The sequence below is a fragment of the Tistrella mobilis genome, assembly GCF_039634785.1.
GTDB lineage: Bacteria > Pseudomonadota > Alphaproteobacteria > Tistrellales > Tistrellaceae > Tistrella > Tistrella mobilis.
Window position 1 is genome coordinate 1 of sequence record NZ_JBBIAB010000021.1, and the last position, 88,444, is coordinate 88,444.

General features: G+C 68.0%; 76 protein-coding genes and 1 pseudogene. 33 read left to right on the forward strand and 44 right to left on the reverse strand.

From position 1 onward, the window contains the following. The first annotated feature begins 254 nt into the window (after positions 1-254). Positions 255-2,393 carry a lytic transglycosylase domain-containing protein gene (locus tag WI697_RS22260; RefSeq protein ID WP_345959967.1) on the forward strand — a complete coding sequence of 713 codons (2,139 nt, stop codon included), beginning with the start codon at positions 255-257 and terminating at the stop codon, positions 2,391-2,393. A 96-nt stretch (positions 2,394-2,489) separates the two neighbouring features. Next, entirely contained in the window at positions 2,490-3,191 is a 702-nt protein-coding gene (locus WI697_RS22265) for a haloacid dehalogenase type II (protein WP_345959968.1), read from the forward strand. A 125-nt stretch (positions 3,192-3,316) separates the two neighbouring features. On the opposite strand, the gene WI697_RS22270 is transcribed toward WI697_RS22265, so the two are convergent. Both WI697_RS22270 and WI697_RS22275 read right to left on the reverse strand, forming a co-directional pair. Continuing rightward, positions 3,317-4,453 carry a type III PLP-dependent enzyme gene (locus tag WI697_RS22270; RefSeq protein ID WP_041605705.1) on the reverse strand — a complete coding sequence of 379 codons (1,137 nt, stop codon included), beginning with the start codon at positions 4,451-4,453 and terminating at the stop codon, positions 3,317-3,319. Positions 4,454-4,861: 408 nt separating this feature from the next. Further along, positions 4,862-5,494 carry a SprT family zinc-dependent metalloprotease gene (locus WI697_RS22275; protein ID WP_296712370.1) on the reverse strand — a complete coding sequence of 211 codons (633 nt, stop codon included), beginning with the start codon at positions 5,492-5,494 and terminating at the stop codon, positions 4,862-4,864. Positions 5,495-5,609: 115 nt separating this feature from the next. Here WI697_RS22275 and WI697_RS22280 point away from each other — a divergent pair, with 115 nt between their 5' ends. Both WI697_RS22280 and WI697_RS22285 read left to right on the forward strand, forming a co-directional pair. After that, positions 5,610-6,401, forward strand: a complete 792-nt coding sequence (locus tag WI697_RS22280; RefSeq protein WP_345959969.1) for a hydroxypyruvate isomerase family protein — start codon at positions 5,610-5,612, stop codon at positions 6,399-6,401. A gap of 72 nt (positions 6,402-6,473) precedes the next feature. Further along, complete coding sequence (locus WI697_RS22285) at positions 6,474-8,066, forward strand: aldehyde dehydrogenase family protein (protein WP_345959970.1); 1,593 nt, start codon at positions 6,474-6,476, stop codon at positions 8,064-8,066. A gap of 81 nt (positions 8,067-8,147) precedes the next feature. Here WI697_RS22285 and WI697_RS22290 read toward each other — a convergent pair whose 3' ends face one another. The 3 genes from WI697_RS22290 to WI697_RS22300 all read right to left on the reverse strand — a co-directional run bounded on the left by WI697_RS22290 (position 8,148) and on the right by WI697_RS22300 (position 11,274). Beyond that, positions 8,148-8,783 (reverse strand): nuclear transport factor 2 family protein, encoded by a 636-nt coding sequence (locus tag WI697_RS22290; protein ID WP_062763441.1) that lies wholly within the window; start codon positions 8,781-8,783, stop codon positions 8,148-8,150. A gap of 323 nt (positions 8,784-9,106) precedes the next feature. Next, positions 9,107-9,427, reverse strand: a complete 321-nt coding sequence (locus WI697_RS22295; protein WP_345959971.1) for a hypothetical protein — start codon at positions 9,425-9,427, stop codon at positions 9,107-9,109. Between the two features lie 161 nt (positions 9,428-9,588). Further along, positions 9,589-11,274: a methyl-accepting chemotaxis protein gene (locus WI697_RS22300; protein ID WP_062763445.1), complete on the reverse strand. Its 1,686-nt coding sequence runs from the start codon at positions 11,272-11,274 to the stop codon at positions 9,589-9,591. Positions 11,275-12,187: 913 nt separating this feature from the next. Here WI697_RS22300 and WI697_RS22305 point away from each other — a divergent pair. Then, positions 12,188-13,909 (forward strand): AMP-binding protein, encoded by a 1,722-nt coding sequence (locus WI697_RS22305; RefSeq protein WP_345959972.1) that lies wholly within the window; start codon positions 12,188-12,190, stop codon positions 13,907-13,909. A gap of 34 nt (positions 13,910-13,943) precedes the next feature. On the opposite strand, the gene tgt is transcribed toward WI697_RS22305, so the two are convergent. The 6 genes from tgt to WI697_RS22335 form a co-directional block, all read right to left on the reverse strand. Next, complete coding sequence (gene tgt / locus WI697_RS22310; RefSeq protein WP_062768698.1) at positions 13,944-15,047, reverse strand: tRNA guanosine(34) transglycosylase Tgt; 1,104 nt, start codon at positions 15,045-15,047, stop codon at positions 13,944-13,946. 77 nt (positions 15,048-15,124) lie between these two features. Further along, positions 15,125-16,186, reverse strand: coding sequence for a tRNA preQ1(34) S-adenosylmethionine ribosyltransferase-isomerase QueA (gene queA / locus WI697_RS22315; protein ID WP_345959974.1), 1,062 nt, complete (start codon positions 16,184-16,186; stop codon positions 15,125-15,127). Positions 16,187-16,312: 126 nt separating this feature from the next. Then, positions 16,313-16,852, reverse strand: a complete 540-nt coding sequence (gene coaD / locus WI697_RS22320; protein WP_014745088.1) for a pantetheine-phosphate adenylyltransferase — start codon at positions 16,850-16,852, stop codon at positions 16,313-16,315. Positions 16,853-16,873: 21 nt separating this feature from the next. Then, positions 16,874-19,810 carry a DNA gyrase subunit A gene (gene gyrA / locus WI697_RS22325; protein ID WP_345959975.1) on the reverse strand — a complete coding sequence of 979 codons (2,937 nt, stop codon included), beginning with the start codon at positions 19,808-19,810 and terminating at the stop codon, positions 16,874-16,876. 260 nt (positions 19,811-20,070) lie between these two features. Continuing rightward, a complete protein-coding gene (locus tag WI697_RS22330) occupies positions 20,071-20,484 on the reverse strand; it encodes an organic hydroperoxide resistance protein (protein WP_014745086.1) in 414 nt (137 codons plus the stop codon). 126 nt (positions 20,485-20,610) lie between these two features. After that, complete coding sequence (locus tag WI697_RS22335; RefSeq protein ID WP_062768687.1) at positions 20,611-21,078, reverse strand: MarR family winged helix-turn-helix transcriptional regulator; 468 nt, start codon at positions 21,076-21,078, stop codon at positions 20,611-20,613. Between the two features lie 181 nt (positions 21,079-21,259). Here WI697_RS22335 and WI697_RS22340 point away from each other — a divergent pair, with 181 nt between their 5' ends. Continuing rightward, positions 21,260-22,264, forward strand: a complete 1,005-nt coding sequence (locus tag WI697_RS22340; protein ID WP_386000041.1) for an aldo/keto reductase — start codon at positions 21,260-21,262, stop codon at positions 22,262-22,264. A gap of 84 nt (positions 22,265-22,348) precedes the next feature. Here the strand turns inward: WI697_RS22340 and ssb are convergent, their stop codons facing one another. After that, positions 22,349-22,993 carry a single-stranded DNA-binding protein gene (ssb, locus tag WI697_RS22345; protein WP_345959976.1) on the reverse strand — a complete coding sequence of 215 codons (645 nt, stop codon included), beginning with the start codon at positions 22,991-22,993 and terminating at the stop codon, positions 22,349-22,351. A 180-nt stretch (positions 22,994-23,173) separates the two neighbouring features. On the opposite strand from ssb, the gene WI697_RS22350 reads away from it, so the two are divergent. The 4 genes from WI697_RS22350 to cysW all read left to right on the forward strand — a co-directional run bounded on the left by WI697_RS22350 (position 23,174) and on the right by cysW (position 27,579). Beyond that, a complete protein-coding gene (locus WI697_RS22350; RefSeq protein WP_345959977.1) occupies positions 23,174-24,583 on the forward strand; it encodes an FAD/NAD(P)-binding protein in 1,410 nt (469 codons plus the stop codon). Between the two features lie 217 nt (positions 24,584-24,800). Further along, positions 24,801-25,811, forward strand: a complete 1,011-nt coding sequence (locus WI697_RS22355) for a sulfate ABC transporter substrate-binding protein (protein WP_062761309.1) — start codon at positions 24,801-24,803, stop codon at positions 25,809-25,811. Between the two features lie 7 nt (positions 25,812-25,818). Beyond that, positions 25,819-26,658 (forward strand): sulfate ABC transporter permease subunit CysT, encoded by an 840-nt coding sequence (gene cysT, locus WI697_RS22360; protein ID WP_345959978.1) that lies wholly within the window; start codon positions 25,819-25,821, stop codon positions 26,656-26,658. Between the two features lie 24 nt (positions 26,659-26,682). Beyond that, a complete protein-coding gene (cysW, locus tag WI697_RS22365) occupies positions 26,683-27,579 on the forward strand; it encodes a sulfate ABC transporter permease subunit CysW (protein ID WP_197465004.1) in 897 nt (298 codons plus the stop codon). Here the strand turns inward: cysW and WI697_RS22370 are convergent. Next, positions 27,573-28,469, reverse strand: a complete 897-nt coding sequence (locus WI697_RS22370; protein ID WP_296712320.1) for a LysR family transcriptional regulator — start codon at positions 28,467-28,469, stop codon at positions 27,573-27,575. The genes cysW and WI697_RS22370 overlap by 7 nt on opposite strands. A gap of 117 nt (positions 28,470-28,586) precedes the next feature. Between WI697_RS22370 and WI697_RS22375 the strand changes: the two genes are divergently transcribed. The 6 genes from WI697_RS22375 to trmFO all read left to right on the forward strand — a co-directional run bounded on the left by WI697_RS22375 (position 28,587) and on the right by trmFO (position 37,986). After that, positions 28,587-29,933, forward strand: a complete 1,347-nt coding sequence (locus WI697_RS22375; protein WP_345959979.1) for an ArgE/DapE family deacylase — start codon at positions 28,587-28,589, stop codon at positions 29,931-29,933. Between the two features lie 176 nt (positions 29,934-30,109). Next, on the forward strand, positions 30,110-30,787 hold the full coding sequence (locus WI697_RS22380; RefSeq protein WP_345959980.1) for a cache domain-containing protein: 678 nt from the start codon (positions 30,110-30,112) through the stop codon (positions 30,785-30,787). A 177-nt stretch (positions 30,788-30,964) separates the two neighbouring features. After that, positions 30,965-32,614, forward strand: a complete 1,650-nt coding sequence (locus WI697_RS22385) for a methyl-accepting chemotaxis protein (protein WP_345959981.1) — start codon at positions 30,965-30,967, stop codon at positions 32,612-32,614. 204 nt (positions 32,615-32,818) lie between these two features. Continuing rightward, complete coding sequence (gene uvrA, locus WI697_RS22390; RefSeq protein ID WP_231889261.1) at positions 32,819-35,695, forward strand: excinuclease ABC subunit UvrA; 2,877 nt, start codon at positions 32,819-32,821, stop codon at positions 35,693-35,695. A 348-nt stretch (positions 35,696-36,043) separates the two neighbouring features. Then, on the forward strand, positions 36,044-36,511 hold the full coding sequence (locus WI697_RS22395) for a hypothetical protein (RefSeq protein WP_014745072.1): 468 nt from the start codon (positions 36,044-36,046) through the stop codon (positions 36,509-36,511). Positions 36,512-36,618: 107 nt separating this feature from the next. Continuing rightward, positions 36,619-37,986 carry a methylenetetrahydrofolate--tRNA-(uracil(54)-C(5))-methyltransferase (FADH(2)-oxidizing) TrmFO gene (gene trmFO / locus WI697_RS22400; RefSeq protein ID WP_345959982.1) on the forward strand — a complete coding sequence of 456 codons (1,368 nt, stop codon included), beginning with the start codon at positions 36,619-36,621 and terminating at the stop codon, positions 37,984-37,986. Between the two features lie 17 nt (positions 37,987-38,003). Here trmFO and WI697_RS22405 read toward each other — a convergent pair whose 3' ends face one another. Then, positions 38,004-38,861 (reverse strand): phytoene/squalene synthase family protein, encoded by an 858-nt coding sequence (locus tag WI697_RS22405; protein WP_345959983.1) that lies wholly within the window; start codon positions 38,859-38,861, stop codon positions 38,004-38,006. Between the two features lie 159 nt (positions 38,862-39,020). Between WI697_RS22405 and WI697_RS22410 the strand changes: the two genes are divergently transcribed. The 3 genes from WI697_RS22410 (at position 39,021) to WI697_RS22420 (ending at position 43,025) form a co-directional block, all read left to right on the forward strand. Then, positions 39,021-40,802, forward strand: a complete 1,782-nt coding sequence (locus WI697_RS22410) for a squalene/phytoene synthase family protein (RefSeq protein ID WP_345959984.1) — start codon at positions 39,021-39,023, stop codon at positions 40,800-40,802. A 5-nt stretch (positions 40,803-40,807) separates the two neighbouring features. Then, positions 40,808-42,040: a hydroxysqualene dehydroxylase gene (locus WI697_RS22415; protein WP_345959985.1), complete on the forward strand. Its 1,233-nt coding sequence runs from the start codon at positions 40,808-40,810 to the stop codon at positions 42,038-42,040. A gap of 385 nt (positions 42,041-42,425) precedes the next feature. Then, positions 42,426-43,025 (forward strand): superoxide dismutase, encoded by a 600-nt coding sequence (locus WI697_RS22420; protein ID WP_345959986.1) that lies wholly within the window; start codon positions 42,426-42,428, stop codon positions 43,023-43,025. 84 nt (positions 43,026-43,109) lie between these two features. Here the strand turns inward: WI697_RS22420 and WI697_RS22425 are convergent, their stop codons facing one another. The 4 genes from WI697_RS22425 to yajC all read right to left on the reverse strand — a co-directional run bounded on the left by WI697_RS22425 (position 43,110) and on the right by yajC (position 46,602). Continuing rightward, positions 43,110-43,493 carry an Mth938-like domain-containing protein gene (locus tag WI697_RS22425; protein ID WP_014745066.1) on the reverse strand — a complete coding sequence of 128 codons (384 nt, stop codon included), beginning with the start codon at positions 43,491-43,493 and terminating at the stop codon, positions 43,110-43,112. Between the two features lie 48 nt (positions 43,494-43,541). Continuing rightward, positions 43,542-44,510: a protein translocase subunit SecF gene (secF, locus tag WI697_RS22430; RefSeq protein WP_345959987.1), complete on the reverse strand. Its 969-nt coding sequence runs from the start codon at positions 44,508-44,510 to the stop codon at positions 43,542-43,544. Positions 44,511-44,529: 19 nt separating this feature from the next. Then, positions 44,530-46,098 carry a protein translocase subunit SecD gene (gene secD / locus WI697_RS22435; RefSeq protein WP_062761320.1) on the reverse strand — a complete coding sequence of 523 codons (1,569 nt, stop codon included), beginning with the start codon at positions 46,096-46,098 and terminating at the stop codon, positions 44,530-44,532. Positions 46,099-46,206: 108 nt separating this feature from the next. Then, positions 46,207-46,602 (reverse strand): preprotein translocase subunit YajC, encoded by a 396-nt coding sequence (gene yajC, locus WI697_RS22440; protein WP_345959988.1) that lies wholly within the window; start codon positions 46,600-46,602, stop codon positions 46,207-46,209. Positions 46,603-46,855: 253 nt separating this feature from the next. On the opposite strand from yajC, the gene WI697_RS22445 reads away from it, so the two are divergent. The 3 genes from WI697_RS22445 (at position 46,856) to fabF (ending at position 49,707) form a co-directional block, all read left to right on the forward strand. Further along, positions 46,856-47,749 (forward strand): ATP-binding protein, encoded by an 894-nt coding sequence (locus WI697_RS22445; protein ID WP_345959989.1) that lies wholly within the window; start codon positions 46,856-46,858, stop codon positions 47,747-47,749. A gap of 87 nt (positions 47,750-47,836) precedes the next feature. After that, positions 47,837-48,430 (forward strand): TetR/AcrR family transcriptional regulator, encoded by a 594-nt coding sequence (locus tag WI697_RS22450; protein WP_345959990.1) that lies wholly within the window; start codon positions 47,837-47,839, stop codon positions 48,428-48,430. A gap of 11 nt (positions 48,431-48,441) precedes the next feature. Beyond that, entirely contained in the window at positions 48,442-49,707 is a 1,266-nt protein-coding gene (gene fabF / locus WI697_RS22455) for a beta-ketoacyl-ACP synthase II (protein WP_345959991.1), read from the forward strand. A gap of 38 nt (positions 49,708-49,745) precedes the next feature. Here fabF and WI697_RS22460 read toward each other — a convergent pair whose 3' ends face one another. The 10 genes from WI697_RS22460 to WI697_RS22505 all read right to left on the reverse strand — a co-directional run bounded on the left by WI697_RS22460 (position 49,746) and on the right by WI697_RS22505 (position 59,898). Beyond that, positions 49,746-51,053: a peptidoglycan DD-metalloendopeptidase family protein gene (locus WI697_RS22460; RefSeq protein WP_345959992.1), complete on the reverse strand. Its 1,308-nt coding sequence runs from the start codon at positions 51,051-51,053 to the stop codon at positions 49,746-49,748. A gap of 88 nt (positions 51,054-51,141) precedes the next feature. Continuing rightward, entirely contained in the window at positions 51,142-51,807 is a 666-nt protein-coding gene (locus WI697_RS22465) for a protein-L-isoaspartate(D-aspartate) O-methyltransferase (protein WP_345959993.1), read from the reverse strand. 2 nt (positions 51,808-51,809) lie between these two features. Continuing rightward, entirely contained in the window at positions 51,810-52,565 is a 756-nt protein-coding gene (gene surE / locus WI697_RS22470) for a 5'/3'-nucleotidase SurE (protein WP_062761326.1), read from the reverse strand. A gap of 149 nt (positions 52,566-52,714) precedes the next feature. After that, positions 52,715-54,004 carry a serine--tRNA ligase gene (serS, locus tag WI697_RS22475; RefSeq protein WP_345959994.1) on the reverse strand — a complete coding sequence of 430 codons (1,290 nt, stop codon included), beginning with the start codon at positions 54,002-54,004 and terminating at the stop codon, positions 52,715-52,717. 99 nt (positions 54,005-54,103) lie between these two features. After that, positions 54,104-54,937, reverse strand: coding sequence for a twin-arginine translocase subunit TatC (tatC, locus tag WI697_RS22480; protein WP_062761328.1), 834 nt, complete (start codon positions 54,935-54,937; stop codon positions 54,104-54,106). Positions 54,938-54,943: 6 nt separating this feature from the next. Then, positions 54,944-55,450, reverse strand: coding sequence for a Sec-independent protein translocase protein TatB (gene tatB / locus WI697_RS22485; protein WP_345959995.1), 507 nt, complete (start codon positions 55,448-55,450; stop codon positions 54,944-54,946). A gap of 56 nt (positions 55,451-55,506) precedes the next feature. Further along, on the reverse strand, positions 55,507-55,755 hold the full coding sequence (gene tatA, locus WI697_RS22490) for a twin-arginine translocase TatA/TatE family subunit (RefSeq protein WP_014745053.1): 249 nt from the start codon (positions 55,753-55,755) through the stop codon (positions 55,507-55,509). Positions 55,756-55,840: 85 nt separating this feature from the next. Next, complete coding sequence (locus tag WI697_RS22495; RefSeq protein ID WP_345959996.1) at positions 55,841-56,902, reverse strand: ABC transporter ATP-binding protein; 1,062 nt, start codon at positions 56,900-56,902, stop codon at positions 55,841-55,843. Continuing rightward, a complete protein-coding gene (locus WI697_RS22500) occupies positions 56,902-58,629 on the reverse strand; it encodes an ABC transporter permease (RefSeq protein ID WP_345959997.1) in 1,728 nt (575 codons plus the stop codon). Before WI697_RS22500 ends, WI697_RS22495 begins: the two co-directional genes overlap by 1 nt. Positions 58,630-58,842: 213 nt before the next feature. Then, positions 58,843-59,898 carry a Fe(3+) ABC transporter substrate-binding protein gene (locus WI697_RS22505; protein WP_345959998.1) on the reverse strand — a complete coding sequence of 352 codons (1,056 nt, stop codon included), beginning with the start codon at positions 59,896-59,898 and terminating at the stop codon, positions 58,843-58,845. Positions 59,899-60,270: 372 nt separating this feature from the next. Here WI697_RS22505 and WI697_RS22510 point away from each other — a divergent pair, with 372 nt between their 5' ends. Further along, positions 60,271-60,618 (forward strand): hypothetical protein, encoded by a 348-nt coding sequence (locus tag WI697_RS22510; protein WP_345959999.1) that lies wholly within the window; start codon positions 60,271-60,273, stop codon positions 60,616-60,618. Between the two features lie 15 nt (positions 60,619-60,633). Here the strand turns inward: WI697_RS22510 and WI697_RS22515 are convergent, their stop codons facing one another. The 3 genes from WI697_RS22515 to WI697_RS22525 all read right to left on the reverse strand — a co-directional run bounded on the left by WI697_RS22515 (position 60,634) and on the right by WI697_RS22525 (position 64,496). Beyond that, on the reverse strand, positions 60,634-61,947 hold the full coding sequence (locus tag WI697_RS22515; RefSeq protein ID WP_062761333.1) for a hemolysin family protein: 1,314 nt from the start codon (positions 61,945-61,947) through the stop codon (positions 60,634-60,636). Beyond that, on the reverse strand, positions 61,944-62,693 hold the full coding sequence (locus WI697_RS22520) for a TerC family protein (protein ID WP_345960000.1): 750 nt from the start codon (positions 62,691-62,693) through the stop codon (positions 61,944-61,946). The genes WI697_RS22515 and WI697_RS22520 overlap by 4 nt, the downstream gene beginning before the upstream one ends. Before the next feature lie 150 nt (positions 62,694-62,843). Continuing rightward, positions 62,844-64,496, reverse strand: coding sequence for a Na/Pi cotransporter family protein (locus WI697_RS22525; protein ID WP_345960001.1), 1,653 nt, complete (start codon positions 64,494-64,496; stop codon positions 62,844-62,846). A gap of 249 nt (positions 64,497-64,745) precedes the next feature. Here WI697_RS22525 and WI697_RS22530 point away from each other — a divergent pair, with 249 nt between their 5' ends. The 6 genes from WI697_RS22530 (at position 64,746) to WI697_RS22555 (ending at position 70,082) form a co-directional block, all read left to right on the forward strand. Further along, the gene (locus tag WI697_RS22530; RefSeq protein ID WP_014745045.1) at positions 64,746-65,081 is read left to right on the forward strand and encodes an STAS domain-containing protein; all 336 of its coding nucleotides are present in this window, start codon (positions 64,746-64,748) and stop codon (positions 65,079-65,081) included. 68 nt (positions 65,082-65,149) lie between these two features. Beyond that, positions 65,150-65,599, forward strand: a complete 450-nt coding sequence (locus WI697_RS22535; RefSeq protein ID WP_345960002.1) for an ATP-binding protein — start codon at positions 65,150-65,152, stop codon at positions 65,597-65,599. A gap of 307 nt (positions 65,600-65,906) precedes the next feature. Next, the gene (locus WI697_RS22540) at positions 65,907-67,364 is read left to right on the forward strand and encodes a circularly permuted type 2 ATP-grasp protein (RefSeq protein WP_062761356.1); all 1,458 of its coding nucleotides are present in this window, start codon (positions 65,907-65,909) and stop codon (positions 67,362-67,364) included. 84 nt (positions 67,365-67,448) lie between these two features. Continuing rightward, positions 67,449-68,399, forward strand: a complete 951-nt coding sequence (locus WI697_RS22545; protein ID WP_345960003.1) for an alpha-E domain-containing protein — start codon at positions 67,449-67,451, stop codon at positions 68,397-68,399. A gap of 55 nt (positions 68,400-68,454) precedes the next feature. Continuing rightward, positions 68,455-69,291 carry a transglutaminase family protein gene (locus WI697_RS22550; RefSeq protein WP_345960004.1) on the forward strand — a complete coding sequence of 279 codons (837 nt, stop codon included), beginning with the start codon at positions 68,455-68,457 and terminating at the stop codon, positions 69,289-69,291. A gap of 71 nt (positions 69,292-69,362) precedes the next feature. Continuing rightward, positions 69,363-70,082 carry a peptidase gene (locus WI697_RS22555; RefSeq protein WP_062761339.1) on the forward strand — a complete coding sequence of 240 codons (720 nt, stop codon included), beginning with the start codon at positions 69,363-69,365 and terminating at the stop codon, positions 70,080-70,082. A gap of 78 nt (positions 70,083-70,160) precedes the next feature. Here WI697_RS22555 and WI697_RS22560 read toward each other — a convergent pair whose 3' ends face one another. The 3 genes from WI697_RS22560 to WI697_RS22570 form a co-directional block, all read right to left on the reverse strand. Beyond that, positions 70,161-70,346: a YqaE/Pmp3 family membrane protein gene (locus tag WI697_RS22560; protein ID WP_014745039.1), complete on the reverse strand. Its 186-nt coding sequence runs from the start codon at positions 70,344-70,346 to the stop codon at positions 70,161-70,163. 134 nt (positions 70,347-70,480) lie between these two features. After that, positions 70,481-70,732, reverse strand: coding sequence for a hypothetical protein (locus WI697_RS22565; RefSeq protein WP_014745038.1), 252 nt, complete (start codon positions 70,730-70,732; stop codon positions 70,481-70,483). Positions 70,733-71,108: 376 nt separating this feature from the next. Continuing rightward, entirely contained in the window at positions 71,109-71,783 is a 675-nt protein-coding gene (locus tag WI697_RS22570; protein ID WP_197465008.1) for a response regulator transcription factor, read from the reverse strand. Between the two features lie 290 nt (positions 71,784-72,073). On the opposite strand from WI697_RS22570, the gene WI697_RS22575 reads away from it, so the two are divergent. From WI697_RS22575 to WI697_RS22590, 4 genes are read left to right on the forward strand one after another with little or no spacing between them, the layout of a single operon-like run. After that, positions 72,074-72,568 carry an NHLP leader peptide family RiPP precursor gene (locus WI697_RS22575; RefSeq protein ID WP_345960005.1) on the forward strand — a complete coding sequence of 165 codons (495 nt, stop codon included), beginning with the start codon at positions 72,074-72,076 and terminating at the stop codon, positions 72,566-72,568. A 6-nt stretch (positions 72,569-72,574) separates the two neighbouring features. Further along, positions 72,575-72,877 carry a hypothetical protein gene (locus tag WI697_RS22580; protein ID WP_345960006.1) on the forward strand — a complete coding sequence of 101 codons (303 nt, stop codon included), beginning with the start codon at positions 72,575-72,577 and terminating at the stop codon, positions 72,875-72,877. Beyond that, positions 72,874-74,268 (forward strand): TolC family outer membrane protein, encoded by a 1,395-nt coding sequence (locus WI697_RS22585; protein ID WP_345960007.1) that lies wholly within the window; start codon positions 72,874-72,876, stop codon positions 74,266-74,268. The genes WI697_RS22580 and WI697_RS22585 overlap by 4 nt, the downstream gene beginning before the upstream one ends. 26 nt (positions 74,269-74,294) lie before the next feature. After that, the gene (locus WI697_RS22590; RefSeq protein ID WP_062761344.1) at positions 74,295-74,882 is read left to right on the forward strand and encodes a YqhG/Tai3 family protein; all 588 of its coding nucleotides are present in this window, start codon (positions 74,295-74,297) and stop codon (positions 74,880-74,882) included. A 24-nt stretch (positions 74,883-74,906) separates the two neighbouring features. Here the strand turns inward: WI697_RS22590 and WI697_RS22595 are convergent, their stop codons facing one another. The 10 genes and pseudogenes from WI697_RS22595 to WI697_RS22640 all read right to left on the reverse strand — a co-directional run. Then, positions 74,907-77,918, reverse strand: a complete 3,012-nt coding sequence (locus tag WI697_RS22595) for an NHLP bacteriocin export ABC transporter permease/ATPase subunit (protein WP_345960008.1) — start codon at positions 77,916-77,918, stop codon at positions 74,907-74,909. Beyond that, on the reverse strand, positions 77,915-80,179 hold the full coding sequence (locus tag WI697_RS22600; RefSeq protein ID WP_345960009.1) for an NHLP family bacteriocin export ABC transporter peptidase/permease/ATPase subunit: 2,265 nt from the start codon (positions 80,177-80,179) through the stop codon (positions 77,915-77,917). Before WI697_RS22600 ends, WI697_RS22595 begins: the two co-directional genes overlap by 4 nt. Beyond that, positions 80,176-81,432, reverse strand: coding sequence for an NHLP bacteriocin system secretion protein (locus WI697_RS22605; RefSeq protein WP_345960010.1), 1,257 nt, complete (start codon positions 81,430-81,432; stop codon positions 80,176-80,178). The genes WI697_RS22600 and WI697_RS22605 overlap by 4 nt, the downstream gene beginning before the upstream one ends. Positions 81,433-81,558: 126 nt before the next feature. Then, positions 81,559-82,230: an SMC-Scp complex subunit ScpB gene (gene scpB / locus WI697_RS22610; protein WP_345960011.1), complete on the reverse strand. Its 672-nt coding sequence runs from the start codon at positions 82,228-82,230 to the stop codon at positions 81,559-81,561. Continuing rightward, the gene (locus WI697_RS22615) at positions 82,220-83,149 is read right to left on the reverse strand and encodes a segregation and condensation protein A (protein ID WP_345960012.1); all 930 of its coding nucleotides are present in this window, start codon (positions 83,147-83,149) and stop codon (positions 82,220-82,222) included. The genes scpB and WI697_RS22615 overlap by 11 nt, the downstream gene beginning before the upstream one ends. Before the next feature lie 21 nt (positions 83,150-83,170). Continuing rightward, on the reverse strand, positions 83,171-84,217 hold the full coding sequence (gene nagZ / locus WI697_RS22620) for a beta-N-acetylhexosaminidase (protein ID WP_062761348.1): 1,047 nt from the start codon (positions 84,215-84,217) through the stop codon (positions 83,171-83,173). After that, entirely contained in the window at positions 84,214-85,248 is a 1,035-nt protein-coding gene (locus tag WI697_RS22625; protein ID WP_296712198.1) for an SPOR domain-containing protein, read from the reverse strand. The genes nagZ and WI697_RS22625 overlap by 4 nt, the downstream gene beginning before the upstream one ends. Then, positions 85,248-86,993: an arginine--tRNA ligase gene (argS, locus tag WI697_RS22630; protein ID WP_014745025.1), complete on the reverse strand. Its 1,746-nt coding sequence runs from the start codon at positions 86,991-86,993 to the stop codon at positions 85,248-85,250. The genes WI697_RS22625 and argS overlap by 1 nt, the downstream gene beginning before the upstream one ends. A gap of 1 nt (position 86,994) precedes the next feature. After that, a complete protein-coding gene (locus tag WI697_RS22635) occupies positions 86,995-88,200 on the reverse strand; it encodes a deoxyguanosinetriphosphate triphosphohydrolase (protein ID WP_345960013.1) in 1,206 nt (401 codons plus the stop codon). A gap of 130 nt (positions 88,201-88,330) precedes the next feature. Continuing rightward, positions 88,331-88,444 (reverse strand): annotated as a pseudogene (locus WI697_RS22640) (ISAs1 family transposase); the annotation flags it as partial.

Consider the following 88,444-nt stretch of genomic DNA (forward strand, 5'->3'; position numbering starts at 1 on the left):
CCCAATCGCTTCGCCCAAGGCCCCACACGGTTCCATCCATCCCTCCCAAGCCAACAACGTCGACAATGAGAGATTCAGACTTTTTCCGTCCTGTCACGCACAGTTTCACCCGATTGCCCTGCGGCACCCGGCCCCCGCCCTTGCCCGCCCCGGGGGCCATGATACACTGTTTCGTGGCCGGTCCGGCCCGGTGTCGCGCGATACCGCCTCCCGCAGTCAAGGCCGTCGCCCCGGCCACGAGGACAAGCTTTCCGATGCCCTCCGCTCAGCTCCGCCCCCTCCGTCGTCTCGTCGCCGGCACCGCGCTGGCCCTGACGCTCGCCGCGCCCGCCATCGCCTGGTCGGCCCAGCCCGTGGCGGCCCCGGCCGCCGCGACGGCATCACGTGCCGCGACCATCGCCCTGGTCCCGCCCGTGCGCGACATGTCGACGGTGCGGTCGGTCTTTGCGGCGGTCGATGACGGCCGCTACGACGATGCACGCGGCCTTGCCGCGGGGCTGAACCTGCGTCCGCTGGACGATTACATCGACTGGGCAGAGCTTCAGGACAGCCGCACTCCGGCCGTCTACGACCGGCTGGAGCGCTTTGCCGCCGCCCATCCCGAATGGCCCCGGATCTCGCGGCTGATGGCCCGCGCCGAAACGGTGCTGCCCGACAGCTGGACGCCCGAGCAGGTGGTCGGCTGGTTCGGCGCCGACAAGCCGCGCACCGCAGAAGGGGCGGTGCGGCTGATCGATGCGCTGCGGCGGCTGGGTCGCGATGCCGAGGCCGGCCAGGTCGCCCGGGAGGTCTGGGACCGGATGGTGATGAGCCAGCGCCAGCAGAGCGCCCTGCTCGTCTCCGCCGCCGGGCTTCTTGGCCCTGCAGATCACCGCCGGCGGCTGGACATCATGCTCTGGCGCGGCCAGGAAGGCGCCGCCCGCATGGTGATGCCGCTGGTCGACGCCGATGCCCGGGCGCTTGCCGAGGCGCGCCTGGCGCTGAATGCCGGCAGCCGCAAGGCGGATGCGCTGATCGCAGCCCTGCCGCCCGCACTGCGTGCGGATCCGGGCCTGACCTTCTCTCAGGCGCGCGCGGCACGTCGGGCCGAAGACCTGGATCATGCCGCGGCCCTGATCACGGCGGCAACCAAGGCGGGTGCCGTCGATCTGGCCCCCGATGACTGGTGGCGCGAGCGCCATATCGTGGCCCGGATGCTGTTGGAGCGCGGCGACGTCGCCAAAGCCTATGACCTGGTTGCGTCGCATGAGCAGTCCGACCCGTCGGGTTTCTCCGAAGCCGAATGGCTGGCGGGCTGGATCGCGCTCCGCTTCCTCGATCGCCCGGATGCGGCGCTGCGGCACTTCACCGCCATGTATGAGCGGGTCAGCAGGCCGATCAGCCGTGCACGCGCCGCCTATTGGGCCGGGCGCGCCGCGGGCGCGCTGGGCGATGCCCAGGCCGCCCAGGACTGGCTGATGGAGGCGGCGCGCGACCGCACCACCTTCTACGGCCAGCTGGCCGCCGAGCGCATCGATCTGCCGACCACCCTCGCAAGCTTTGCCGCCCCCAACGAGGCGCGGGCACCGGAAGAGGCCTTCGCCGCCATCACCGGCCGGCCGCTGGCGGTGATGGTGGCGCTGATCGCCCGCACCGACGACAGCCGGCTGCTGTCGACCTTCGCCTATGCGCTGGCCGACAGCCTGGCCAAGCCCGACGAGCAGCACGCCTATATCGAAGCGGTGCGCGCCCTGGGCCGCCCGGATCTGGCGCTGCGCTTCGCCAAGCGCTTTGCTGAAATCGACGATCGCCTGGCGGTGGAACTGCGCTATCCGGCCGTGGGAGACGATGCCGGCGTCACGCCCGGTGTCGGCCGCGATCCGCGCCCCGATGATCCGGTCGATTTCGCCCTGGTCCATGCCATCGCCCGCCAGGAGAGCGAATTCAATCCCGAAGCCGTCAGCCCGGCTGGCGCAATCGGGCTGATGCAGCTGATGCCGGGGACCGCCCGTACCACCGCCGGCAAGATCGCGGTCGCCTATCAGCCCGAGCGACTGACCGACCCGCTCTACAACATGACCCTGGGCCGCGCCTATCTGGGGCAGATGATCGATCGCTTCAACGGCAATCTGGTACTGGCGGTTGCGGCCTATAACGCCGGCCCCGCCAAGGTCGACGAGTGGATCGCCCGCTTCGGTGACCCGCGCGATCCCTCCATCGACGTCATCGATTGGATCGAGAAGATTTCGTATGGCGAGACCCGCAACTATGTGCAGCGGGTGATGGAAGCGCTGACGGTCTATCGCCACCGCCTGGGGCGGCCGGATCCGGGCCTGGTGCCGACGCTGGCTCTCGGCACGGCCGCCGGTACCTTCGATGCCGCCATGCTCGATCGCAGCCGCCTGCGGGAGTGACGGGCAGATCGGACTTCGCCTATCCGGCATATTGACGGCCGGGTTCCGGAACGCCAGATCCCTGGCACGTCATTTGTTGGAGGGGTAAGAGACGGCATGTCCACCATGGCTGAACCGCTGACAGGCATCCGCGCCTGTCTGTTCGACGTCTACGGAACGCTGTTCGACGTCCATGCCCCGGTCAGCTCGCGGCTGATCCGCGTCGGGGATCCGGCAGTGGAGCGCGCGCTCAGCGATACCTGGCGTCGCAAGCAGCTGGAATACACCTGGCTGCGCACGGTGATGGGAGAGCATGTCGATTTCTGGACCATCACCGGCCAGGCGCTGGACTATGCGATGGCCTCGGTCGGGCTGAATGACAAGGTCCTGCGCGCGAAGCTGATGGAAGCCTATCTGGCCCTGCCGCCCTTCCCCGACACCCGTCCGGTGATCGAGGCGCTTTCGGCCGCCGGCATGCCGCTCGGCATCCTGTCCAACGGCACGCCGGTGATGCTGTCGGCGGTGCTGGCCACCGCCGGCCTTACCGGCCATTTCTCTCAGGTGCTGTCGGTGGAAAGCGTCGGCGCCTTCAAGCCGGCGCGAGAGGTCTATGCCCTCGGCCCCGAGGCGCTGGGCATGGCGCCCCACGAGATCGCCTTCGTCTCCAGCAATGGCTGGGACATCGCCGGTGCCGCCCATTTCGGCTACAGCGCCGTCTGGATCAACCGCGGCGACCTGCCGGCCGATGGCCTGCCGGGCGCACCCAAGACGGTGCTGGGCGGCCTGTCGCAGCTGCCGGCACTGCTTGGCAGGGCCTGAAGGCCCACATATATCCATGCACGACGAAAACGCCGGCAGGGGCCTCCCCTGCCGGCGTTGTCGCGTCTGTACCGGGGTGCCGCGGCACCCCGGTGGCCCTGCACGGATCAGATACCGTCCACGGGTCAGATATAGTAGGCCTGGATCGGCGGGAAGCCGTTGAAGCCCGTCGTGGCATAGGTGGTCGTATAGGCGCCGCAGGACAGGAAGGTGATCTTGTCACCCACCTGCAGGGCGTGCGGCAGCTCGTAGCCCGCCTTCTCGTACAGCACGTCGACGCTGTCGCAGGTGGGGCCCGCCAGGATCACCCGGCCGGTCTCGCTGCCGTCGCGTTCGGTGCGCAGGCGGTACTTGATCGCCTCGTCCATGGTCTCGGCCAGACCATTGAACTTGCCGACATCCAGATAGACCCAGCGCACCGGGTCGTCGAAGCTCTTTTCGGCGATCAGGATCACCTCGGCTTCCAGCACGCCGGCGTCACCGACCAGGCCGCGGCCCGGCTCGATGATCATCTCGGGCAGCTGATTGCCGAAATGACGGGTCATCGCCTGCGAGATCGCCAGCGCATAGGCGGCCATCGGGGCCACCTCGTCCTGGTAGCGCGCCGGCAGGCCGCCGCCCAGGTTGACCATGCGCGCCGAGACGCCCCGCTCCCCCAGGTCGCGGAAGATCGCCGCCGCCTGGCTGATGGCCCGATCCCACTGCTCCGGGTCGGTCTGCTGCGAGCCGACATGGAACGAGATGCCATAGGCATCCAGCCCCGCCGAAGCGGCGTCGGTCAGCAGCTCCAGCGCCATCTCGGGCGCGCAGCCGAACTTCTTCGACAGCGGCCAGTCGGCAGCCTGGCAATCGACCAGGATCCGGCAGAACACCTTCGACCCGGGGGCCGAGCGGGCGATCTTCTGCAGTTCACAGGCACTGTCGAAGGCGAACAGGCGCACACCCAGCTGATAGGCGCGGGCGATGTCCCGTTCCTTCTTGATCGTGTTCCCGAAGGAAATCCGATCCGGGCTCGCACCGGCGGCGAGCACCATCTCGATTTCCTGCAAGCTGGCGGTATCGAAGCACGAGCCGAGCTCGACCAGCATGGACAGGATTTCAGGAGCCGGGTTCGCCTTCACGGCGTAAAACACCCGCACGAGCGGCATCTGCTCGCTGATCTCCCGATACTTCTCGGCGATCACGTCGAGATCGACAACCACACAAGGATTGCTGTCGTATTCTCGTCGGCCGGCGAGAAAGCGCTCGATCTTCGGAGTCATCATTGGCTGATCCCCTACAAACCGGCGGCGGCCCGGCATGGACCGGGACGCTCAGGTTGTTCCCATTCCGCTGCCGTCGTCCCTGGTCACGTAGCGGACGGGCGCCATGTCGGCCCGTCATTTCGGGGGGGTACGTCGGTGGAGGCGGTTTATACGGGCAACCCACGGGCAGGAAAAGAGAAAAATGGGATTTTTCTGCAGAAAAATTCGGGACCCCGAATGCCCCCTGAACGGCCGATTCAGGACCCCGCCCCCACGTCCGATGCAAGCTACGGAAATGACCCCAACGCGCTATTTTGGCCCTCCAGGGGGCGCATGCGGAATTGGCCCCCCTCGGGGCAAAACCCAAGGCCTCGCCAGCAGCCGTTCAGCGGCGCCCAGAAATATGACAGTCCCCGTGGCGGAAGCTCATGTCTTCGCGGCCGGACCGTCGTCGCGCAGAGGCACCAGCTCCTCCAGCCGTCCGCGATCGGGACCGCAGGCCCGGCAATGACAGCGGGCGACGGGCCGGCGCGGCCGGCGGACGAAGGCGTGCTCCCGCCCGCAGGAGACGCAGCGCCAGATCACCCGCGCCTGAGCCGAGGCGGAAAGATAGTCGATCCGGTGCGTGGTGGCAGGCACCTCGCCGATCGCCAGCATCACCGCGCGCCAGCGGGCATCATGGCCACAGGACCGGCCATGCTCCAGATCGGCGATCAGATGGGCGCATTCGTGGAGAAAGGTCTGATCGCGGTCGGTCTCGTGCCCCGGCTTCAGCAGATCGGGGTGCAGCATGATCAGCCGCCGTCCGGGCCAGGCACTGCCGGCGCGGGTGCGCATCCGGCGGCCGATGGTGACCTCGGCCCCCAGGCAGGCTGCAAGCCCCCGCACCGCCTTCCCGGCACCGTTCAGCCGTCCCAGCAGCCGCCAGCGGGTGGCCAGCGCCGCAACCGTGCCCAGCGTCTTCAGCCGATGGTCCAGCGGGTGATTGGGCACCGGCCCCGTGACGGCGTCGACGGGATCGGCTGCGGGCAGGGCGGGGTCAAAGGGAAGCGACGTCATCCGGGCTCGACGAAGATTGCGGCCGGGTGCCAGACTGGGCCCAGCCGGGCCGCTTGGCAAGCCCCGGCGCATATCTCCCGCCCTCGATGCCGTTGCCACGGAGCCGCCCTGCCCCATGCCCCGCCTTGCCGCCAATCTCGACTTCCTGTTCACCGATCGCCCGCTGGAGGCACGCTTCGATGCGGCTGCGGCCTGCGGCTTCTCGGGCATCGAAATGCTGTTTGCCGACCGCATGCCCGCCCCGGCACTCAGGGCCGCACTCGACGCCGCCGGGCTCGAGGCGGCCCTGATCAACATCGCCGTCGACGACTGGGCGGCGGGCGGCCGCGGCTGTGCGGCCCTGCCCGGGCAGGAGGATCGCTTTCGTCGGGCGCTGATCGAAAGCGTGGAGCGTGCCGTTGCCGTGGGTGCCCGACGCCTGCATGTCCTGGCCGGCATCCCGGAAATCGGCACCGATCTCGCGTACGCGCGCGCGAGCTATATGCGCAACCTGCACGAGGCCGCCGAGACCGCAGCCGCAGCCGGTATCGTCGCCACGATCGAGGCGATCAATCCGCGCGACATGCCCGGCTATTTTCTGGCCGACCCGGACGAGGCGGCCGCCATCGTGCGCGAGATCGACCATCCGGCGCTGAAGGTCCAGTTCGACCTCTATCACACCCAGATCACCCGCGGTGACCTGACCCGGCGCCTGGACGCCCAGCTGCCGCTGATCGGCCATGTCCAGATCGCGGGCGTGCCCGACCGTGCAGAGCCCGATCAGGGAGAGATCGCCCCGGCACATCTTCTCGACCGGCTCGACACACTCGGCTATGACGGATGGGTGGGGCTTGAATACCGGCCCCGCGGCCGGACGGAGGACGGCCTGGGCTGGGCCACCCCCTGGGGTATCCGCGGGCCCGGCTGATCTCCGTCGATCGACGCCCCCTCAGAATGCGAAACGGCACCAGGCCGTCACCCTTGGGAGACGCCAGACCAGATGAGCGACATCTTCGACGACACCGCCCCGCCGCGTGTCACCTATTCCAACACCGGTACCGATTTCGGCCCGGTGCACGACCGGCTGGACCAGCTTTTCCCGGCCCTGGAGGCCGGCCTCGGCCGTGAGGCCGTCCTGCCCCTGGTGGACGGGCATGCCGTAACCGGGCCGGTCACAACCGCCATCCGGAGCCCGATCGATCGCGACATGCTTCTGGCCGAGGTGGCGGAGGCGAATGCCGCAACGGTCGCACGCGCGGTCGCCGTCGCCCGGGCGGCACAGCCGGCCTGGGCGGCCCTGCCCTGGCCGGAACGTGCCGCAATCATCCGGCGGGCCGGTGACATTCTGGCCGAGATGAAATGGCGGATGGGCCCGCTGCTGGTTCTGGAGGTCGGCAAGTCACGGCTGGAAGCGATGGGCGAGGCCGAGGAAGCGGCCGACCTTGCCCGCTATTACGCCGCCGAGATGGAGCGGAACCTCGGCTACGAGCGCCTGCTGCCCCGTGCGAAACCCGAGGAAAGCTGTGGCTCTCTGCTGCGCCCCTATGGCGTCTTCGGCGTGATCGCGCCGTTCAACTTCCCGGTGGCGCTCTCGGTCAACATGATCTCGGCCGCCCTGGTGGCCGGCAACGCGGTGGTCTACAAGCCCGGCCAGATCAATGCGCTGACCGGCGCCCTGCTGGTACAGGCCTTCCTGAAGGCCGGGGTGCCGGCGGGTGTGCTCGCCTTCCTGCCCGGTGGTGCGGCAACCGGCGAAGCGCTGGTGGCCGATACGGGACTTGATGGCATCGCCTTCACCGGCAGCCATGCCGTCGGCATGGAGATCCATCGCCGCTTCGCCGCCGGACGGTTCGCCCGGCCGGTGATCGTGGAGATGGGCGGCAAGAATCCGGCCTATGTGACCGCGACGGCCGATCTCGACCGGGCGGCAGAAGGCGTTGCTCGATCGGGCTTCGGCCTTCAGGGTCAGAAATGCTCGGCACTGTCCAAGGTCTATGTCGCGGCCGCGATCTATGACGACTTCCTGGACCGGCTGACGGCCCGCACCGCAACGCTGCCCCTCGGCGATCCACGCCGGCGCGAGATGTTCATGGGCCCCGTGATCGACGACCGGGCCGCTGCCCGGCAGGCTGCTGCAGTCGACGAGGCCCGGCGCGACGGCCGGGTGATCATGGGCGGCGAGCGCCTCGGCGGCGGGATCTACGATCGGGGCTGCTATCTGGCACCGGTGATCGTCGACCGCCTCGGCGCCGACCATCGCCTGAACAGCGACGAGCTGTTTCTGCCTTTCGTCTCCGTACAGCCCTTCGACGACCTGGCTGCCGCAATCGCCGACGGCAACCGCGTCGCCTATGGCCTCACCGCCGGCTGCTATGCAGGACGGCAGGCGGAGATCGACCTCTTCCTCGACCGGGCGGAGGCGGGCGCGCTTTATGTCAACCGGGCAAGCGGCGCCACCACCGGTGCCTGGCCCGGGCACCAGCCCTTCTGCGGCTGGAAAGGCTCCGGAGGCGCCGGCGGCAAGGGCGGCCTCGGCCCCTGGTATCTGCCCCAGTTCATGCGTGAGCAGAGCCGGACGGTGATGCTGCGCTGACGCCATGAACGAAGACGGCCCCGCAGTCGCCTGCGGGGCCGTCTTCATCTCGTGCCCGGCCGGAACCGGATCCGTGAAGGATCAGCTCTGCGCCTGGGGAAGCCGCGAGGAATGGTGCGACACGATACGCCAGCCATCCACGGTCTTGCGGTAGATCAGGGTGTAGCGCGCGGGTTCCGTCACCTGCTTGCCGCCCTGGGTATAGGTGAAGGTGTAAAAGCCGGTGGCGGTGCCGATATCGGGGCCGAGCACGGTGATCCAGCCGTCGCCGAAGGTCACCTTCAGGTCAGGGCGGTGCGAAACCAGCGCGCCGTAATAGCGCACGATACCGCCATTGTTGAACATCACCTGGCTCTGATCGTCGCTCATCATGATGGCATCGGGGCCATACATGTTGGTGACCACGACGCCCTGCTGGCCGCTGTTCAGCGACCAGGCCCAGCTGGCCAGGGCCGCGTCGATCTCGGACTTCACCTTGTTCGGATCATAGGCCGCAGCGCCCGCGACAACGGACGGCGACACCGCAGCCACCACCGTGCTGCCGGCCGGCGGGGTCGGCTTGGCGGTCGGGCGCGGTTCGGGGGCGAGGGCCGCGGTCTGGACGGGCTTGGCCTTCGCGGCGGCCGCCTGGGCGGCAGGTGCGAGCGGAAGGGCGGCACCCAGCGCGACGATCGTCACGGCGAACAGCCCGGCACGGATCGGGGACTTCACGGTCATCGAGGCGAACTCCGGCTTCACGAGCAGGTCGGAAACTTCACGAGCAGGTCGAAACGCGGGCACCGCCCGCCGCATCAATCACTGCCGCGGCATCGGTGCCAGCCCGGTCGACGGCATGTATCCGCCGCCGGTGTCGAGGGACACAATGGCACGGTCCGACCGCTTCGCCAAGCCCTGATTCACAGGGGGCGCCATGCCGGCCATCCCGGCCATACCCTTGATCTGCCATCGATATCGGCCCCTGTGTGACCCCCGGTCACACGCTGTCCGGGCCCCCCTGCCCTACCGGACCTACCGTGGCTTGAGGCCGGCATCCGCCGGGCTCAGCGGCACTCCCCGATATACTGCAGCAGCCATTCCCGGCCCTGGGATGCCGGTGCATTGCCGATCACCCGTTCCTCGCGCTTCACGATACGATAACCGTTCGGGCACAGGCGCTTACGGTCGAGTTCTCCGATCAGGAGTCCGGTTCGTGTCGCCTCCCCCTGGTCGCTGTCTTTGGCATAGCGCCCGCGATCGAAGGCCGTCGCTTCGAACACGAAGTGCCGGTCATCCTTGACGATGATGTCCGACCGCATGTCGCGCTCGGCCGGAAACTGCAGGCAGCCGGTCAACAGCACGGCGCCCAGAAGCCCGGCGGTCACAGCCGGACGGAGCGGAAACGGCAAGCCCATGACGTCCGCACACCCCCTTCATTGACAGGAGACGGGTTACAGGAACACGCAAACAGGGCGCCGCCTGATCCGCGACGCCCTGCTCATCTCATAGCACAGATATATCAGAGAGCTGTGGTGATATCCTCATGTCATGCCGCAGACAGGCTCTGATTGCGCATGTCGGTGAGGAAGGCATCGATGTCGTGCCGCAGTCGCCCCGCCTGCGCCGACAGCAGATCGGTCGCCTGGGCCAGGCTGCGGGCGGCAGAACCGGTATCGTCGGCCGCACGATTGACCTGAGAAACCGTGGTCGACACCTCCTGAGAACCCACGGCGGCCTGCTGAACGTTCCGGGCGATCTCGCCGGTGGCGGCTGTCTGCTCTTCCACGGCACTGGCGATGGTGGTGGAGATTTCGTTGATGTTGTCGATCGTGCCACCGATCGCCCGGAAGGCCTCCACCGAGCGCTCGGTCGCCGCCTGAATGGCCGAGATCTGGGCGGCGATATCGGCCGTGGCCTTGCCGGTCTGGCCGGCCAGGCTCTTCACCTCGCCCGCAACCACGGCGAAGCCCTTGCCGGCATCGCCTGCACGCGCGGCCTCGATGGTGGCATTCAGCGCCAGAAGATTGGTCTGGCCGGCGATATCCTCGATCAGCCGAACGATGTCGCCGATCCGTCCTGCAGCCTCGGCCAGGCTCTGGATGGTCTGATCCGCCCCTTCCGCCTGTGCACTGGCCTTGGCCGCGACATCGGTCGAGCGCACCACCTGATTGGAGATTTCCCGCAGCGTGCCGGCCATTTCTTCGGCGGCTGCCGCCACGGTCTGGACATTGGCCGAGGTTTCCTCGGCCGCCGCCGCAGAGGACCCGGCCCGGCCGCGCAGATCATCGGCGAGCCCGGACATCGTGCCGGCGGTCTCCTGCAGGTGCCGGATCGCCTTGTCGACCTCGGACAGGATGGCCACGACCTCGCGGTCGAAGCCCTGGATGCGCCGCTCCAATGCCTCGGCGCGCTTCAGGCGCTCGACCTGGGCCCGTTCACGCTCTTCGCCAAGCCGCCGCGCCGTCGCCTGCGCGCCCCGCAGCACCTCGAGCGCCCGGGCCATCACGCCCACTTCGTCCCGGCGATCGGTGCCGGGGACCGTCACATCGTCGGTGCCGGCCGCAATGGTCTCCATGGCGCCGCTGATCCGCCCCAGCGGCCGGCCGATGCCCGCGATCGCGACCACACCAGCCGCGGCCAGGCCGAGCAGAATACCGGCCGCAGCAACGCCCAGCAGCAGCAGCACCCGGCCATCATGGAAATCGCGCATGGCGTCGACCCCGGCCTCAACGGCCGCCGCGTTCTGCACGGCCAGCTTTTCCAGCTGGTCGTTGAACGCCTTGCGGTTCGCACGGTTGGCGTCGTTGTCGCCATAGGCACGTGCCGCTGCAGGCCCTTCGGTCCGCCCCAGACGCACCAGTTCGCTGCGGAACGCGATGAATTCCTGCGCTTTGGCCATCACAGGCACAAAATCGGCGCGCTGTGCCTCGGGAACCGCACGCTCCCAGGCGGCCATGGTTTCGCCCAGCTTGTCGAGGGCGGCCATCAGCGTCACCGCAAACTTTTCTGCCTTCTGGGAATCGGCGGACATATAGATACCGCGGCTGTCGGACACCACCGACATCACCAGCCCGTTGGCGCGTTCGCCATAGGTGGCGCGTTCCGAGGCATTGCGCATCGTCTCGCCGTGGCGTTCGCTGACCATCAGCCCGTCATAGCTCAACACGGCGATAATCAGGGCCACCACCGCCATGATCACGATCAGCAGGGCTGATTTGATCGTGATGGTCATCCGTCCGAGAATTCGATCCATCGTCAACATCCACATCGGAGTGGTGCGGCCGCAGCTGCAGTCCGCTGTCCGACGCAGCTTAAAATGGATGTGGTAAATAAATCGAGAATGCCCGGTAAATGAATGGTAAACGACTATTCGTCAAGAATGATCGATCCTGAACCTAAGCTCATTATTTCAATGAGATTGAAAAAATATCCACCATCGGCGACAAGATGTTTCCGATAAAGATGATTTCGGTGGTATGCCGTAACGAAGAAAGCGGCACGCTCCTGAGAGCATGCCGCTTTCCAAAGATGGTGAGCCCGCTGGGACTCGAACCCAGGACCCTCTGATTACTCCACCACCACGGCTTTCGCCGCCGCAACCGCAACCGGTGCGTTTGTGGCCCGGACCATCCCTTCACCCTGTCGGAACGCCCTCGGACGGGGCGCTTGAGTTAGGTGGGCGCCGTCTGGCCTCTACACCTTCCGATTCCTCGAACCGAGGGATCGGCTTGGCTCGGGATTGCCGTCGCCGCGACGCGGACGGGTTCCCCGACTTTGACGCCTGTTTCATCCGGCCGTTTCCGGCCGGCGCTCCCAATCGAAAGTCAGATGCTCTACCGGCTGAGCTACGGGCTCGCAGGATCTGCGGTTCGCCGCCACCGACTGCCCGGGAGAAGACCGCCCCGGCTGCGAACGGGCGTAACCATAGGGGCGAGGCTGCAATCGGTCAAGCCGTGGAACGCCGCGAAACACATGCCGATGCGATCCGGTTCAAACGTCGTGCGACATCGCACCTCGGGCGCGTGCAGCGACGGGTCTGGTCACGCCGGGCGTGCTGTGTCAATGATCGATGGACGAGAACGGCCGGCGCACCGCAGCTGCGACCGGTCGCGGCCGGAGGTACGACCTGAGAGGACCCTGTCGCCATGACCATGAACTATGCCGAGGCCCGCGCCTTTCTGCTGGCCCATCGCAAGGATTACGACCGCGCCTGTGCCGGATTTTCCTGGCCACGACCCGAGCGGTTCAACTGGGCGCTTGACTGGTTCGATGCCGTGCTCGCGACCGAGGCCGAAAGCCGCAACCGTCCGGCGCTTCGGATCGTCGACGTGCCGACCGGCGCCGAGACCTCGCTGAGTTTTGCCGAGCTGCGCGATCGCTCGGATCGGGTCGCCAATCATCTCCGCTATCTGGGCGTCGCGCGCGGCGACCGCATTCTGCTGATGCTGGGCAACACGGTCCCGCTTTGGGAGACGATGCTGGCGGCCATGAAACTGGGTGCCGTGGTCATCCCGGCCACCACCCTGCTTTCAACCGAGGATCTTGACGACCGGCTGGAGCGTGGTCGTGTGCGCCACATCATTGCCGGCGCCGAGCATGCTTCGAAGTTCGAGGCGCTGGAACGGGCCCGCGGCCTGACCCGCATCGCCGCCGATGGCAGCGCGCCGGGCTGGACCGACTTCGCCGATGCGCATGAAGATCCCCGCTTCGCCCACGGCTTCACCCCGGATGGCGAGACCCGGGCCGAGGATGAACTGCTGCTCTATTTCACCTCGGGCACCACGGCCAAGCCCAAGCTGGTGATCCACACCCATGCCAGCTATCCGATCGGCCATCTTTCGACGATGTACTGGCTGGGGCTGCAGCCCGGCGATGTGCATCTGAACATCTCGTCGCCCGGCTGGGCGAAGCATGCCTGGAGCTGCTTCTTCGCCCCCTGGATCGCCGGCGCCACCATCTTCATCGCCAATCAGCCGCGCTTCGAGGCTGCCAGCCTGCTCGACGCCATTGCACGGGGGGGCGTGACCACTCTCTGCGCCCCGCCGACCGTCTGGCGGATGTTCATCCAGCAGGATCTGAAGTCGATCCGCACCAGCCTGCGCGAGGTCTGTGGCGCGGGCGAGCCGCTGAACCCCGAGATCATCGAGCAGGTTCAGGAGGCCTGGGGCCTGACCATCCGCGACGGCTATGGCCAGACCGAAACCAGCGCCCAGTTCGGCAACCCGCCCGGCCAGCCGATCAAAAACGGCTCCATGGGGCGGCCGCTGCCGGGTTATGTCGCGACCCTGCTCGACGCCGACGGCAACCAGGTCGAGGAGGGCGAGATCGCACTCGCCTTGGGCGATCGCCGCCCGGCGAGCCTGATGCGCGGCTACGAAGCCGCCGAGGGCAAGGCCCTGCTCGCCACCTCGGGCGAATTCTACCGCACCGGAGACGTCGCCATCCGTGATGATGACGGTTATTTCACCTTCGTCGGGCGCGCCGACGACGTCTTCAAGGCGTCGGACTACCGGATCAGCCCCTTCGAGCTTGAGAGCGTGCTGATCGAACACGACGCCGTCGCCGAGGCGGCCGTGGTTCCCGCACCAGACCCGGTCCGCCTGGCCGTGCCGAAGGCCTATATCTCCCTGATCAAGGGCTTCGAGCCCGATGCTGAGACGGCACGGGACATTCTGGCCTATGTCCGCAGCCGGGTGGCGCCCTTCAAGCGCATCCGCCGCATCGAGTTCACCGAGGACCTGCCCAAGACGATTTCAGGCAAGATCCGCCGGGTCGAACTCCGCCGCGGTGAGAATGCGGGCGAGGCGCCCGAAAGCCGCGGCGGCGTCGAGTTCCGCGAAGAAGACTTCCCCGACCTCAAGGGCTGACCCGAGGGGCCGGCCACCTTCGCCCGGGGGGACATCAGAGCGGCGGAATGTCCCCCGCGGCGAGGCCGGCCTCGAATTCCGCCGCAAAGGCCTCCATCCGACCTTCCGGGATGGCGGCGCGCATCTCGCGCATAAGATCCTGATAATACCAGAGATTGTGCTGGGTCAGTAGCACCGCCCCCAGAATCTCGCTCGCCTTGTGCAGATGGTGCAGATAGGCGCGGGAATACTGCGTGCAGGCCGGGCAGCCACAGCGATCGTCCAGCGGCCGCGGGTCGTCGGCATGGCGGGCATTGCGGATATTGACCGGGCCGCGGCGGGTGAAAGCCTGGCCGGTCCGGCCGGAGCGGGTCGGCATCACGCAGTCGAACATGTCGATGCCGCGCCGGACCGCCGCCACCAGATCCTGCGGACGGCCCACGCCCATCAGATAGCGCGGCTTGTCCCGGGGCATCAGCGGCGTGGTGACATCGAGGGTAGAGCACATCAGCTCGAAGCCCTCGCCCACCGCCAGCCCGCCCACGGCATAGCCCTCGAAGCCGATTTCGGTCAGCCGTTCCACGCTTTCGGCGCGCAGATCGCCATGAACCCCGCCCTGGACGATGCCGAACAGGGCGTAGCCGGGCCGGTCGGTAAAGGCCGTGCGGCAGCGTTCCGCCCAGCGCATCGACAGCCGCATCGAGCTTGCGGCCTGGTCATAGGTCGCAGGATAGGGCGTGCATTCATCGAAGCACATGGTGATCGTGGCATCCAGCAGGCGCTGGATCTCGATCGACCGCTCCGGCGTCAGCCGGATCTTGCTGCCGTCCAGATGCGAGCGGAAGGTGACGCCGTCATCATCCAGCTTGCGCAGCGCCGCCAGCGACATGACCTGAAACCCGCCACTATCGGTCAGAATCGGCGCGGGCCAGTTCATGAAGCGGTGCAACCCGCCCAGGCGGTCGACCCGCTCGGCCCCCGGGCGCAGCATCAGGTGATAGGTGTTGCCCAGCAGGATCTGTGCCCCGGTCGCCGCCACCTGTTCGGGCGTCAGGCCCTTCACGGTCCCGGCCGTGCCGACCGGCATGAAGGCCGGCGTGTCGATGGCGCCATGGGCCGTGACGATCCGGCCGCGCCGGGCCATGCCGTCCTCGGCCATCAGCGTATAGCCGAAGCGGGGTTCGGCGCCCTCGCCCGCGATGGCGCGGGTCGGGCTCTGGTCGTGCGGGGTCGTGGTCATGATGCGGCGTCGTCCGGGCAATGGTCGATCAGGCAGGCATCGCCATAGGAAAAGAAGCGATAGCCGCCTGCGATGGCATGGGCGTAGGCCGCGTGCATCCGGTTCAGCCCGGCAAAGGCCGAGACCAGCATGAACAGGGTGGAGCGCGGCAGGTGGAAATTGGTCATCAACGCGTCGGTGCCGCGGATCGGTCGCCCGCCGGGGGTGATGAAGATCCGGGTCTCGCCCTCGAACGGCCGGAACCTGCGATCCTCGCCGGCCGCCGTCTCCAGCAGGCGCATGGCGGTGGTGCCGACGGCAACGATGCGCCGACCGGCGGCACGTGCCGCATTCAGGCGGTCGGCCGTCTCTGCCGTCAGCCGGCCCCATTCGGCATGCATATGGTGGTCGACCGTATCCTCGGCCTTCACCGGCAGGAACGTGCCGGCACCGACATGCAGCGTCAACGCCAGTCGCTCGATGCCCCGGGCATCAAGCGCTGCAAGCAGCCGGTCGGTGAAGTGCAGCCCTGCGGTCGGGGCGGCGACCGCTCCTTTGTCACGGGCGAAGATCGTCTGATAGTCGTCGGTGTCGCGGGCATCGGCGCCTTCCGGCCGCTCGATATAAGGTGGCAGCGGCAGGCGGCCGACCTCTTCCAGCGCCTGGATCAGCTCGCCACCGGAGAGATCGAAGCGCAGCACCACCTCCCCCGCATCACGCCGCTCGATGACCTCTGCTCCCAGCACCCGTCCGCCGGCCTCCGCCTCAAAACGGTCGCCCAGGCGGAGCTTGCGGGCCGGGCGTGCAAAGGCCGCCCAGACATCCAGCCCTTCAGCCTTGTGCAAGGTCACCTCGACCCTTGCATCGCCCCGCCGGCCGAACAGGCGCGACGGGATCACCCGCGTGTCGTTGACCACCAGCAGGTCGTCGGGGCGGAGAAGATCCGGCAGATCGGCGACGCGATGATCCGAAAGCCCGCCCGCCCGGATCCGGAGCAGTCGGGCGCTTTCGCGGGGCTCAGCGGGGCGCTGGGCGATCAGCTCCCGCGGTAGATCGAAATCGAACAGGTCGACTTTCATCGAAGCTGAAGTAACCGATGCAAAGGGTTGATAGGACTTAACAAGTTGAGAAGGCTCAGAACGGCGCGGGACGGTGACCGCCCTGGCGGACACCGTCCCGCGATATTCATCGGGTCTGGCGGCAACTCAGTCCAGCGGACGAAGGCCGTTTCGTTCTTCCTCGAACCGGACATCGAGGATCTTCTTCACCTGCGGGCTGACGAATTGCGAGATGTCGCCCCCCAGCCGCCCGATCTCTTTCACGAAGCGCGAGGAGATGAACTGCACCTTTTCGGACGCCATCAGGAAGACGGTTTCGACCTGGGTGTTCAGCCGGGCATTCATGCCCGCCATCTGGAATTCGTACTCGAAGTCCGAAACGGCGCGCAGGCCACGCATGATCACGCCTGCCCCCTGCTCCACCGCAAAATGCATCAGCAGGGTGTCGAAGGATTTCACCTCGACCCGGGCTGCCTGATCCGGCGGCAGGGTCTGGAGCTCGGCGAGCACAAGGCTCACCCGCTCTTCCAGCGAAAACATCGGTCCCTTGCCGGGGTTGGCCGCCACGGCCACCACGAGCTTGTCCACCACCCTCAGGCTGCGTCGGATGATGTCCATATGCCCGTTGGTCACCGGGTCGAACGTCCCCGGATAGATGCCCTTGCCGCTCAATGCCTGGTCCTCCACTGGGTCTCCACCCGCGCCGGCTTACGCCTCGTCTTCGTCTCCGCGAAGATCGGTCGTCTCCGTCGCGTCCTGCTCCCCCTCGTCACCGGCCTCGCCATCACCATTGGCCTCGCCGGCGCCGTTCTGATCTTCTTCCGCGGTCTCGCTCAGCCGGGCGGCCGAGACGACCTTTTCGTCCTGGGCGGTCTTGAACACGATCACGCCCATGGTGTCGCGGCCGGCGATACGGATATCCGCCACCGGCGTCCGGATCAGCTGGCCACCATCGGTCACCAGCATGATCTGTTCGCCCTGCGCCACCGGGAAACAGGCCACGATGTGCCCGTTACGCGCTCCGGTGGTCATGTTGACGATGCCCGACCCGCCACGATTGGTGGTGCGGTATTCATAGGCCGAGGTGCGCTTGCCATAGCCGCGGGTGGTGACGGCCAGCAGGAATTCCTCCTCGGCCTCCAGCCGCAGGGCGGTCTCGAGGTCGAGCCCGTAGCGGGCCGCGAGTTCGGCCTCGTCCCCGGGCAGGTCACCGGTCTCGACCGGTGCCGCCTCTTCGCCGTCCACCACTGCCGAAGTACCGGTCTCCAGCGCCTTCAACTGCGCCAGCCAGCGGCGCTTGGCATTGGCGAAGCGCAGGTAATTGTCGCGGGTGTCGACGTCCACCTCGCGGTGACGGATGATCGACATCGACACGACCTCGTCGCTGCCGGCCAGAGAGATGCCGCGCACGCCATCGGAGGTGCGGCTCTTGAACAGCCGCACGGCCCCCACGGGGAAGCGGATCGCCTTGCCGGCCCGGCTGGCAAGCACCACGTCGTCACCGCCATTGCATGGCAGCACGCCGACCAGACGGTCGCCCTCGCCAAGCCGGATGGCGATCTTGCCATTGCTCATCACATTGACGAAATCGGCCAGGCGGTTGCGGCGGACATTGCCCTTGGCGGTTGCGAACATCACATAGGCGTCGCCGTCGGCGATGGCATCCAGCGCCTCGGCCGCCTCTTCCGCCGCCTCGTCGGCCGCTGCCTCGTCGACCTCGGCGATCTCGGGCATGTCCGGATCATCGGGCAGCGGCATCAGGGTGGCGATGACCTCGCCTTCCTTCAGCGGCAGCAGGTTGACCATGGCCTTGCCGCGGCTCTGCGGCGTCCCGGCCGGCAGCTGCCAGACCTTCAGCTTGTAGACCTGGCCGGCGGTGGAGAAGAACAGCACGGCCGCATGGCTGTTGAGCACGAAGATCTGCGAGACGAAATCCTCGTCACGCACGGCCATCGAAGACCGGCCCTTGCCGCCGCGGCGCTGGGCGCGATAGGTCGACAGCGGCACGCGCTTGATATAGCCGCCATGGGTGACCGTGACGACCATCTCCTCGCGCTCGATCAGATCCTCGACATTGTAGTCGAACTCCGATTCCTCGATCACGGTGCGCCGCGGCGTCGCGAATTCGTCGCGGACCTCGATCAGCTCCTCGCGCAGCACCTCGAGCATGCGGGCGCGATCATTCAGGATGCGGAGATATTCCAGGATCTTGTCGCAGATCTCGCGCAGCTCGGCACCGATGCGCTCGCGCTCCAGCCCGGTCAGGCGATGCAGGCGCAGATCCAGAATGGCGCGGGCCTGGGCTTCCGACAGGCTGTACATGCCGTCGACCACGCTGCGGTCGGGCTCACCCACCAGCGCGATATAGGGCGCGATGTCGCCGGCTGGCCAGGGGCGGTCCATCAGGGCGTCGCGGGCAGAGGCGCTGTCGGGCGAGGCCTTGATCAGCTCGACCACCGGGTCGAGATTGACGACCGCCACGCCCAGGCCCATCAACACATGGGCCCGCTCGCGCGCCTTGCGCAGTTCATAGATCGTCCGGCGGGTAATGACCTCTTCGCGGAACTCCAGGAAGGCCTGAAGCATGTCGCGGAGCGTCATCATCTCGGGCTTGCCGGCATTCAGCGCCAGCATGTTCACGCCGAACGAAGTCTGCAGCGGGGTGAAGCGATAGAGCTGGTTGACGACCACCTCGGGCGTCGCATCGCGCTTCAGTTCCACCACCACGCGGACGCCGTCGCGATCGCTTTCGTCGCGCAGATCCGCCACGCCCTCGATCTTACGCTCCCGCACCGCTTCGGCGATGCGCTCGATCATCCGGGCCTTGTTGACCTGATAGGGGATCTCGCGAACGATGATCGCCATGCGATCCTTGCGGATCTCCTCCACCTCGACCTTGCCGCGCAGCAGCACCGACCCGCGGCCGGTCAGCAGGGCCTCGCGGCTGCCGCCGCGGCCGACGATGATGCCGCCGGTCGGGAAGTCCGGGCCGGGCACGATCCGCAGCAGCTCCAGATCGGTGATCTCGGGCCGGTTGACCATCGCGATGGCGGCGTCGATCACCTCGCCCAGATTATGGGTCGGGATGTTCGTCGCCATACCGACGGCGATGCCGCCCGCACCGTTGACGAGCAGGTTCGGGAACCGGGCGGGCAGAACCGTCGGCTCGCGGGTCGTGTCGTCGTAATTGTTCTGGAAGTCCACCGTCTCCTTGTCGAGATCCGACAGGAGGGTGCTGGCGGCCTTGGTCAGGCGGGCCTCGGTATAACGCATGGCCGCCGGGGGATCGCCGTCCATTGAGCCGAAATTGCCCTGGCCGTCGATCAGCGTCAGGCGCATCGAGAAATCCTGCGCCATGCGGACCATGGTGTCGTAGATCGCGCTGTCGCCATGGGGGTGATACTTACCCATGACGTCGCCGACCACGCGTGCCGATTTGCGGAACGGCTTGTTCCACTCGTAGCCGCTCTCGTGCATCGAGAACAGAATCCGCCGGTGCACGGGCTTCAGGCCGTCGCGGACGTCGGGGAGCGCACGCGCCACGATCACGCTCATCGCGTAATCGAGGTACGAGCGCCGCATCTCGTCTTCGATCGTGACCGGAGCGATGTCGGAAGCGATGGGCGGAACGGGCGTGTCGGACAAGGTACGATCCCGGAACTTGAACCGGTGCCGCCATCGATGGACGGCGCCGGAAAAGGGGGCGACGCCTGCCGTCGAAACGCGGGGGCGCGGCGTCGGCGGGCGATCAGTCGAAGGCTTACACGCATCGGCCGGGCCGCTCGGAGATCCGTGCGTCACCGGCCGGTCGTGAAATCGTCCCCGAAGCTACCCAATTTTGCGCCGCCGAACAACCACGCCGGCCGGCCCCTGCATTCCGGGCGGATGCAGGGGTCCCGGAAGCCTCAGGCGACCTTCAGATCAACCTCGACATTGCCGCGGGTTGCCTTGGAATAGGGGCACACCTGATGCGCGGCTTCGACCAGCGCGTGCGCCGCAGCGGCATCGATGCCGGGCAGGCTGGCGGTCAGCGTCACCGCCAGGCCGAAGCTGGTTTCGTCCTTGCCGATCGACACTGCGGCCGCGACCTGGGCGTCATTGCCCAGCTTCACGCCCTTCTGACCGGCGACGAGCTTCAACGCCGACAGGAAGCAGGCGGCATAGCCGGCGGCGAACAGCTGTTCCGGGTTGGTGCCTTTGCCGTTACCGCCAAGGGCGGCCGGCATGGCGAGCGGCAGGTCGATATGGCCGTCGTCGCTGGCGGCGCGGCCGTCACGGCCGCCGGTGGCGGTGGCATTGGCGGTGTAGAGGATCTGCATGGCCTGTCTCCTTGGCTCGGCCGGCCCTCTCCGGTGCCGGTCATGTCGTCGTTCCGTGCCTTATATTGACATCAATTTAATTGTACGCAATACAAAAGAACGTGACATATCACCCATGCCCGGCCTTCAGCTGCCGCTGTCGGGCTCGGCGGCGGCATCGCTCAGCCGCGCCTGAAGGGCGTGCAGGCGCCGGCGGAGATCGCCCAGTTCGTCGAGTTCCAGCCCCATGGCGCAGAACATCCGCTCCGGCACATGGCGCGCCCGCGCCTTCAGCGCCCTGCCCGCCTCGGTCAGGGCCACCCGCACCTGGCGCTCGTCGCGCGGGTCGCGGCGCCGTGTCACCAGTCCTGCGGCCTCCAGCCGTTTCAACAGCGGGGTGAGCGTGCCGGAATCGAGCCCCAGCCTGCGCCCCAGATCACCGACGGTGACATCGTCGCTCTCCCACAGCACCAGCATCGCCAGATATTGCGGATAGGTCAGCCCCAGCCCTTCAAGCACCGGACGATAGAGTTTGGTCATGGCCAGCGAGGCGCCATAGAGCGCAAAGCAGAGCTGCGCGTCGAGGCGCAGCGGATCATTGATGTCGTCGGCCATGAGCGGCCCTCCGGTGGCGGCTGGTCCTGGGCGGAATATGGGCGCCGGACAGCTGTGACACAACGTCGGAGATCGGGCCGCCGGAGACTGGTCAAGGCCGGGGCGCAGGCGCATGCTGTTGCCCGTGAACGCCGCCGGCGGCCCGATCCGCCCGACAAACAAGACGCAGGACCCCAGGATAATGACCCAGACCAGACGCCTCGGCAGCAGCGGCCCGATGGTTTCCGCCCTCGGTCTCGGCTGCATGGGCATGAGCCAGTCCTATGGCGCGACCGATGACGCCGAATCGATCGCGACCATCCACCGTGCCATCGATCTCGGCTGCAGTTTTCTCGACACGGCAGAAGTTTATGGGCCCTTCCTCAATGAAAGTCTGATCGGACGCGCCCTGGCCGGAACGACCTCCACCGGTCCCCTGCGCGACCGGGTGGTGATCGCCACCAAATTCGGCTGGAAGATCGAGGGCGGCCGCAGCATCGGCGTCGACAGCCGGCCGGAGCGGATCGTTCAGGCGGTGGAAGGCTCGCTCTCGCGCCTCGGCACCGACCATATCGACCTGCTTTATCAGCACCGCGTGGATCCGGCCGTGCCGATCGAGGAGGTGGCCGGCACCGTGGCCGATCTGGTGAAGGCCGGCAAGGTGCTGCATTTCGGCCTGTCGGAAGCCTCGGCGGCGACCATCACCCGGGCCCATTCGGTGCTGCCGGTTGCGGCCCTGCAAAGCGAATACTCGCTTTGGGAACGCGACCTCGAAGCCGGGATCATCCCGACCCTGCGCCGGTTGGGCATTGCCCTGGTGCCCTTCGCGCCGCTCGGCCGCGGCTTCCTGACCGGTAGCGTCACCCGCGCCGAAGACTATCCCGAAGGCGATCGCCGTCGCACCGACCCGCGACTGATCGGCGCCAATTACGATGCCAACATGGCGGCCGCCGCGACGGTGCGCGAGATCGCGACCGAACGCGGTGTCACCCCGGGCCGTGTCGCGCTCGCCTGGCTGCTCGGCCGGGGCGACGACGTGATCCCCATTCCCGGCACCCGCCGCCGCAGCCATCTGGAAGACAACTGGGCGGCCCTGGACCTGGCGCTCACGGCAGAAGAGACCGCCCGCCTCGACGCAGCCCTGCCGCCGGGCATCACCGCCGGCCCGCGCTACGGTGAGCGCGAGATGGGGTATGTCGACCGCTGATACCCGCACCTGAACGCAAAAAACCCGGCTGATGCGCGTCGCATCAGCCGGGTTTTTCATGTCGGTCTGTCGATCTGGCGCAGCTCAGAACGGAATTTCGTCATCCAGATCGTTCGAGCCGCCGCCGCCACCGGCACCGCCGCGACCGCCACCGGACGAGCCGCCGCCGTAATCCGAGCCGTAATCGTCATAGCCACCGCCGAAGCCGCCGCCGCCCTGGCCACCGCCCATGCCGCCACCCTGGCCGCCACGACCACCGCCATAGCCGCCACCGCCACCCCGGCGACCGCCGCCGCCCTGGCCGCCGCCGAAGCCGCCGCCCGACCCACCGCCGAAATCGTCGCCGCCGCCGAATTCAGCGCCACCGCCACCTTCGCCGCGGCCATCGAGCATGGTCAGCTCGCCACGGAAGCGCTGCAGCACCACCTCGGTGGTGTACTTCTCCTGGCCCTGCTGATCGGTCCATTTGCGGGTCTGAAGCGCCCCTTCGACATAGACCTTCGAGCCCTTGCGCAGGAACTTTTCCGCCACTTCGGCCAGGCGCTCGTTGAAGATCACCACGCGGTGCCACTCGGTCCGCTCGCGGCGCTCGCCGCTCTGGCGGTCCCGCCAGTTCTCGCTGGTCGCGACCGCAAGGTTCACGATCTTCATGCCGTCCTGGGTGCTGCGCACCTCCGGGTCCCGGCCCAGATTGCCGATCAGGATCACCTTGTTGACGCTGCCAGCCATGGCTCTGTCTTCCCTCGACCTAACGGTTGGAGGCGCCGCACCGACAAGGGGGCGCCCGCGAATTGGCCGCATCCTGCGACAGCCGGTCCCATCCTGCAATCGGCTATTCTGTGTCTGATGACTGGACCGCCCGCCACGCGCTAGGCTGAGCCTGCATCTCAACCGCCGGGGACCCTGCGCATGAGCGAACGCGGCACCACCATTGCGATCATCGGGGCCGGTTTCAGCGGGGCCCTGCTTGCCGTACACCTGCTGGACCGCTGCCGGCGGACGGACAGGATCCTGCTGGTCGAGCGGAACAGCCAGTTCGGCCGCGGCGTCGCCTATGCCACCGGCAATCCGCACCACCTGCTCAACGTCCGGGCCGGCAATATGAGCGCCTTTCCCGACCAGCCGGGCCATTTCGTCCAGTGGCTGGAGGCGAACCGCAGCACCCTCACCGCCTTCCTGCCCGACGGCCCGGCCGGGCGCGACAGTTTCGTGCCGCGGCGGATTTATGGCTCCTACATTCAGGATCTGATCGGCGACCGGATCTGGCGCCAGGGCAAGGCCATGAATCTGCAGCTGATCCATGATGCCGCCGTGCGGCTCGACGCCGTGGAGGGCGGCGGTTTCGCGATGCAGGTCGATGGCGGTCGCAGCTATCGCGTCGATGCTGCCGTGCTGGCGCTCGGCAACTTCCCGCCCGGCTGCGATATGCCGGCCGGCCCCGCCTATGCGCCGGATCCATGGGCGCCGAACGCCCTCGACGGGCTGGATCGGGAGGCCGACGTCATCCTGGTCGGCACTGGCCTGACTGCGGTCGACGTCGTGATCAGCCTGCTGGACCGCGGCCATCGCGGCACCATTCATGCCATCTCTCGCCGTGGGCTGCTGCCCCGTGCCCATGCCCCGGTGCCGGCCCCCATCCCCTCACTCACGCCGGAAACCGCGCCCGACCGGCTCAGCGCCCTGGTGAAGACCGTGCGTCAGGCCGTGCGGGCGGCAGAAGCCGATCTGTCGACCCGCGGCCATGGCGGCGGCTGGCGGGCGGTGATCGACGGGCTGCGGCCGGTGACACAGCCGCTCTGGCAGGGGCTGGCTCCCGAAGAGAAGCGCCGTTTCCTGCGCCATCTCCGCCCCTGGTGGGACAGTCATCGCCATCGCATGGCGCCGGATGTCGCGGACCGCATCGCCGATGCGCGCGCCCGCGGCCAGCTGCTGATCCGGGCCATGCGCATCCGCGCCCGCCATGTGACGCCCGACCGGGTCGCCTTCGACCTGATCCCGCGGGGCGGCGGGGCGGTGGAACGCATCGTGGCCGCCCGCGCCATCGATTGCACGGGCCCCGGATCCGACCTCGCCTGCACGCCCGAGCCCCTGCTGGCCGGCCTGTTCGCCCGTGGCGCCATCCGGGCCGATGCGCTGGCGCTCGGCCTCGATGTCGACACGGATCTGCGCGTCATCTCGGCCGACGGCATGGCAAATCGCCGGCTCGCCGCCCTGGGGCCGCTCACCAAGGGCGTGTTCTGGGAAAGCACCGCCGTACCCGACATCCGCAACCAGGTCGCCGCCCTCGCCCGCAGCCTTGCGGAAGAGCTGATGGAATAAACTAAAATATAATGTGAAATAACTCATAAAACATCATGTTCGTGTTTAATTGTTGACATCCACGGCTGCGGATGCACATTCTCGTCACACATCCCGGATGGGCTGCGTGCGTGGGGGAGAATATGTCCGAAGGCGACCGGCCTGAGGGCACGCCCCACAGTCTGCGCAGCACACCGGCCCGCGAGCTTCCCATCCCCGCCTTTCTGGAGCCTGCCAGATGAAGCGCCTCGCTTTTGCCGCCGCCCTCGCGCTCGGCCTCGCCGCCGGCGCGCCGGCGCGGGCCGCCGACGACACCCTCCTCAACGCGTCTTACGACATCGCGCGCGAGCTGTTCGCCGAGATCAACGAGAGCTTCGTGCCGGCCTGGAAGGCTGAAACCGGTCGCTCGATCGAGGTGAACCAGTCCCATGCCGGCACCTCGCGCCAGGCCCGTGCAATCCTCGAAGGGCTGAAGGCAGATGTCGTAACCTTCAACCAGGTCACCGACATCGACTTCCTGGTGAAGCATGGCGGCCTGATTCAGCCGGGCTGGCAGTCGGAACTGCCGAACAACGCCTCGCCCTGGTATTCGATGCCGTCTTTCCTGGTGCGTAAGGGCAACCCCAAGAACATCAAGGACTGGTCTGATCTGGTCCGCGACGGGGTGGAGATCGTCTTCCCGAACCCCAAGACCTCGGGCAATGCGCGCTATACCTATCTGGCCGCCTATGCCTATGGTCTGGATGCCTTCAAGGGCGACGTCGCGAAGACCGACGAATTCGTGTCGCAGATCTTCGGCCATGTTGCGGTGTTCGACACCGGCGGACGCGGTGCCACCACCACCTTCGTCGAGCGCGGCATCGGCGATGTGCTGATCACCTTCGAGGCCGAGACCAACCTGATCCGCAAGGAATATGGCGAGGACGACTACGAGGTCGTGACGCCGTCGCAGAGCCTGGTGGCCGAATTCCCGGTCGCCGTGGTCGACAAAGTCGTCGACGAGCGGGGCAGCCGCAAGGCAGCCGAAGGCTATCTGAACTTCCTCTACGGCAAGCAGGTTCAGGAGATCGCGGCGAAGCGCTACAACCGCGTGGTCGACCCCGAGATCGCCGCGAAGTATGCCGGCCAGTTCCCCGAGCTGAAGCTGGTTCGCGTCGAAGACGTCTTCGGCGGCTGGGACAAGATCCAGGCCGAGCATTTCGCCGAGGGCGGTAAGCTCGACCAGCTCTTCGCGGCACAGAGCCGCTGATCCGGCCATGGCCACCGCTCTCTCGCGGTCCCGCGGCGTGCTGCCGGGCTTCGGCCTGACGCTCGGCATCACGCTGTTCTACACCGCAATCATCATCGCGCTGCCGATCTTCGCCCTGGTGCTCAAATCCGCGAGCCTGGGACCGGCGGAGTTCTGGGCGATCGTGACCTCGCGGCGGGCGGTGGCCACCTATCAGGTGACGCTGGGCGCCGCCGCCGGCGCCACCGTCTTCAATGCCGTCTTCGGCCTGCTGCTCGCCTGGGTGCTGGTGCGCTACCGCTTCCCCGGCCGCCGGGTGCTCGACGCTCTGGTCGATTTGCCCTTCGCCCTGCCCACCGCCGTGGCCGGCATCGCGCTTGCCAATCTGCTCGCCCCGACCGGCTGGCTCGGCGCGCCGCTCAAGGATCTGGGCATCAAGGTCGCATACACTCCGCTCGGCATCGCCGTCGCCATGGCCTTCACCAGCATTCCCTTCGTGGTGCGCACGGTTCAGCCAGTTCTGGAAGACCTGTCGCGCGAAGCGGAAGAGGCCGCCCATTCGCTGGGCGCCGCCGATCGGGCGATCTTCCTGCGCGTGATCATGCCGGCAATCCTGCCCGCCTTCCTGGCAGGTGCCGCCCTCGCCTTCGCCCGCAGCCTGGGCGAGTTCGGCGGCGTGATCTTCATTGCCGGCAACCGCCCCTTCCAGACCGAGATCACCGCCCTGCTCACCTTCATCCGGCTGGAAGAGTTCGATTATCCGGCCGCCGCGGCGATCGCGACCATGATCCTGGTCTGCGCCTTCGTGATGCTGCTGCTGATCAACATCCTGCAATTCTGGGCCGCCCGCCATTCAGGCCGGGGATGACAAGGACAGGATGAGGACTGGACGATGACCGATATCCCCGCCACCGCAAACCGCCATCAGAGCAGCCGCACCCCCGAAGCCTGGAAGGGGGTGGCGGGCGAAGGCTGGCTGCGCATCCTGCTCATCACCCTTGCCCTCGGCATCTCCGCCCTGTTTCTGGTGGTGCCGCTGGCGGTGATCTTCGCCCAGGCTTTTGCCGCCGGCATCGAGGGCTGGGCCTCGAATGTCGTCGCCCCCGACACGCTGCATGCGATCGGGCTCACCATCCTGACCGCCATCGTGGTGGTGCCGATCAATATCGGCTTCGGCCTCGCCGCCGCCTGGGCGATCGCCAAATTCACCTTCCCCGGACGCAAGCTGCTGATGACCGTGATCGAGCTTCCCTTCTCGATCTCGCCGATCGTCGCCGGCGTCGCCTATCTCTTCGTCTACGGCGCCCAGGGCCTGCTGGGGCCGACGCTCGACGCCGCCGGCATCCAGGTGATGTTCACCATCCCGGCCATCTTCCTGGTCAGCCTGTTCGTCACCAGCCCCTTCGTCGCCCGCGAACTGGTGCCGCTGATGCAGGCCCAGGGTACCGACGAGGAAGAGGCCGCCATCACCCTCGGCGCCTCGGGTCTCAAGACCTTCCTGCGCGTCACCCTGCCCAATGTGAAATGGGCACTGCTCTACGGCGCAATCCTGTGCAATGCGCGGGTGATGGGTGAATTCGGGGCCGTCTCGGTGGTCTCGGGCAATATCCGCGGCCAGACCAACACGCTGCCGCTCCAGGTTGAGCTGCTTTATAACGACTACAATGCCATCGGCGCCTTTGCGGCTGCCTCCACCCTCACCGTGCTCGCCCTGGTCACCATCCTGGCCAAGCTGATCGTCGAACGTCGGGCCGAAGGGGCCATTCGCCGCCGCGGCGGCGGTCATTGACAAGCGGCCACCAGCTCCATGAACCGTGCCGCCGGCGCCGTCATCGGCGCCGCGCGGTTGCGCACGATCTCGATCGATGACCGGTAGGCATAGCGTTCGGGCAGAATCGGCCGGATGCGCCCGGCATAGCCGGGCCGCCGGGTAAAGTGCGTCGGCAGGAAGGCCAGATAACGCCCTGACAGAACAAGGATCGCCAGGGCCTCGACGCTCTGTGCCTCGGCCGTGAACACGAAGCCGCGATGGGCGTCAGGGGTCTGCTCGGTCGAGACATAGCCGCGATGGGCATGTTCGGCGGCCCGAACCATATCGGGCGTCGGTTCCGCCACATCGAACAGCGGATGCCCCGCCCCGGCGCAAAGTTCCATCACCACCTCGCAGGCCGGGGCATAGGTGAACTGGGCAAGCCGGCGCGGGAAATAGCCGATCGCCAGATGCGCCGCACCGCCCAGCACCATTTCCTCCAGCCGTGCCGGTGAGGCCGTGTCGATGCTGACCCGCACACCCGGCGCGCCGTCCCTGAAGCGCGCGATCAGCGCGCTCAGGCTGAAACTCGGGTGGGTGATCAGGTTCTCCATCACCGCAAGGTTCAGCCTGCCGGTCATGCCTCCGCCCAGACCGCCAATCCGGGCCTGAAAATCCTCGATCTGGGCAAACAGCGCCTGCGCCGCCTCGTGCACCCGCCGGCCGTCCTCGGTGAGCGCGAAACCGCCGCGGCCCCGCCGGCACAACACAACCCCCAGCCGCTTCTCCAGCGTGCCGATCTGAATGCTGATCGTCGACGCGGCAACGTTGAGCGCGGCCTGAGCCGGCGCGAAGCCGCCCGCCTTCACCACCGCCAGGAAGACGCCCAGGAGCTTCAGATCCACCGTCGACAGGCTGGGCAGGGCCATGATCCGCTTCCTTTGATATTTATCGAAACGAGATTTATCACATCGATATTTATCGAAGCAAACCGGCCTTCTACGCTCGACATCAGAGGCATAAGACCAAGGGAGGCCGGACCTCAGATGACCGACACCATCACACCCGCATCCGCCGCCCCCGCCGGGGCACATACCGAAGGCTCGCGGCTCGACCCCGCTCTGGCCGAGGCGATCCTCGCCTCGGTGAAACAGGGCTTTGCAGAGCAGATCGCTTTCACCCAGGATCTGATCCGCCTGCCGTCACTGCGCGGCCGCGAGCACACCGCCCAGGACTTCATGGCGAAGACCCTCCGCGACCGCGGCTATGCCGTCGACCGCTGGGCGATCGATGTCGACGAGATCTGCCATCATCCGGGCTTCTCGCCGGTGAAGGTCGATTATCAGAACGCCCTCAACGTCGTCGGCACCCACCGGCCGCGCAACGAGACCGGCCGCTCGCTGATCCTGAACGGCCATATCGACGTCGTGCCCGAAGGGCCGCACGACATGTGGACCAACCCGCCCTACGAGCCGGTGATCGAGGGCGACTGGCTCTATGGCCGCGGATCGGGTGACATGAAGGCGGGCATCGCCGTCAATGTCTTCGCCATGGATGCCCTCCGGCGCCTCGGCTATCAGCCGGCCGCCACCGTCCATGTCCAGTCGGTGACGGAAGAGGAATGCACCGGCAATGGCGCCCTCGCCTGCCTGGTCCGCGGCTATCGCGCCGATGCCGCGATCATCCCCGAACCCGAAGACGAGATGCTGGTGCGGGCGAATGTCGGCGTGATCTGGTTCAAGGTCACCACGCGCGGCATCCCGGTCCATGTCCGCGAAGCAGGATCGGGCGCCAATGCGATCGAGGCCGCCTACCGGCTGATGCAGGCGCTGCGCCGGCTGGAGGCCGACTGGAACGCACGCAAGACCGCCCATCGCTATTTCGAAGAGCTGGATCACCCGATCAACCTCAATTTCGGCAAGATCGAAGGCGGCGACTGGGCATCCTCGGTGCCGGCCTGGTGCACCTTCGATTGCCGGGTCTCGATCTATCCCGGCGTGGATCCCCGCGATGCCGCCGCAGAAATCGAGGCCTGCCTGTCCGAAGCCGCCAAGGGCGACGCCTTCCTGGCCAACAACCCGCCCGAGATCGACTACAACGGCTTCTTCGCCGAAGGCTATGTTCTGGAAGAAGGCAGCGATGCCGAAAAGACCCTGGGGCGCGCCCATGCCCGCGCCTTCAGCCGTGGGCTGGAGAGCTTCGTGACGCCCAGCTATCTGGACGGCCGGGTTTTCGTGCTCTACGGCGACTGCCCCTGCCTCGTCTATGGCCCCATCACGGCGGGCGTCCATGGTTTCGACGAGCGGGTCTCCCTCGCCTCGATGGAGCGCGTCACCGGTGCCATCGCCCTCTTCATCGCCGAATGGTGCGGCCTCGAAAAAATTGATGCATAAGCATCGGAGCAACGTCATCTAATCTATACAATAGACCTGAACTCTTGCATGGCGGGGGTTCAGGTTTTTTCATTTTGTCGAACATCGATCGATTTTCTGGCGCACTTAAAAGAATTGATAAGGTTTTCGGGGCAGGATGATCCTCACTTAAGCCGGTCGAAGAAGGGAGTGTCCCCATGCCCCGTACCGTCATCCCTCCCCGTTCCCATCGCCGCGTGCCGGCCTCCACCGCCGCGCATAACCCTCTGCCGCTGATGATGAAGGCCGGTCTCGCCGCCGGCATCGCCTTCGCAGCACTCTGCCTTGCCCTGCCCGTGCGTGCCGAAGGGCCGCCGGCCGAACTGGAGGCAGGGCTTGCCAAGGTCGATGCCGGCCTGATGCACCAGCTCGTGACCGATCCCGGGATCATCGCCGCGATCCGGGCGCAGAACACGGCCAATGCCGGGCTGACCGAGGCCGATATCCTGGCGCAGGACAAGGCCTGGCGCGCAGAGGTCGGCACCGCCAGCACGCCCACCATCTCGGCCGTCGCGTCCAATCCGGCCTCGGCCATTCTGCACAAGGCCAAGGAAGGCTCTGAGGGGCTGATCACCGAGGCCTTCGTCATGGACAACCGGGGCCTGAATGTCGGTATGAGCGACACCACCTCGGACTATTGGCAGGGCGACGAGCCGAAATGGCAGGAGACCTTCCTCAAGGGGCCGGGCGCCCGCCATGTCTCTGACGTCGATTTCGACGACAGCAGTCAGACTTACATCATCCAGCTCAGCGAGCCGGTGATCGACCCCGACAGCGGCAAACCGATCGGGGCCCTCACCCTCGGCCTCGATGCCGAGGCGCTCGGCAATCTCTGACGGCCGACGCCCCTCCGAATCCCTGATCGTTCCAGCCCCTGTGCCTGCCGACGGCCGCGATCTCTCCCCGGATCGCGGCCGCCCGGATGCCCCTTGCCCAAATGCCCCTTGCCCAGACGCCCCTTGCCCAGGCGCCCCTCGCCCAGACGCCTTTTTGCCCAGACGGAGGCCCGAAACATGTCCCCAAAGCTCCGCCGCCGCCCGGTGAAACTGCATCTGCGCATCACGATCATGACCGTCATCATGGTCGGCATGGTTCTCACCGCCATCGGCCTTCGTGAAGCCTTCAGCCGGGCCGACGCGCTCTCCGATGCCTTCCGCCGATCCGACCGGACGCTCACCGACATGCTTGCGGGCCAGGTGTCGGGCGGCGTGCAATACGCCAAGGCGGCCGGCATCCAGGCGATCGTCGGCCCGCTGATGGAGCGCGACGGCAACCGCCTCGCCTCCTTCGCCGCCTTCTCGCTCGACGGCAGCCAGATCGTCGCCGTGGATGATCCGCGCCTGACGGCAGCCGATCTCGCCGCCCTTCACGGCCGCGCCGCCGCGGCCCTCGATCGGGGCGAAGCCTATGACGAAGAGACATCGGCAGCCACGCTGCTGGTGCGCCCGGTCTTCGCCGGCAAGGATCAGAAACTGGTCGGTGCCGTTGCGGCCGCATGGTCGCTGGCGGAGGTCGAGGCCGCAACCGCGACCGCCCTGCGGCAGAGCGCCCTTCTGACCGGAGTGGCCATGCTGGCGCTCATGATCGCCCTGATCCTGGGGCTGCGCACCCTGCTTGCCCGCCCGCTCGCCCGTGCGATCGGCGCGATGCGCGACCTGGCCGGCGGCCGCACCACGGTCGAGCTGGGCGGGCTCGACCGGCGCGATGAATTGGGCGAGATGGCGCGCGCGCTGCTGGTCTTCCGCGACGGCATGGCCGAAACCGAGCGACTGCGCGAGGTCAACGAGACCCAGCGCCTTCAGGCCGAGGCCGAGAAGGCCGCCGCAATGGACCGCCTGGCCGCCGATTTCGAGCGTTCGATCGGCGAAGTGGTCGCCGCCGTGCGGCAATCTTCGGAACAGATGCGCGACACCGCGCGCGCCATGAGTGCCGGTGTCGATCAGGCCCGCGAGACCAGTTCCGGCGTCGCCGGCTCGGCCGGCGAAACCGCCCGCAGCGTCCAGACCGTGGCGGGGTCGACCGAACAGCTGAGCGCCGCGATCAGCGACATCCTCCGCCAGGTGGCGGAAGGTTCCACCATCACCACCGAGGCGGTGGGTGAAGCCCGCCGCTCGAACCACACCGTGACCGGGCTGGTGGAGGCCGCCAACCAGATCGGCGAAGTCGTCCGCCTGATCAGCGACATCGCGGAACAGACCAATCTTCTCGCCCTCAACGCCACGATCGAGGCTGCCCGTGCCGGCGAGGCCGGAAAAGGCTTCGCGGTCGTGGCCTCCGAAGTGAAGAGCCTCGCCACCCAGACCAGCCGCGCCACCGCCGATATCGATGCGCGCATCGCCCAGATCCGCACGGTCGCAAGCGAAGCCGCCACCACGATCAGCACGGTCGGTGCGACCATCGACCGGATCAGCCAGGTGGTGGAGGGCATCTCGGGCGCGGTCGACCGCCAGCGCAGCGCCACCAGCGAGATCGCCGCCTCGATCGGCCAGGCGGCGGCCGGGGCGGACCGGGTCAGCACCGAGATCGGCCGTGTCTCGCGGACCGCCGAGGATACCGGCGTCATGGCGCGGCGGGTGCTCGACACCTCGACGGCGCTCGTCGAGGAAGGCCAGCAGTTGACCGCCCGCGTCGGCGCCTTCATCCGCCATATCCGCGAGGCCTGAGCCGCGGCCCTGATATGCCACATCCCGGCGCAGCCATGCCGTCAGCGCATGGCTGCCGCCATGGCTGCGGCGAATATACCGGGCCTCCTGACATGATTTGCCACGTGACGATCAGGCATCCGTGCACTATTTGTTCGTGTGCTGCCCTGCAGCGCGGGGCGCTGGAACGACATCCGGCCGGCGAGGCACATGGTGCGGGATCAGATGCGCGACACGACCAGACTGATCAGCGTCCGCGGGGCGCGGGAACATAATCTCAAGGACGTCGACGTCGATATTCCGCGCGACCGGCTGGTGGTGATCACCGGCCTCAGCGGCTCCGGCAAGTCGTCGCTGGCCTTCGACACCATCTATGCCGAAGGTCAGCGCCGCTATGTCGAAAGCCTGTCCGCCTATGCCCGTCAGTTCCTTGAGCTGATGCAGAAGCCGGACGTCGAGCGCATCGACGGTCTGTCACCCGCCATTTCGATCGAGCAGAAGACCACCTCGCGCAACCCGCGCTCGACGGTGGGCACGGTCACCGAGATCTACGACTATATGCGCCTGCTCTGGGCGCGGGTCGGCATCCCCTATTCTCCCGCCACCGGCCTGCCGATCGAGAGCCAGACGGTCAGCCAGATGGTCGACCGGATGATGGAGATGGGCGACGGCACCCGCCTGCTGCTGCTCGCCCCCGTGGTGCGCGGCCGCAAGGGCGAGTACCGCAAGGAACTGGCCGAGCTGATGAAGCGCGGCTTCACCCGGGTGAAGATCGACGGTGAGATCCACGAGATCGAAGACGCGCCCGCGCTCGACAAAAAGCGCAAGCACGACATCGAGGTGGTGGTCGACCGCATCGTCATCCGCGAGGGGCTGGGCAACCGGCTGGCCGACAGCGTCGAGACCGCGCTCGACCTCGCCGACGGCATCATGATCGCCGAGAATGCCGACACCGGCGATCGCACGACCTTCTCGGCTCGCTTCGCCTGCCCGGTTTCCGGCTTCACCATTGACGAGATCGAACCCCGGCTGTTCAGCTTCAACAACCCCTATGGTGCCTGCCCGGATTGCGACGGGCTGGGGGTGAAAAGCCATTTCGATCCCGAACTGGTGGTGCCGGACCCGTCGCTGGGCCTGCGAGACGGCGCAATCGCGCCCTGGGCCAAGTCGACCACCCAGTTCTACAACCAGACGCTCGCCGGCATCGCCGCGCATTACAAGGTGACGCTGACCCAGTCCTGGGAGAAACTGCCCGACCGGGTCCGCCAGGCGATTCTGTTCGGCAGCGGCGAAGAGGCCATCAAGATCCGCTATGAAGACGGTGCGCGCAACTACACCGTCGACCGGCCGTTCGAAGGCGTGATCCCCAATCTGGAGCGGCGCTGGCGCGAGACCGACAGTGCCTTCATCCGCGAAGAGCTGTCACGCTTCCAGGGCAACCGCCCCTGCGAAACCTGCGGCGGCCAGCGCCTGAAGGATACGGCGCTCGCGGTCAAGATCGACATGAAGAACATCGCCGAAGTCTCCGCCCTGTCGATCGGCGAGGCACGATCCTGGTTCGGCGCCCTCGACGGCCGCCTGGATGCCAAGCGCCAGGAAATCGCCCAGCGGATCCTGAAGGAGATCAACGAGCGGCTGCGCTTCCTCACCGAAGTGGGGCTGGACTATCTCACCCTCGCCCGCGGCTCCGGCTCGCTGTCGGGTGGTGAAAGCCAGCGCATCCGCCTGGCCTCGCAGATCGGCTCGCGCCTGACCGGCGTGCTCTACGTGCTCGACGAACCCTCGATCGGCCTGCATCAGCGCGATAACGACCGACTGCTGGCGGCGCTGAAGGATCTCCGCGATCTGGGCAATTCGGTGCTGGTGGTGGAGCATGACGAGGATGCGATCCGCGCCGCCGACCATGTCATCGACATGGGCCCCGGCGCGGGCGAGCATGGCGGCAAGGTGGTGGCGGAAGGCACCCCGGCCGAGATCATGGCCAATCCGGCGTCGCTCACCGGCCGCTATCTCACCGGTTCCAGGCTGATCCCGGTACCGGAGGAGCGGCGCAAGGGCACGGGCGAGAGCATCACCCTGGTCGGCGCCCGTTCCAACAACCTCCACGACGTCACCGCAAGCTTCCCCCTCGGCACCTTCACCTGCGTCACCGGCGTCTCGGGCGGCGGCAAGTCGACGCTGGTGATCGAAACGCTCTACCAGGCCATCGCCCGCCGGCTGAACGGCGCCCGCACCCATCCGGGCCAGCACGACCGCATCGACGGGCTGGAGCATATCGACAAGATCATCAACATCGACCAGTCGCCGATCGGCCGCACCCCCCGGTCGAACCCGGCGACCTATGTCGGCCTGTTCACCCAGATCCGCGACTGGTTCGCCGGCCTGCCCGAGGCGAAGGCGCGCGGATACAAGCCGGGCCGCTTCTCGTTCAACGTCAAGGGCGGGCGCTGCGAGGCCTGCCAGGGCGATGGCGTGATCCGGATCGAGATGCACTTCCTGCCCGACGTCTATGTCCAGTGCGACGCCTGCAAGGGCAAGCGCTACAACCGCGAGACGCTCGAGGTTCAGTTCAAGGGCAAGTCGATCGCCGACGTGCTCGACATGACCGTCGACGAAGGGCTGGACTTCTTCCAGGCCATGCCGTCGATCCGCGAGAAGCTTCGCACCATCGCCGAGGTCGGGCTCGGCTATATCCGCCTCGGCCAATCCGCCACCACGCTGTCGGGGGGTGAGGCCCAACGTGTGAAGCTCGCCAAAGAGCTGTCGCGGCGGGCGACCGGACGGACACTCTATATCCTGGACGAGCCGACCACAGGTCTGCACTTCGACGACGTCCGCAAACTGCTCGAAGTCCTCCATACCCTGGTCGACCAGGGCAATACCGTGGTGGTCATCGAGCACAATCTGGATGTCATCAAGACCGCGGACTGGCTGATCGATATGGGCCCCGAGGGCGGGTCCGGCGGGGGGCGCATCGTGGCAGAGGGCACGCCCGAGGATGTGATCCACAATCCCGCCAGCCATACCGGACACTATCTGGGCCGGCATCTCGCCATGGAAGACGCAAAACGCGGCGGCGACCAGATCATTTCAGCTGAATGAAGGATAGATGCCGGATCAATTAAATCGACCTTCACCATAAATTTCATCGGATTTGCGAGATTCTCCCCGATTTTGCGCCTGCCATCTGCTCCGGATGTGCGCAAATGGACCGATTCCGCAAAAAATGTTGACTGTGGAACGCGGGTGACTTGCCGTCACCGGCATCCTGTCATAGCGTGGGCACAGGACGGAACGCGCCGCGGTCAGAACTGCGCGTCCGGCCTGTAGCAGAATGTGTTGATCGGGACAGACCGGGGGGTTTGCCACATGCTCGGAGCATCGGCGGCGAAGAACGATTCATTCGCGCAACATGCGGGCACCACACGCCACGGAGACTCCGTCCATACATTGCCCGCCATACTCGCCGCCAGTGATCCCCGCGCCCCGGGCCTTGCCGGGCTTGCACCCGATGCCGCCGCCCAGGGCATCGCCCGTATCGGTCGCCGTCTGCTCACCGATGCGGCCCGTCCTGCGAACGGGGGCGACGCCGCCCACCCGGCCCAGGCACCGGCCCCCGCCGATATGGCGATGATTGCCGACACCATCGCCGATCTGATCTCGCGCGGTGCCCAGCGTCGGGAGCTGACCCAGCCGATGATCGCCCCGGCCGAGGCGCGGCGCCGCGCCGGTCTGGTGACCGCCCTTCTGGTGGGCGGCGCGCTGTTCGCCCTCACCGGGCGCGACGGCGTCACCTCCGATGCCGCCCGCCCCGATGACGTGGCGGTGATCGTGGCGGCCCTTGGCCTTGCCGGCTTTCATGCCGCCAGCGCACCCGCCGCTCTCGAATCCGCCAGCCGCGCACCGCGCCGGGTCTGACCGCAGGCCCGCAAGCTGCGGCTCCCGCTTGAGGGTCGGGCCCGACTGTAATATGTCCTGGGGCGACGGCTCGTCTCCGCCGTCGGCCACAGGAAAGGTTGGTGCCCGTGAAGACCTCTGCCCCGGTTCACATCGCTCCCGTCCATGTCGTGGGCGGCGGTCTTGCCGGTTCCGAGGCCGCCTGGCAGCTGCTGCAGTCAGGCGTGCCGGTGATCCTGCACGAGATGCGCCCGGTCAGAAAGACCGAGGCCCACGCGACCGACGGTCTGGCGGAACTGGTCTGTTCGAACTCTTTCCGGTCCGACGACGCCACCTCGAATGCGGTAGGCGTGCTGCATGCCGAAATGCGACGGGCCGACAGCGTGATCATGGCGGCGGCCGATGCCCATCAGGTGCCGGCGGGCGGCGCGCTGGCCGTCGACCGCCACGGCTTTTCGGCCGCGGTTGAAGAACGGCTGCGCGCCCATCCGCTGCTGGAGATCCGTCGGGAAGAGGTCACCGGCCTGCCGCCGGCGGATTGGGGGCGGACGATCGTCGCCACCGGCCCGCTGACATCCCCCGCCCTTGCCGAGGCGGTGCGGGCGGCGACGGGCGAAGACAGCCTCGCCTTCTTCGACGCCATTGCGCCGATCGTCCATCGCGACAGCATCGATTTCGACATCGCCTGGATGCAGTCGCGCTACGACAAGCCGGGACCGGGTGGCACCGGTGCCGATTACGTCAACTGCCCGCTCGACCGCGAGACCTATGAAGCCTTCATTGCCGCGATCATTGGTGGCGAGAAGACCGACTTCAAGGAGTGGGAGAAGTCGACGCCCTATTTCGAAGGCTGCCTGCCGATCGAAGTGATGGCGGAACGTGGCCCCGAGACGCTGCGCTTCGGCCCGATGAAGCCGGTCGGCCTCACCGACCCGCGCACCGGCCGCTCGCCCCATGCCGTGGTCCAGCTGCGCCAGGACAATGCCTCGGGCACGCTCTGGAACATGGTCGGCTTCCAGACCAAGCTGAAATACGGCGAACAGGGCCGGATCTTCCGGATGATCCCGGGCCTGCAGAACGCCGAATTCGCCCGGCTGGGCGGCATCCACCGCAACACTTTCATCAACAGCCCGCGGGTGCTGGACGGGGTGATGCGGCTGAAGGCGGCCCCGCATCTGCGGTTTGCAGGCCAGGTGACCGGCGTCGAAGGCTATGTCGAAAGCGCGGCCATGGGTCTGCTTGCCGGCCGCTTCGCCGCGGCCGAAGCGCTGGGCCGGGAGATCGTGCCGCCGCCCGCCACCACTGCCATGGGTGCCTTGCTCGCCCATATCACCGGCGCCGCGAACCCCGACACCTTCCAGCCGATGAACGTGAATTTCGGCCTGTTTGCGCCGCTCGAAGGCAAGATCCGCAAGAATGAGCGCAAGCAGGTGATGGCCCGCCGGGCGCTCGAAGACATCGCAGCCTGGGCCGATGCCCGGCCCGCGGCCGCCTGAGGACCGATCCGCCGGTCTCAGCCCCGGGCAAGCAGCAGTGTGAAAGCCCGGCGTGCCGGGCTGAGCACGGCCGGGGCCGTGAACGGATCATGACCCGCCCGTGCCAGCCGTGCCAGATGCACCCGGGCGAGCGCCGCCTGCCCCGCCACAGGCCGTGGCAGGCGGCCGGCCTTGCGGGCATCGGCGATCAGCCCCCCGGCACGCCCGGCGAGATCTGCGACCATGGTCGTAATCGCTGCCGTCACCGCCTGGTCGCGCAGATGCGGCTCGATCACCTGGCCGGTCCCCAGCCCGGCCGCCGCCATCCGGTCCCGGGGCAACAGCACCCGGCGGCGGCGCGCCTGGTGCGGCAGGGCCCTGAGCACACCCGCCAGGCCAAAGCCAGTGCCGACCGCCTCGGCCGCATCCAGCCGCACGCCATCGGTTACCCCCAGCACCCTCGCCTGCAACCGCGCCAGCTGTCCCGCCGTGTCGCGGGCATAGGCTTCAACCGCAGCGGCATCGGCAAAGGGGGTCGGTTCGAAATCCGCCTCGCGGGCATCGATCATCCGCTCCAGCCGGTCCCGCGGCAGATCATGGGCCGCGATCGCCGGGGCCAGAAGATCGATCACCTGATGGCGCCGCGGCGTGCCGGCCTCGATTCCGTCCAGGGCCTCGCGCCACCATTGCAGGCGGATGGCGCCGATCATGGTTTCGCTCACCACCTCGGCGGTCTTCGCGGTCTCGAAAGCAAAGCCGAGCAGGGCGACCAGATCGGCACGCCGCTCCGGATCGGCCAGCATCAGGCAGGCGAAACGATCCGGATCCAGCCGGGTCAGCTCTTCCGCACTCGCCGTCAATGCCGCTGCGCGTTCGGTATCGGAAACCGTGGTCATCCGTCTCTCCGGGCCGGGCGTGGGAGCCGAAGCATGCTCCGGCGGGTTTTGGCCGACCATATAGGCTTCGGGGGCTCCACCGCAAACCGCGTGATGCTATTCTGAAGACGCGCAACCTTCCTCATCCCGGATCCCTTCCCTGCCGGAGACCCGCCGCCGATGACGGCTGATGCCGATCCACGCCCATCCGCCGTCGCTACCCGTCTGACCGTGGCGTCCGCCGCCCCTGACCGGGTAACCCTGCCGGTGCGCGCGCTGGCCGCGGGGCGCGAGGATTTTCCCGTGCTGGGGATGGCCGCCCCTCCCGGGCCGGGCCGGGCGGCGGTTCAGGCCTTCTACCGGGCAGCACGGCGGCTCGACGACATCGCCGACGACCGCAACCTGCCGAAGGCCGACCGCCACGCCGCCATTACCGCCTTCATGGATGGTCTGGAAGGGGACGGGCAGCCGCAGCTGACGGCGACGCCGGCCGCCGACGAACTGCGCCGGCTTGCGGCCGGGGCGGCCGCCGCCTTCGCACAGGCTGGCATCGACATCACCCCGCTGCGCGATCTGGCCGAAGCCTCGCGCCGCGATGTCGACGGGTTCGTTCCGGCAGACTGGGCGGCACTCGACGACCATTGCCGGCTGTCGGCCGCGCCGGTCGCCCGCGTGTTGATGGCGGTGTCCGGCGACCAGGATCCCGCCCGTCGCCGGGCCGGCGACGATCTGGCCGTCGCCCTTCAATTGCTGAACCACATTCGCGATCTGGGGGCAGATTATCGCACCGCCGGCCGGGTCTGGCTGCCGGGCAGCTGGCTGGCCGATGCAGGGCTCGGCGCCGCGGCGCTGGGTGCGCCCGCGGCACCGCCGCGCCTGCTCGCCGCGATCGGGCGGTTGCTGGAAGCGGTGGACGAGCTGCTCGACCGGGCGCGGCCGCTGCTCGCCACACCGGTGCGCCGACTGCGCATTCAGGCTGCCCTCACGCTCGGCATAGCGCGCCGCCATCGGCGCCGCTTCACCGGTGCCGACCCCCTGGCCCGGCGCATCCGACCGCGCCGCCGCGATTGGGCAGGTGCCCTTGCCGATGCCGGCCTCGCGGCCCTGCGGGTGCCGGGGCCCGAGAGCCAGACCGCCGGCAGCAGCTTCGGCATGGCCATCCGCCTGATGCCGTCGGATGGCCGACCGGCCATGCAGGCCCTCTATGCCGTCAGCCGGCTGGTCGACGACATTGCCGACGGCCATGCACCCGCTGGCCGGCGGCGGCAGCTTCTGGACGCGATCGATGCGGATCTGCTGGCCCTTGGTGCCGACCATGCACCGACCGGGCCCGATGCGGCGCTGCTCAACGATGCTGTCCGCCGCCATCATCTGCCGGTCGACGCCCTTCGACAGATCGTCGCCGGCTGCCTGAGCGATTGCAGCGATCATCCCGGTGGTGCCCCTGCCTGGGCGGATCTGTTGCGCTACGCCGATCGCGTGGCCGGTGCCGTCGGCGAGGCCGCCCTGGTGGCCTTCGGTGTCCCCCAGTCTGCAGGCCGGGCCTATGCCCGTCATCTGGGCCGGGCGCTCCAGCTGACCAATATTCTGCGCGACATCGACGAGGATGCGATCCACGGGCGGATCTACCTGCCGGCAGAGGCCCTGATGGCCGCCGGTGCCGATCCACGCGCGGCCCCCGTGGTCATCGCCGAAGGGCCAGCACGCCTGCCCGCCGCACGCGCCCTTGGCCGTGCTGCCCGCGACGCCTTTGCTGCCGCAGATGCCGCCCTGCCCGATGATCCGCATCTGCGCCGCCGTCTGCGCCCGGCCATGGCCATGGCCGATGCCTATCGCGGCCTGTTGGCGGTGCTGGAGGCGCGGCGCTTCGCCGCCCTGCCCCCGGATCTGCGCCGGCAGTTGAAACGGCGGGCAGTCCGCGCGGCCCTGCGCCACGCCGTGCTTGCCCGGATCGGCGGCTGACCGCCTTGCCCGCTCGTCCCCCGCGCCCGACCCGCGTCCTCGTTGCCGGCGCCGGCATTGCCGGCCTCGCCGCGGCACTCGATCTGGCCGAAGCCGGGCTGACGGTCGATCTGCTGGAGACGGCGCCCCAGGCCGGCGGCCGTTGCCGGTCTTTCGACGACCCGGTCACCGGCCATCGGCTGGACAACGGCACCCATGTGCTGCTCGGCGCCAATCCGGCCGCGCTCGATTTCGTGCGCAAGGTCGGCGGGCGGTTTCGCGAGTTGCCGGCCATCTATCCCGCGGTCGCCCTTGATGGCCCCGGCGGCGAGGTCACCGGCCGACACGAAATCCGGCTCGGCAGCCCGATGCAGTTGATGCGCAGCCTGGGGCTCGGTGCGGGCGATCTGCTGGCCCTTGCCGGCCTTCTGCTCGACGGCCGCGTGAACGGCCCGCTCGGGACAGCCCGCCCCGGCCTGCTCTCGCGCAAGCTCGGTCAGGCGGTGCTGGCTCCGCTGGTCCGCGCCGCGCTCAACATCGATCCCGCGGCGGCCGATGCCCGGCTGGTCGCCCGCATGCTTCGCCGGCTTGCGCTCGCCGGCCCCCGCGGCTTCCGGCTGCACCTGGCCGAAGGCGGGCTGGACACCGCCTTGATCGCCCCGTCCGTCGCGCATTTGCGGGCACTGGGCGTCCGCCTGCATCCGACCACGCCGCTCGACCGGCTGCCGCCGCCCGATCCCGACCGGATGATCGTGCTGGCCCTGCCGCCGGCGGCCGCCCGCCGCCTGCTGCCCAACATCACGGTACCCCGCACCAGCTCCGCCATCCTGAACATCCACTACGCCCCGGATCAGCTGCCCCCCGGCATGCCAGAGGCGCTGATGGTGACAGGCGGGATGGCCGACTGGATCTTTCATCGGGACGGCATCCTGTCCATCACCACCAGCGCCGCAGATGCGCTGATGGACCGGCCGGCAGAGGTGCTGGCGGCAACCGGCTGGGCGGAAATCCGGGCCTGCCTCGCCATGGCCGGGCTCCCGGCCGCGATGCCGCCGGTCCGGGTTGTGAAAGAGAAGCGGGCGACCATGCGCCACAATCCGGGCGGCGAGGCGCTGCGCCCGGGCCCTGTCGATCGCACCCGCCCCCGGCCGGATGTCGTGCTTGCCGGCGACTGGACCGCCACCGGCCTGCCGGCCACGATCGAAGGCGCGGTGGTCTCGGGGCAGCGGGCGGCAGCGGCCGTGCTTCGCCGTCGCTGATCCGGCGCACCATCGGTACATAACAACCCGTGACATGTCGAAGGCAGCCCTTGGCCCGGGCCGCGACTCGCCCCATATTCGGGCGGAACGGTGATCCGGGCGCCGCCTGCAGGCGGAACCGGGTGGCTGTTGAAGGGGTTTCGCCGGAAAGGCCCTGCCTCGTCCCATTCCGGTCCGGTGGTGAGCTGCCGGCGGTTGGCCCACCGAAGGTTGGCCCAGCGACAGTTGGCACGGGGCGGCATTTCGCGGTATCACCCCATCGGGCTCCTCCCGACGGCATGCCGGCCTGCGGCATGTGGCCGGCGGGAGCCTGTCATCCGGCGGCAGCCCACGACAAGAGGGGTCCGCCGCCTGGGCATAATGACAATTGAGGACGAGGATCGTCATGGCGTTCGAACTTCCCGCCCTGCCCTACGACAAGACCGCTCTGGAGCCGCATATCTCGGCCCAGACCTTCGAGTTCCATCACGGCAAGCACCACAACACCTATGTCGTGAACCTCAACAAGCTGGTCGAGGGCACCGATCTCGCCGACGCCAGCCTCGAGGACATCATCGTCAAGAGCCGCAGCGATGCGGCGAAGGCCGGCGTGTTCAACAACGCCGCGCAGGTGTGGAACCACACCTTCTTCTGGAATTCGATGAAGCCGAATGGCGGCGGCGCCCCCTCGGGCGATCTTGCCAAGCGCATCGATGCCGATTTCGGCGGCCTCGACAAGTTCAAGGAGGCGTTCAAGAACGCCGCCACCACCCAGTTCGGCTCGGGCTGGGCCTGGCTGGTGGTGAAGGACGGCAAGCTCGAGGTCGTGAAGACCGGCAATGCCGAGACCCCGGTCGGCACCGGCGCCACGCCGCTGCTCACCATCGACGTCTGGGAGCATGCCTACTACCTCGACTATCAGAACCGTCGCCCGGATTTCGTCCAGTCCTTCCTGGACAATCTGGTGAACTGGGACTTCGCAGCCGAGAACCTCGCCAAGGCCTGATCCGGCCGGCGCAGGTTGTCCTGCATATGAAAACCCCCGCCCGGCAGCTCCGGGCGGGGGTTTTCGTTTGGCGCCGTTCTGTGGTCAGAGAACGATCAGGGCGGCCGCCGCCTTGCGGTCTTCCATGGTCATGACGTTGTAGGTGCGGGCGGCGGCGCCGGTGTCCATGCCTTCGACACCGATGCCGGCGGCCTTCAGCGCCTCGCGCAGCGGCCGCGGCACCAGCTGGGTGCGCGGGCCACAGCCGATGATCAGCACTTCGACCGCCCCGGCACGGCCGGCGGCCAGCACCGGCTCCAGGCTGTCGACCGAGGCGGTGGCGAGATCCGCCACCTGCCAGGCCTCGACCACACCCGGCATCACCAGCACCGAGTGCGGAAAAATCTCGCCGCCGATACGGAAACGGCCTTCCGCATAGCCCTGCACCACCTTGGCGCCGTCGGCGAGCTTGGGGGTCAGGTCCATCATCGGTGGAATACTCCGGTCTGAGGGGAAATGGGCTGGACGGTGGCGGCGTCAGGCCTTCACCTCGGCCTCCGCCTCCCCGTCACCGCTGCCATCGGTGCCCACACGGCCCCGCTGGCGCTTCTGCAGGTTCAGATAGACCAGGATCGGCACCGCGATGAAGATCGTGGAATAGGTGCCGATGAACACGCCCGCGATCATCGCGAAGGTGAAGCCCGCAAGCGCGGAGCCGGCCACGAAGTAGAGCGCGAACAGCGCGATCAGCGTGGTGAACCCGGTCATGATCGTCCGCGACAACGTATCGTTGAGCGCCCGGTTCAGCAGCTCCAGGATCGTCATGTCGCGGTACTTGCGCAGATTTTCGCGCACCCGGTCGAAGATGACCACCGTGTCGTTCAGCGAATAGCCGATGATCGTCAGCACCGCCGCGACACTGGTGAGATTGAACTCATAGCCGGTCACCGCATACATGCCGATGGTCATGATCACGTCGTGGAACAGGGCCGCGACGGCGCCCACGCCGAACTGCCATTCGAAGCGGAACCAGACATAAATCATCATCGCCGCAATCGCGACCACGAAGGCGATCACCGCCCCTTCGATCAGTTCCTGACCCACTTTCGGGCCGACGAATTCGGCACGCTGGATCTGGATATTCGGGTCGACTTTCTCGGACAGGGTCTGGCGCAGCGCCTCGACCATCCGCCCCTGGGCGTCGCCTTCGCCGGCATCCTGGCCAAGGCGGATCAGCACGGCGTTGTCGGCCCCGAAATTCTGCAGCGACACATCGCCGAAGCTGCCGTCGCCCAGCGCTTCGCGCATCGCCCCCAGATCGGCGGGGCCGGAGGTCTCGACCTCGACCAGCACACCGCCGGTGAAGTCGATGCCGAAATTCAGCCCCTTGCCGACCACCAGACCGATGGTGGCGATCGTCAGAAGGGCGGTGAAGACCAGGGCCGCGATCCGGTAGCGCAGGAAGTCGATATTGGTCTTGCCGGGGTGGAGCGAGAACTTGAACATGTGATCGATCCCGGCGCGGTCAGAGGGCAAGGGTCTTCGGACGCGCCCGATGCAGCCAGCTGGCCACAAGCAGACGGGTCACGAACACGGCGCTGAACAACGTGGTCAGAATGCCGATCGACAGCGTGACCGCGAAACCCTTGACGGGTCCCGAGCCGAACTGGAACAGCAGTGCCGCGGCAATCAGCGTGGTGAGGTTGCTGTCGATGATGGTGGTCATCGCACCCTTGAAGCCCGCCTCCACCGCGGCGATCACCGATCGTCCGGCAGCGCGTTCCTCGCGGATCCGCTCATAAATCAGCACATTGGCGTCGACCGCCATGCCCATCGTCAGCACGATGCCGGCAATGCCCGGCAGGGTCAGCGTCGCCTGCAGGGCCGACAGGGCGCCCAGCAGCAGCACCAGATTGGCGAGCAGTGCCACATCGGCGTAAAGGCCGAGACGACGGTAGTAGAGCGCCATGAAGGCGATGACCAGAACGAAGGCCAGCACGCTCGCGAATTCGCCGCGGGCAATGGCGTCGGCACCCAGATCGGGCCCGACCGTGCGCTCTTCGATCACGGTCAGCGGTGCGGGCAGCGCACCGGCACGCAGCAGAACGGCCAGATTGTTGGCTTCCTGAACCGTGAAGGTGCCGGAGATGACGCCCGAACCGCCCAGAATGGGCTCGCGGATCACCGGCGCGCTGATCACCTTGTCGTCGAGGACGATGGCGAGGTTGCGGCCGACATTCTGCTGGGTGGCCTCGCCGAAGCGGCGGGCACCGACGCTGTCGAAGCGGAAGCTCACCACCGGCTCGTTGTTCTGGAAGCTGGGCTGGCTGTCGGTCAGGCGTTCGCCCGACACCAGAACCCGGCGCTGGACCACATATTTGGTCGGCTGGCCACCCGGGCCGGTGCCGTCCAGCAGTTCCGAACCCGGCGGCAGCCGCCCGCCCGAGAGCACCTCGGCCGCGCTGACCGTGGGGTCGAGCAGGCGGAAGCTCATCTTGGCGGTGGTGCCGAGCAGGGCCTTGATTTCGCCCGGATTCTCGACGCCCGGCAGCTGAACGATGATCCGGTCGTCGCCCTGGCGCTGAATCGAGCTTTCGCGGGTGCCGAGTTCATCGACGCGCCGGCGCACGACCTCGATCGACTGGGCGAGCGTCTGGTCGCGGCGATGGGCGATCTCGGCCTCGGTGAAGGTGGCGCGGATCACCCCGCCATCGGTCGACACGTCGAGGCCGGCATTCAGGCCGCGCATCGCATCCGCGATCTTGCCGGCATCGGCGGCATCGCGTGCCCGGACCACGATGGCGTCGCCGTCGACGCCGATCGCGGCATAACCGGTTCCGTCCTCGCGCAGCTTCGAGCGCACATCATCGGCAACCGAGGCCAGGCGCTCGCGCAGCACCGCCCCCATCTCGACTTCGAGCAGCAGGTGCGAGCCGCCACGCAGATCCAGCCCCAGGCTGAGGCGCTGTTTGGGCAACCAGTCGGGCAGCGCGTCGAGCGTCTGCCGGCCGATCAGGTTCGGAGCGGTGAAGAGAACGCCGATCAGGCAGATGCCGATGATCAGCGCCGTCTTCCACTTGGCGAATTGCAGCATGGATACCGTCGTCTGGGCGGAAGGCAGTGAGGCGGCCGGGAAGCGGACCTCGGGGAGACGTCTTATCGGGAAGGCCGCCGCCGGATACCTCCGGCGGCGGCCTGGTCGTCACTTCCCGCTCTTCTCGGTGTCGGCGTCGGCGTCGTCGGCCTCGTCGGCCTCCTTGCCCTTACGGCCCGAGCGGGCCGGCTCGGTCGCCGCGATCTTGTCGGTGATGGTGTGGCGCATCACCTTCACGCGCACGTCGGGCGCGATCTCGAGCGTGGCATAGGTGTCGTCATCGACCTTGGCGATCGTGCCGACGATGCCGCCCGCGGTCACCACACGGTCGCCGCGACGCAGCGCCGAGATCATCTCGCGGTGCTGCTTGGCCTTCTTCTGCTGCGGCCGGATCAGCAGGAAATAGAAGACGACGAAGATCAGGAGCAGCGGCAGCAGCTGCATGAGCATGCCGGCACCGCCGTCGGCACCGGCGGCCTGCGCATAGGCCGGAGAGATGAGCATCGATACGTCCCCGTGGGTATATATTGCGTTGGCAAGAGGAGGCCGCAGCCGCAAACCGGCTCCGGCGCAGTCGTGAGCGGACTATAGCGGTGCCCCGCAGCTTTGCAAAGCGAACCCGGCGGTCAGGGGACCGGGCCGGTACCGCGGTGTGGGGGTCCCCATCGTGGCCCGCCGCTTGGGCCTGCATCATCGACGCGATATAACACCGCCTCACTGCCCCCTGTCCGACATCCGCCTGCAGGATCCTGCCCCGATGACCGATACCGCCTCTGCTTCCCCCGACCTTCTGTCGGTGCTCGACCGCATCGCCTCGGCACTGGAGCGCATGGCCCCGCCGCCGGCCGCCGCGATCGATCTGGATGCCGCCGACGCCTTCGTCTGGGTCTCGACCAATCGCAGCCTGCAGCCGGTCCCCCGGGTCTCGCGGGTCGATATCGGCCTGCTTGAAGGCGTGAACCTCGCCCGCGATCAGCTGCTCGAGAACACCCGGCGTTTCGCCGCCGGCCTGCCGGCCAACAATGCCCTGCTCTGGGGTGCGCGCGGCATGGGCAAAAGCTCGCTGGTCAAGGCGGTGCACGCTAAGATCGTGGCCGAGACGCCGGCCGACCACCGGCCGATCAAGCTGATCGAAATCCACCGCGAAGACATTTCGCAGCTGCCCGACCTGCTGGCGGTTCTGCGCGGGGGCGATACCCGCGCGCTGCTGTTCTGCGACGATCTGTCTTTCGATCACGACGATACCGACTACAAGTCGCTGAAGGCCGTGCTCGACGGCGGCATCGAAGGCCGGCCCGACGAGGTGCTGTTCTACGCCACCTCCAACCGCCGCCATCTGATGCCGCGCGACATGATCGACAACGAGCGCTCGACGGCGATCAACCCGTCGGAAGCGATCGAAGAAAAGGTCTCGCTCTCCGACCGTTTCGGCCTCTGGCTCGGCTTCCATGCCTGCGATCAGAAGACCTATCTGGCGATGGTGCACGGCTATGTCGCCGCCTATGGCCTGGGCGCCGGGGATGTCGATGTGGAGCGGGAGGCCGTCGCCTGGGCCCAGACGCGCGGCGGCCGGTCGGGCCGTGTGGCCTGGCAGTATATCCAGGATCTGGCCGGCCGGCTGGGCCGTCAGCTGGAAACCCGCAAGGGCTGAACCACCCGAAGGGCCGCGCTTGACGCGGCCCGCTTTTGATGGTCCTGTTAAGTCAGTTGACTAACTAAAACTGGACGAACCACCGGCATGCGCCTCCCTGCCCGAGACCGCCGTGAGCGTCTGGCGCGAGCGGCGGCTGATCTCTTCCATGAACGGGGATATGATGCCGTCAGCCTGCGGGACATCGCCGCCCGGGCCGGCGTGCCGGCCGGTGCCGTGTTCTATCATTTCCCGACCAAGGCAGCCCTTGCGACGGTGGCGGCCGATGCGCAACTAAACCGGGCGGAGGAGATTCTGGCCCGGGCGGCCGAGGGCCGGTCTCCGGAAGAGCGGCTGACGATCATCGCAACCGGGCTGGCCGCCGGTGCACCCCTCGCCGCACGCCATGGCTGCCCGATCCAGCGGCTGGCCCGCGACCTGGCCAATGGCGGCGAGGCGGAGCGCGCCGCCCGCGAGACATGCATCCGGGCAGCAACCCTGTTGCGCACCAGCGTGGCCGCCGAACTGACGGCGGGCGGTATCGACGCAGACAGGGCGGACATCGCTGCCCGCGATTTCACCGCACGCTGGGCCGGCAGCGCCGTTCTCGCCTTTCTCGCCGGCGATCCCGCGCCGATGACCGATGGGATCGCCGCAGCCCTCAACGACCTCAGGACGCTGCTGTCCTCAGGGTCAAGATGAAGGACACCCCCATGAGACGCATCGTCGTCACCGGTATCGGCGTGGTCTCGCCGCTCGGTCAGGGCGCGCCCACGGTCTGGCGGCGCCTGATCGAGGGGCGCTCGGGCATTCGCGCCCTGCCCGAGACCATGGTCCAGGATCTGCCGGCGAAGATCGCCGGCGTGGTGCCGGATGCAGCCGAGGATGCCGAGGGCGGTTTCGATCCCGCCCGCACGGTGCCGCCCAAAGACCACAAGAAGATGGACCGCTTCATCCTGCTCGCCCTGGCCGCCGCCGAAGAGGCACTGGGCCAGGCCGGCTGGCTGGAGGCGTCACAGGCGGAACGCGATCGCACCGCCACCATCATCGGCACCGGCGTCGGCGGCCTGCCCGCCATGGCAGAGGCCGTGCGCACCACCGACGGCAAGGGTCCGCGGCGGCTTTCTCCCTTCACCGTTCCGTCCTTCCTGCCCAACATGGCGGCCGGTCAGGTTTCGATCCGCTTCGGGCTGCGTGGCCCGCTCGGCGCGCCGGTGACCGCCTGCGCCGCCAGTGTCCAGGCGATCGGCGATGCCGCCCGACTGATCCAGTCCGGCGAGGCGGATATTGCCCTGGCCGGCGGCGCCGAAGGCAGCATCGACCGGGTCAGCCTTGGTGGCTTTGCAGCTGCCCGCGCCCTCTCGACCGGCTTCAACGATCGCCCGGCCGAAGCCTCCCGGCCCTTCGATGCGGCGCGCGACGGTTTCGTGATGGGTGAAGGTGCTGCCATGCTGGTCATCGAGGCACTGGATCATGCCCTGGCTCGCGGCGCGGTTCCGATCGCCGAACTTACCGGCTATGGCACCAGCGCCGATGCTCATCACATGACCGCGGCCCCGGAAGACGGTGAAGGCGCCCAGCGGGCGATGCGGGCCGCACTCGCCTCTGCCCGTCTCGATCCGAAAGAGATCGGCTATCTGAACGCACACGCGACCTCGACACCGGTCGGCGACGCCGGCGAACTGGCGGCAATCCGGGCGGTGTTCGGCGAGGGCGCCGGCGTGTCGATCTCGTCAACCAAATCGGCCACCGGCCATCTGCTCGGTGCCGCCGGTGCGATCGAGGCGATGTTCTCGGTGCTGGCGCTGCGCGACGGCATTCTGCCGCCGACGCTGAACCTCACCGATCCCGACCCTGCGGCGGCAAGGCTGGACCTGATCGGGCCCGAGGCCCGGCACCGCTCCGTCGATCATGTGCTGTCAAACGGCTTCGGCTTCGGTGGCGTCAACGCCTCGGTGATCTTCAGCCGCTATCGCTGACAGCCGGCCCCATCATCGACACCCCAGCCTGCCCCGGCTCATCGCCGGGGCAGATAACGTTCGGGATCAACGGCTTCGCGGCCCCGGCGCAGCTCGAAATGCAGCTGCGGCTGATCGACATTGCCGCTGGAGCCGACCCGGGCGATCACCTCGCCCTGCTTCACCCGCTGGCCGCGATCCACCAGCACCGCCTGGGCATGGGCATAGGCAGTCAGCCAGTTGCCGCCATGGCGGATCAGCAGCATATTGCCGAAGCCCTTCAGGTCGCTGCCGGCATAGACCACCACGCCATCGGCGGCCGCGCGGATCGGCGTGCCGCGCGGTGCCTGGATGTTGACGCCGTCATTGTGCAGACCGCCGGCCTTGTCGCCATAGCCCGAAACGACCCGGCCGTTGACCGGCCAGACGAAGCGTTTCGGCGCCGGCCCCAGATCGCCGGTGTCCACGGGCTTGGCCTTCACCGGCGCAGGCGCCGGTTCAGCCGCCGGCTGGGCCGGCTCAGGCGTGGCCACAGGTGCCGGTTCCGCCTTTGGCGGTTCCACCGGTGCCGGAGCCGGCTGCGGCGCCGGTTCTGCAGGTGCCGCGGGGGGCGGCGTGGCGTCTTCCGCAGGTGGGGCAAGCGTCACCGGCGCGCCACCGGTCGCGGGCTCGCCGGCCGAAGCCGGCGCCGTCGTCGTGACGGGTGCCACCGTCGTCGATGCGGCGGATGTGGTCTCGGTTCCGGGCGGCGGCAGGGGAGCGGACGAGATGCCAGTGCCGCCGGTGGCAGCGGTTCCCGCGGATGCGACGGCCGTGCCGCCGACCGCGGGCGACACCGAAATCGTCTCTGCCCCCTCGATCCGGGTCGAAGGCGGCCGGCCTTCCGGCCCCGCCGCAGCCACGGCCGCCGCCGCGGCCCGGGTCCCCGGCCCCTGCCCTTCAGGCACGACCAGGCGCTGGCCCGGCACCACGGGATAGGGCGGCTGCAATCCGTTTGCCTGGGCAAGCGCCGTCATCTCCACACCATAGGCCCGCGAAATGCCGTAGAGCGTCTCGTTCTGGCGTACGGTATGGATGCGGTTCGCCGGCAGCACCAGCCGGTTGCCGGGATAGATGGTATAGGGCGGTTGCAGATGATTCGCTTCGATCAGCGCCCGCAACGGCACATTGTTGCGCCGGGCAATGGCATACAGCGTATCGCCCCGCTCCACGACGATCTCGCTCGCCCCGGCGGGAAGCGCGATCCCCGCAGGCTGGGCACCGCGAAAATCGACCGGCGCCGGCTCGTCGCGCCCGGCACAGGCGGCAACAAGAAGCACGAGCGCCGCTGCGGCGGCATGGCGAAAGGACAGGCTGGGTCTGATCATGGCGGCCCCGTTCATGGCGCGCCCAGTCTAAGCCGCATGTCGCACTGCGGCAACGGAAGCGTGATCCGGCACAAGCCGCCAGCGCGTCTCAACCCGCCGGCGAGCCCGGATCATCTTCGCGCGGCACGCCGGGCATCAGCGGCACGAAACGGACGCGGGCAATCTCGACGTCGTCGACGCCATCTTCGTTGCGGATCAGCTTCATCAGGCGCTGTTCGCGGCCATGGGCGCCGACCGGCATCACCATCAGCCCGCCGATCGCCAGCTGATCGAGCAGGTCTTCGGGCACTTCGTCCGAAGCGGCAGTGACGATGATCCGGTCGAAGGGCGCCTGTTCCGGCCAGCCCCGCATGCCGTCGCCGATCCGGTTGACGACATTATGCATCGCCAGCTCGCCGAAGCGGGCCTGTGCCTCCCGCGCCAGGCTGCGATGACGCTCGACCGTATAGACCCGGCGGGCCAGCCGCGACAGGATAGCGGTCTGGTAGCCAGATCCCGTGCCGATCTCCAGCACCTTGTGCCGGTCGCCCAGCTCCAGGGCCTGGGTCATCAGCGCCACCACCTCGGGCTGGCTGATGGTCTGGCCCTGCCCGATGGGCAGGGCGCGATTGGCATAGGCCTTGGGCACCAGAGGTGTCGGCACGAAGATCTCGCGCGGCACCGTCTCGATGGCCTTCAGCACCCGCGTGTCGGTGATGCCCGCCGAACGCAGCTGCATCAACAGCTTGATCTTCGCTTCGGCGAGCGTCTCCATCGTCAGGCTCCCAGCACGTCCTCGAGCGCGCCCATATAGTCGCGGGCGGTCAGGTCGATATGCAGCGGAGTAACCGAGATGGCGCCCTTGCGGATCACCGACAGATCGGTGCCTTCGGTCTCGTGACCGTCGCGGCGCAGGCCGCCGATCCAGTAATAGGGCACGCCACGCGGGTCGCGGCCTTCGACGATCATTTCCCCCAGAACGCGCTGTCCCTGGGAGACGACCTTCACCCCGGTCACCGCCTCGGGCTCGACCGGCGGGTAGTTGACGTTGACCAGCACGCCCCTGGGCCATTTGGTGGCGATCAGCTTCTCGACCAGCGCGGGGCCATGAGCACGAGCCGTGCGCCACGGCACATCCTGCGGATCGACGAAAACCTGGCTCATCGCGATCGCCTGCAGGCCCAGCAGCGTGGCTTCCTTGGCGGCGGCGATGGTGCCGGAATAGTGCACATCCTCGGCCAGATTGGCGCCCCGATTGACACCCGAGAGCACCAGATCCGGCGCGGTCTCGTGCATCAGCCGGCGGGTGGCGATCAGCACGCAATCGGTGGGGGTGCCGCTGACGCCATAGCGCCTGTCCGCGATCTTGCGCACGCGGAGCGGGTTATGGATGGTCAGCGAATGCGACACGCCGCTCTGATCGGTCTCGGGTGCGACGACCCAGACGTCGTCGGACAGCTCGCGCGCGATCTGCTCCAGGATCGCGATCCCGGGGGCGTTGATGCCGTCGTCGTTGCTGATCAGGATGCGCACGTGCCGAACTCCTTGAGGATCGGGAAAGCCGGGCTTGGATACCCGTTCTTGGCTTTCATGGGAAGTGCCGCCGATGCAATCGGCGGCACTCGTTTCCGGTATTCCGGTATGATGTGATGCGTGTCGCCTGCAGGGGACAGGCGAACGGATCAGGCGCCGACGATCTCGGCACCGCCCAGATAGGGGCGCAGCGCCTCCGGGATGCGGATGCTGCCATCCGCCTGCTGATGGTTCTCGACCAGCGCAATCAATGCGCGACCGACCGCCACACCCGAGCCGTTGAGCGTGTGAACGAAGCGGGTCTCGCGCTCGCCGGCCTTGCGGCAGCGGGCCTTCATCCGCCGCGCCTGGAAATCGCGGGTGTTCGAGACGCTGGAGATTTCGCGATAGGTGTTCTGCGCCGGCACCCAGACTTCGATGTCGTGGGTGCGCGCTGCGGCAAAGCCCGTATCGCCCGAACACAGCACCACCACCCGATAGGGCAATTCCAGCAGTTGGAGAACCTTCTCGGCGCAGGCCGTCATGTACTCCTGTTCGTCGCGCGAAGCTTCGGCGGTGGTGATGGACACCATCTCCACCTTCGAGAACTGATGCTGACGGAGCATGCCGCGGGTATCACGACCGGCGGAGCCGGCTTCCGATCGGAAACAGGGGGTCAGCGCGGTCAGCCGCAGCGGCAGGGCCGCCTCGTCCAGGATCTCGCCGGCCACCAGATTGGTCAGCGGCACCTCGGAAGTGGGGATCAGCCAGCGGTCATCGGTGGTGCGGAACAGGTCCTCGGCGAATTTGGGCAGCTGGCCGGTGCCGTAGAGGGCATCGGTGCCGACCAGAAGCGGCGGCTGAACCTCGATGAAGCCATGCGTGCCGGTGTGCAGGTCCAGCATGAACTGCGCAAGCGCCCGCTCCAGCCGTGCCATCTGGCCGGCCAGAACCACGAAGCGCGCGCCCGAAAGCCTGGCCGCCCGCTCGAAATCCATCGCGTTCAGCACCGGGCCGGCAGCCATCATCTCGCCCAGTTCATAATGGGCGCGCGGCGCGAAATCGAAGGCGCGGGGCGTGCCCCAGCGGCGCAGCTCGACATTCGCGGTCTCGTCCGGCCCGTCGGGCACGTCCGCATCCAGATGGTTGGGCAGGCTGGAGAGCGCATCGTCGAGTTCGCGGCCAAGCGCCGCCTCTTCGGCCTCCAGCTCGGGCATTCGTTCCTTGATCGCCTGAACCTCGGCGACCAGGGCCGCGGCATCGCCGCCGGTGCGCTTGATCTGGCCGATTTCCTTCGAGGCGACATTGCGCCGGGTCTGCAATTCCTGCAGCTCTCGGATCAGGGCGCGGCGCCGTTCATCGAGCGCCACGAGACGCTCCGACGACGCATCGAGGCCACGACGAGCAAGGGCGGCGTCGAAGGCGTCGGGCGCATCGCGCAGAAGGCGTATGTCGTGCATTGGTTCGCTCGCTGAATGAACGATGGTTCCGGAAACGACGAAGGGCGCGCCGGCCATCTGGCCGAAGCGCGCCCATCTAACGGCCCCGATCCCTTCGGGTCAAGCGCCGCTGTCGTCCTTGTCGGCGAGCGTCGCGGCGAGTTCCGCCTCCTCGGCCTTCTCCCGCTCTGCCCGCGCCCTCTCGATCCGCCGCGCGATGAAGATCGAAATTTCATAGAGGACCAGCAGCGGCACGGCCAGAGAGCACTGGCTGATCAGATCCGGCGGGGTCATCACCGCCGCGGCCAGGAAGACGATGACGATCGCAAACCGGCGCTTCTTGGCCAGGGCTTCGGCGCTCACCAGCCCGGCACGCACCAGCAGGCTCAAGGCCACCGGCAGCTGGAAGGCCAGACCGAAGGCGAAGATCAGCGCCAGCACCAGCGACAGATACTGATCGACCTTCGCCTCGAGCTCGATCGCCATATTGGTTTCGCTGCCGGTGGTCTGGAAGCCGGCGAAGAAGCCCCAGGCGAGCGGAAAGACGAAGTAATAGGCGAGCGCCGCACCGAGCACGAACAGGAACGGCGTGGCGATCAGGAAGGGCATGAACGCCTTGCGCTCGTTCCGGTAGAGCCCCGGCGCCACGAACATGTAGAGCTGGGAGGCGATGATCGGAAACGAGATGAACAGCGCGGCATAGAACGAGACCTTCACATAGGTGAAGAACGCCTCGGTCAGGCCGGTGTAGATCAGGCGCTTGTCGTGGCCGAGCACCTTGGCGAGGGGCTCGACCAGGAAGCCGAAGATGTCCTCGGCGAACATGTAGCAGACGCCGAAGGCGATCAGCAGCGCCACGACCGAATAGATCAGCCGGTTGCGAAGCTCGATCAGATGCTCGAGCAGCGGCGCTTTGGAGTTCTCGACCTCGTCGTCATCGTCATGGGTCGCCATGAAGCGTCAGGCCTTCGGGGTGGTGGCATCGTCGGGTACCGCATCCGGCGCGGCCGGCTTCGGTCCGACCGGTGCGGCGGGCGTGGCATCCGTCGGTGCCGCAGGTGCGGGAGCCGAAGATGCGGGCGCCGGAGATGCAGGAGCCGGATGGGCGGCAGCCGGGGCCGCGGCAGGCGTCGTCGCATCCGCAGCCGCGGGCTTCGCGGCCGGGGCGTCATCATCCAGACGAACCGGAGATGTCGCCCGCTCCAGCGCGCCATCGGGATCGATCGCCCTGCGGGTCGCCTCGCCCATGTCGAAGCGCGACGCCTTCTCGGCCCGGTCGCGCAGCTCCTTGAGTTCGGATTCGCGCAGAACCTCGTCAACGCTCGACTGGAATTCGCGCGCCATCCGCCTCAGCCGTCCCATCCAGACGCCGGCCGCACGCAAAGCGACGGGCAGGTCCTTCGGGCCGATCACGATCAGGGCGACGACGAACACCAGGGCGAGTTCCGCCCAGCCGATGTCGAACATGGAGTCACGCAGACGGACGCAGCAGCCTGCGTCCGCTCCTCGAATGCGTCACCGGATCAGGCCTTCGGGCCGCTGACCTCATCACGACGGACCTCGTCCGCCATGCGCGCATCCTGCGGCTTGTTCAGCACTTTCGGATCCTGAGACGACGAGCTGTTGTTCTCGGTCTCCTCGTCCTTCATGCCGGCCTTGAAGCTCTTGATGCCCTTGGCCACGTCGCCCATCACCCGCGGCAGCTTGCCTGCCCCGAACAGGATCAGGACCAGAACCAGGATCAGGACGATCTGCCAAATACCGATGCTCATCGGGTACCCCTCCTCCGCAGTCCCCCGGACTGCCTAATCGTGCGGCGCATGATGGCAGAAGCACGGGGGCTGTGCAATGCAGCCGTCAGCGCCCATCCGCCGCGAATACGAAAGTCTGGCCCAGGTCGAGAGCCAGCCTGAGACGATCGCCCCGGCCATGGCGCGGCACACCGCCGAGCCGCAGCCCCAACCGGCCGGGCCAGCCCGCAACCCGTATCCCCAGCGCCGTCACCGGCCCGAGCGCCCGGACCTCGACGACCTCGGCCTCGATCACCCCGGCCGCATCCTCGATCAACGCCTCGGGCCGGATCATCACCGTCACCGTGGTACCGTCGGCGATGCCCGGCGCCGGCAACGGACCGAGCGGCGTTGAGACCCGGCCGCCCGCAACCCGCAGGCTGATGGCGTTCAGTTCGCCGAAAAGTCTGGCAACGAACGGTGTTGCCGGCGCCTGATAAAGTTCCGTGGCATGTCCCGCCTGTACGATCCGACCGCCATTCATCACCGCGATCCGATCGCCCATGCGCAGGGCTTCATCCGGATCATGGGTCACCATCAGGGCGGCGGCGCCCACCTCGCGCAGCACCGCCAGGGTATCGGCGCACAGCCGGTCGCGCAGCGCGATGTCGAGCCCCGAGAACGGTTCGTCCAGCAGCATCACCTGCGGCTCGGGCGCCAGCGCCCGGGCCAGGGCCACGCGCTGCTGTTCGCCACCCGACATCATATGGGGGTAGTCCCCTCCCCGACCGCCGAGCCCGACCAGATCGAGCAGGGCCTCGCTCCGCCGGCGGCGTTCGGCGGCACCGGCCTGTCTCAGGCCGAAGCCGACATTGTCGCGCACGGTCAGGTGTGGAAACAGGGCGTAATCCTGGAAGACCAGCCCCACCCCCCGGGCTTCGGGCTTCACCGCACGGCCCGGCTCGGCCACTGTCCGGCCATCGATGATCACCCGGCCGTGCTGCACGTCTTCAAGCCCCGCCGCAAGCCGCAGACAGGTGGTCTTGCCGCAGCCCGACGGGCCCAGCAGGCACAGGATTTCGCCCGCCGCAATACCGACCGAGACATGGTCGACCGCCACCCGCCCGTCATAGGCATGGACGATGTCGTCTAGGATCAGTCGCGAAGGCGTGGTGGAGGACGGGTTCATCAATTCCGGGCACCGGGACGGGACCGGGCGATCGCCCGGGACAACAGGATCACCGGCAGGATGCCGGCGGCGACGATGGTGAGAGCGGGCAGAGAGGCATCGGCGAGGCGTTCATCGCCGGCCAGTTCATAGGTGCGCATGGCCAGCGTGCCGATGCCGAAGGGCCGGAGGATCAGGGTCGCCGGCAGTTCTTTCAGCACATCGACGAAAACCAGCAGCGCCGCGGTCAGCAGGCCGCCCGAAACCAGCGGCGCATGAACCCGGACCAGCGTCGCCCCGGGTCCCAGGCCGAAGACCCGCGCGGCATCATCCATCGACGCCGTCACCTTGCCGAGGCTCGCCTCCACCGTGTTCAGCGACACCGCCAGGAAGCGGACCATATAGGCGTAAAGCAGGCCGACGAGCGTGCCGGTCAGAACCAGGCCCGGATTGCCGAGACCAAGGGCACGGGCGAGGTCGATGATCACCCCGTCAGCCGCCGCCAGGGGGACCACGATCCCGACCGCGATCACCGCCCCCGGCACGGCATAACCCATGGCCGCCACCCGCGCCGCCAATGCCGAGGCACGACCGGGGGCCAGCCTGCGGGCATAGGCGACGACCAGGGCCGCCGCCACCGCCATCACCGCCGCTGCGGTCGCCAGCAGCAGGCTGGTGACCACAAGGCGCGGAAAGCCGCTGCCGGAATCGAGCCGCGAGGTCAGCGCCCACCAGCCGAGCGCCGCGGCCGGGATCAGAAAACCGCACAGGATCGGCAGGGCGCAGGCCGCGACGGCCCCCGCCTTGCGCAGGCCGCGGAGCTGCCAGCCCGGCAGCGGCCGATAGCGGCGCGAGGTGTGGTGGAAGCGCCGTTCGCCGCGGCTCGCCCGCTCCAGCAGCACCAGGATCAGCACCACCGAAAGCAGCACCGCAGCCAACTGCGCCGCGGCGGCCCGCTCCCCCAGGCCGAACCAGGTGCGGTAGATGCCGGTGGTGAAGGTATCGACGGCGAAATAATCGACCGTGCCGAAATCCGCCAGCACCTCCATCAGCGCCAGGCTGACGCCGGTAACGATCGCGGGACGGGCCAGCGGCAGGGCGATACGCCGGAAGCAGGACCAGGGGCCATTGCCAAGCGTGCGGCCGATCTCCAGCACGCACATCGACTGTTCAAGAAAGGCCGCCCGGGCGAGCAGATAGACGTAAGGGTAGAGCACCAGCGTCATCACCACGATGGCGCCACCCAGGCTGCGGATCTGCGGAAACCAGTAGTCGCGGCGGCTGGTGGCGCCGATCAGGAGACGCAACGTCTCCTGCACCGGCCCGGAATAGTCGAGCAGGCCGGAATAGGTATAGGCGATAACATAGGCCGGCACCGCCATCGGCAGCAGCAGCGCCCATTCGAAACTCCGCCGCCCGGGAAAGCGGCACATGGTCACCAGCCAGGCCGTGCCCACACCCAGCGTCAGCGTACCGGCACCCACCCCGAGCGCCAGCCAGAGAGTATTGACCAGATACCGGCCAAGCACGGTGTCGATCAGATGGGACCAGACGGCGAGATCGGGGGTGAGCCCTGCGCTCAGCACCACCACAACCGGTACCGCCACCAGCGCCGCCAGCAGCATCGCCGCAAGCGGCCAGGCCAACCCGCCCCGCCCGCCGCGACGGGCCTGCAGGACCGGTGCTACAGCGGCGCGGCCGGCCGCGGGCGGCTCGTCCTCCGGTTTGCCTGCATAGATGGTGGCCATGGGGCGGATACGCCTCCGTCAGCTGCCGTGGGTGCCAGGCGTCCTGCCTGTGGGGCATGTCGCGATCGTGACTGCGACACATCCGCAGCCCCGGGATCGAAGATGGGTACACGTCACCCGGCGATGGATCAAGTATTGCCGGCCTGAAACGATGAAAGGGGGCCGCGACACTGCCGCCACGGCCCCCTTTCCGGAACGTTGCTGCCTGGTGGATCAGCGCCAGCCGGCGCGGTCCATGATCTCCACGGCCTGACGGTTCAGCTCACCCAGGCGGGTGATCGCCACGGTGTCTTCCTTGAACGGCCCCCAGGACTGGATGATCGCCGAGGACGGCACGCCGGGCCGCACCGGGAACTCCTGGTTCACTTCGGCGTAGAACTTCTGAGCCTCTTCCGAGACCAGGAATTCCAGCAGCTTGACCGCCGCCTCACGATTGGGTGCGGTCTTGACCACACCGGCGCCCGAAACGTTGACGTGGGTGCCGCGGCCGTCCTGATTGGGGAAGAACACGGCCACCTTCTCGGCAGCCGCCTTCTGGGCCTCGTCCTTGCCGGCGAGCATGCCGCCCAGATAGTAGGTGTTGACCACCGCGATATCGGCCTCGCCCGAGGCGACCGCACCAATCTGGTCGCGGTCGCCGCCCTGCGGCTTGCGGGCAAAATTCTCCACCAGCCCCTTCGCCCATTCCTCGGTCTTCTCGGGCCCGTTGGCCACGATCATGGCCGCGGTCAGCGACTGGTTGTAGGTGTTGCTCGACGAGCGGATGGCGAGACGCCCCTTCCACACCGGGTCGGCGAGCTGTTCGTAGGTCGACAGCTCTTCGGGCTTCACCCGATCCTTGGCGTAGACGACCACACGCGCGCGCTTCGACAGGCCGAACCAGGCATTGTCGCTGTCACGCAGATGCGCCGGCACCGCCTCTTCCAGCACCTTGGACGAGACGGGCTGGAAGATGCCTGCTTCCTTCGCCTGCTCCAGCCGCGCCACGTCGACGGTCAGCAGAATGTCGGCGGGGCTGTTCTCCCCCTCGGCCTGGATGCGCGCCAGCAGCTTTTCACCGCTGTCGGAGAGCAGGTTCACCTTGATGCCGGTTTCGGCGGTGAAGGTGTCGAGGATCGGGCGGATCAGCTGTTCCTGGCGCGCCGAGTAGAGGTTGACCTCTGCAGCGGACGCCGCCGGGCCGGCGACCAGCAGGGCAAGGGCCGCGGCAGCGCCGCCGATGCTGCCGAACAGGCGATGACGGGCGGGACGGCGAAACATGTCGGTCATGGCAGTCTCGTCGATAAGCGGGGCAGGCGGAATCCGGGCCGCCGGGCCCAAGGCGCCGGCGACGTGCGATTGCGAATTCCTATCAGCTCTTGCCTATCATTCCGGAAGCGTCGCTTCAAGCGCGGGTGAGACTGATTTGCGATACGCGGCGATTCGCCGCCCTGCGATATCGGCCGTCGGATTTCGTGGAGTTCGCCGTTTACAGCACAGCCCTGCATGGAGATACTGCGACGCGAAAGGATCGTTCCACGGCCTTCTGGTGTACAGAAGCGCACAGTGCAACATGTATGTCCTTTCCCCACCTGATCGGGACGCGATCTACGCTCCTGCCCGGCGCAAGTGCTCCCGCCTGATCGACGAGGCGCCTTCGCGATGACCATCCGCTGCCTTCGTACCGCCCGCCTCGGGCGGATCCGTCTGCACAGCATCTTCCTGGCCGGTCTCATGGCAGGCATGTTTGCGGTCGCACTCCCTTCGGGCGAGGCCCGCGCCCAGGACGCCACACGATCTTCATGTCGATCGGCCGTGCAGACCCTGGCGAAGCTGGTGGCCGATCCGCCGCGGCGGGATCGTCGCGTCGCCGATTACATCGCGGCGCGTCAGCATCTGGATCGCGCCAACCGCGCCTGCGACGGCAATCAGGGGGAACGCGCGATGGCGGAGGCCGATGCCGGCATCCGGCGTCTGGCCCCCGATCTCCGCGGCGGTGTGCTGCGCTAAGCCGGCACCTGCGGCTCAGATCCCCTCGCCCGGCAGCACATCATCCACAGGCCGCAGCCGGATCAGAACCTTGTCGATCCGGCGGCCATCCATGTCGACGACTTCGAAGCGGATGTCCTGCCAGTCGAAGACGTCGCCGGCCACCGGCACCCGCTCCATATGCCAGAGCAGGAAACCGGCGAGGGTCGCGTAGTCTCCTTCGCCGTGAAGGTCCTGACGGTCGAGCAGGCGCTCCACCTCGCCGATCGCCATCCGGCCATCGGCAAGCCAGCCGCCCTCGGGCCGCGCAACCGCCGCAGGCCGGTCATCATCCCAACCCAGCGCGGTCTCACCCGCGATCGCCGACAGGATGTCGGTGGCGGTGACGACGCCCTCGACACCGCCATATTCATCGACCACCAGGGCCATCGGCTCACGTTCATCGCGGAGCATGGCGATCATTTTCAACAGCGGCACCGCTTCATGCACCACCAGCACCGGCCGGGCAAGCGTCGCCATATCGGGGGTGCCGCCGGCCAGCACGACATCCAGGATGTCGCGCGTGGCGACGATGCCTACCGGCTCGTCCAGGCTGCCGCGGGCAACCGGATAGCGAGAGCGCGCGCTGCCCGAGATCCGGTCCAGCTGTTCGCCGAAAGGCCGGTCGGCATCCAGCCAGATGACGTCGTGGCGCGGGGTCATCACGGTGCGCACCGGCCGGTCGTCGAGGGCAAAAACGCTGTCGATCAGGTTCTGTTCGGCACGATCGATGGCACCACTGTCCGCCCCTTCGCGAACCATGGCCCGGATCTCGTCCTCGGTGACCGCTTCGGCCGAGGCGGTGTTGACCCTGAGCAGCTTCAATCCGCCTTCGGTCGACACACGCAGCAGCCAGATCGCCGGGGTGGCGATCACCGCCAGCACCGACATCGGCCGCGCCACCGCCATGGCGATCGTCGTGGCATGGGCAAGCGCCAGCCGCTTCGGGATCAATTCTCCCACCACCAGAGACACATAGGTGACGCCGGCGACGACAAGGCCCACGGCCACCGGCCGCGCATGGGGCTCGAAGCCCGGAATGGTCGCCAGCATATCGGCCAGCGGCCCGGCGAGGGTGGCGCCGGAATAGGCACCGGCCAGCACGCCCACGAGGGTGATGCCGATCTGCACGGTGGACAGGAACCGGGTCGGGTCGTCGGCGAGCCGCAATGCGGCGGCTGCCGACCGGTCACCGGCCGAGGCCCGCTCCATCAGCCGCGGGCGGCGGGCGGAGACCAGGGCCATTTCCGACATCGCGAAAACCGCATTCAGCAGGATCAGCGCGAAGACGATCAGTATTTCGAAGATCACGACGGTGCGACGTTGCTCATGGCCCGGCGGCGGCGCCGGCGGCTCTTGGCCAGGATGTTGAGACCTTCGACCAGCGCCGAGAAGGCGATGGCGAAGTAGAGATAGCCCTTCGGTATATGGAAATGCAGCCCGTCTGCGATCAAGGCCACGCCCACCAGAAGCAGGAAGGACAGGCAAAGCATTTTCACAGACTGATGCCGCTCCACGAAACGGCCGACCGGGGCGGCGGCCACGATCATCACGATCATGGCCGCGATCACCGCGGCCACCATGACCGGCAGATGCTGCGCCATGCCGACCGCCGTGATCACGCTGTCGAGCGAAAACACGATGTCGAGCAGGGCAATCTGTACCACGGCAGCGGCGAGGCTGAGATGGATCTTCGGTTCCCCTGCCCCGTGCTCTTCATCGCCGTCCACCGTGTGGTGGATCTCGGTCGTGGCCTTGGCGAGCAGGAACAGGCCGCCGGCGATCAGGATCACATCCCGCCAGGACAGGGCGAAGCCCCAGACGTCCACCAGCGGTGCAGTCAGGCCGGCCACCCACGAGATGGCCGCCAGCAGGATCAGCCGGGTGACGAGGGCCAGCGCCAGCCCCACCCGCCGGGCGGTGTCCCGCCGTTCAGGGGCCACCCGTCCGGCGATGATCTGGACGAAGAGAAGGTTGTCGATACCGAGGACGATCTCCAGCACCGCGAGGGTGAGGAAGCTGAGAATGACCTGCGGATCGGTGAGCAGATCGAGCATGGAGCCCGTGCGCCTTCCTGAAACAAGAACATGCCGTTGCGGTCAGCATAACCGTCGGAGCCCTGACGGCGATGCCGACAATCCACCGGGGGGTGACGATTTTCGACGACATGGCACCGAAGACACAGCTGCCGGGAGGTCCCGGCCCGTTCAGGCCGCCTCGGGCAATGGCAGCGCCACCCCATCCTCACTCCCGGCCTCGAACTCGGCCTCCAGCCCTTCCACCAGGCTGCCCAGCATCCAGAACAACCGCTCGCAGAGATTGGTTGCCAGGAGCAGGCGCCCGCGATCGGCCGGCGCCAGCGCCTCTTCCGCCGCCAGATAGCTGCTGCGGATGCGCCCCATGGTCTCGGCGCGATCGCCGGTCATCGCCCGCAGCAGCATCCGCTCGTCCGCATCGGCACTCTGCGCCACCTCGGCCAGCGTCATCACCACGGCATCGATGCCATCCAGCATGCCGCGCGAGACCCGCCCCATCACCCCCGGATCGGTCAGCCGGTCGATGAGCGTGCCGGCCAGCTCGGCGAAGGTGTGGATCACCCCGTCGAGACGCTGATGATTGGCCACCGCGCGGGCCAGCCGCTCATAGGCGGCAGCCGGGATGTCGGCGGCGCCGAGATCCCGCAGCACCTCGGCGATCCGCCCATGCAGGGTCAACAGCCCGTCGACCCGCTGGGCCATCGCCACCCTGCCGGCCGCCGGATCCCCCGGATCGGCCGCAATCGCCGACAGATGCGCCAGATGGGCGACCAGCCGGCGCTGCTCCAGAATGGCCAGATCGAGTGCACCGGCCGGGTCACGCAGCATGCCGTCTTCCAGAAACGCCGGCTGGGCATCCGCCTCCACCCGCGTCACCGGCCAGGACCGTGCCAGAACCGGCGCGATCCAGGGCAGCAGCAGGCCCGACAGCCCGGCCCCGATCAGATTGAACAGCAGAAAGGCCCAGGCGACGCTGCGCCCCGCGTCACCGGTCAGCGCCGCGATGGCGCCGATCGGACCGAAGCCGATCAGCCCCGCGCTTTCCGCCAGCAGCAGCGGCAGCGTCACCGCCGTGCCGACAAGGTTGACCAGCACCTGGAACATGGCGAGCTGGCGGGCGCGGCCGGTCATGCTGCGGGTCAGCAGCGCCATGTTGAGCGCCGTGCCGAAATTGGCACCGAAGGCGAGCGCGATCGCCTGTTCGGGCCCGAACAGGCCGGCACCGGCCAGCGAGATGCCGATCATGCCCACGGCCGACGACGACTGCACCGCCAGGATCAGCAGGGCGGCCGCCAGGAAGACCAGGGTGTCGTGGCCGCTGATCGCCGCCATGGTGCCGGTCACGATCTCCAGCCCGGCGATCGGCACCGTGCCCTGACGGAGCAAGCCCAGCCCGAACAGCAGCAGCCCGGCGCCGAACAGGGCCGAGAACTGGTCCCGCCAGGGCGCGAAGCGGGCGCGGGTCATCGCGATGCCCGACAGGCCGATGACGGCATAGACCACGATCCGGACATCGAAGGTCGCCACGAACAGCAGGCCGCAGACCCCGACATTGACGCCGGTCATGACCATCATCGCCCGTTCGGCCCGGATCAGCGCCGCACGGATCATGCCCGCCAGGATGAAGGTGGCGACCTGGGTGGACTGGGTGACGGCCGCCATCACCAGCCCCATGCCGGCCGCCTTCAGCGGGCCGTCGGTGCTGCGGGCCACCGCCACACGGACCCGGCGGCCCGCCAGGCGTTTCAGGGCGTCGCCCAGCGTGCGGGCACCGAGGAAGAACAGGCCCAGCCCGGCCAGGGCCGTGGTAACGTCGAGCAGCATTCCACCTGAGCCGCAGAAGATCGGGACCGGACCACCGGCCCCGCAGGCTGCGGAGTGTGCCGCACCGCCACACCTGCCGCAATCCTCACCCCGCAACGTCATTCAACTGTCATATACTGTCGGGACCGGACAAAATCCCTTGGGCAAAGAGCTGCCACCTGATATGGAATCCGGAACGGTTCCAGGGGCCGCGCGTCAGTGTTCTTGACGGCTACCGGCGGGCCCGGGCTCAAGTTGACGGGAGCGAAGATGCAGATCGAGCGTCAGTCCATCGGAACGGTCGTCGTCCTCAGCCCGAAGGGCCGGCTGGACGGCACCAGTTGTCCGGCCTTCGAAGCCGAGGTTCTGGCGGCGCTGGACTCCTCCGCGGGCCGGTTGGCGGTGGATCTTGCCGGGCTGGACTATATCAGCAGTGCCGGCCTCAGGGTGCTGCTGATCGCGGCCAAGCGGTCCAAGGCGAGCGGCGGCAAGGTCGTGTTGTCGGGCATGCGGCCCGAGATCCGCGAGGTCTTCGACATCAGCGGCTTCAGCGCGATCTTCCAGATCCTGCCGGGCCGGGACGAGGCGATCGCGGCTTTCGCCTGATCGCTCACCCCTCGCGCGGCCGGCGGGCCCGGCCGCGCCACACGCGCCCCGGATCAGGGAACCGCGCCATGACCGCAGTGACCGAACTGGCCCTTGCGGCCGATCTGAGCGAACTGACCCGGCTTGCGGATGCGATCGAGACCTTCTGCGACGCGCATGCGCTGCCGCCGGCGGTTTCGTACCAGATCTCGCTCGCGGCTGACGAACTGATCACCAATGTGATCAGCTATGGCTTTCCCGATGGCGCCACCGGCCTGCCGATCACGGTGCGGCTTGCCGCCGGAGAAGGCGACGGCGCCTCGGTCACCGTCGTGATCGTCGATGACGGCCCCGCCTTCGACCCCTTCGCCGAGGCCCCGCCGCCGGTGCTCGAGGGCAATATCGAAGACCGCCCGATCGGCGGCCTGGGCGTGCATCTGGTCCGCAGCATGATGGATCAGGTGGACTATGCCCGCATCGACGGCCGCAATGTGGTGACGCTCCGCAAGCAGATCCCGGCCGGCATGGCCGACGACTGATCGTCCACGACCGGATCATCGCATATCGGGCCCGGCATCGCCGGGCCCGTTTTGGTTTCGGCCTTCGTTTTCCGCCCGCTCCCGCCCCGGTTTCCGCAGGCCGCTCCCCTTTCGACGCCACTGCGCTGCGCAGCACTGTTGTTCTCTGCCGAAAAGATGGGCAGGATTCAGGTGGGGAGCGGCCGGTTTCCGGGGAAGATCCGGCCGCAGATCGATGGCACGGCATTTGCTGGTCATGCCGTCGAACGTCAACACGGCGGAGGATGCTCTCTTGAGCAATACGACTGACATCCGGATCTTCGACGAGATGAACGGCTGGGCGACGGCGGGGACCGATGCGCCCGAAGAAGCCTGCACACCGGACGAAGTCAGGTCACCGGAGGACGTCAGAGCTGCCTATGCGGAAATCAGAGCCTGGTTGACACAGACACCGCATGACCGCCTGCAACTGAAGCGCCGCGAGGCCGAGGTGCTGTTCCGGCGGATCGGCATCACCTTCGCGGTCTACGGCGAAGGTGGCGACCCGGAGCGCATCCTGCCCTTCGACCTGGTGCCGCGGATCGTGACGGGCGAGGAATGGTCCACCCTGTCCCGCGGCCTGGCCCAGCGCGTCCGGGCGCTCAACGCCTTCCTGACCGACATCTATCATGGCCAGGATATCCTGAAAGCCGGCATCGTTCCGCCGGATCTGGTGCTGCGCAATGTGGGCTATCTGCCGCAGATGCAGGGGCTCAAGGTGCCCGGCAATGTCTATACCCACATTGCCGGCATCGATCTGGTGCGGACCGACGAGAACGATTTCTTCGTGCTGGAAGACAATGTCCGCACGCCCTCGGGCGTGTCGTACATGCTGGAGAACCGCGATGTGATGATGCGGCTCTTCCCCGATCTGCTGTCGGCGCATCAGGTCCGCCCGGTCGACCACTACCCGTCCAGCCTGCGCGACACGCTCTGCTCGGTGGCGCCGCCGAACATGGCCGCCGGCCAGCCGACGGTGGTTCTCCTGACGCCCGGCATCTACAACAGTGCCTATTACGAGCACACCTTCCTGGCCGACCAGATGGGTGTCGAACTGGTCGAGGGCCCCGACCTCTTCGTCTCGGAAAACAAGGTCTTCATGCGGACGACCGAGGGGCCGAAGCGGGTCGACATCATCTACCGCCGCATCGACGACGCGTTCCTGGACCCGCTGGTCTTCCGGCCCGACAGCCAGCTGGGCGTGCCCGGGCTGATCGACGCCTATCGTGCAGGCAATGTGACGCTTGCCAATGCCGTGGGCACCGGCATCGCCGACGACAAGATGATCTACACTTTCGTGCCGGATATGATCCGCTTCTATCTGGGCGAGGAGCCGCTGCTCAACAACGTGCCGACCCGCTGGTGCGGCCGGAACGACGACTGCCGCTATGTGCTGGAACATCTGGACGAACTGGTGGTGAAGGAGGTCCGCGGGTCGGGCGGCTACGGCATGCTCGTCGGCCCGAAATCGACCCGCGCCGAACAGGCGGCCTATGCCGAGCGGATCAAGGCGAACCCGGAAGACTTCATCGCCCAGCCGACCCTGGCCCTGTCGACCTGCCCGACCCTGGTCGAGGAAGGGGTGGCCCCGCGCCATGTCGACCTGAGGCCCTTCCTGCTGGTCGGCGCCAACGGCGTTTCGCTGGTGCCGGGCGGGCTGACCCGCGTGGCGCTGAAGAAGGGCTCTCTGGTGGTGAATTCCAGCCAGGGCGGCGGCACCAAGGACACCTGGGTGCTCGCCCGCTGAGGCGCCGCCCGGCGCCCGCCGTCAGCCCTGCCGCAGGGCCGTTCCGGCGGCCCTCTCGACCGATCTTCCCGGGGAACCCCCTCGATGCTCAGCCGTACCGCCGACAATATCTACTGGCTCTCCCGCAATATGGAGCGGGCGGAAAATCTCGCCCGTATCATCGAAGCCGCCCATCGCATGGCCCTGCTGCCCTCATCCGCCGCTGAGGGCGGCTATGACGAGTGGAAGTCGGCCCTGATCAGCGCCGGTGTCGCCGGCGGCTTCGTGGCCCGCCATGGCGAGGAGGCCGTCGATCAGCGCCGGGTGGTGGACTACATCGCCTTCGATCGCGACAACCCGTCGAGCATCCGCAGCTGTATCGAAAACGCCCGCCGCAATGCCCGTTCGGTGCGCACCGCCCTCACCTCTGAAATGTGGGAGAGCATCAACAGCACCTGGATGGAGATGAACCGCCTCGACCCGTCCGCCATCACCGGCACGGAGCTGCGCAACTTCCTGGACTGGATCAAGGAACGCGTCACCCTGTTCCGGGGCAGCGCCTACGGCACCATGATCCGTGACGACGCCTATGCCTTCGTGCGGCTTGGCACCTATGTCGAACGCGGCGACAACACCGCCCGGATTCTGGACGTGAAATACAACATCCTGCTGCCGCCGGAAGAGACCGTCGGCGGCGCGGTGGACGAATACCAGTGGATGTCGATCCTGCGGGCGGTCTCGGCGCATCGCTCGTTCCACTGGCTGTACCGGACCAATGTCCGGCCCTGGCTGGTGGCCGAGTTCCTGATCCTGCGGCCCGAGATGCCGCGATCGCTGGTGGCCTGCGTGGGAGAGGTCGATACCCAGCTGGACTACCTGGCCAAGCTCTATGGCCGCAGGGCCGAATGCCACCGTCAGGCCGGCCAGCTTCACGCCCAGCTGACCTATGGCCGGACCGAGGACATCTTTCAGGCCGGCTTGCACGAGTTCCTGACAGACTTCATCATGCGCAATGCGCGGCTCAGCGACGAGATTCAGCGCTGCTATCTGTCTTGACCGGGATCTGCGGCGGGTATACCCCGTCGCTCCCGTCCATATCGTCGAGGGATTCATGCGCCTGACCGTCGAGCACCAGACCATATACACCTATGGGCGGCCCGCCCGGTATGCGATCCAGGCGCTGCGCCTTACCCCGCCCGACCTGGCGGCCCAGCGTGTGATCTCGTGGCGGATCGAGGTCGAGCCCACTGCCCATCTGGTGCCGCTCACCGACGGTTTCGGCAACCGCGTCCATCAATTGACCCTCGATCGCGACCACGACCGGCTGGCGGTGACGGTACGCGGGATCGTCGAGACGACCGACACCGCCGGGGTCGTCGGCGGTGACCTGCCCGACACGCTGTCGCCCGAGGTGTTCCTGCGCGAAACCCCGCTGACCACGGCCGATGACGCGCTGAAGGCGATCGCCGACCAGGTCCGCCCGGTGCTGGAGGCCGAAGGGGCGGTGGCGGCCATGCATGCCGTCCTGCGCCTGACCGCGGGGCGCGTGGCCTATGTCAAGGGTGCCACCGATGCCCGCACCACCGCCGCCGAGGCGCTGGCCCACGGACGCGGCGTGTGCCAGGACCATGCGCACGTCTTCATCACTCTGGTGCGGGAGCTGGGCATTCCCGCCCGCTATGTCAGCGGCTATCTCTCGCCCAATGACGACGACCATGCCGAAAACCCGGGCAGCGAAGCCAGCCATGCCTGGGCGGAAGCCTGGCTGGACGGGCTGGGCTGGGTCGGCTTCGATCCGTCCAACGGCATCAGCCCGACCGGATCCTATATCCGCCTCGCCCACGGTCTCGACTATCTGGATGCAGCGCCCGTGCGCGGCATCCGTATCGCCGGCGACGAGGAACACCTCGCCGTCCGCGTCCACGTTACGGAACAGGCCCAACAATGAAGGCGGGACGAAGCCGGGTTCCGACAGCCCGCCCCTTCGACACCGCGCCCCTCACACGGATCCCCACCCTCATGACATACTGCGTCGGATTGAAGATGCGCGCCGGACTGGTGATGCTCTCCGACACCCGGACCAATGCCGGCGTCGACAACATCTCGACCTATCGCAAGACCACGCTCTGGGGACGCCCCGGCAAGTCGGTGCTCTGCCTGACCGCTGCCGGCAACCTCGCCATCACCCAGGCGGTGGTCAATCGCCTGCGGCGCGGGCTGGAAGACGGCCGCCACCTGGACGATGCCCCGGACATGGTTTCGGCAGCCGAAATCGTCGGCGAGTCGATCCGGGCCGTCCACCGTGCCGACGGCCCGGCGCTGGAAGCCCATGATACCGCCTTCAACGTCACCTTCCTGCTCGGCGGCCAGATCCGCGGCGGCGAGATCCGTCTGTTCCAGATCTATTCGGCCGGCAATTTCATCGAAGCGATGAGCGATACCCACTACCTCCAGATCGGCGAACACAAATACGGCAAGCCGATCCTCGACCGGGTGATGGGGCCGGAGACCCGCATTCACGACGCGATCAAGCTGGCCATGATCTCGATGGACAGCACCTTGCGCAGCAATCTGTCGGTGGGCATGCCGATCGATCTGACCGTGATCCGCACCGACACCTTCGAATACGACCTCGAGCGGCGGATCGACGAGACCGATCCCTATTTCCTTTCCATCCGCCAGCGCTGGTCCGAGGCCTTGCGTGCGGCCTATCTGGATCTTCCCGATCCGGAGTGGTGACAGCGCCCTTCAACGACGCCGCATGAAAAAGGCCCCGATCCCGCCAGGGATCGGGGCCTTTCCTTATGACGGGCGGCCTCAGCGACGGCTGATGACCCACACCGCATGGATGATGCCGGGCAGCCAGCCAAGCAGCGTCAGCAGGATGTTGATCCAGAAGTGCTTGGTCAGGCCGACCTCCAGCAACACGCCCAGCGGCGGCAGGATCACCGCGACGATGATGCGGAACAGGTCGCCCAGAAAGCTGTCGTTGCGTCCCTCCATGGATGGACCTCCGTCTTTCGGGAAAGGCGGCTCGCGCAGGGTGCGAAAGCTGACCGATATGTGAGGAGGGCGGCCGGTCACGTCGACCGTACCGCCCCGTGATATTTTTGCGACGGGAACCGTCGGGGTGGCGATCAGTCGCCGATGTCGATGTCGTCCTTGTCGGTCAGCGCGCCGGTCAGGCCACCGGCCGCACCGCCGACCAGGGCGCCGCCAAGCACGCTGCCGCCCGTGGCGGCACCGATCGCGGCACCCGCACCGGCACCCAGGCCGGCACCGGTCAGGCCGCGGCGTTCAGGCGAGTTACCGCAGGCAGCCAGGGCAAGGGCCGCAACACAGACGGCGGCGGCGGCAAGGGCTTTGGGGCTATGCTTCATGGCGGACATGGTTTCGGTGCTCCTCCTTCAGGGGACCGTCGCCGGGAATGGGCCAGCCATTGCATGATCTGGTTGCAAGAGCGGTGCGCATCGGGGGACGCGCGGGCCGGTTCGACGATCTGTGGCGCCACGGTCGATGTCTTGACATCAGCAGGTCGTGTGCGCCTCGGCTATGAGGAGAATGTAGGGGCGACCGCCTTCGATTGCATGAAACAAAGATGGGGCCTTGAACAGCCGCATCTTCCTCTACACCACAATACTCAGCGACACGCCACGCCCTTTTCATGACACACTGGACAGGCGGTGTGCTTTACAGCACGTGGCGTGGCGGGATCTGTGTCATATTCAGTACGCAGGGAACTTTATGGCGGATGGGCCGACAGGGTCAGTCGGCAGTAATCCGGTAGCCGACACCCGGCTCGGTGCGGATCAGGTCCAGATCCCCGGCGCCGCGGTCCAGCTTGCGGCGCAGGCGGCTGATCAGGGTCACCACCGTGCGGTCGGACACCGCATCCGCCCGCTTCGACACCACTTCCAGCAGATATTCCCGGGTGACGGGCCGACCGCCCGCCTGGACGATGGCGGCCAGCAGGTCGAATTCCCCGCGGGTCAGCCGCACCACCTCCCCATCCGGATCGGCGATTTCGCGGCGGGTGAGGTCGATGGTCCAGCCGCGAACATGGCGGATGTCTGCGCCGATCGTCTCGGGCACCATGCGCCGGCGCCTCAGGACCGCGCGGACCCGGGCGGTCAGCTCCCGCAGGCTGAAGGGGCGGACCAGGAAGTCGTCGGCGCCCATGTCGAGGCCGATCACCCGTTCCACCTCGTCATCACGCTTGCTGACGAACACGAGACCGGGCTGACCCTGCGCAAGAATCCGCCGGCCCAGCGCCAGGCCGTCGACGGTGCGACCATCGCAGTCAAGCACCACCAGATCCACCGGCCGTTCGGCAAGCTGATCACAACTTGCGCGATTGGCGATCAGGGCGGCAGATATTAATCCTGAAGTTTTAAGGTAGTCGGCAATGCGACGCGCCTCGCCGATGTCTTCCGACAGCACGGCAACGCGATCTCTAGGTTCAGACGGAAGTGCCGCCCCGTTATGCCGCAGAGTCACGCCTCTGCCCCCGATCCATCCCGCACGGCGGATAGTCCTCCGCCAGCCTCTACCCTTGGACTGCTTGTTATCTCGCCTTATATACCGGGGCGCCGAAGCTTGCATCCTGAAAAGGACGTCAGGCGGGTCAGACCACCACCGATGGCCTGACGAACGCAACGCTTCGCGCAACAGGCGCGACCTTCCGGCCACAGCCGGCATGGCATCGTACGTCAATGCGCATGATATCTTGCATGTCGCATAAACGGCCATTGACCCAGGCAGTGGTGGGATTTACCAAACAGGTCGATCATAGCGTTGAATGCGAAAGCGGGCGCGTGCGGGCCCCGCAACAAAGGGCCCATCGCGGCGGGAACATGGACAAGGGCACAGCCTCTCACGATCAGGTGACGGACGAATTGCGCAAGCGCATTGGCGACATCATCGACCATGCCTGGCGGGATGCGGAATTCCGCGCCCTGTGCAGGACGGATCCGCGTCAGGCCCTGGCGGCCCATGGCATCGACCTGCCGGCCGATGTCAGCCTCGTCGTGGTCGAAAACACGCCGGATCGCGTGCATCTGGTCATTCCGCCGGTCACCCAGGATACCGACGGAGGCGATCTGGCGGACGATGCCCTCGATGCCGTCGCCGGCGGCGTCGGTGGTCCGGTCGTTGCACCTGTTGGAGACGACATGCTGTTGGTTTTCGGCTCCGACGGCGTGACATTCACTCTGGGCGGAAGGTGACAGGTCGTGAGTGAAGTGACCCGGATGCTGGCCGATCTGCTGCGCCGTGCCGCCAGGGACGCCGCCCTTCGCGACCGGCTGAAGGCTGATCCGGCCGCTGTCCTCGCCGAAGCCGGGCTGGACGTTCCCGAAGGCTGCGAGGTTGTGGTGCTGGAAGACCGGCGTGACCGGATGCATCTGGTTCTGCCCTCGCCGCTGATGGCCTATGACGACATCGACCAGGCCGCCGATGTCGGCGGCGATGTGGTCACGGTCGGCGATGCGGCCTTTGCCGCGGGTCTCTTCCCGAGGACCGACAGCAGCCGATGAGCGCCGGGTCCCCGATCCGGCACCGGCCAGGCCGGCAGCCCCATGCCTGGCCCTTTGCCGTCATCCTCACCGCTGTCATGGCCGTGACCACGCCGGCCGGTGCACAGACCCTGCGCGAAACCCTGGCCGCCGCCTATCTCGCCAATCCGGATCTGGCGGTCGGGCGGGCACGGCTCGACGTCGTCAACGAGCAGCGCCCGCAGGCGCTCGGCGGTTTCCTGCCCAGCCTGTCGGCCTCGGCCAGCCGCGACGTACAGGACCTGACCTATGACGGCGTGGTCAACCGCACCAATCGCCAGGACCAGCAGGCGCTGACCCTGAACCAGCCGGTCTATAGCGGCGGCGCCGCCTCCGCCGGGCTCGACCGGGCCGAGAACACCATCAGGGCCGAGCGGGCCCGCCTCAGAACCACCGAGGGCGAGGTGCTGCTCGCCGCAGTCACCGCCCATGTGGATGTCGCGCGGGACCTGGACGTCCTGAACCTGAACCGCCAGGCCCGTGACCTGCTGGTGCGACGGCTGGATCAGACCCGCGCCCTCCACGATCTGGGCGACGCCACGGCCGCGGATCTTGCCCAGGCCCGTGCGCGCGTGGCCGATGCCGAGGCACGGGTGGTCGCCGCCGAAGCCGCTCTCGCCAAATCGCAGGCCACCTATCTTGCGGTGACCGGCCAGGAGCCGACGGATCCGGCCCCGGCCCCCTTGCCCGCCCATCTGCCCGACACCCTGGGCGCCGCCCTGCTCCGTGCCAGGGAAGCCAATCCCCAGATCGTGGCCGCCGGTTATGACACCGAGGCGGCGACGGACGGCATTGCGGTCAGCCGCGGCGCCCTGCTGCCCAAGGTCTCCGTCACCGGAAGCCTCAGCCGCAATCGCTCCAGCCTTGATGTCAACCCGCGGGAGACCGAAGCCGCAGCGGTCGGCCTGCAGCTGACGGTGCCGATCTACAGTGCCGGCATCGCCGAGAGCCGGCTGCGCGAGGCCCGCAAGACCGCCGCCGAAGCCCGCCTCTCCCGCATTGCCACCGAACGCAGCATCGTGGAGCGGACCGAGCGGGTCTGGCGCGACATGCTCGCGGCCCGTGCGGCCATCGTCGCGCGCGAAGCGCAGGTCGAGGCGGCAACCACCGCACTCGACGGCGTCGCGCGCGAGGTCGATCTGGGCCGGCGGCCGCTGATCGACCTGCTCGATGCCCAGCGCGACCTGCTCGATGCGAGCGAGGCGCTTGCCGGCGCGCGCCGCGACGTGGTCGTGGCCGCCTTCGGGGTTCTGGCGGCGACCGGCGGGCTGGAAGCGCGCGCACTCGCGCTCGATGTGCCGTATCATGATCCGACTGGCGATTATGAGGCGGTCAAATGGCGCGTGTTCGTAAACCCGGTCACCGGGGAATAGAGACGGCATCGGCATGGCTTCTGGCGATGCTGATCTGCAATGCCCTGCCGCATATCGCCCGCGCCGAAGAGATCTATGGCTCCACGCTCGATGCCCAGGCCCATGCGGCGCGCGCTGCCGCGGCCGAAGACGGGGTCGAAGTCTCACAGCTCGCCGAGGCCTTCTGTGCCGTCTATCCGGACCTCCGCGGCGGCGGTCTGCCGTCGCCCGCAGCACGGCACGCCCTTGAACCTTTGATCACCCTCGGCCTGGATGGTGCGCTCACCGCCGCCCGGCATCTTCACGATGCCGCCATCCGCCAAGCCCCCGGCGACAAACCGCCCTTCGCCGATGGCGATCTGTTCTCCAGCCTGTTCGAGGGCGCCACGAGCTGCCGTGTCGGCGCCGTGACCCTGGCGCGCAACACCGCCTCGGTCGAGCTGCGCTATGCCTACGAGGCCGGCACGCTGATGACCGGCTGGACCGATCGCCTGTCGATCCTGCGCGGCGATGACGGCTGGCGGATCGATGACGTCGTCTATGACGGCCGCTGGGATTTCGCCAACACCGGCAGCCTGCGCGGCATGATCGAGAGTGCCGCTGCAGCCGAGGCCGGTCTGCCGACGGCGGATTGACGGTCGTGTCCCCTGGCTGAGGGCCTACAGCAGCTGGCGCCGGGCCAGGGCCGCGAATTCGCCGTCCAGCGCCATCAGGCTGCGATAGTCGCCCTGCTCCACCAGCCGGCCCGATTTCATGACATAGATCTGATGGGCGTCCTGAATGGTCGACAGGCGATGCGCGACCACGATCCGGGTCATGTTCAGCTTCGAAATGCTGTCATTGACGATCGCCTGGGTGCGGTTGTCGAGCGCGCTGGTCGCCTCGTCCAGCACCAGGATGCGTGGCCGGTGGACCAGGGCCCGGGCGATCATCAGCCGCTGGCGCTGCCCGCCCGAGAGTGTGCCGCCACCTTCCGACAGCACCGTGTGCATGCCCATGGGCAGGGCCCGGATATCCTCGTCCAGGCCTGCAAGGCGCGCCGCCGCCCAGGCATCGTCCTGGGTCAGCGGCCAGGAGCCGACGATGTTGTCGAAAATGCTGCCCGACATCAGCCGGCCGTTCTGCAGCACCACGCCGATCTGCCGGCGGAGTGCCGTCAGGTCCAGGCCGGCCTGATCCATGCCGTCGAAATAGACACCGCCCGATTGCGGCAGCTCGAAACCGAGCAGCAGGCGCAGCAGGGTCGACTTGCCCGAGCCGCTTTCGCCGACGAAGGCGATATAGCCGCCCGATTCGATCGTCAGCGACAGATCGTCCAGCACCGGCGGCGCATCGGGTGCGTAAGCGAAGGTGACGTGAGAGAACTCGATCCGGCCGGTGATCTCGCCCGGATGGGCCCGGTCGGGGGTGATCTCGGGCATCTCGGTCAGGATCGGCGTCACCCGTTCGTAAAGCGGGACGATGGCGAGCACGGTGCCGGCCGTCGCGACCAGAGAGGTCATCGCCATGGTCAGCTGGCCGAAAGCGGCAGTGAAGGCCATGAACGGGCCGATGCCGAATTCCGGCCGACCGTCGGGCCCGGTCAGCAGGGTCGCGACCGAGAGATAGACCGCCAGCGTGCCCAGCACGGGGAAAAGCTGCGCCAGCGCCCCCTGGGCCGCCGCATTCAGCCGCACCCGATAGGTCAGCCGCTTGCGCACCGAAAACTCTTCGGCCCAGCGGGCGAAGGCGCGCGGTTCAGCAGCAGACACACGCAGCTTGGACAGCCCGGTCAGCAGCTGGAAGACCAGCCCCTCGATCCGCCCGCCCAGGCTGAGCAGCGCCCGCTGATCGGGCAGCTGGATCCTGAGCAGAATGCCCGTCACCAGCACCTGGACCAGCAGTACGCCCAGTGCGACCAGGGCGAGCTTCGCGCTGTACCAGAACAGCAGGGTCAGGCTGACCAGCGAAAACAGGGCATCCAGCCCCACCTGCAAGGCCGAGCCGGTCAGCAATTCACGGATCGCCGAGACGCTGTTGGCACGATCGGCCAGATCGCCGCCGGTGAACCGGCGGAAGAAGGGTGCCGGCAGGGCAAGCAGCCGGTCCCAGACCGCCGATTGTACCGAGCTGTCCATGGTCGCCTGCAGCCGCAGCAGCGCAATGCCGCGCACCACGGCGAAGGTCAGGATGCCGACCGCACCCGCCAGCAGTGCCAGCACCACCCAGAGATGGGTCTGCAGATCGGCCCGCGGAATGACATTGGAAAACAGCGCCCCGCTGGCGATCGGGGTCAGCAGGCCGGTCAGCGCCGCCAGCAGCCCGCAGGCCATGATCGTGCGGACATCGCCTTTCAGGCCGTACAGGCCGAACCGCCAGACCTCTCCCACCGACATCGGCTTGGCCGGGAACGGCCGGTAGAGCATCCAGCCCTCGCCGCTCAGGCTGTCGACCTCGGCACGGGTGACCGGTCGGCCCGGCCCGTCCGGCCCGTCGGTCTCGGGATCGACCAGCCGCCAGCGGCCATCGGCAGCGGGCAGCAGGGCCACGGGTCGGCCGCGCTCCCCCGCCCCGGTCTCACCGATGAAGGCGACCAGGGGTGCGCCCGGACGGCGCCACCAGTCGCCGGTCAGCGTCACCCGCCGACAGCGCAGCCTCAGGCTCTGGGCGATGTCGAGCACCCGTCTGCCGCGCGGCTTCGCGCCGCGCGAGGCCGGATCGATCCCGGTCTCGCGGGCCACACGATCGACCGCGGCAATAAGCGGGCCGGCACCCTCGGCAAGGCCGGCCGTCTCCGTCTGCCCGTGGCGGTCGAGCAGGCGCCCGATGCGGCCGAGCGAGGTCTCGAACCGGCGCCGGCTGGCGTCCCGACGGGTTTCCAGCCGGCCGCCATCCTGCTCGGCCGCCTCGGCAAGCCGCCGGGCGGTGGCCGTCAGCACCATGTGGTGGAAAGCGTCCAGCGCCTCCCAGGCCATGTCGCGGAACAGCACCGTCGGCGTATAGGCCGGCGAGAGGATCGCATCCTCGGCCGTCTCGACCCAGAGATGGCGGGCGACCGGTATCGGCGGGTCATTGCGGCCGTATTCCAGCTCCGGCAGGCCCATCAGCCGCACCCGGCCGCTGTTGCACTGAACCCAGATCACGTCTTCGGGCTGCGGCCCCAGCACCCGACCGGCCGGCACCTCCTGGCCCGGCTCGGCTTCCAGAAGCTCGGCCGCGCGGGCACCGGCGCCTGGCACCGCAAGCCCGGCCATATGGCCGATCCAGCGGTCCAGCCAGTCGACCACGATCAGGTCGAAATCGCCCTCGGCAACGTCGGCGCGCTTCGCCTCGAAGAGTTCGGTACCCATCACGGCGACGGCGCGGAGTGCCAGATCGGCCCCCTCTTCCGCCGCGACCAGCGCCCCTGCCGACGGCACCAGGCCGGGCGAGAACACCAGCTCGCCGGCCGGCACCCGGCCGACATGAATGCCGACGCCGATCACCTCGCCGTCACGCACCGGCACGGCATAAAGATCGACCGCACCTTCCAGCACCAGCCAGATGAGATCGGGCCGGTCGAGCAGGAAGGGATTGTGATAGCCGACCTGGCGCCGCACGCCGTCGATCTTGGCCAGCAGCTCGGCCTTGGCCTCGACGAGTTCCGGATCGATCGCCGGCAGACCGGCGCTGTCAGACGATGCCGCGGTCATCCGCGCCCCCTGGCCGCATCGGCCTGTTCGGACCGGATCAGCCGCGCATAGGGGCCGTCCTCGCGGATCATATCCTCGTGCCGGCCGCGCTGGGCGATACGCCCCCGTTCCAGCACGATGATCTCGTCGCAATCGCGGATGGTCGACAGCCGGTGGGCGACGATCAGGCAGGTGCAGCCGCGGTGGCGCAGGCGCTCGTCGATGATCTTCTCGATCTGGGTGTCGAGCGCACTGGTCGCCTCGTCCAGGATCAGCACCGCCGGGTCGCCGACCAGCGCACGGGCGATCTCCAGCCGCTGACGCTGGCCGCCGCTGAAATTCGCGCCGTTCTCGGCCACGGGTGAGTCGTAGCGGCCGGGCCGTGCCTCGATCAGGTCCAGCAGCGCCGCGTCCCGCAGCGCCCGGGTGACGGCGGCCTCGCTGATCGTATCGTCCCACATGGTGACGTTCTCGCGCACCGTGCCCTCGAACAGGAAAATGTCCTGGTCGACCGAGGCGATGGAGCCGGCGAAATAGGCATGGGGCAGGTCTTCGGCTGGGATGCCGTCGAACAGCACCCGCCCGCTCCACGGACGGTAAAGTCCGCAGACCACACGCGCCACGGTGGACTTGCCGCTGCCCGATCCACCGACCAGCGCCACGCGCTGGCCCGGGCGGATGGTCAGGGAGAAGTCGTCGATCAGCGGCGCTTCGGCCTTGTTGTAGCCGAAGGTCAGATTCTCGATCCGCACCTCGCCGCGCAGACGCTGCGGCAGCCTGCGGCCCGAGGGCGCATCGATCCGCATCACCTTTTCGGTGGTATCGAGCGTGGGATCGACGTCATAGCGCAACACGTCGTCGATGCGCGCCACCTGGCCCTTGATCCCATGCAACTCGCCGCCGAACTGCATCAGCCCGGCAATCGGCGCCGAAAAGCTGGCGAGCAGGCTCTGCACCGCCACCAGGCCGCCGACCGTGATGGCGCCCGACATCACCTCCAGACCGCCGATGCCCAGGATCACGGCCGAGGTGAGTGCCGCCATGAAAGCCGGCACCGCATTGACCCACGAGGTGATGCGGCCCACCTGCTGCAGGGCGTTCAGATAGCGGGCATGGACACCCGCCCAGCGGGCGAAGAAATCGCTCTCGCCGCCGCTCGCCTTCAGGGTCTCCAGCAGCTGGATGCCGCTCATGGAGGTCGCCGCCAGGGCGCCCTGTTCGCGGGCAAGACGCCGGCCGCCATCTTCCCGCGCCCGCTGGGCCAGCTTCAGCACCACCGCATTGACCAGGGCGAGGCCGATGCCCACAGCCCCCAGCAGCGGCGAATAGCCGATCATGACCACGGCATAGAAGACCATGGTGACCAGCCCGACCGCATTGGTCGCAAACTCGCCCGACAGCAGCTGGGCGATCCGGTCGCCGGATTCCACCCGCATCGCCACGTCGCCGTGGTAGCGCTGAAGGAAGAACTCCACCGGCAATCGGAAAACATGCCAGAGCAGCTTGGCCGAGCCCGAAATCGCCAGCTTCAGTTCCAGCCGGGCCAGATAGCGCATCTGCGCCCAATCGAGCCCGGCCCGGATGATCGCGGTCAGCCCGATGCCGATCAGCAGCGGTTTCAGCCAGTCCTGCTCGTCGCCGATCAGCACGCCGTCGACGAAAAGCTTGGAGAAGACCGGCAGCGCCAGCCCCGGCAGCACCAGCATCAGGGTCAGCATCAGCACCATGGCGAGTGCCGGGCCGCTGCCGCGCAGCCTCTCGGCAAAGGCCTTGAACAGCCCCGGCGGGCGACCGCCGCGCTTGAACTCCGGCGTCGGGCGGAAGGCCAGACACACGCCGGTGAAGCCCTGGTCGAATTCCTCCACCGTCATCGCCCGCGGCCCCATGGCCGGATCATTGATCCAGACCCGGTCGCGCTTCGCATCCACCCCTTCCAGAACCACGAAGTGGTTGAAGTTCCAGAACACGATCATCGGGAAGGGCAGGTTGACCACGCTGTCGGGCTCGCGCCGGTAGCCGCGGGCCTCGAAGCCGTAGCGGCGCGCGGCCCTGAGCAGATTGGCGGCCTTGGAGCCGTCGCGCGACACGCCGCATTCCCGGCGCAGCACCTCGAGCGGCAGCCAGAGCCCGTGATGGGCCATGATCATGGCAAGCGAGGCGGCTCCGCATTCGGTCGCCTCCATCTGCAGGATGGTCGGCACACGGAAGCGACGCCCGCCCTGCGGCGCGTTGGGCTTGATCAGGCTTTCAGGAGCGGCGGGCGCCGCGGCAGGCGCGGTCACAGCCCGGTCCACTCCTTGAGCAGCGGGATCACCATGTCGATCGGCCGCTCGGTCGCGGTCTCGACCTCGACCGAGGCCAGCGTACCGGCCGAAAGCGCAAGATCGCTGCCCTTGGACGAGGTCCAGCGATAGCCCGAGGTGCTCGACGGATCACGATCAATGCGGACCCGGGCCAGGAAGGGCGGGCCCGCCTGAACGAAACTCTCCACCAGCCCCGGATTGTCCACGATCGCCCGGATACCGTCGGAAGAGACCGGGAAATCCGACACCGAGACCAGTTCGCCGGTCAGCGTGCCGAAGCTCTCGCGCGGCGCCGTCGATGGGCTGATCTGCACCGGCATGCCCGGCCGGATCGCCTTGCCGTCGGCCGGCGGCACGAACATCACCACTTCCAGCGTCTCGCCGCCGGTCTGCAGGGCCAGCACCGCCTGGCCGGCGCTCAGCTGGGCGCCGGGCAGCTGCTTGATCTCGGTCACCCGCCCCGTCTCGGGTGCCGTCACCACCGCGCCGCGGGCGGCCCGGGCCTCCAGCTCGGCAACACGGCGCTCCGCCTCGGCGATCGCCTCGTCGGCCTCGCGGCGGCGGCGCTCGGCGGCGATCTCGGCCTCGATCTTCCGCGAACGGAGATCGGCGGTGCCGCTTTCCACCTCGGCCAGATCCTGGCGGGCCTGGGCGACCTCGTCCCGGGCCCGGGCGAGCGCATCACGCGTCACCACCTTCTGGGCCAGCAGGGCCTCCAGATCCGAAAGACGCCCCTGCTGATAGGACAACCGGCTGCGCGCGGCATTGAGACGGGTGTCCAGCGCCTCGCGCTGGGCGGCCAGGCTCGCCTCCCGCAGGCGCGCTTCATCGGCAAGATCCTGCTCCAGCCGGGTGCGGGCATCGCGGCGTTCCGCCACCACCGCCCGCAGATTTGCAAGTTGCAGGGAAAGGTCCGGGTTGGAGATCCGCGCCACCGGCTCACCGGCCGTAACCTCGTCTCCCAGCCCGACCAGAAGCTCGGACAGCGTCCCCGCCCCAAGCGCCGGGGCATCCAGAACCCGGCCGCCCTCGGCGATCAGCAACCCCTGCCCGGCCTTGCGCACGGGGATCGCCCCCACCACCGACCAGACCACGACCCCGGCCATCGCCGCCGCCACGACAAGCGCCGCCGCCCAGCCCCGCGGGCTGGCGACGGTCAGTGTCTGATCAAGCTGTTCGGGGGAAGACAGACGGTCGAGGGCCGCCTTCCGGAAAATACCGCTGGCATTCATCGTCGGACCGACATCACCCCCGTACCCGCATCCCGCCCCAAAGCTAGCCGCCAGGGCCAATGCTGTCCATCGACCGCCGAACCTTCCCTGCCGACGGCAGCTCTGCAAGCGCTGACGTTGACCGGATCAATCATTGTTGACGTCGCCACCCTCGAGCCCCGCGGTGAAGCCGCCAAGCCGTCCGCTCGGCTTCGGTCGGGGTTCCAGCGGCAGGGCCGGCTGTTCCTGATCGGCGGCATAATCGGCGATGCCGCGCCCCTGCCCCAGCAGGCCGGCGGCTTTCAATTCGTCCAGCCCCGGCAGGTCGGCCAGCGACGCCAGGTCGAAATGATCCAGAAAATGGGGCGTCGTTGCCCATTCGAGCGGCCGCCCCACCGCCTGCCGCCGGCCGCGGGGGCGCACGAAACCGGTTTCGATCAGCAGGTCCAGCGTCCCGCGCGCCAGGGCCACGCCGCGGATTTCCTCGATTTCGGCCCGGGTCACCGGCTGGTGATAGGCGATGATCGCCAGCACCTCCAGCGCCGCCCGCCCCAGCCGGCGCGGCTCCACCACCCGCGCCTGCAGATGGGGGGCCAGATCGGGGGCGGTACGGAAGGCCCAGGCGTCGTCGCGGCGCACCAGCTCCACCCCGCGCCCGGCATAATCGGCGGCCAGACTGTCCAGCACGGCATCGATCGGGGCCCCCGCCGGCAGATACTCGGCCAGCCGGTCACGGCCGAGCGGCTCGGCGCTGGCGAACAGCACCGCCTCGATCACGCGGCGCGCATGGGCGAAACGCTCCGTGTCGTCATCGCTCATCTCCGCCCTCCTCGTCATCCGTCTGGATCTCGTCCATGGGGGCCCGGGCGTCCGGATGCACCATCAGCGGCCCGCCGCCCTGCCTCTGCGCCACCGCAAGCCGGCCCTGACGGGCCAGTTCCAGCACCGCCACGAAGCTGGCCGCCAGGGCAGAGCGTCGCTCCAGCCGTCTGGCGCGCGCGGCCGCCGCCTCGGCCGCCGCCAAGGCCAGCGGGTCGCCCGTCGCCGGCAGCGGCCGGGGGGCCGGCAGATCGGGCAGAAGGCCGATCAGCGGCACCCAACGCCGCGGCAGCCCCGGCAGCAGGGTCCCCAGCCGTTCGATCGCCTGATCGATGGTCATCAGCCGCGACGGGGTCACCGTCAGCACATTACGAAAGCGCCGCTCCGCGATCCGGGCATAGGCGGCGATCAGGTCGCCATAGCCGTCGGTCGCCTGACGCTCCACGATTCTGACCGCCGCCCCTGCCCCGCCCGCGGGAAACCGGTCCAGCAGCAGCCGCGGCCGGGCGCGCAGCGCCTCGCCCGCCCGCCGCATCGCCTCCAGCCGGCGCAGCCGCAGGGCCAGGGCCGCCGCCATCTCCTCGGCCGACGGCTCGTCTTCATCCGCAGACGGTGCCTCGTCCGGCAGCAGCAGGCGTGATTTCAGGTAGGTGAGCCAGGCGGCCATCACCAGATAATCCGCCGCCAGTTCCAGATGGCGGCGGCGGGCCTCGGCGATGAAGCCCAGATACTGATCGGCCAGCCGGGTGATGGAAATCTTCTGCAGATCGACCTTCTGGTCGCGGGCGAGCGACAGCAACAGGTCGATCGGCCCTTCGAAACCGTCGAGGTCCAGCACAAGCTGCATCGGACGCGGCGGCGACGCCGCATCCGATGCCGTCATGTCCGATATGGGGCCATGCCCGATGTCGCCGGCCATGTCACCGGCCCCCGAACCCGGTCAGTCGCCGATCAGGCCGGCAAGCGCCTTGCGATCGGCCGCAACGTCCAGCTGGGCCAGGCGTCGCTTGGCCGCCCAGGCGGCCGCTGCCGTCAGCCGCCGCCGGGCTTCGGCCGTCACCAGCGGCGCCGCTTCCAGCACCGCACGGGTCTCGGCCGTGTTGCCGTTGCAGTGGAGCACCGCATCACAACCGGCCGCCAGCGCCGAATTCGCCCGCCAGGACATGTCGCCCTCCAGCGCCGCCATGCAGACGTCGTCGGACAGCAGCACGCCGTCGAAGCCGATTTCGCGGCGGATCACTTCGTCGATCACCTTTGCCGACAGGGTCGCCGGCAGATCTGGATCGATCGCCGGATAGGCGACATGGGCGGTCATCGCCCAGGGCAGGCGGTTGAGCGCCAGGAAGGGAGCGAAATCGGCTGCCCGAAGCGCGTCCAGATCGGCATCGACCACCGGCAGTTCCGCATGGCTGTCGGTCTCGGCCCGGCCATGGCCGGGGATATGCTTCACCACCGGCTGCACGCCGGCCTCGCCCAACCCCGCCGCCATGGCGCCGGCCAGCGCCGCCACCTTGACCGGATCGGCGCAAAAGGCGCGGTCGCCGATCACTTCATGGGCGTGGGCGAAGCGGATATCGGCCACCGGCGCACAATTGACGTCGATGCCGAGCGCGATCAGGTCGTGACCGATCAGCCGTCCGGTCAGCCGCGCCGCGGTCAGCCCCGCGGCCGGATCCTTGGCATGCAGACGGCCGATGGCCCCTGCCGGCGGCACCATGCCCCAATGCGGCGGCTTCAGCCGGCGGACGCGGCCGCCCTCCTGGTCGATCAGGACGGGGGCGTAGGGATTGCCCGCCGCCGCACGGAATTCGGCCACCAGTGCCGACAGCTGCTCGGGTTCGTCGACATTGCGGGCGAACACGATCAGCCCCAGCGGGCGTTCGCCGGCGATGATCGCCCGTTCCTCTGCCGTCAGCTTCAGCCCCTGGCAGCCGATGATGATCGGGCGCAGATCGGCCGGACACGAGGGGGTTGCGGGCGTGCTCATGGTGCCACCGGGAAGCAGGCGAGCTTCGCCTGGGCAAAGCGGCCGCAGAGCGCCTTGGCGGCGGCACCGTCGGCCAGCGGACCGGCCTGGAGTCGATACAAGGTACCCTTGTCCTTCACCTTGACCGGAACGATCACCGGCTGCAGGCCGGCGACCAGTTCCTTGTTACGGGTGCGCAATGTGTCCCAGCCCTTGCGCGCGCCGGCCTCGTCGCCGAAGGCACCCAGCTGAACCTTCCAGCCGGCCAGCGAGGCCGTCGCATCGGCGCCGGTGCGCACGTCGCGCAGATCCGGAGACTTCGGCGGCTCGACAGGCTTCGGGGCTTCGGCCGGCTTCGTCTGCTCGACGGGCTTGGCCTGCTCGACGGGTTTGGCGGGCTCCACGGGCCTGGCCGGCTCGACCGGCTTCGGGGCCTCGGGGGCGGGTTTCGCCTGTTCCACCGGTTTCGGCGTCTCGGCAGGCGCCTGCGGCTGCGGCTGGGCGGGAACCGGCGCCGCCTGGGCCGGCGCCTCCTGCACGGCCGGCTGCTCCGGTGTCTGGTTCTGGGCCTGCGCGACCTCCTGCCCGGCCGCGTCCGGCGCCTCGGCCACCAGCGCACCTTCATCCGGTTCCGGCAGGATGGGGTCCTCCGGCGGCGGCATCAGCCGCTCCACCGGCGCCCGCTCGGGCTCGGTTCCGGTTTCGGTGCCGCCGCCGAGCGCGTCGTAGACGGTCTTGTCGCGATGCGGCACTTCCATGCCGCCCGGATCCTTGGGCAAGGATTTCATCGGTGTCTGATCGGCGGTGATCAGCGGCGGCGGGGCATCACGCATCGACACGTCGCGCTGATCGAAGGCGTACCAGACCAGGCCGCCGAACAGGATCAGCGCCGCCGCCACGGCGACCGGACGCAGGCGATGGCGCCGCGGCAGCGGGACATGGCCGGCGGGTTCGAAGTCGTCGTCGCGCGGCGGCCGCGGCCCTGCGGCGGGCCGGCGCGGCTCGGCGCGAAGCCCGCCCTCGTCGTCGCCGTTGAGCGGCGGTTGCGGCATCAGTGCAGCTCCTCGACCGGTTGCACACCCATCACGCCCAGCCCCGAGGCGATCACCAGACGGGCGGCCTCGATCAGTGCCAGGCGGGCGGCGACGATCTCGGGATCGTCAGCCACGATGATCCGCAGGCTCTCATCCTCTCGGCCTTTCGTCCACAGTCCATGAAGTTCTGCGGCCAAGTCCTGGAGATAAAAGGCGATTCGGTGTGGCTCATGTGCATCGGCCGCGCCCTGCACCACCCGCGGCCATTCGGCCAGGCGGCGGATCAGGCCCAGTTCGGCATCATGGGTCAGACGATGAAGCGGTGCGGCATCGGCGGCCGGCGCCTCGATGCCCATCTGGTCCTTCGCATTGCGCTGGACGGATCGGGCACGGGCATGGGCGTACTGAACGTACCAGACCGGGTTGTCGCGCGACTGCTCGGTGACCTTCGCGAGGTCGAAATCGAGCGTCGCATCGTTCTTGCGGGTCAGCATGATGAAGCGGACCACATCGCGGCCGACCTCGTCCACAACCTCGCGCAGGGTGACGAAGGTGCCGGCACGCTTGGACATCTTTACCGGCTCGCCATTGGCCATCAGATTGACCAGCTGGCAGAGCTTGACGTCGAGTTCGGCCTCGCCGCCCGAAATCGCCTTCACGGCGGCCTTCATCCGCTTGACATAGCCGCCATGATCGGCGCCCAGAACGTCGATCTGTTCCGGCCAGCCACGACGGTATTTGTCGAAATGATAGGCGATGTCGGCGGCGAAATAGGTATAGGCGCCGTCGGACTTCTTCAGCGCGCGGTCGACATCGTCGCCGAAATCGGTGGCGCGGAACAGGGTCTGCGGGCGCGGCTCCCAGTCGTCGGGCAGCTTGCCCTTGGGCGGCTCCAGCACGCCTTCATAGATGTGCCCGGCCTGGGTCAGCGCCGCCAGGGCGGCATCGATCGCCCCGTTGTCGTGCAGCACCTTTTCCGACGAAAACACGTCGTGGCGCACGCCCAGCGCCGCCAGATCGTCGCGGATCAGGGCCATCATCGCCTCGACGGCACGGGCCTTGAACACCGGCAGCCATTCGCTGTCGGGGGCTGCCGCCCAGCGGTCGCCGAATTCGGCGGCCAGCGCCTGGCCCAGCGGCACCAGATAATCGCCCGGATAGAGGCCGGCCGGAATCTCGCCCACCGTCTCGCCAAGCGCCTCGCGGTAGCGGATATGGACCGACCGTGCCAGCACCTCGATCTGGCTGCCCGCATCATTGATGTAGTATTCGCGGCAGACGGTATAGCCGGCCTTGATCAGCAGGCTGGCCAGCACGTCGCCGACCACGGCGCCACGGGCATGGCCGACATGCATCGGCCCGGTCGGGTTGGCCGAGACATATTCGATATTGACCCGCCGGCCCGCGCCGGCAGTCAGATCGCCATAGGCGGTCCCGGCGGCCAGCACGCTCCGCACCACGCCCTGCCAATAGGCGGGCGACAGGCGCAGGTTCACGAAGCCGGGGCCGGCCACGTCCACCGTCTCGACATCGCCGTCGGCGCGCAGCCTCTCGGCCAGCGCCTCCGCAATGTCACGCGGTTTCATGCGGGCCGCCTTGGCCAGCACCAGGGCGGCATTGGTCGCGAGATCGCCATGGGCGGCATCACGCGGCGGTTCCACGGAGATGTTGGCGGTGTCCAGATCGGCCGGCAGGCGGCCCTCGGTCCCGAGCGCCCCGACGATGCCGGCGATTCTGGCGCGAAACTCTTCGAAGACGCTCACGTCACGTCCTGACGAATGGGTTGAACAACTTTTCGTACTCGTCGCGGGCATGCCTGTCGGTCATACCCGCAACATAGTCCACGACCACGCGGGCGGTGGCGGCATTCCCCGGCCCTTCGGCCCGTTCACGCCAGCCCTCGGGCAGGCATTCCGGCTCGGCCAGGAACAGCGCCACCAGATCCCGCACCACCCGGCGCGCCTTCGACGTCATCCGGTTGACCCGGACATGGCGATAGAGCGCGCCGAACAGATAGGCTTTGATCGCGTGCCTGTCTTGGTCCATCTCGGCGGAAAACGCAACCGTCGGCGCGCCCAACGCCCGTGCATCATCCGCATGGGCGATGCCCGCCGCAGCGATCCGCCGCCGGGTTTCCGTGATCAGATCCGTGACCATGCGATCGATCAGGCGGCGCAGAAGTTCGCCGATCAGCCGGCGCTGTTCAAGCCCCGGATACGCGGCCACCAGCTGCTTCAGCAGCGGCCCCGCCAGCGGCTGTTCCGCCACATCCGCAATCGACAGCAGCCCGGCCCGGAGCCCGTCGTCGATGTCGTGGGTGATATAGGCGACGTCATCGGCCAGGGCCGCCACCTGCGCCTCGATCGACGGCCAGCCGTCCAGATCCAGCGGCTTGATGCTGCTGATCGCGGCCAGGGTCTCGGTCACCACCGGCGGCTTGGGGCGGGGATCGGCCAGCGGCCCGGTCATGGGCCCGTTATGCTTGGCGATCCCCTCGATGGTTTCCCAGCTGAGGTTCAGCCCGTCGAAGGCGGCATAGCGCCGCTCGAACATGGTGATCACCCGAAGCGCCTGGACATTGTGGTCGAAACCGCCGAAATCCGCGGCCGCCTGGGCCAGCGCTTCCTCGCCGGCATGGCCGAAGGGCGGATGGCCCAGATCATGGGCCAGCGCCACCACCTCGGCCAGATCCTCATCAAGGCCCAGCACCCGGGCGATGGTGCGGCTGATCTGCGCCACCTCCAGGCTGTGGGTCAGGCGGGTGCGGTAATGGTCGCCCTCGTGGCTGACGAAGACCTGGGTCTTGTACATCAGCCGGCGGAAGGCCCGGGCGTGAACCACCCGGTCGCGATCCCGCTGAAAAGGCGAGCGGATCAGGCTTTCGGGCTCGTCGATCAGCCGGCCGCGGGTCGGGCGGCAGGCATAGGGGGCGAGACGGGACGAGCTGTCCCGGGGGTCGGCTGCGGCCATGATCTCCTCGTCGACCTCTCGGCGGTGCCGGCGCCGGGGCGGCCCGGTCAGGCCCTTCCACCCGGTCAGGCCCTTCCAGGCTACGCCGAAGCCGGAAGCCCATCAACTGCCCGAGGGCAACCGCCCAGGGCTATCGCATTTGCCCGATGACGGATCGGGCGAATGCGTCGGACCATCCGGATCGCTTTCGCTTGCGACGGATGGAGATGGACGGCCTGGCCGTTTTGAGGACGTTGAGGGCGAG

Excerpts from the sequence above, each read along its gene's own strand:
- WI697_RS22260 (WP_345959967.1), top strand. The coding sequence starts at position 255 with ATGCCCTCCGCTCAGCTCCGCCCCCTCCGTCGTCTCGTCGCCGGCACC.
- WI697_RS22265 (WP_345959968.1), top strand. The coding sequence starts at position 2,490 with ATGTCCACCATGGCTGAACCGCTGACAGGCATCCGCGCCTGTCTGTTC.
- WI697_RS22270 (WP_041605705.1), bottom strand. The coding sequence starts at position 4,453 with ATGACTCCGAAGATCGAGCGCTTTCTCGCCGGCCGACGAGAATACGAC.
- WI697_RS22275 (WP_296712370.1), bottom strand. The coding sequence starts at position 5,494 with ATGACGTCGCTTCCCTTTGACCCCGCCCTGCCCGCAGCCGATCCCGTC.
- WI697_RS22280 (WP_345959969.1), top strand. The coding sequence starts at position 5,610 with ATGCCCCGCCTTGCCGCCAATCTCGACTTCCTGTTCACCGATCGCCCG.
- WI697_RS22285 (WP_345959970.1), top strand. The coding sequence starts at position 6,474 with ATGAGCGACATCTTCGACGACACCGCCCCGCCGCGTGTCACCTATTCC.
- WI697_RS22290 (WP_062763441.1), bottom strand. The coding sequence starts at position 8,783 with ATGACCGTGAAGTCCCCGATCCGTGCCGGGCTGTTCGCCGTGACGATC.
- WI697_RS22300 (WP_062763445.1), bottom strand. The coding sequence starts at position 11,274 with ATGACCATCACGATCAAATCAGCCCTGCTGATCGTGATCATGGCGGTG.
- WI697_RS22305 (WP_345959972.1), top strand. The coding sequence starts at position 12,188 with ATGACCATGAACTATGCCGAGGCCCGCGCCTTTCTGCTGGCCCATCGC.
- tgt (WP_062768698.1), bottom strand. The coding sequence starts at position 15,047 with ATGGCCGAGGACGGCATGGCCCGGCGCGGCCGGATCGTCACGGCCCAT.
- queA (WP_345959974.1), bottom strand. The coding sequence starts at position 16,186 with ATGAAAGTCGACCTGTTCGATTTCGATCTACCGCGGGAGCTGATCGCC.
- WI697_RS22330 (WP_014745086.1), bottom strand. The coding sequence starts at position 20,484 with ATGCAGATCCTCTACACCGCCAATGCCACCGCCACCGGCGGCCGTGAC.
- WI697_RS22335 (WP_062768687.1), bottom strand. The coding sequence starts at position 21,078 with ATGGCCGACGACATCAATGATCCGCTGCGCCTCGACGCGCAGCTCTGC.
- WI697_RS22340 (WP_386000041.1), top strand. The coding sequence starts at position 21,260 with ATGACCCAGACCAGACGCCTCGGCAGCAGCGGCCCGATGGTTTCCGCC.
- ssb (WP_345959976.1), bottom strand. The coding sequence starts at position 22,993 with ATGGCTGGCAGCGTCAACAAGGTGATCCTGATCGGCAATCTGGGCCGG.
- WI697_RS22350 (WP_345959977.1), top strand. The coding sequence starts at position 23,174 with ATGAGCGAACGCGGCACCACCATTGCGATCATCGGGGCCGGTTTCAGC.
- WI697_RS22355 (WP_062761309.1), top strand. The coding sequence starts at position 24,801 with ATGAAGCGCCTCGCTTTTGCCGCCGCCCTCGCGCTCGGCCTCGCCGCC.
- cysT (WP_345959978.1), top strand. The coding sequence starts at position 25,819 with ATGGCCACCGCTCTCTCGCGGTCCCGCGGCGTGCTGCCGGGCTTCGGC.
- cysW (WP_197465004.1), top strand. The coding sequence starts at position 26,683 with ATGACCGATATCCCCGCCACCGCAAACCGCCATCAGAGCAGCCGCACC.
- WI697_RS22370 (WP_296712320.1), bottom strand. The coding sequence starts at position 28,469 with ATGGCCCTGCCCAGCCTGTCGACGGTGGATCTGAAGCTCCTGGGCGTC.
- WI697_RS22375 (WP_345959979.1), top strand. The coding sequence starts at position 28,587 with ATGACCGACACCATCACACCCGCATCCGCCGCCCCCGCCGGGGCACAT.
- WI697_RS22380 (WP_345959980.1), top strand. The coding sequence starts at position 30,110 with ATGCCCCGTACCGTCATCCCTCCCCGTTCCCATCGCCGCGTGCCGGCC.
- WI697_RS22385 (WP_345959981.1), top strand. The coding sequence starts at position 30,965 with ATGTCCCCAAAGCTCCGCCGCCGCCCGGTGAAACTGCATCTGCGCATC.
- uvrA (WP_231889261.1), top strand. The coding sequence starts at position 32,819 with ATGCGCGACACGACCAGACTGATCAGCGTCCGCGGGGCGCGGGAACAT.
- WI697_RS22405 (WP_345959983.1), bottom strand. The coding sequence starts at position 38,861 with ATGACCACGGTTTCCGATACCGAACGCGCAGCGGCATTGACGGCGAGT.
- WI697_RS22410 (WP_345959984.1), top strand. The coding sequence starts at position 39,021 with ATGACGGCTGATGCCGATCCACGCCCATCCGCCGTCGCTACCCGTCTG.
- WI697_RS22420 (WP_345959986.1), top strand. The coding sequence starts at position 42,426 with ATGGCGTTCGAACTTCCCGCCCTGCCCTACGACAAGACCGCTCTGGAG.
- WI697_RS22425 (WP_014745066.1), bottom strand. The coding sequence starts at position 43,493 with ATGATGGACCTGACCCCCAAGCTCGCCGACGGCGCCAAGGTGGTGCAG.
- secF (WP_345959987.1), bottom strand. The coding sequence starts at position 44,510 with ATGTTCAAGTTCTCGCTCCACCCCGGCAAGACCAATATCGACTTCCTG.
- secD (WP_062761320.1), bottom strand. The coding sequence starts at position 46,098 with ATGCTGCAATTCGCCAAGTGGAAGACGGCGCTGATCATCGGCATCTGC.
- yajC (WP_345959988.1), bottom strand. The coding sequence starts at position 46,602 with ATGCTCATCTCTCCGGCCTATGCGCAGGCCGCCGGTGCCGACGGCGGT.
- WI697_RS22445 (WP_345959989.1), top strand. The coding sequence starts at position 46,856 with ATGACCGATACCGCCTCTGCTTCCCCCGACCTTCTGTCGGTGCTCGAC.
- WI697_RS22450 (WP_345959990.1), top strand. The coding sequence starts at position 47,837 with ATGCGCCTCCCTGCCCGAGACCGCCGTGAGCGTCTGGCGCGAGCGGCG.
- fabF (WP_345959991.1), top strand. The coding sequence starts at position 48,442 with ATGAGACGCATCGTCGTCACCGGTATCGGCGTGGTCTCGCCGCTCGGT.
- WI697_RS22460 (WP_345959992.1), bottom strand. The coding sequence starts at position 51,053 with ATGATCAGACCCAGCCTGTCCTTTCGCCATGCCGCCGCAGCGGCGCTC.
- WI697_RS22465 (WP_345959993.1), bottom strand. The coding sequence starts at position 51,807 with ATGGAGACGCTCGCCGAAGCGAAGATCAAGCTGTTGATGCAGCTGCGT.
- serS (WP_345959994.1), bottom strand. The coding sequence starts at position 54,004 with ATGCACGACATACGCCTTCTGCGCGATGCGCCCGACGCCTTCGACGCC.
- tatC (WP_062761328.1), bottom strand. The coding sequence starts at position 54,937 with ATGGCGACCCATGACGATGACGACGAGGTCGAGAACTCCAAAGCGCCG.
- tatB (WP_345959995.1), bottom strand. The coding sequence starts at position 55,450 with ATGTTCGACATCGGCTGGGCGGAACTCGCCCTGGTGTTCGTCGTCGCC.
- tatA (WP_014745053.1), bottom strand. The coding sequence starts at position 55,755 with ATGAGCATCGGTATTTGGCAGATCGTCCTGATCCTGGTTCTGGTCCTG.
- WI697_RS22495 (WP_345959996.1), bottom strand. The coding sequence starts at position 56,902 with ATGAACCCGTCCTCCACCACGCCTTCGCGACTGATCCTAGACGACATC.
- WI697_RS22500 (WP_345959997.1), bottom strand. The coding sequence starts at position 58,629 with ATGGCCACCATCTATGCAGGCAAACCGGAGGACGAGCCGCCCGCGGCC.
- WI697_RS22505 (WP_345959998.1), bottom strand. The coding sequence starts at position 59,898 with ATGACCGACATGTTTCGCCGTCCCGCCCGTCATCGCCTGTTCGGCAGC.
- WI697_RS22510 (WP_345959999.1), top strand. The coding sequence starts at position 60,271 with ATGACCATCCGCTGCCTTCGTACCGCCCGCCTCGGGCGGATCCGTCTG.
- WI697_RS22520 (WP_345960000.1), bottom strand. The coding sequence starts at position 62,693 with ATGCTCGATCTGCTCACCGATCCGCAGGTCATTCTCAGCTTCCTCACC.
- WI697_RS22525 (WP_345960001.1), bottom strand. The coding sequence starts at position 64,496 with ATGCTGCTCGACGTTACCACGGCCCTGGCCGGGCTGGGCCTGTTCTTC.
- WI697_RS22530 (WP_014745045.1), top strand. The coding sequence starts at position 64,746 with ATGCAGATCGAGCGTCAGTCCATCGGAACGGTCGTCGTCCTCAGCCCG.
- WI697_RS22535 (WP_345960002.1), top strand. The coding sequence starts at position 65,150 with ATGACCGCAGTGACCGAACTGGCCCTTGCGGCCGATCTGAGCGAACTG.
- WI697_RS22540 (WP_062761356.1), top strand. The coding sequence starts at position 65,907 with ATGAACGGCTGGGCGACGGCGGGGACCGATGCGCCCGAAGAAGCCTGC.
- WI697_RS22545 (WP_345960003.1), top strand. The coding sequence starts at position 67,449 with ATGCTCAGCCGTACCGCCGACAATATCTACTGGCTCTCCCGCAATATG.
- WI697_RS22550 (WP_345960004.1), top strand. The coding sequence starts at position 68,455 with ATGCGCCTGACCGTCGAGCACCAGACCATATACACCTATGGGCGGCCC.
- WI697_RS22555 (WP_062761339.1), top strand. The coding sequence starts at position 69,363 with ATGACATACTGCGTCGGATTGAAGATGCGCGCCGGACTGGTGATGCTC.
- WI697_RS22560 (WP_014745039.1), bottom strand. The coding sequence starts at position 70,346 with ATGGAGGGACGCAACGACAGCTTTCTGGGCGACCTGTTCCGCATCATC.
- WI697_RS22565 (WP_014745038.1), bottom strand. The coding sequence starts at position 70,732 with ATGTCCGCCATGAAGCATAGCCCCAAAGCCCTTGCCGCCGCCGCCGTC.
- WI697_RS22575 (WP_345960005.1), top strand. The coding sequence starts at position 72,074 with ATGTCGCATAAACGGCCATTGACCCAGGCAGTGGTGGGATTTACCAAA.
- WI697_RS22585 (WP_345960007.1), top strand. The coding sequence starts at position 72,874 with ATGAGCGCCGGGTCCCCGATCCGGCACCGGCCAGGCCGGCAGCCCCAT.
- WI697_RS22590 (WP_062761344.1), top strand. The coding sequence starts at position 74,295 with ATGCTGATCTGCAATGCCCTGCCGCATATCGCCCGCGCCGAAGAGATC.
- WI697_RS22595 (WP_345960008.1), bottom strand. The coding sequence starts at position 77,918 with ATGACCGCGGCATCGTCTGACAGCGCCGGTCTGCCGGCGATCGATCCG.
- WI697_RS22605 (WP_345960010.1), bottom strand. The coding sequence starts at position 81,432 with ATGAATGCCAGCGGTATTTTCCGGAAGGCGGCCCTCGACCGTCTGTCT.
- scpB (WP_345960011.1), bottom strand. The coding sequence starts at position 82,230 with ATGAGCGATGACGACACGGAGCGTTTCGCCCATGCGCGCCGCGTGATC.
- WI697_RS22615 (WP_345960012.1), bottom strand. The coding sequence starts at position 83,149 with ATGGCCGGCGACATCGGGCATGGCCCCATATCGGACATGACGGCATCG.
- nagZ (WP_062761348.1), bottom strand. The coding sequence starts at position 84,217 with ATGAGCACGCCCGCAACCCCCTCGTGTCCGGCCGATCTGCGCCCGATC.
- WI697_RS22625 (WP_296712198.1), bottom strand. The coding sequence starts at position 85,248 with ATGCCGCAACCGCCGCTCAACGGCGACGACGAGGGCGGGCTTCGCGCC.
- WI697_RS22635 (WP_345960013.1), bottom strand. The coding sequence starts at position 88,200 with ATGGCCGCAGCCGACCCCCGGGACAGCTCGTCCCGTCTCGCCCCCTAT.